At 41.1% G+C, this 93,414-nt stretch carries 83 protein-coding genes (1 of these 83 cut by a window edge); 35 read left to right on the plus strand and 48 right to left on the minus strand.

Annotation, left to right across the window (positions count from 1 at the left end; all coding sequences use genetic code 11):
* The 7 genes from RV00_RS04250 to RV00_RS04280 all read left to right on the plus strand — a co-directional run.
* On the plus strand, positions 1-68 hold the end of the coding sequence (locus RV00_RS04250) for a carbamoyl phosphate synthase small subunit (protein WP_084133228.1). The gene continues 1,012 nt to the left of window position 1, outside the view; 68 of the gene's 1,080 nt are visible here — the last part of the coding sequence; its start codon lies off the left edge, out of view; its stop codon occupies positions 66-68.
* A complete protein-coding gene (gene carB / locus RV00_RS04255; RefSeq protein WP_071861359.1) occupies positions 69-3,251 on the plus strand; it encodes a carbamoyl-phosphate synthase large subunit in 3,183 nt (1,060 codons plus the stop codon).
* A 33-nt stretch (positions 3,252-3,284) separates the two neighbouring features.
* Positions 3,285-4,073 (plus strand): dihydroorotate dehydrogenase electron transfer subunit, encoded by a 789-nt coding sequence (locus RV00_RS04260; protein ID WP_376783298.1) that lies wholly within the window; start codon positions 3,285-3,287, stop codon positions 4,071-4,073.
* On the plus strand, positions 4,073-5,005 hold the full coding sequence (locus RV00_RS04265) for a dihydroorotate dehydrogenase (RefSeq protein ID WP_071861361.1): 933 nt from the start codon (positions 4,073-4,075) through the stop codon (positions 5,003-5,005). The genes RV00_RS04260 and RV00_RS04265 overlap by 1 nt, the downstream gene beginning before the upstream one ends.
* Positions 5,006-5,019: 14 nt before the next feature.
* Positions 5,020-5,736 carry an orotidine-5'-phosphate decarboxylase gene (gene pyrF, locus RV00_RS04270; RefSeq protein ID WP_071861362.1) on the plus strand — a complete coding sequence of 239 codons (717 nt, stop codon included), beginning with the start codon at positions 5,020-5,022 and terminating at the stop codon, positions 5,734-5,736.
* Positions 5,737-6,363 (plus strand): orotate phosphoribosyltransferase, encoded by a 627-nt coding sequence (gene pyrE, locus RV00_RS04275; protein ID WP_071861363.1) that lies wholly within the window; start codon positions 5,737-5,739, stop codon positions 6,361-6,363.
* A 145-nt stretch (positions 6,364-6,508) separates the two neighbouring features.
* Positions 6,509-7,531 (plus strand): AI-2E family transporter, encoded by a 1,023-nt coding sequence (locus RV00_RS04280; RefSeq protein WP_071861364.1) that lies wholly within the window; start codon positions 6,509-6,511, stop codon positions 7,529-7,531.
* On the opposite strand, the gene efbA is transcribed toward RV00_RS04280, so the two are convergent.
* Positions 7,528-9,231 (minus strand): fibronectin-binding protein EfbA, encoded by a 1,704-nt coding sequence (efbA, locus tag RV00_RS04285; protein ID WP_071861365.1) that lies wholly within the window; start codon positions 9,229-9,231, stop codon positions 7,528-7,530. The two genes, RV00_RS04280 and efbA, sit on opposite strands and share 4 nt — an antisense overlap.
* Before the next feature lie 81 nt (positions 9,232-9,312).
* Positions 9,313-10,980 (minus strand): phosphoenolpyruvate carboxykinase (ATP), encoded by a 1,668-nt coding sequence (locus RV00_RS04290; RefSeq protein WP_071861366.1) that lies wholly within the window; start codon positions 10,978-10,980, stop codon positions 9,313-9,315.
* A 174-nt stretch (positions 10,981-11,154) separates the two neighbouring features.
* Between RV00_RS04290 and RV00_RS04295 the strand changes: the two genes are divergently transcribed.
* The 16 genes from RV00_RS04295 to RV00_RS04370 all read left to right on the plus strand — a co-directional run bounded on the left by RV00_RS04295 (position 11,155) and on the right by RV00_RS04370 (position 28,682).
* Complete coding sequence (locus RV00_RS04295) at positions 11,155-11,715, plus strand: homeobox domain-containing protein (RefSeq protein ID WP_071861367.1); 561 nt, start codon at positions 11,155-11,157, stop codon at positions 11,713-11,715.
* A 445-nt stretch (positions 11,716-12,160) separates the two neighbouring features.
* On the plus strand, positions 12,161-13,171 hold the full coding sequence (trpX, locus tag RV00_RS04300) for a tryptophan ABC transporter substrate-binding protein (RefSeq protein WP_071861368.1): 1,011 nt from the start codon (positions 12,161-12,163) through the stop codon (positions 13,169-13,171).
* 4 nt (positions 13,172-13,175) lie between these two features.
* A complete protein-coding gene (locus RV00_RS04305; RefSeq protein ID WP_071861369.1) occupies positions 13,176-14,057 on the plus strand; it encodes an ABC transporter permease in 882 nt (293 codons plus the stop codon).
* Between the two features lie 4 nt (positions 14,058-14,061).
* Positions 14,062-14,844, plus strand: a complete 783-nt coding sequence (locus tag RV00_RS04310; protein ID WP_071861370.1) for an ABC transporter ATP-binding protein — start codon at positions 14,062-14,064, stop codon at positions 14,842-14,844.
* Positions 14,845-15,342: 498 nt separating this feature from the next.
* Complete coding sequence (aroE, locus tag RV00_RS04315) at positions 15,343-16,221, plus strand: shikimate dehydrogenase (RefSeq protein WP_071861371.1); 879 nt, start codon at positions 15,343-15,345, stop codon at positions 16,219-16,221.
* Between the two features lie 21 nt (positions 16,222-16,242).
* Positions 16,243-17,283, plus strand: a complete 1,041-nt coding sequence (aroF, locus tag RV00_RS04320) for a 3-deoxy-7-phosphoheptulonate synthase (protein ID WP_071861372.1) — start codon at positions 16,243-16,245, stop codon at positions 17,281-17,283.
* Positions 17,284-17,299: 16 nt separating this feature from the next.
* On the plus strand, positions 17,300-18,358 hold the full coding sequence (gene aroB, locus RV00_RS04325; protein WP_071861373.1) for a 3-dehydroquinate synthase: 1,059 nt from the start codon (positions 17,300-17,302) through the stop codon (positions 18,356-18,358).
* Positions 18,359-18,361: 3 nt separating this feature from the next.
* Positions 18,362-19,522: a chorismate synthase gene (gene aroC, locus RV00_RS04330; RefSeq protein ID WP_071861374.1), complete on the plus strand. Its 1,161-nt coding sequence runs from the start codon at positions 18,362-18,364 to the stop codon at positions 19,520-19,522.
* Positions 19,523-19,538: 16 nt separating this feature from the next.
* Positions 19,539-20,612: a prephenate dehydrogenase gene (locus RV00_RS04335; protein WP_071861375.1), complete on the plus strand. Its 1,074-nt coding sequence runs from the start codon at positions 19,539-19,541 to the stop codon at positions 20,610-20,612.
* A 4-nt stretch (positions 20,613-20,616) separates the two neighbouring features.
* Positions 20,617-21,894: a 3-phosphoshikimate 1-carboxyvinyltransferase gene (gene aroA, locus RV00_RS04340; RefSeq protein WP_071861376.1), complete on the plus strand. Its 1,278-nt coding sequence runs from the start codon at positions 20,617-20,619 to the stop codon at positions 21,892-21,894.
* Positions 21,895-22,234: 340 nt separating this feature from the next.
* A complete protein-coding gene (locus RV00_RS04345; RefSeq protein ID WP_071861377.1) occupies positions 22,235-22,738 on the plus strand; it encodes a shikimate kinase in 504 nt (167 codons plus the stop codon).
* Positions 22,738-23,586, plus strand: a complete 849-nt coding sequence (gene pheA, locus RV00_RS04350; protein WP_071861378.1) for a prephenate dehydratase — start codon at positions 22,738-22,740, stop codon at positions 23,584-23,586. The genes RV00_RS04345 and pheA overlap by 1 nt, the downstream gene beginning before the upstream one ends.
* A 96-nt stretch (positions 23,587-23,682) precedes the next feature.
* A complete protein-coding gene (locus RV00_RS04355) occupies positions 23,683-24,852 on the plus strand; it encodes an LCP family protein (RefSeq protein WP_071861379.1) in 1,170 nt (389 codons plus the stop codon).
* A 79-nt stretch (positions 24,853-24,931) separates the two neighbouring features.
* A complete protein-coding gene (locus RV00_RS04360; protein ID WP_071861380.1) occupies positions 24,932-25,777 on the plus strand; it encodes a DegV family protein in 846 nt (281 codons plus the stop codon).
* A 157-nt stretch (positions 25,778-25,934) separates the two neighbouring features.
* Entirely contained in the window at positions 25,935-26,414 is a 480-nt protein-coding gene (locus tag RV00_RS04365) for a DUF6530 family protein (RefSeq protein ID WP_071861381.1), read from the plus strand.
* A 27-nt stretch (positions 26,415-26,441) separates the two neighbouring features.
* Complete coding sequence (locus tag RV00_RS04370) at positions 26,442-28,682, plus strand: AAA family ATPase (protein ID WP_071861382.1); 2,241 nt, start codon at positions 26,442-26,444, stop codon at positions 28,680-28,682.
* 45 nt (positions 28,683-28,727) lie between these two features.
* On the opposite strand, the gene RV00_RS04375 is transcribed toward RV00_RS04370, so the two are convergent.
* The 3 genes from RV00_RS04375 to RV00_RS04385 are packed head-to-tail and all read right to left on the minus strand — an operon-like array spanning position 28,728 to position 30,571.
* Complete coding sequence (locus RV00_RS04375) at positions 28,728-29,267, minus strand: TIGR01440 family protein (RefSeq protein ID WP_071861383.1); 540 nt, start codon at positions 29,265-29,267, stop codon at positions 28,728-28,730.
* 15 nt (positions 29,268-29,282) lie between these two features.
* Positions 29,283-29,777, minus strand: coding sequence for an ECF transporter S component (locus tag RV00_RS04380; protein ID WP_071861384.1), 495 nt, complete (start codon positions 29,775-29,777; stop codon positions 29,283-29,285).
* The gene (locus RV00_RS04385; protein ID WP_071861385.1) at positions 29,774-30,571 is read right to left on the minus strand and encodes a bifunctional hydroxymethylpyrimidine kinase/phosphomethylpyrimidine kinase; all 798 of its coding nucleotides are present in this window, start codon (positions 30,569-30,571) and stop codon (positions 29,774-29,776) included. Before RV00_RS04385 ends, RV00_RS04380 begins: the two co-directional genes overlap by 4 nt.
* Positions 30,572-30,724: 153 nt before the next feature.
* Here RV00_RS04385 and RV00_RS04390 point away from each other — a divergent pair, with 153 nt between their 5' ends.
* The 3 genes from RV00_RS04390 to RV00_RS04400 all read left to right on the plus strand — a co-directional run bounded on the left by RV00_RS04390 (position 30,725) and on the right by RV00_RS04400 (position 32,706).
* Positions 30,725-31,348: an NAD(P)H-binding protein gene (locus RV00_RS04390; protein ID WP_071861386.1), complete on the plus strand. Its 624-nt coding sequence runs from the start codon at positions 30,725-30,727 to the stop codon at positions 31,346-31,348.
* Positions 31,349-31,508: 160 nt separating this feature from the next.
* Positions 31,509-32,126, plus strand: a complete 618-nt coding sequence (locus RV00_RS04395) for a hypothetical protein (protein ID WP_071861387.1) — start codon at positions 31,509-31,511, stop codon at positions 32,124-32,126.
* A 70-nt stretch (positions 32,127-32,196) separates the two neighbouring features.
* Positions 32,197-32,706, plus strand: coding sequence for a GNAT family N-acetyltransferase (locus tag RV00_RS04400; protein WP_071861459.1), 510 nt, complete (start codon positions 32,197-32,199; stop codon positions 32,704-32,706).
* Here RV00_RS04400 and RV00_RS04405 read toward each other — a convergent pair.
* The gene (locus RV00_RS04405) at positions 32,701-33,261 is read right to left on the minus strand and encodes a restriction endonuclease (protein WP_071861388.1); all 561 of its coding nucleotides are present in this window, start codon (positions 33,259-33,261) and stop codon (positions 32,701-32,703) included. The genes RV00_RS04400 and RV00_RS04405 overlap by 6 nt on opposite strands.
* A 558-nt stretch (positions 33,262-33,819) precedes the next feature.
* A complete protein-coding gene (locus RV00_RS04410; protein ID WP_071861389.1) occupies positions 33,820-34,467 on the minus strand; it encodes a FusB/FusC family EF-G-binding protein in 648 nt (215 codons plus the stop codon).
* Between the two features lie 370 nt (positions 34,468-34,837).
* Between RV00_RS04410 and RV00_RS04415 the strand changes: the two genes are divergently transcribed.
* Entirely contained in the window at positions 34,838-36,937 is a 2,100-nt protein-coding gene (locus tag RV00_RS04415; protein WP_071861390.1) for an LTA synthase family protein, read from the plus strand.
* 52 nt (positions 36,938-36,989) lie between these two features.
* On the opposite strand, the gene RV00_RS04420 is transcribed toward RV00_RS04415, so the two are convergent.
* From RV00_RS04420 to pbp4, 7 genes are all read right to left on the minus strand, one after another.
* A complete protein-coding gene (locus RV00_RS04420; RefSeq protein WP_071861391.1) occupies positions 36,990-38,882 on the minus strand; it encodes an endonuclease MutS2 in 1,893 nt (630 codons plus the stop codon).
* A 652-nt stretch (positions 38,883-39,534) separates the two neighbouring features.
* Positions 39,535-41,415, minus strand: a complete 1,881-nt coding sequence (gene asnB, locus RV00_RS04425; RefSeq protein WP_071861392.1) for an asparagine synthase (glutamine-hydrolyzing) — start codon at positions 41,413-41,415, stop codon at positions 39,535-39,537.
* A 187-nt stretch (positions 41,416-41,602) separates the two neighbouring features.
* Positions 41,603-42,634, minus strand: a complete 1,032-nt coding sequence (locus RV00_RS04430; protein ID WP_071861393.1) for a hypothetical protein — start codon at positions 42,632-42,634, stop codon at positions 41,603-41,605.
* Entirely contained in the window at positions 42,635-43,483 is an 849-nt protein-coding gene (locus tag RV00_RS04435; protein WP_071861394.1) for a hypothetical protein, read from the minus strand. It abuts the gene before it with no gap.
* A 456-nt stretch (positions 43,484-43,939) separates the two neighbouring features.
* A complete protein-coding gene (locus RV00_RS04440) occupies positions 43,940-44,986 on the minus strand; it encodes a DUF1002 domain-containing protein (RefSeq protein ID WP_071861395.1) in 1,047 nt (348 codons plus the stop codon).
* A 332-nt stretch (positions 44,987-45,318) separates the two neighbouring features.
* A complete protein-coding gene (locus tag RV00_RS04445; protein ID WP_071861396.1) occupies positions 45,319-45,501 on the minus strand; it encodes a hypothetical protein in 183 nt (60 codons plus the stop codon).
* A gap of 55 nt (positions 45,502-45,556) precedes the next feature.
* Positions 45,557-47,581, minus strand: a complete 2,025-nt coding sequence (pbp4, locus tag RV00_RS04450) for a penicillin-binding protein PBP4(5) (protein WP_071861397.1) — start codon at positions 47,579-47,581, stop codon at positions 45,557-45,559.
* Positions 47,582-47,648: 67 nt separating this feature from the next.
* Between pbp4 and RV00_RS04455 the strand changes: the two genes are divergently transcribed.
* Positions 47,649-48,191, plus strand: a complete 543-nt coding sequence (locus tag RV00_RS04455) for a guanylate kinase (protein WP_071861398.1) — start codon at positions 47,649-47,651, stop codon at positions 48,189-48,191.
* On the opposite strand, the gene RV00_RS04460 is transcribed toward RV00_RS04455, so the two are convergent.
* The 6 genes from RV00_RS04460 to RV00_RS04485 form a co-directional block, all read right to left on the minus strand.
* Positions 48,171-48,830: a GNAT family N-acetyltransferase gene (locus RV00_RS04460; RefSeq protein ID WP_084133229.1), complete on the minus strand. Its 660-nt coding sequence runs from the start codon at positions 48,828-48,830 to the stop codon at positions 48,171-48,173. The two genes, RV00_RS04455 and RV00_RS04460, sit on opposite strands and share 21 nt — an antisense overlap.
* Position 48,831: 1 nt before the next feature.
* Positions 48,832-49,737: a sce7725 family protein gene (locus RV00_RS04465; RefSeq protein ID WP_071861399.1), complete on the minus strand. Its 906-nt coding sequence runs from the start codon at positions 49,735-49,737 to the stop codon at positions 48,832-48,834.
* 6 nt (positions 49,738-49,743) lie between these two features.
* A complete protein-coding gene (locus RV00_RS04470; RefSeq protein WP_071861400.1) occupies positions 49,744-50,442 on the minus strand; it encodes a hypothetical protein in 699 nt (232 codons plus the stop codon).
* A 74-nt stretch (positions 50,443-50,516) separates the two neighbouring features.
* Positions 50,517-51,848, minus strand: coding sequence for a dihydrolipoyl dehydrogenase family protein (locus RV00_RS04475; protein ID WP_071861401.1), 1,332 nt, complete (start codon positions 51,846-51,848; stop codon positions 50,517-50,519).
* Between the two features lie 2 nt (positions 51,849-51,850).
* Positions 51,851-52,804 (minus strand): ABC transporter ATP-binding protein, encoded by a 954-nt coding sequence (locus RV00_RS04480; RefSeq protein WP_071861402.1) that lies wholly within the window; start codon positions 52,802-52,804, stop codon positions 51,851-51,853.
* Entirely contained in the window at positions 52,805-54,340 is a 1,536-nt protein-coding gene (locus RV00_RS04485) for an ABC transporter permease/substrate-binding protein (RefSeq protein ID WP_071861403.1), read from the minus strand.
* Between the two features lie 115 nt (positions 54,341-54,455).
* Here RV00_RS04485 and RV00_RS04490 point away from each other — a divergent pair, with 115 nt between their 5' ends.
* Entirely contained in the window at positions 54,456-55,022 is a 567-nt protein-coding gene (locus tag RV00_RS04490; protein ID WP_071861404.1) for a hypothetical protein, read from the plus strand.
* Between the two features lie 182 nt (positions 55,023-55,204).
* Here the strand turns inward: RV00_RS04490 and RV00_RS04495 are convergent, their stop codons facing one another.
* From RV00_RS04495 to RV00_RS04510, 3 genes are all read right to left on the minus strand, one after another.
* Positions 55,205-55,414, minus strand: a complete 210-nt coding sequence (locus RV00_RS04495) for a hypothetical protein (RefSeq protein ID WP_071861405.1) — start codon at positions 55,412-55,414, stop codon at positions 55,205-55,207.
* Between the two features lie 626 nt (positions 55,415-56,040).
* Entirely contained in the window at positions 56,041-56,382 is a 342-nt protein-coding gene (locus RV00_RS04505) for a metal-sulfur cluster assembly factor (protein WP_071861407.1), read from the minus strand.
* Between the two features lie 94 nt (positions 56,383-56,476).
* Complete coding sequence (locus tag RV00_RS04510) at positions 56,477-57,376, minus strand: YitT family protein (RefSeq protein ID WP_071861408.1); 900 nt, start codon at positions 57,374-57,376, stop codon at positions 56,477-56,479.
* A gap of 155 nt (positions 57,377-57,531) precedes the next feature.
* On the opposite strand from RV00_RS04510, the gene RV00_RS04515 reads away from it, so the two are divergent.
* On the plus strand, positions 57,532-58,023 hold the full coding sequence (locus RV00_RS04515; protein WP_071861409.1) for a YajQ family cyclic di-GMP-binding protein: 492 nt from the start codon (positions 57,532-57,534) through the stop codon (positions 58,021-58,023).
* 47 nt (positions 58,024-58,070) lie between these two features.
* Here the strand turns inward: RV00_RS04515 and RV00_RS04520 are convergent, their stop codons facing one another.
* Both RV00_RS04520 and RV00_RS04525 read right to left on the minus strand, forming a co-directional pair.
* Positions 58,071-60,413, minus strand: coding sequence for a helicase C-terminal domain-containing protein (locus tag RV00_RS04520; RefSeq protein WP_071861410.1), 2,343 nt, complete (start codon positions 60,411-60,413; stop codon positions 58,071-58,073).
* A gap of 91 nt (positions 60,414-60,504) precedes the next feature.
* Positions 60,505-60,876, minus strand: coding sequence for a phage holin family protein (locus RV00_RS04525; protein WP_071861411.1), 372 nt, complete (start codon positions 60,874-60,876; stop codon positions 60,505-60,507).
* A gap of 202 nt (positions 60,877-61,078) precedes the next feature.
* On the opposite strand from RV00_RS04525, the gene RV00_RS04530 reads away from it, so the two are divergent.
* From RV00_RS04530 to rpsT, 5 genes are all read left to right on the plus strand, one after another.
* Positions 61,079-61,705 carry an MBL fold metallo-hydrolase gene (locus RV00_RS04530; protein WP_071861412.1) on the plus strand — a complete coding sequence of 209 codons (627 nt, stop codon included), beginning with the start codon at positions 61,079-61,081 and terminating at the stop codon, positions 61,703-61,705.
* A gap of 23 nt (positions 61,706-61,728) precedes the next feature.
* Positions 61,729-62,433, plus strand: coding sequence for a histidine phosphatase family protein (locus tag RV00_RS04535; protein WP_071861413.1), 705 nt, complete (start codon positions 61,729-61,731; stop codon positions 62,431-62,433).
* Between the two features lie 300 nt (positions 62,434-62,733).
* Positions 62,734-63,567, plus strand: a complete 834-nt coding sequence (locus RV00_RS04540; RefSeq protein WP_071861414.1) for an undecaprenyl-diphosphate phosphatase — start codon at positions 62,734-62,736, stop codon at positions 63,565-63,567.
* A 242-nt stretch (positions 63,568-63,809) separates the two neighbouring features.
* Positions 63,810-65,696, plus strand: a complete 1,887-nt coding sequence (locus RV00_RS04545) for a heavy metal translocating P-type ATPase (RefSeq protein WP_071861415.1) — start codon at positions 63,810-63,812, stop codon at positions 65,694-65,696.
* A gap of 156 nt (positions 65,697-65,852) precedes the next feature.
* The gene (gene rpsT, locus RV00_RS04550; protein WP_010744899.1) at positions 65,853-66,107 is read left to right on the plus strand and encodes a 30S ribosomal protein S20; all 255 of its coding nucleotides are present in this window, start codon (positions 65,853-65,855) and stop codon (positions 66,105-66,107) included.
* 86 nt (positions 66,108-66,193) lie between these two features.
* Here rpsT and nifJ read toward each other — a convergent pair whose 3' ends face one another.
* The 23 genes from nifJ to RV00_RS04665 all read right to left on the minus strand — a co-directional run.
* Complete coding sequence (gene nifJ / locus RV00_RS04555; protein ID WP_211272368.1) at positions 66,194-69,724, minus strand: pyruvate:ferredoxin (flavodoxin) oxidoreductase; 3,531 nt, start codon at positions 69,722-69,724, stop codon at positions 66,194-66,196.
* 11 nt (positions 69,725-69,735) lie between these two features.
* Positions 69,736-71,145 carry an NADPH-dependent glutamate synthase gene (gene gltA / locus RV00_RS04560; protein WP_071861417.1) on the minus strand — a complete coding sequence of 470 codons (1,410 nt, stop codon included), beginning with the start codon at positions 71,143-71,145 and terminating at the stop codon, positions 69,736-69,738.
* Positions 71,138-71,974, minus strand: a complete 837-nt coding sequence (locus RV00_RS04565; protein ID WP_071861418.1) for a sulfide/dihydroorotate dehydrogenase-like FAD/NAD-binding protein — start codon at positions 71,972-71,974, stop codon at positions 71,138-71,140. The genes gltA and RV00_RS04565 overlap by 8 nt, the downstream gene beginning before the upstream one ends.
* A gap of 27 nt (positions 71,975-72,001) precedes the next feature.
* On the minus strand, positions 72,002-72,451 hold the full coding sequence (locus tag RV00_RS04570; RefSeq protein ID WP_071861419.1) for a flavodoxin: 450 nt from the start codon (positions 72,449-72,451) through the stop codon (positions 72,002-72,004).
* A gap of 321 nt (positions 72,452-72,772) precedes the next feature.
* Positions 72,773-73,801, minus strand: a complete 1,029-nt coding sequence (holA, locus tag RV00_RS04575; protein ID WP_071861420.1) for a DNA polymerase III subunit delta — start codon at positions 73,799-73,801, stop codon at positions 72,773-72,775.
* 139 nt (positions 73,802-73,940) lie between these two features.
* Positions 73,941-76,148: a DNA internalization-related competence protein ComEC/Rec2 gene (locus tag RV00_RS04580; RefSeq protein WP_071861421.1), complete on the minus strand. Its 2,208-nt coding sequence runs from the start codon at positions 76,146-76,148 to the stop codon at positions 73,941-73,943.
* A gap of 17 nt (positions 76,149-76,165) precedes the next feature.
* Complete coding sequence (locus RV00_RS04585) at positions 76,166-76,657, minus strand: ComE operon protein 2 (RefSeq protein WP_071861422.1); 492 nt, start codon at positions 76,655-76,657, stop codon at positions 76,166-76,168.
* 28 nt (positions 76,658-76,685) lie between these two features.
* Positions 76,686-77,300, minus strand: coding sequence for a helix-hairpin-helix domain-containing protein (locus RV00_RS04590; protein ID WP_071861423.1), 615 nt, complete (start codon positions 77,298-77,300; stop codon positions 76,686-76,688).
* A gap of 74 nt (positions 77,301-77,374) precedes the next feature.
* Positions 77,375-78,418, minus strand: coding sequence for a SepM family pheromone-processing serine protease (locus RV00_RS04595; protein ID WP_071861424.1), 1,044 nt, complete (start codon positions 78,416-78,418; stop codon positions 77,375-77,377).
* Complete coding sequence (gene coaD, locus RV00_RS04600; protein ID WP_071861425.1) at positions 78,418-78,909, minus strand: pantetheine-phosphate adenylyltransferase; 492 nt, start codon at positions 78,907-78,909, stop codon at positions 78,418-78,420. Before coaD ends, RV00_RS04595 begins: the two co-directional genes overlap by 1 nt.
* Positions 78,909-79,466 carry a 16S rRNA (guanine(966)-N(2))-methyltransferase RsmD gene (gene rsmD / locus RV00_RS04605; RefSeq protein ID WP_071861426.1) on the minus strand — a complete coding sequence of 186 codons (558 nt, stop codon included), beginning with the start codon at positions 79,464-79,466 and terminating at the stop codon, positions 78,909-78,911. The genes coaD and rsmD overlap by 1 nt, the downstream gene beginning before the upstream one ends.
* A gap of 97 nt (positions 79,467-79,563) precedes the next feature.
* A complete protein-coding gene (locus tag RV00_RS04610; protein WP_174784454.1) occupies positions 79,564-79,911 on the minus strand; it encodes a YlbG family protein in 348 nt (115 codons plus the stop codon).
* Positions 79,898-80,323 (minus strand): YlbF/YmcA family competence regulator, encoded by a 426-nt coding sequence (locus RV00_RS04615; RefSeq protein ID WP_071861428.1) that lies wholly within the window; start codon positions 80,321-80,323, stop codon positions 79,898-79,900. Before RV00_RS04615 ends, RV00_RS04610 begins: the two co-directional genes overlap by 14 nt.
* Position 80,324: 1 nt before the next feature.
* Positions 80,325-81,434: a CAP-associated domain-containing protein gene (locus RV00_RS04620; RefSeq protein ID WP_071861429.1), complete on the minus strand. Its 1,110-nt coding sequence runs from the start codon at positions 81,432-81,434 to the stop codon at positions 80,325-80,327.
* 12 nt (positions 81,435-81,446) lie between these two features.
* Entirely contained in the window at positions 81,447-84,869 is a 3,423-nt protein-coding gene (locus tag RV00_RS04625; RefSeq protein WP_071861430.1) for a pyruvate carboxylase, read from the minus strand.
* Between the two features lie 5 nt (positions 84,870-84,874).
* Positions 84,875-86,065 carry an FtsW/RodA/SpoVE family cell cycle protein gene (locus tag RV00_RS04630; protein ID WP_071861431.1) on the minus strand — a complete coding sequence of 397 codons (1,191 nt, stop codon included), beginning with the start codon at positions 86,063-86,065 and terminating at the stop codon, positions 84,875-84,877.
* Between the two features lie 3 nt (positions 86,066-86,068).
* A complete protein-coding gene (locus tag RV00_RS04635; RefSeq protein ID WP_071861432.1) occupies positions 86,069-86,371 on the minus strand; it encodes an Fpa/YlaN family protein in 303 nt (100 codons plus the stop codon).
* A gap of 579 nt (positions 86,372-86,950) precedes the next feature.
* On the minus strand, positions 86,951-88,792 hold the full coding sequence (typA, locus tag RV00_RS04640) for a translational GTPase TypA (RefSeq protein WP_071861433.1): 1,842 nt from the start codon (positions 88,790-88,792) through the stop codon (positions 86,951-86,953).
* 110 nt (positions 88,793-88,902) lie between these two features.
* A complete protein-coding gene (locus RV00_RS04645; protein WP_071861434.1) occupies positions 88,903-89,667 on the minus strand; it encodes an inositol monophosphatase family protein in 765 nt (254 codons plus the stop codon).
* A gap of 43 nt (positions 89,668-89,710) precedes the next feature.
* Entirely contained in the window at positions 89,711-89,980 is a 270-nt protein-coding gene (locus RV00_RS04650; RefSeq protein WP_071861435.1) for a UPF0223 family protein, read from the minus strand.
* Positions 89,920-90,651, minus strand: coding sequence for a sugar O-acetyltransferase (locus RV00_RS04655; protein ID WP_071861436.1), 732 nt, complete (start codon positions 90,649-90,651; stop codon positions 89,920-89,922). The genes RV00_RS04650 and RV00_RS04655 overlap by 61 nt, the downstream gene beginning before the upstream one ends.
* A 109-nt stretch (positions 90,652-90,760) precedes the next feature.
* Positions 90,761-92,167: a dihydrolipoyl dehydrogenase gene (gene lpdA, locus RV00_RS04660; protein WP_071861437.1), complete on the minus strand. Its 1,407-nt coding sequence runs from the start codon at positions 92,165-92,167 to the stop codon at positions 90,761-90,763.
* A gap of 7 nt (positions 92,168-92,174) precedes the next feature.
* Positions 92,175-93,414: 2-oxo acid dehydrogenase subunit E2 (locus RV00_RS04665; RefSeq protein ID WP_071861438.1), on the minus strand; the 1,240-nt coding region annotated here is incomplete at its 5' end.

Raw genomic sequence — 93,414 nt, forward strand, 5'->3', positions numbered from 1 at the left:
CACATGACGGCGTTCATTTATTCGATGAATTTATGGAAATGATGGATGCATGGAAGGAGCAAGCATAAATGCCAAAACGTACAGATATTAAAAAGATCCTCGTGATCGGTTCAGGACCGATCGTGATCGGACAAGCCGCGGAATTTGATTACGCCGGCACACAAGCTTGCTTAGCGCTAAAAGAAGAAGGCTACGAGGTTGTCTTAGTCAATTCAAATCCAGCGACGATTATGACGGACCAAGAAATCGCTGATACAGTTTATATTGAACCAATTACCTTGGAATTTGTTTCCCGTATTTTGCGGAAAGAATTGCCAGACGCAATCTTGCCGACACTAGGTGGACAAACGGGTTTAAACATGGCGATGGAATTAGCTGACTCCGGCATCTTAGATGAGTTGAAGATTGAACTGCTAGGCACCAAATTGTCCGCCATCGACCAAGCGGAAGACCGTGATTTGTTCAAACAATTAATGGAAGAATTGGACCAGCCGATTCCTGAATCAGAGATCGTCAATACAGTCGAAGAAGCAGTGGCCTTTGCGAACACGATCGGTTATCCAATCATTGTTCGCCCAGCCTTTACACTAGGGGGAACCGGCGGTGGGATGTGCGACAACGAAGAAGAACTTCGAACTGTCGCCGAAAATGGCTTGAAGCTGTCACCTGCGACCCAGTGTTTGATTGAAAAATCAATCGCCGGCTTTAAAGAGATCGAATACGAAGTGATGCGAGATTCTGCGGATAATGCGATCGTCGTATGTAATATGGAAAACTTCGATCCAGTTGGCATTCACACAGGAGACTCAATCGTTTTCGCGCCGAGTCAAACCCTATCCGACTACGAATATCAAATGCTGCGGGATGCTTCACTTTCGATCATTCGCGCATTAAAAATTGAAGGAGGCTGTAATGTTCAGCTGGCCCTTGATCCACATAGTTTCAATTATTATGTCATTGAAGTCAATCCGCGGGTTTCTCGTTCCTCTGCTTTAGCAAGTAAGGCAACTGGTTATCCAATTGCGAAACTGGCTGCCAAAATCGCAGTAGGCCTTACCTTGGACGAAATGAAAAACCCAGTTACGGAAACGACGTATGCTGAATTTGAACCGGCGTTAGACTATGTTGTTGCAAAAATTCCACGTTGGCCCTTTGATAAATTTGAAAGCGGCGAGCGGGTACTTGGGACACAAATGAAAGCCACTGGTGAAGTGATGGCGATCGGTCGTAACATCGAAGAATCTTTGTTAAAAGCGGTTCGTTCATTAGAAATCGGGACATATCATGCAGAACTGCCAGAATTAAGTGAAGTAACCGACGATGAATTAACGGAAAAAATGGTTAAAGCGCAAGACGACCGCTTATTCTACTTAACGGAAGCGATTCGTCGCGGCTATTCAATCCAAGAAATCAATGAATTGACCAAAGTCGATTTGTTCTTCTTAGATAAATTACTCCACGTTGTCGAATTAGAAAGAGCGTTAACCCAGAATAAAAAAGACGTGAGCTTGTTAAAGAAAGCCAAGCAAAATGGTTTTGCCGATGTAAAAATCGCGCAACTTTGGAATATGTCCGCTGACGAAGTAAGAAAATTTAGAACAAGTGAAAAAATCGTACCGGTCTACAAAATGGTCGATACGTGTGCGGCGGAGTTTGAATCACAAACACCATACTTCTACAGCACTTATGAATTTGAAAACGAAAGCGTTCGTTCTAACCGAGAATCAGTTCTTGTTTTAGGCTCAGGACCAATCCGGATTGGACAAGGGGTCGAGTTTGACTACGCAACGGTTCATTCGGTAAAAGCGATTCAAGCGGCCGGCTATGAAGCAATCATTATGAACAGCAATCCTGAAACAGTCTCAACCGACTTCTCTGTTTCAGATAAATTATACTTTGAGCCACTAACGCTAGAAGACGTTATGAACGTCGTTGAGCTAGAGCAGCCAATCGGCGTAATCGTCCAATTCGGTGGACAAACGGCGATCAACTTGGCGGAACCGTTAGTCAAAAGCGGCGTCAAAATTTTAGGAACGACGATCGAAGATTTAGACCGAGCGGAAGATCGTGATCAATTTGAACAAGTCTTACAAAAATTAGCTATTCCGCAGCCGCCAGGTGACACAGCAACCAGCGCAGAAGAAGCAGTAGTAATCGCTGAAAAAATCGGTTATCCCGTTTTAGTTCGCCCAAGTTATGTCCTTGGGGGACGCGCGATGGAGATCGTCGAAAATCAAGCAGACTTAGAAGATTATATGGCGAATGCCGTAAAAGCTTCCCCAGAACATCCAGTTTTAGTCGATCGTTACTTGATTGGTAAAGAATGTGAAGTTGATGCGATCTGTGACGGTGAGACCGTTCTGATTCCAGGAATCATGGAACACATCGAACGAGCTGGGGTCCACTCTGGCGACTCGATGGCGGTTTATCCGCCACAAACCTTCTCAGATGAGTTGAAGGCGACGATTGAGGACTACACTCGCCGTTTAGCGCTAGGGATGAATTGTATCGGCATGATGAATATCCAGTTTGTCATCCATAACGATGAAGTCTTCGTGATCGAAGTCAATCCACGGGCTAGCCGGACGGTGCCATTCTTGAGTAAGATCACGAATATTCCAATGGCGCAAATCGCTACAAAAGCGATCTTAGGGCAAAGCTTGAAGGAATTAGGCTATCAAGACGGGTTGTATCCTGAAAGTGAAATGGTCCACGTCAAAGCACCGGTCTTCAGCTTCACGAAGCTGCAAAAAGTCGATACTTACTTAGGACCGGAAATGAAATCAACTGGTGAAGTCATGGGAACGGATCGCAGCTTAGCAAAAGCTTTATACAAAGCCTTTGCGGCAGCGGGACTTTACTTACCAGATTTCGGAGCTGTCTTGTTCACGGTCGCTGATGAAACGAAAGATGAAGCCTTGGCTCTTGCAAAACGTTTCAAAGAGGTTGGCTATAGTCTGATTGCAACCGCGGGAACGGCCAAATTCTTAGAAGAAAATGGCTTGAACGCCAAAACGATTGCGAAGATTTCGGAATCAGATGATCATAACGTCATCGATTTGATTCGCAGCGGAGAAGCTCAAGTGGTCATCAATACGATGGATAAAAACCGGCAAAACGCTTCTGAAGATGGCTTTATCATTCGAAGAGAAGCAGTGGAACATGGTGTACCATTATTCACGTCGCTAGATACAGCAGATGCCATCTTACGGGTCATGGAATCACGGGCGTTTTCAATTCAAGAAATTTAATTTAAACAGAGTGGAGTTCACTTCACTCTGTCGATCTATAGGGAGGCCGTTATGAAGCAGGAAATGATGACAATCGTTCGTCAACAAGAATTAGCACCGAGAATTTATGAATTGGTTTTGGCGGGTGAATTAGTCCAGCAAATGAAAATGCCTGGTCAATTTTTGCACATCCGCGTGCCAAGAAATGATTTATTATTGCGTCGGCCGATTAGTATCAACCAATATGACCAAGATGCAGGAACTTGTACGATTATTTATCGCGTTGAAGGGGACGGCACAAAGTTTTTTGCGGAACTTTCAGCAGGCGATCAGTTAGACGTTATGGGGCCATTAGGCCACGGCTTTGAAATCGACCAGCTAAATGCAGGGGACACGGCCTTTATCGTCGGCGGCGGGATTGGTGTTCCACCTTTGTATCAGCTTTCTAAAGAGCTAAATGAAAAAGGGATCAAGGTGATCCATTTCTTAGGGTTTGGTACACAAGAAGTCGTTTACTATGCTGATGAATTCCAAGCGTTAGGTGAGACTCGTTTTTCTACCGATGATGGTACCTTTGGACTTCAAGGAAATGTCGGTAATCTTCTATTGGCGGAATCGATTCAACCGGATGCAGTCTTTGCTTGCGGGAATAACGGATTATTAAAAACAGTTGAACAATTGTACAATCAAGTAGAAAATGTTCAACTTTCATTGGAATCTCGAATGGCTTGTGGGATGGGTGCTTGCTACGCATGTGTCTGCCATGTGCCGGAAGATGAAAACAAAAGTGTCAAAGTATGTGAAGACGGACCTGTTTTCCAAGCTGGGGAGGTTATTTTTTAATGAGTATTGCAGTCAAATTACCTGGATTAGATTTAAAAAATCCCATTATGCCAGCTAGCGGATGTTTCGGCTTCGGGAAAGAATATGCGGATTATTATGATTTGAACCAATTAGGCGCCATCATGATCAAAGCAACGACACCGAAACAACGCTTTGGCAATGCCACGCCACGGGTTGCCGAAACACCCAGCGGCATGTTAAATGCGATCGGCTTGCAAAATCCTGGGATGGAGGTTGTCTTAACAGAAATTTTACCTAGCCTCGAAAAATATCAAGAGTTGCCGATCATCGCCAATGTTGCCGGGGCTTGTGAAGAAGATTATGTTGAAGTCTGTGCCAAAATTGGCGACGCCCCCAACGTCAAAGCAATTGAATTAAATATTTCTTGTCCCAACGTCAAACATGGCGGCATCGCTTTTGGAACCGATCCTGAAGTGGCCTATCGTTTAACAAAGTCAGTGAAGGAAGTCGCAAAAGTCCCCGTTTATGTCAAATTAAGTCCCAACGTTACTGACATTGTCCCAATTGCTAAGGCAATTGAAAAGGGTGGGGCGGACGGCTTCACCATGATTAATACGTTGCTGGGCATGCGGATAGATTTAAAAACGCGCCAGCCAATTTTAGCTAATCGGACGGGGGGCTTATCAGGACCGGCCATCAAACCGGTAGCGATTCGTTTGATCAATCAAGTAGCATCAGTCAGCGAACTACCGATCATCGGCATGGGCGGTGTTCAAACAGTGGATGATGTGCTAGAAATGTTTATGGCAGGAGCAAGTGCGGTGGCAGTCGGAACCGCGAATTTCACTGATCCCTATATTTGTCCTAAGTTGATTGAAGAACTACCCATTCGCATGGCGGAACTAGGGATTGAATCCTTAGAACAATTACGGCAAGAAGTTCGGGCTGCTAGTCCGCTTCTCCATAGCTAAACAGGAGGCAGAAAATGGAACAACGACCGATTATCGCTTTTGACTTTGCATCGAAGCAGGAAATTGAAACTTTTTTAACGCATTTTCCTTTAGAAGAAAAATTGTTCATAAAGATTGGGATGGAGCTTTTTTACCAAGAAGGTCCCGCAATTGTAAATTTTTTACGAGCACAAGGCCATGACATCTTTTTGGATTTGAAATTGCATGACATTCCTAATACGGTTCAAAAAGCGATGCGAGGCATTGCGAAAATGGGTGTCAAGATCACAAATGTTCATGCAGCCGGCGGTGTAGAAATGATGTCTGCCGCTAAACAAGGTTTGATTGAAGGAACAAGTGAAGGACAGTCGATTCCGGAATTAATCGCCGTGACTCAGTTAACTTCCACTAGTGAAGAGCAGATGCACGAAGACCAGTTGATCAACGTCAGCTTACAAGAAAGTGTCTTGCATTATGCCAAGTGTGCTAAAAAAGCCGGCCTGGACGGGGTTGTTTGTTCCGCTCACGAGGTCGAAAAAATTCATGAAGCAACCAGTCAAGACTTTATCTGTCTAACTCCTGGAATTCGGCCAAAAGGTGCCAGTGTCGGTGATCAAAAACGCGTCATGACGCCTGACAAAGCTCGAGCAATCGGCTCCAACTATATTGTCGTTGGCCGACCAATCACTCAGGCAAAAGATCCTTATCAAAGCTATTTAAAAATCAAACAAGAATGGAACGGTGAAGTATAAATGATCGCAGAACAAATCGCGAAAGACTTATTATCAATCGAAGCAGTTTCTTTAAGCCCTGACGAACCTTTTACTTGGGCAAGTGGCTTAAAGTCACCAATTTATTGCGACAACCGCGTAACCATGAGCTATCCAGCAGTTCGCCGTGCTATCGCAAAAGGCTTAGCGGATAAAATCAAACAAGACTTTCCGAATGTGGAAGTGATCGCCGGAACAGCTACGGCAGGGATTCCTCACGCAGCTTGGGTAGCTGAATTGTTAGATTTGCCAATGGTCTATATTCGCAGCAAACCAAAAGATCATGGTCAAGGCAATCAAATCGAAGGCCGTATTAAAGAAGGCCAGAAAATGGTCGTGATCGAGGACTTGATTTCAACTGGCGGCAGTGTTTTAGAAGCAGCGCAAGCAGCGGAAAAAGAAGGTGCCGACGTCTTAGGCGTGGCGGCGATTTTCACTTACGAATTAGCTAAAGGAAAGCATAATTTCGAGACAGCTAATATACCATTAGTAACTTTGACTAATTATTCAACCTTGATCGAAAGTGCTTTAACAGAAAATTACATCAATCAAGAACAGCTTGAACTATTAAAAAAATGGCGCCAAGACCCAGAAAACTGGTTAAACTAAGAAAATTAGTTTGTAAAAAAGTGAAAAAAGCATCTGCGGGTGCTTTTTTTATTTTGCTGCGACTACCTTACAAGTATATTAAGAGCTGAAACAGAACATTAATGGTATAGTATTTTCAGAAGTTTTTTAGAAAAGAGGTACTTAGATGTATGAAAAATTTATAAACAATACCCGTTTACGAAGGTTCACTGTCCTCGCACTAGTGATCTTCATTCTTTTTTTAGTCAAAGATTTTTTGACTCCGATTTTACTGACGTTTATCTTTACCTTGATTTCCGTTAGGGTGGTTAAGTTTGTTCAACGCTTTATCAAGGCTCCGACTTTTCTACTGGCGACAATCCTTTATGTGATTGAATTGGTGCTTTTGTATCTGCTGATATCACGATATTCAACGATTTTAATCGATCAAGTCGTTTCAACTTATGATTCGATTGTTCATTTTTATCAGCATAAAGAATTCCAGTCGGATGTCATTACAAATTTTATTGCCGATTATTTTAAAAATCATAATTGGCAAGACAAGTTAGAGAGCGGCGCAGGTATGATTTTGGTTCAATTGCAAAATGTCGGTCGTTTGGCGGTAGAATTTGTCATGTCCTTTATCTTGAGTTTCTTTTTCATGATCGAAAAGGAAAAAACAGTCTTATTCTCTCGGAATTTTCTAAGCAGTGAATATGCGTGGTTCTTCCAAGACTTATTTTATTTTGCTAAAGTATTTGTCGAAACCTTCGGGGTAGTCGTAGAGGTACAATTATTGATCGCGCTAGTGAATACTTTGGTCACGACGTTAGGCCTTGGGGTGATCGGTTTTACTCAGTTACCAACCTTAGCGATTATGATTTTCTTCTTGAGCTTGATTCCGGTGGCCGGGGTGATCTTTTCTTGTATCCCATTAACCTTAATCGCTTATTCAACTGGCGGTATCCAGACGGTCGTTTATGTGTTGATTTTGATTGTGATCGTTCATTGTATCGAAGCATATATTTTGAATCCAAAATTTATGTCCAGTCGAACCAAACTACCGATTTTTTATACCTTCGTAATTTTGCTGTTTAGTGAACGCTTCTTAGGGGTATGGGGGTTGATTGTTGGGATTCCGATCTTTAATTTCTTTTTAGAAATTTTAGGAGTAAAAATAAGAACGAAAAAAACGGAGCAGCTTGATTAAGCTGTTCCGTTTTTACGTAATTGTTCAATCGTTGTTTCTTCAGGTGTGACAAAAAGCGTCTTTTGATTTTCGTAGATCACGAAGCCGGGCTTGGCTCCGTTTGGTTTATGGACATGCTTGACTGCGACATAATCTACTGGAACTTGCGCCGATTGTCGGAATTTAGAGAAATAAGCGGCCAGCTCCGCCGCTTCCATTAAGGTTTCGTCGCTAGGATCATCATGCTTAATGATGACATGGGAGCCGGGGATATTCTTAGCATGGAGCCAAATATCTGATTTACGAGCTTGCTTTAAGGTCAACTGATCGTTCTGTAAATTATTTTTGCCCACTAGGATCTCGGTACCGTCACTGGCGAAGAAATGCTCCGGCTTGGAAGGACTGTGCTTGCGCTTTTTCTTACTGCCTTTTTGTTTTAAATAGCCACTGGCAATCAGTTCTTCTTTGATCACTTCGATATCCATTGGGCCAGCGATTTCTAGCTGTGATAAGACGGATTCTAAATAAGCGATTTCTGACTTTGCTTCAGCGATTTGGTCATAAATCAGCTTCACCGCATTTTTCAGCTTTTGATATTTTTGAAAATATTTTTGGGCATTTTGATTTGGTGTTAAAGCTGGATTCAAGACAATTGTGATTGGCGTGTTTTCTTCATAATAATTTTCCAACTGGATACTTTCAGCACCGCGAGGGACTTGCGCCATAAAAGTTGTCAGCAGTTCACCGTCTCGTCGATATTCTTCAGCGTTCTCTGAATCTTGTAAGGTCTTTTCACGTTTAGCTAGCTTCGTCTGATTTCGTTTGATCTCGTTGTCGACTTTCCGAATCAGCTCGTTGCCTAATTGTTTGACGCGATCCTTTTCAGCCTTTTCGCCGTAAAACCCATCTAACAAGCTGCTTAGGCTTTGATAGGTCGTTGTAGTGTCAAAGCTCTTGAAAGCTAACGGCGCAAAAAATTCTTTTTGGCCGATCGTACCAAGCGTAGGAACCAAGTTGCTTTGAATACTTTGCCAAAAATCAGACCAGACGGACATCTTTTCATTTGGCTTTTCAGCTAACCGCAGGGCCAATTCATTCGCAGTGTCCCGTCCAAGACCTTGAAAAGTTTGCTGCAAGTAACGGCCATCTAATTCTTCGGCGGTAGAAAGCAGCGTAAAGACTTGCTCTTTCGTAACGTGAAATGGATTTAGTTGGGTTTGTTTCGGCGGCTCGATATAATCGCTGCCAGGCAATAAGGAACGATAAGTATTTTGCGAATGACCGACATGTTTGATTGCATCCAAAATCTTACCAGTCTGTTTATTTAACAGAACGATGGTTGAGTGACGCCCCATCAATTCTACGATCAAGACGATATTTTGCAAGTCACCGAGTTCATCTCGTTTACTAAATGTAAAATGGACAACCCGATCGTTTTCGATTTGGTGAATGTCTTCCAAGATAGCGCCATCTAAATGCTTCCGCAGCATCATGACAAAATTTGGTGGTGTATCAGGATTTGTATAAGCAATCTCGGTTAATTGGATCCGAGCATAGCTTGGATGAGCAGAAAGCAGTAGCCGTTGGTTTTTGCCTTGTGCACGAATGACTAATACAATTTCATGTTCGTAAGGCTGGTGGATCTTGGAAATTCTTCCGGTGCTAAGCTGATCATTTAACTCCCGCACCATTGCATGGGTAAAAACTCCATCAAAGGACATATTTTATCCCTCATTTCTATTCGTAATAGCTCTATTATAAACAAAAAAAGGCCAGTGACCAAGCAAGTCACTGGCAAGTGGTTAAAGATTAATTGTTTCTTTGTAGCTATTGAGCTGATCGAGTAGTCCTAATAGTAATTGCTCCGCTTCATTCGGCAAACGATCGTAACCGCCTTGAAAGGTTTTACGCGATTGAACAAAGGCTAAACGTGTTTCTAAGCGACTCATTAAATGGAGCAAGTAATGCTGGCTATCGAAATTCGGCTCATGTCCTTTTACCGGTAAGTAGCTGATTTTATCTAAAGGTCCGAAAGGCTTAAACGAAGCTGAGCCATCAATGATTTTTTCAATACTGGAAAGAGTCTGTTCTGGCGTGACCTTTTGTCCTTTGAAATCACCTGTATTCAAAATGAAGCAGGCTGTTTGCTGTTTCTCAAACAACTCTTTAAAATCCTGATAGTCCTCCTGTAACGGATAACAGCGGAAAGGGTTGGCAAAGGGTTCGATCACTAATTGATCAGACTTTTCGCCAACGATGTTTTCAGCAGTCGAGCGCTTCGTGGCTAAAGTGGCTCCAAAGATAGCCGCCAATGAAGGATCTTCTATTTTGATTAGAGGTGGTAGACTGTCATCCTTCATGATCCAGAATAATCCGTCAACTTTTTCAGCGATATGATCGACCCGATTCGGTGTTGCATAGCGGCTCTTGATACTGCGGCCGTTGCCGTTACGAATATCTTCGGTGACTAAGACTTTTTTATTATCCTCATCTAAAGTGACACCAACATTTTGAGCAGTCACGATATATTTGATTTGTTCGCTAGTCATTGGATAATCCTGTGTTTTATCGAAGTAGGCTGGTTCTAAAGCCGTAGTCGAACCTTTGTCTTTGGAAATCACAAAGGCATCATCATGAAGAACATGGACTTCTCCTTTATTTTTAGGTTTTGCTAAAGTTATGGTTGATTTTCCGGAACCGGATAATCCAAAGGCAGCCATTGTGTATTTTTTATTTTCCAACAAATATTGTTTCATGCCGCCGTGACAAGCAATAAAGCCGTTGCGATGAGCAGTAGCCCAAGCTAAAGTCAAAGTCGCTTTCTTTAATTCGCCAAAGTAGCGCAGTCCTAAAATCCCGGCACAATTATGCTTTGGATCAATCACCACTACACCGTCAGGAAAATCGGGGTGCTGCCAATCCGGGTCTGCGAAAAGAAATAGATCGCCGGTATTAATTGCTTTAGATTCTTGATAAAAATGATGCTTCGCGTCGCCAATTTGGAAATTTAATAAATATGAATAAAGGTTTGGGCTGTAGTCAGCTGGCAGCATCAAATGCGCCTTCACCGTGAATTCTTCGTCTAAACCTACTAGCACATCACCAGAGTAAAACTGCTTGTCTCTTGACTGAAAGACCGCTTCTCGCAGTAACTCACTATAAAAATCTGCATCAATGCCTTCTTGTCCCACAATTCTTCGCGCTGCTGCCGTTCGACCTACGATATTGCCATCATTCGTAACTAAAACTTTCGAATCTGTCGGTAGTTGCAGTTTATTGGTGTGGGCGACACTAAGATCGGTAGTGATTGTACCAGGACTTTTTTTTGCTAAGGCGTAGGCATCCGCCAAATGACGAATCCGTGTCACGTTGTTCCCGTAAAAAGCTGTCTCAATCACACTGCGAATGTTTGAAAAAAGGCGATTCTTTTTGGTGATGTCCTCATGACTAAAATGTTCAATACTACTCATCTGAAAACCTCCTCTAATTAGATTGTTATTATTATAATATCATTAAAATAAAACGCTCACAATCAAATAAAAAAACGTTATTCAAAAAAGACGATTGGAGATAAAGAAATCATCCTCGTGAAGGTAGCGCTTTTAAGATAAAAATAATATAATGATAAGAAGGAGGGCGTTAATATGACTAGATATTTAGAAGTATTTAAAGCGAACGCGATTATTTATTGGCGTAAATTTATTAATATCGTCTCTGAAAATGAGCGCCGCTCCTTGACAATCCTCTTTAGTTTAGTATTAGCGACACTTATTTTTTCAGCTTCCGCTGTTTATGCGCAAAAAAGTATCCGACAAGATCAGCTGAATGAACTAGTTTTCAGTTCATTAAAGTCTGATCATTTGATTCCTTTAGAGTATCAAACGATAGAACAAAAAATTAAACAAACTAAAGCAATCTCGATCATGTTTAGCCAGCCTGACGGAACTTCTTTTGAAAATGTTATGACCATTCTTGACGATCCGAATCAAAAAAATATGTTGAATCGAAAATTTTATTATTATCCGATCGTTTATGATAGTGAAACGATTGCTCAAAAATATCAGCTCGATCCACGGCAGGTGACGTTTATTTTCTTCCAAAATGGAAAAGAAAAAAATCGCTTCGTAGTGGAAAGCTTGAAGGACTTAAATAACGAATTTATTCCTGAACTAAATCGCTTGCCGATGTGGAAATTGAACGGATAAAAATGAGAATAACCGAAAAACAATGAGCTTTTTTTAATAAAAAGTGTTGACAGTCGAATTTTTTTCCGCTAAACTAACTTCAACATCAATCAAGAAGGATGCTATTTCTACTTTTTGCTTTAGCAAATTTAGTAGAATAGTATACGGATGAAGATTATTTCTTAATAACGAAGAAGGAGTGGCATTCATGAGACAAGCAAACTTATCTAATCATCAATTGAATAGCTGGCAAAACTGGCGTAGATAAGTTGTATTTATGAATTCACTCATAGATACAACGTTTAGACAACTTCTAAATCTTGTATCTATGCTGGATATTTTTTCATGTCTATTCCCGCATAGAGACTATCTATGCGGTTTTTGTTTTTTTAGGACAACTACCGTAAAATTTTTGGGTAGTTGTCTATTTATTTGTAAAAAAACAAAAAAATCGGAGGAATTTATCATGAAAAATAAAGGGATTATCGGATCAATCATCGCATTAGCAGTCGTTTTAATCGGAGTATTCGCCTATCAAATGGGGTCACGGCAAACAAGTGCAACTGAAACAAAAGAAGAAATGAAAACTGTAGGGATCTTGCAATTTATCAGTCACCCATCATTAGATCAAATCAAAGATGGTGTGATCGAAGGGTTGAAAGAAGAAGGCTACGAGGATGGTAAGAATATCAAAATCGAATTTTTGAATGGTCAAGGCGATCAAAGTAAATTAAACAGTATGAGTCAGCAATTGTTGGACAAGAATTCAGACGTCCTAGTCGGGGTTGCGACACCTGCTGCTAAAGCGTTAGCCAACGCAACCAGCGATAAACCAATTATTATGTCAGCAATCAGCGATCCGATCGGTGCTGGTCTTGTAAAAGACTTAAAACACCCAGGCGGAAACATCACCGGAGTGAATAACTTAACCCCCGTAGATCAACAACTTGATATGGCAAAAGAATTATTTCCAGATGCGAAAACAGTCGGTATGATCTACTCGTCTTCAGAAGAAAATTCTAAATCACAAATCGATCGAGCAGAAAAACGGGCGAAGAAAGATGGACTGACAGTGAAAAAATATGCTATCAGTTCTAGTAATGATATTGCTCAGATCACCCAGCAAGCTTGCCAAGAAACAGATTACTTATATATTCCACAAGACAATACGATCGCTAGTGCCTTTCAAACAATGATCAACGAATCAGACAAAGCGAAAAAGCCGGTCTTTGTTTCAGTTGATAACATGGTAAAAGAAGGTGGGATCGCCACAGTTGGACAAAACCAATTCAAGCTCGGTGTGGAATCTGGCAAAATGGCTGCCAATGTATTAAGCGGCAAATCAAAACCAGCAACGACACCAGTGAATGTGATCGATTACGGTGACATGATTATTAACGAAGAGAAAGCTAAAGAGTTAGGTATTACGATTCCAGCTAGTATCAAAGAGAAAGCAGAAGTAGTCAAAGGAGAGTAGAAAAATGGTGATTTCAGCGATTGGACAAGGATTTTTATGGGGAATTTTAGGTTTAGGAATTTTTATGACCTACCGCATTTTAAATTTCCCAGATATGACAACAGAAGGGTCATTCCCATTAGGTGGAGCGGTCTGTGTAACGGCGATTACCCACGGCGTCTCTCCATTCTTAGCGACTCTTTTAGGCATCGTTGCAGGAATGTGTGCCGGTTTCGTAACAGGAATGCTTTATACTAAAGGGAAAATCCCCGTCATTTTAGCTGGAATTTTAGTGATGTCGGGATTGAATTCGGTGATGCTATTTATCATGCAGACACCTAATCTTTCTTTATTAAAGCAACCGAAAATTCAAGATTTTTTTACCAACTTAAATCTGCCAGATCATTTTGATATTGTTCTCTTAGGTTTGTTGGCGATTTTAATCATCATCGCCTTACTACTATTTTTCTTTTTCACGGATTTCGGTCAAGCGTACATTGCCACCGGAGACAATGAGAACATGGCTCGTTCGATTGGTATCAATACGGATCGCATGAAGGTTATCGGACTGACTTTATCAAATGGTGTGATTGCCTTATCCGGCGCGTTGATTGCCCAAAATGATGGCTATGCAGATATCGGCAAAGGTGTCGGAGTCATTGTCATCGGTCTAGCCTCCATCATTATTGGTGAAGTCTTGTATGGCGAAGTCACGTTTATTGAACGTTTGGTAGCCATCGTTTTAGGCAGTATCATCTATCAGTTATTGATCTTGCTAATCATCAAAGTGGGCTTAGATACGACTTACTTGAAAATTTTCTCGTCAATCATCTTGGCACTATGTTTAATGATCCCACGTTTAAAAGAGACTCTGCATTTAAAGACTGGATTAGAGAAGGAGGAGTAATTCGATGAATGCATTAGAAGTAAAAAACGCCAATAAAACCATCAGTAACGGCGTCAATGATCAACGGAAAATTTTGAATAATGTCAATTTGACGATTGCTCCAGGCGAGTTCGTAACCGTCTTAGGGGGCAACGGGGCAGGAAAAAGTACTTTGTTCAACAGTGTTTCTGGTAGCTTACAGCTAGATAGCGGGACAGTTGCTGTAATGGGAAAAGATTTAACGAAACTTGCTGAAGAACAAAGAGCCTCGTCAATTGCTCGGGTCTTTCAAGATCCTAAGATGGGAACCGCACCGCGCTTAACCGTCGCGGAAAATTTGGGACTAGCTGAAAAGCGCGGACAGAAACGACGCTTAAAACAGCGCCAGCTGAACCAGAAGAAAGAACTATACCGAGAACTTTGTAAGCTTGTAGGAAATGGCTTAGAAAATCATCTCGATACACCAACAGGATTTCTTTCTGGCGGGCAACGCCAAGCACTAAGCTTATTGATGGCGACGATCACTAAACCGGATTTATTATTATTAGATGAGCATACAGCTGCACTCGATCCAAAAACCGCGAAGCAATTGATGCACTTAACAGATCAGCGAATCAAAGAAGAACAACTCACTTGCTTAATGGTCACTCACAAAATGGAGGATGCTCTACATTACGGCGATCGTGTGATCGTGATGGAAAAAGGAGAGATCATTAAAGATATTAGCGGAGAAGCAAAAAGGCAGATGACCTTAGCGGATTTATTCCTGCTTTTCGAAGAGAGCGAGACAGTAGCTGAAGTAATGTAAATAAAATTATTTGCAGAAAATTAAAAAAACAGGTTGACTTATTTTATAAACAACTCTATACTAAGTTCAATCTTAAATCAGTTTGGAGCGATTTTTATGAATACGAATAAGAGTACGCACACACAACTGAATAATTATTACTTTAGCTATTTTAGATAGGTTTGTGTTCATGATTCATGGATGCAAACGACACAAGTTTGTATCTATGATGGCTAAGGATTTTAAGTTCGACTTAACGCCACATAGATGAAAATCTATAGTGGCTTTTTCTTTGGATTCAATTTATTTTGGAGACTAGGCTCATTGTAGATTTTCTACAGTGGGCCTTTTTGCGAGTTCCACTACTTTTGGAAAATGATTTTACTGATTTAAAAAGTAGCTGGCAAAGTCACTGATTGAAGGTTGATTCACAAATGAGAAAAAGGATATGAGTTCCACTTTTCACAGTTTAACACGTGAAGGGATCATTACCTAAATACGAAAAAGGAGTGAGGAAAGATGAAAAATGAAATTTCGGGAAGGACACGGTTGGCTGGTTTATATGCGCTGCCGGCAAGACACAGCTTTTCGCCAATTATGCATACAACCGCATTTCAAGCAATGGAGGTCGATGCGGTCTATCTAAGTTTTGATGTTCAGCCGGAGCGGCTTGGTGAAAGTATCCAAGCGATTCGTGATCTTGAGATGTTGGGTGTCAATTTATCGATGCCTCACAAAATGGCGGCGGTCCAATATGTTGACGAGCTGAGCCAAGCGGCGCGCTTGATCGGAGCAATTAATACGATCGTCAATCAAGAGGGCAAATTAATTGGGCATATCACCGACGGCATTGGTTGTATGGAAAGCTTGAAGCAAAACGGGATCGCGATCATCGGCAAAAGAATGACGATTCTTGGAGCCGGTGGAGCCGCGACAGCGATTATTACCCAAGCCGCGATCGACGGAGTGGAAGCTATTGATGTTTTTAATATCAAAGATGATTTTTATCAAATGATCGCACCAAAACTCGCAATGATCGCTGAAGAGACCAATTGTCAGATCCAGTTACATGATCTAGCAGAAGAAAAACAATTAGCTGCCTCTTTAGCTGTCAGCAGCCTGCTAATTAACGCGACAAATATCGGAATGGCACCGAAAACGGATCAAATGCCTTTACCTGATCCGACATTATTAAGAAGCGATTTACCCGTTTTCGATGTCATTTATCATCCAGGCGAAACAAAATTATTAAAAGCCGCAAAAGAAAAAGGGGCTACCGCCGTTAATGGTTTAGGCATGTTACTTTATCAAGGCGCTGCGGCATTCAAATTATGGACCGGCAAGGAAATGCCCGTTGAAATGATCCAACCGTTATTGGAAAGAGAAATCCAAAAATAAAAAGTGAAGGAAGTTATTATTATGATCTTAATTATCAAAAAAGGCATTCAAGAAGCAGAATTATCTCCCATTTTATCCCGAATCAAAGAAGAAGGTTTAGGCGTTCAAATCAATCATGGCAAAGACCGCTTAGTGCTAGGCTTGCTTGGCGATCCAAAGATCATTCAAAATGTTCCATTCCAAGCTTACAATGTCGTTGAACGAGCAGTAGCGATCTCCAATACCTACAAATTAACCTCAAGAGAATTTCATCCACAAGATACAGTTGTTGATGTTGACGGCGTAAAAATCGGTGACGGCAGTTTTGTAACAATGGCTGGTCCGTGTTCAGTCGAAGGCGAAGAACAAATCATGGAAACAGCCCGCATGGCAAAAGCTGGTGGCGCTAAAATTTTACGTGGAGGTGCCTACAAACCCCGTACTTCACCATACGCTTTCCAAGGTCTGGGAGAAGAAGGCTTGAAAATCATGCGGAAAGCTGCTGATGCTCACGGCTTGAAAGTGATTACTGAAGTTATGGATGAAGCACATATCGATGTTGTTTGCCAATACGCCGATATCATTCAAATCGGTGCCCGTAATATGCAAAACTTCCGCTTACTAGAGGCGGTCGGTAAAACCGGAAAACCGATTGGCTTGAAACGGGGAATCTCAGGGACGATCCAAGAGTGGTTGAACGCGGCGGAATACATCGCGGTTCAAAACAATTCAAACATTATCTTCATTGAACGGGGGATTCGAACTTACGAAACAGCGACCAGAAACACCTTTGATTTAAGCGCGGTACCATTGATCAAAAAATTGAGTCATTTCCCAATTATTGTTGATCCAAGTCATGGGACAGGGGTTTGGGATTTAGTGGCTCCAATGGCACGAGCAGGGGTGGCTAGTGGTGCGGACGGCATGATCGTTGAGATTCATCCTGATCCTTTACACGCATGGTCTGATGGTGAACAATCATTGAATGAAAAGAATTACTTGCAAATGATGCGTGAAGTTGATGTGATGGTTGATGCGATGAAGAAAATAAATCGTTTAAACGAAGAACTAGCACTTAGTTAAACAGGGGGCAGCTTTCATGGAAATCGTTCTACCAGATAAAAGTTATCAGATCATCGTCAAACGCCACGCCTTGGATTCCGTTGGTGAATGGATCGCCTCACTTTGGAAAAATAAAAAAATCGCGATTATCAGCGATGAAAATGTTTATCCGATTTATGGTGAAAAAATCCAGCAACAATTAGCAGACTATGAGGTTTGCCATTATGCAGTTCCCGCCGGAGAGAGCAGTAAATCATTAGAGCTGGCAAATACTCTCTATGAATTTTTGGCGGATCAGCAATTTACTCGCAGTGACGCGGTCATTGCGCTAGGGGGCGGCGTAGTTGGTGATCTAGCCAGTTTTGTCGCATCCACTTATATGCGAGGCATCGCTTTTGTCCAGATTCCGACTTCATTATTGGCTCAAGTGGATTCTAGTATCGGCGGAAAAACTGCGGTAAATTCAAGTAAGGCTAAAAATATGATTGGGACCTTCGCTCAACCTGATGGGGTATTGATCGATCCGGAAACGTTAAATACTTTGCCAGAATTACGAGTGCGCGAGGGCATCGCAGAAATCATTAAATGCGGTGCCATCAGTGATGCTTCATTATGGCAGGATCTTGAGAAACTAACAGGAGTTCAAAATCTTTTAGTCCACAGCGAAGCGATCATTTTAAAAGCATTACAAGTAAAGAAAACGGTTGTTGAAGAAGATGAATTTGACAATGGCTCACGCTTATTATTGAATTTTGGTCATACGATCGGACATGCCATCGAAAATACCGCTGGCTATGGAAAAATCAGTCACGGCGAGGCTGTAGCGATCGGCATGGTAAAAATTTCTCAAACGGCAGAAATGAATCAGCTAATGCCAGCAGGTATCACCCAAAAAATTAGCACGATGAATCAGAAATACGGCTTACCGATCAATTACCAACCTTGGGAAGCAGAGAAGTTTTATACAGCGATTACCCATGATAAAAAGGCGCGGGGCGACAACTTGAATATCATTTTATTAAAAGATATTGGGCAAGCCTATATTCAAAAAATCAAACTTACAGACATCAAAGACTATATAATAGAAGGGAAGTAGTTTATGCGTTACTTAACAGCTGGAGAATCTCATGGGCCAGAACTGACGGCGATCATCGAAGGAATACCCGCCGGCCTAGAACTTTCGATTGAGAAGATCAATCAAGAATTGGCTCGCAGACAAGGCGGCTACGGTCGTGGTGGTCGTATGAAGATCGAAAAGGACCAAGTCCGAATTACTTCCGGAGTCCGTCACGGCAAAACTCTGGGCTCACCGATCACGATGATCGTTCAAAATCGAGATTGGAAAAATTGGCAAACCGTCATGTCGGTAGAATCAGTGGCAGAAAAAGATCAGAAATTACGTCGGGTCTCAAAGCCACGACCAGGCCATGCCGATTTAGTCGGTGGAATGAAATACGGTCATAATGATTTACGGAATGTTTTGGAACGCTCATCAGCACGGGAAACTACAATGCGGGTGGCAATCGGTGCAATCGCCAAACAAATTTTAGCAGCAGTTGATATTGAGATTGCCAGCCATGTAGTGATTCTTGGCGGCATCGAGGCGGCTGTACCTGAAACAATCAGCGTTCAAGAAATCCAAGCAAAGGTCAATGCATCAGAAGTCAACATGGTGGATGAAACGGTGGAAGAATCCGTTAAAGAATTGATCGATCAAACGAAAAAAGCTGGCGATACGATCGGCGGTGTCGTAGAAGTTCGGACAGATAATGTTCCCGCAGGTTTAGGCAGCTATGTTCAATGGGATCGCAAACTTGATGGAAAAATCGCCCAAATCATGATGAGTATCAATGCGTTCAAAGGCGTAGAATTCGGGATTGGTTTTGAAGCGGCTCGTCAACCCGGGTCAAAGGTTATGGATGAAATTGTATGGAATGAAGGCTACAGCCGAAGGAGTAATCATTTAGGCGGCTTCGAAGGAGGCATGACTAACGGCGAACAAATTATCGTTCGGGGTGTGATGAAACCAATTCCAACGCTTTATAAGCCTTTGATGAGTGTCGATATCGATACCAAAGAACCTTACAAAGCAAGTGTTGAACGCTCAGACAGTACTGCGGTCCCGGCGGCTTCAGTTGTGGCAGAGCACGTTGTTTCCACTGTTTTGGCAGAAGAGCTACTAGACAAATTTTCTAGTGATAAGATGGAAGAATTTAAGCAAGCGGTAGCGGCTTACCGCGAAGCTGTTAAAAATTTTTAGGAGAGCAGGTGAGACAGTGAAAAAGAAGGTTTACGTTTTAGGACTTGGGTTGATCGGTGCTTCCCTTTGCCGTAGCATTAAAAATTCGGAGATCACACTCTACGGTTGGGATCATCAAGCTGAGACTCGAAAAATCGCGCTTGACGTCCAATTGGTGGATCAAATTGTTTCCCTTGATGAAGCACCTGCGATGGATGTAATCATCTTAGCTGTCCCTGTGCTCTCAACGTTACACTATTTACACGAGTTAGCCCGCTTGCCATTAAAAAAATCGGTGATTGTAACAGACACTGGCAGTACCAAAAATGAAGTCATGACCTTAGCTAAAACATTGCCATTTACGTTTATCGGCGGACATCCAATGGCTGGTTCTCACAAATCTGGGGTTAAAGCAGGGAATCCGAACCTTTTTGAAGAAGCTTATTACATTTTGACACCGCCTGAAGGAATCGATGTTGAGCCGCTAATGGAACTTTTAGAACCGACAAGGGCCAAATTCGTCGTGATCGAACCGGAATCTCATGATGAGATCGTTGGTGTGTTAAGTCATTTGCCTCACATCGTGGCTTCCGGCTTAGTAAGTATGAGCGATCAATTAGCCGAAAAATACCCACGAGCGACTCAATTAGCGGCCGGAGGCTTTCGGGATATCACTCGTATCGCATCTTCTGATCCGCAAATGTGGACTGACATCTTATTAACTAATCGCACCATTTTATTGGAATTGATCTCAAATTGGCAAAATCAAATGGCACGTATTCGCGAAAGTCTAGTGGCAGAGGATCAGCCGGCAATTTATGAATTTTTCAGTCAAGCCAAGCAGTCCAGAGACCATTTGCCTGCTAAAGATCATGGTGTCATCCCCGCCTTTTACGATCTTTATGTTGATATCCCGGATATTGCAGGGGCGATCGCCAAAGTCATGACCGTTTTAAGTGGGGCGGAAATTTCAATTATCAATTTAAAGATTCAAGAGACACGAGAAGATATTTTCGGCGTGTTAGAACTTTCATTTAAAAATCAACAAGACTTAGAAAAGGGACAGCGATTAATCGAAGCAGAAAAGTTTAATTGTCGCAGAAGGAGTTGAAACGATGAAGCTACTTTCCACAAAAAAAGGGCTGAATGGCACACTGACGGTACCGGCGGATAAATCAATCTCACATCGCAGCATTATGTTTGGCGCAATCAGTGAAGGTACGACAAGGATTCATAATTTTTTAAGAGCCGAGGATTGTCTCAGTACCATCGCGGTTTTTAAAGCATTAGGAGTAAGTATCACTGAAGACCAGCGGGATATTATTGTTGAAGGCAAAGGGATTGAAGCCTTAACGACAGCGAATCAATTACTGGATGCTGGAAATTCCGGCACAACGATGCGTTTAGTTTTAGGAATTCTAGGCGGACGTCCTTTTACTAGTGAAATTGCCGGCGACGCTTCCTTAAATCGGCGCCCGATGGAGCGGGTGATGGGTCCTTTACGCCAAATGGGCGCGCAAATTCAAGGAGCAAAAGGCGGCGAATTCCCACCAATTCAAATCCACGGTCAGAAACTGAGTGGAATCACTTATGAAATGCCGATCGCAAGTGCTCAAGTAAAATCAGCGATACTGTTTGCGGCACTGCAGGCCGAAGGGACGACGACGATCATTGAAAAAGAAAAATCCCGAAATCACACAGAAGAGATGATCAAACAATTTGGCGGTGAGATCAACGTCGACGATAGAACCATTACTTTGACTGGTGGTCAGCATTTAGTCGGTCAAGAAGTAATCGTTCCCGGTGATATTTCTTCCGCGGCCTTTTATCTAGTAGCGGCCAGCATTTTACCAGAAAGCCAGCTGCTACTGAAACATGTAGGAGTGAATCCCACTCGGACAGGTATTTTAGATGTTTTGTTAGAAATGGGCGCAGAGATTCAGCAAACCAATTTAGATCAAAAAAATCAAGCGGCGGATTTGGCAGTAAAAACAGCGAACTTGCAGGCATGTGAGATCGGCGGCGAAATCATCCCCCGTTTGATTGATGAGCTGCCAATCCTGGCATTAGCTGCCACACAAGCCAATGGGACGACGATTATTCGCGATGCTCAAGAATTAAAAGTCAAAGAAACCAATCGAATTGATGCGACAGCTCAAGAGCTAAATAAATTAGGAGCGAAGATCGAAGCGACCGATGATGGTCTGATTATTCACGGACCGACACCGCTACATGGCGGAGCGGTGGACAGTCACGGTGATCATCGAATCGGGATGATGTTGCAGATAGCTGCACTGCTGACAGATGAAGTGGTGGAATTAAACAATCCCGATGCCATCAATATTTCCTATCCCAATTTTTTCACTGACGTAGCTCAACTAATTACGGATTAAGAATGATACGAAGGATGTCAGTTCCGCTTTTCACAGTTTATTCAATTTAATTGATAAGAAATTATAGTCACCTCACTCAAGTGAAAAGATGTTTAGCGGAATGATATACGGCATGAGAATCAGACTAATTATTTTGCTTTTAAAAAAAATTAATTCATTAATACGAATAAGGATGTCAGTTCCGCTTTTCACAGTTTATTCAATTTAATTGATAAGAAATTATAGTTACCTCACTCAAGTGTAAAAGTGTTTAGTGGAATGATATACGGCATGAGAATCAGACTAATTATTTTGCTTTTAAAAAAAATTAATTCATTAATATGAATAAGGAGAATGTCTAATGGAATCGATTGTTTTAATTGGATTTATGGGTGCGGGCAAGACGACGATCAGTAAAGCTCTAGCGGAAACCTTGAACGCCCAAGTAGTTGACATGGATGATGTGCTAGTTGAACGGATTGGTCAACCGATCAGTGATTATTTCGAGGAACATGGTGAAACTTCTTTTCGGAAACATGAAACAACGCTTTTAAAAGAAGCGTTGAAGGAAGAATCGATCATCGCTACTGGGGGCGGTGTGATTTTACAAAAAGAAAATCAACAAGTTTTATCGGATAAATTGGTAGTTTATTTGAAGGCAGACGCGAATATTTTAGTTAAACGAATTCGTGAAGATCATGTCAATGTTCGTCCATTAGCAATCAAAAATGATGATGGCGATTTAAAACGGTTGTTCTTCTCCCGAGAAAAATTATACGAAAAACTAGCGAAGGTCGTTATCGATACGACTGAAAAGAAACCGGTAGAAATCGTTTCAGAAATCATCCAACAGGTGGGATCGTAATGAAGGTTGGCTATCTAGGACCGAAAGGGTCATTTACTTATAGTGCTGCGACTAATTTTTTTGCACCAGAGGAATTGATGTCTTATGATTCGTTACCAGCTTTACTAGAAGCGTTGCGAAGTGGACTAATAGAATACTGCATGGTACCGATTGAAAATACTATTGAAGGCTCTGTCTTGCCAACCTTGGATCTGATTTTCCAAACTTTACCTACGATTCAAGCGGAAATTGTTTTGCCGATTCGTCAACAATTAATGGTTCATCCCAATCACGCTCAAAGTTGGCAGGAAACAGAATTGATCTGCAGCCACCCGCAAGCATTGGCGCAATCGCAATTATTTTTGATGAATCACTTTCCCTCGGTTGATATCGAACAGCTGGGTTCGACTACCTTAGGGGCTCAAAAGGTGGCGCAGAATCCGGATAAAAAATATGCGGCGATCGGTTCCCGAGAAGCGGCCACGCAATTTGATTTGCAAATCGTCAAAGAAGAGATTCAATCGATCGATAATAATGAGACACGCTTTTGGCTGCTGGGAAATCAGCCGCTGATTAGCGACTTACCACAAGAAAAGCAAAAAGTGACGCTGTTATTTGATCTAGCGATGGATCATCCTGGTGCGCTTTATCAATGTTTAGCCTTTTTTGCTGCTGAAAAAATTAATTTAACTAAAATTGAATCCCGGACTCAGAAGACTCAGCTGGGAGAATATTTTTTCATTATTGATTTAGAACGGCCGCAAGGGGATCAGCTACAAAGCGTTCTACAGCAGTTAAATGCCCAACATTTTGATGTTACTTTAATCGGGGATTACCCCACCTACATTCCAAAAATTAGAAAATCTTAGTAGTTAAGGTTTTCTAATTTTTTTTTATAAAAATAAGACAAATACCGGTTGATTTGCTATTTTATTATTAACAGTATGGAAATGAAGAGGTGCACTATGAGCCGAATGGATAAATATAAGGATATTCATAAGGAAAGTCAAAAGGAAGAAAAACAGCCTTTTGGCTTTCGTCGTGAGATCAAAAAAAATACACAAAAGAATCAGTCTTCGTCTGAACGAGATGCTACGACCGAACGCTATGAAGAACCAGAAGAGAAGTTCTATTATCAAGAATACGATCAAAAGCCTGAAAAGAAACGCTTTAACTTTAAATTTCCTTCAGTAAAAAATCCTTTCAAACGAAGGGCTAAAAACCCTTATGAACAAAAGCCGAGACGAAAACGAAGCTGGCGTAGAATCCTATTAATGATTTTGGTGGTGCTACTAGGCTTTTCAGTCATTTCTTTCGGTGTTGGAAATTTTGCGGCGAAGCATGATTCTTCCATGCCAAAAATCGAGACCCAAGAATTTAACGGCGTGGAGTCTTCTAATGGAACGAAGAATATTTTACTTTTAGGAAGCGACACGCGCGACAATATCAGCGGCCGTTCTGACTCCATGATGGTTCTGCAAGTAGATGGTCATGGCAAACCCAAATTAGTTTCCTTTATGCGGGATATGTACGTCAATATCCCTGGAGTTGGTGAAAACAAATTGAATGCTGCTTATGCCTACGGCGGTGCTGATTTAGTTCGTCAAACATTAAAAGATAATTTTGGGATTGATTGTCGTTATTACGCGATGGTGGATTTCCAGACTTTTGAAAAAGGTGTAGATGCGCTATTTCCACGTGGGGTTCAAATCGATTCAGAGAAAGATATGAGCTCTTATATTGATCAACCAATCAGTAAGGGTCCACAACGAATGAATGGTCACACCTTGTTGAACTACGCTCGTTTTCGGATGGACGAAGAAGGCGACTTTGGTCGTGTTCGGCGACAACAGCAAGTGATGCAAAGTGTCTTTAGTCAATTAAAAAATCCATTAGTACTATTAAGAGGACCTTACGCAGCCGGAAAAATCTGGGGCTATCTATCAACAGATATGCCAAATACCTTTGTCTTAGGTAACTTTTTCAATTTTGCCAAAGCTGTTGGTGGGATCGAGCGTTTGACGTTACCGGCCGATGGTTCATGGTCGTATATCGATACGGCAAATGCCGGCAGTGCACTGGCCGTCGATACCAATCAAAATACTCAGGCGGTCCAAGCCTTTTTAGACAAGTAGCCGATTTTTGATTCCCATGCTACTGTGAGTATGCTATATTATAATTATTGTAAATTTTGATTGAAACGAGGAAATGAATATGAAATTAGCGATCGTGACAGATAGCACCGCCTATCTGAATGAACGCGTACGTAATCATAAAGATTTATTTATTATCCCGATTCCAGTAATCATTGATGGCGAGCCTTTTGAAGAAGGCGTCGATATCGGATATGAAGAATTTTACCAAAAGCTCAAAGAAAGTAAGGACTTTCCTAAAACCTCTCAACCGGTGTTAGGGGAAGTTTTCCAATTGTACCGCTCAATCAAGGAACAAGGCTATGACACAGTAATCAGTATTCATCTATCAGAAGGTATTTCTGGTTTTGTACGGACTTTGACGGCAATCAAAGAAGATATTGAAGGTTTGCAGGTCATTCCTTACGACTCAAAGATCACTAGTGTGCCCATGGGCTATATGGTGGAAAAAGCGTTAGAAATGAGCGATCAAGGAAAATCCCTTGATGAAGTTATTGCGGCTGTTGATACGATTCGCGATACGACCAACGCCTATATCATCGTGGATGATTTAGATAATTTGGTGCGTGGCGGCCGTCTGACCAATAGTGCAGCGATCATTGGCGGTCTATTGAAAATCAAGCCGATCTTAACCTTTGAAGACGGTAAGATTGTGCTGGCAGAAAAAATCCGTTCTTTAAAAAAAGCTCTTCAACGAACAGAAGAAATCATTGAAGAACGCCGGCAAGTGAATGGCGAAGATCTACGAATTTTTATCATTCACGGCAACAATCCTGAGTTAGCCCAACAAGAATACGAAAAACTTAGAGATAAATATCCTGAAGCGACGATCGATATTGGAACATTTGGTCCGGTCATCGGCACGCATTTAGGCGACAAAGCCATCGCGTTAGGCGTGGCGAAATAATAGACGAAACTCACTAGTTTGCTAGTGAGTTTTTATTTTTAAAAAGAGTTCATTTAGAAGTAAGTTCCTTGCATTAATCACTAAAATTTCGTATTCTTTCTTCATTAGTAGTTTACTAATTTACTAAATTAGTGAAGAGAATCAGGAGGATTTTGTAATGAAAATACCAACAAATCTAAAGCATAAACCGGTTTTTTTAGTGGAGGATTACGATAAGATCGATGGACATAACGCATGGGATAGTGACGCAAAGGGATTGACGTTAGGTTTAGCTCAATGGAATGATCGTGGACGAGTGGATATCTCAGGAAAGGTTTGGCGTCACACTGGGGAAAAATGGTCTCGGCAATCGGAGGAATTACCGATTACGCGGATTTTGGATTTAGCGATCCTAGTGGCCCAATCAAGTATCTACCTACAAGATGCCTATCGGTATGAAAAATTTTATGATCCAGAAAATCCATCCGTTGAGATTTTAGGCTTACAAGGTGGACGAATGGAAGTTCAAGTAGATACAGAGAATCCTAAAATCGATGAAGACATTATTTTGTTCAATGATACGATGAACAAGGATGGCGACTTGATCGCGCAACGTTATCGCACATTGAAACGTCTTTTAGACGAACTAGGCTATTAAAAATCTTTAAAACTTGAGGTGAGCAGCATGGAAAATCCTTTTGTGATCACAGAAGGCCGTACCTTTACTAAAGTAGAAAAACAAATGATCTGGCACAAGCCAGCCAGCCATAAAACCAGTCAGGAAGAACTGCGGATCGCTTCAGAAATCAAGCATAATTGGCTCGATCCTGAAATGAAAATCATGAATGTATTGTTAGAAGGAGATGCCGGTTCAGGAAAAACTCAATTAGCTCGCGCGCTCTCCGATGATTTGCAGCTGCCTTATACAAAAGTAACCTGTTTTGCCGATATGGACAAAACCGATGTCTTTGGCGCGTTATTACCAGTAGTATCCACCGATGACAATGAAGATCAAGAATTATTAGAAGCGATTTATCAGACGGACTCGCTGCAAACCGTATTAAACGTCATCCAGCAGCACTTTCAAATTGACGACAATCAAGCCAAAGAACGCTTGAGCCAATTGATTGAACGGATCAACCAGCCAGAAAATACTAAGAGTGTCGAATATAAATTCTATCCTTCAGAAATTGTGCGAGCGATGCAGCGAGGCTATCTATTGGAGATCCAAGAACCGACAGTGATTCGGGATGCTTCAGTATTAGTGGCGTTAAACTCAGCGTTAGAACCGAATGGCTTATTGAACATTCCCACCGGGATCATTCGTCGGCACCCTGATTGTGTCGTCGTGATTACCACCAATCGGAACTATCAAGGCAATCGGCCATTGAATGAATCGCTGCGGGACCGGGTTCAGCACGCGGAAAAAATGGATCTGCCGTCGATTGAAGTCATGATCGAGCGGGCAACAGCCAAAACGAATTTTTCTGATCGAGATTATTTAGCGATCATGGCTCAAATTATTCGATTACTAGATGAAACGGCCAAAGCAAACGCGATTAAAGGTGTCGCTGGCATGCGTTCCTATTTCTTCTGGGTCAATAGCTTGAAGCAAGGCCAAGATCCGTTAGAAAGTATTTTTCCTAAGGTTCTCTACAAACTGACTACCGATGAAACAGAATTAAAAATTTTGCAGAATGCCCTAGAACAAAGCGGACTGTTAACCAAGCTGCAGCAAGTAAAAAATCAACAAAAATTGCAGCAAGGACGAAAAATCAGTCAAGCAGAAGCATCTGAACGGAATATCATAGAAGAAGCTGAAAACACCACTTTAAAAAGTGAAGCCATCAGTGACGAAAGTAGTGACTTAGACGCAGCATCAGACGAAATCTTAGAATTTGCGGATACAGGTGAAAAGGAACCAGAGCAAGAGGCAATGACGCTTCCTGAGGAGGGCCAGACTTCGGATGCCGAATCCAAAGGCAACTCCGCCTCACTTGACGAAGAGGATAAACTTGGTTCAGCCATGTCACTAGATGAACTAACCGAACTTGATAAAACTAAACGCAAAGAGTTGAATCGCGAAGTCCGAGAAGCTCTAAAAGAAACGATCCACGCCAAAGAAGGAACGATCTTGCATCGGCCAAAGATCAATGAAAAAGCGCTGGAACAAGGACAGGAATTAACACAAAAAGTGTTACCGGAAGTTGACAGCCTGAGCCGCGTGATCAATGATCTGTTAGATAAGGAAGTCAGCAATGATTTTTCTAGCGGGAAATATTACGGGGCGCGCTTCAATCCCGGACATGTTGCTTATGGCGATTTGCGAAACTTTGATAAAAAAAATCCGCCGAATGAGCAACCCTCATTAGCTCTAGCGGTGCGCGTGGACGAATCCGGTTCGATGTTGCGAGATGACCGGATGGAGACGGCGAAACTGGCGGCCGTAGCCTTAAGTTTATTTGCGGAAAAAACGAAGATTCCATTGATGCTGTATGGCGATTCTGCCGACCTTAGTCAGCGAGAAAAGACTTCGATCTATTCTTATAAAGAATTTGATGATTCTTATGATTTCATGGCGGCAAAAATTGCCACTATGAAGCCGCGGCAAAATAATCGTGACGGCGTTCCATTGCGACTCTTAGCCGAAAAGCTGAATCAACAAGCAGCGGATACAAAAGTGCTGTTATCGATTAGTGATGGTCAGCCTAAAGCCTTACCAGATTATACTGGCGAGAGAGCCAAGCAAGATATCCAAGATGTCTTGCAAGAATACGAACGACAAGGAATTCTATTCATCGCTTGCGCTATTGGTGAAGATAAAGAGCAGTTACGTGAGTTGTACGGTGAAAATAATTTTGTCGATATCTCGGATATATCAACCTTGCCTCATCAGCTGTTGCAGTTGATTGCACGGTTTATTTAAAAAAAACACGTTTCAGCGAAATGCTTGAAACGTGTCTTTTTATGCTTAATAAGTCGCTCTTGGTCCGCCAATATATTTTGGCCGACTGCGTAAAGCGGTAACGTGAGCACCGCCTAATTCTTTAATTGAAGGACGGACAGGTACTTGTACGTATTTTACATGCATCCCGATAGAGGTGTCACCAATATCAATCCCAGCTTGGGCAACGATATGTTCTACTTCCACCGGATCAGTGAATTGCTCAAAAGCTGCTACTGAACAAGATCCGCCAGCATGAAGGGCGGGTTTGACTGAAACAATTTCCCAGTCCTTCTTTTCGGCTAATTCTCGTTCGACAACAACGGCACGATTGATGTGTTCGCAGCCTTGAACGGCTAAGTAAATTTTTTGTGGATCAAGAATACTTTTTAATGTTTCAATAACCCATTGACCGGTTTCTTGGCTAGAATTTTTGCCGATAGTCCCACCGACGATCTCGCTAGTCGTACAGCCTAAGACGAAGGTGTCGCCAGCTTTTAATTCAGCCGCCGCTAATACATCATTGACGATCGTTGTTAGGTCTTGTTGTAATTGTGCTTTTTCCATGTCTAAAACTTCTTTCTATTTATATTGAGGATGACGCAATACTTTTTGTAACGCTTGATAAAGGGGGACGGTCACGGCGATTCCGAAGATATTTTGTACCGCGTTACTTGGCAGCGACGCGATTCCCGCCGGCCAGCCGAATAATAAGGCAGTCGCTAGCGCATAACCGATAATCATAAATAAACTAGCCAATGTAAAACCTAATAATAACCCTTTTTTATTGGGAAATTTATTATACAAATAGCCTAAGAGAAATCCTTGGAAGCCATGAATCACAATCGAAAAAATTGCCCACTCGGGATACCCAGAGATCAGATCGATCAAGCCACCACTCATTGCACCTACCAATAATCCGCCAGTTGGGCCAAAGAATAAGGCAGAAGCATAAATTCCGACTTCGCAAAGTGTCACAAAGCCTTTAGTCGCTGGGATTGGAATGATAAACATCAGTGATAAGGTGACAGTCAAGGCGACCATCATTGCCAATTTCGTCATTTCTTTCGTTTTCATGTCTGTTCCTCCGTCTCTATACTATTGCCGTACCAAACATTTCCTTCTCCATTTTTTAAAGTAATCCCGTTAAGGATACTTTGATAGACGAACTCTTTACTATCAGCGATCGTCGTCGCTAAATTTTTCCCTAAAACTAAGTTAGACGCAATCGCGGAAGCGAAGGTACAGCCAGCACCGTTAATGGTTGCTTTTGCCAGCTTCGGCTTAGACAAAAGGTTGAACTGATTGCCATCGTAAAATAAATCGGAAGCCAGCTCACCAGCCAAGCGCTCACCGCCCTTAATGACAACTGCTGCTGCTCCTAACTCAACAATTGCTTGAGCTGCTTGTTTCATTTCAGCAAGTGTCGTAATTTTTTGCTGGCTTAATAGTTCAGCCTCTTTAAGATTGGGTGTAACGATCGTCGCAAAAGGAAACAATTGAATCAATCCCGCTCGATAGTTCTGACTGTAAACTTGATTGGTCTCTTTAAAAGCCATGACTGGATCTAAAACAATTGGACCGTCAAAGCTTTGTAAAAAGTCTTTCACGATTGAAAGTGAAGTCACATCATGGATCAACCCTAATTTAATCGCCGACAGATCGATTCCCTGTTTGATCGTGTCTAGCTGATCTTGCAATAAGGTCGTTGGCAGGTCATGAATTTCAAACTGATTATTTTTCACCACAGCGATACAGGTAATCGCCGTTAAACCAAATAAACGATAGTCCTCAAAGGTTTTTAAATCTGATTGCAGTCCGCCTCCAGCTAACGTGTCGGAACCTGCAATGGTCAGTATTGTTTTTGTCATAAATAAGCTCCTTAATGTTCTCTATTATAAAAGGGTTTACTAAAAATAAAACAGCCAATTGGTTGTTTTATCGGCCATCCAATTATAAGCGAAAATATTTGTTGGATAAATCAAAATGCGTTAGCATATGTGGTGAGGAAAGGGGCTATTACTATGAAAATATTTATCGCTGGAGCAACTGGACGAGTAGGAGAAGAGTTGACCAAAAATTTAGTTACGCAGGGACATTTTGTCTATGCGGGAGCACGACATGAAGAAAACATTACTAAAAGTGAGGACGTCGAGCCAGTCCATTTAGATATGCACGGATCGATCGATGAAATCGCTGAAACATTAAACGATGCGGAAGCGGTCTATTTCGTCGCCGGTTCACGAGGAAAAGATTTACTGCAGACAGATTTATTTGGCGCAGTGAAATTGATGCAAGCCGTAGAGCAAAAAGGAATCAAGCGCTATATCCATTTAAGCTCGCTGTTCGCTTTACAACCAGAAAAATGGGGAACAGCCTTAACCGACTACAACATTGCTAAATTCTTTTCTGATAATTGGTTGATTGATAAGACGAGTTTAGATTACACGATCTTACAGCCAGGTAGTCTTTTAGAAACACCAGGCAGCGGTAAAATCACCACCGACGTCACTGGAAAAACGGAAAATTCGATTGAGGATGTTGCTCTTGTTTTAGCAGGATTACTAAAACAAGACAATACAATCAAGAAAATTATTCTAATGGGCAATGGCGATACACCGATTGCTGAAGCATTGAAAACAATTTAAAAAGAAAGCTATTAGCCGCCAAACCAGTGCTAATAGCTTTCTTTTTAGTTAATTCATCACCCCTTGAAAATATTAAATTATTTCTTAGTTTTTCTTCTTACTTAATGATAAAATGGGAGGTACCTAAAATAGATTTTTACGTGATTAAGGAGCTAACCTAATGAATCTTCAGCATATTTATGATGGTCGTATCGAAGAGGGGGTTCAAATGATTCGAAAGAGAAAAATCGCGAAATATTATATGAAAGAACAAGGCTTTACAAAACGAGAAGCCTATGAAACAGCCGAGAAGACCCAGTCTGAATTTGAAGCAGGACGTGCGGTTTATCTTGCCTTATTTAACGAAGCAAAACCGACCTTTGCTGATCGAACAGGGCGTGAAAAGGTATTGCGTGTCTATCAAGTCTTCAGCTTCATTGCGCTGCTTTGCTATGTTGTCTGGTTGTTTAATAATGGCTATTTAAGTCATGCTCGTGTAACCGATAACTTCTTGCTGATTGCTTTAGCTATCAATCTAGCTTTAATCAGTTATTGGAATGAAAAAACAACTGAAAAGATTCATGATCGGAAAACAAAGGCCCTATTTAAAAACGATCCGGAAGCCATAAAAAAATTAGCACAAGTCGAGGAGATCAAACGCACTATTTTTAGAGCCGAGCATCGAGGCATTTCACTTGTTGAAGAACGCAAAAAAGCAGAGGGTGACGAAACGAGCGAAATAAACAAAATCATTACCCTAGATAAGATCAAACATTTCAAAAATAAAATCAAAAAATAATCACTCCATGTTAGGAAAACAGTGGGTGATTATTTTTTATAAGATCAATTATCGAAAAGAGGATCAAATGATGACAGCTATTCAATTGCGAAAAGTAAAGCAAGACGATTTCTATTTTTTAAAATCATTATTGCAAAACGAAGAACTAATGCTTATGGGATGGGGGAAAGTTTACACTGATAGAGAGGTAAATGGGTGGATAAAAAAAATTCAACAGCAATATTTAGATTATGGATATAGTTATTATATTGTAGAAAATCAGAGCAGTGAATTGATTGGAATAGGTGGTATCATCAGAACAAAAATTCAAGGAACGGAGTTCGATGAACTCGCTTACATTATTAAACAGGAGTTTCAAGGGAATGGTTATGGAACTATCGTTGCTGAAGAACTTGTGCAGCGAGCATTTAAAAATAATCATTTGCCACAAGTCGTCGCACAAATAGTTCCTGAGAATATTGCTTCAAGGAAAGTGTTAGAAAAATTAGGAATGACCTTTCAATTCGGTTATTTACGAAATCAAAACGGGATGATTCGCGAACACTTAGTCTATTTATTAAAAAATACGATTTCTTCATAAATTTGAATTCTTAAGATCTATTCGTTGCTCGTTTTCTATAAGCCTGATTAAATCATTTCGATCCCAAAGCTCAACAGCAAGTTTTTTCGCAAGCTGCCTTGCTGAAGTTGTGTAGTAGCTATTGGTTATCACGATAGCCTTATCAAGAGAGTAGTAACCAATCCCAGCATAGACTTCTTGCACCGCTTTATTACCAACTTTTTTCTTCCATCGTTTACATTGAAAGCCAATTTTCAACTTTTCTTGTGTAGCAATGATATCAATTCCTTGATCGCCAGACTTCTGCGTAATCTTAGGCCGCTGATAGCCACATTTATCCAATAGATAGGCCATGTATTCTTCAAATTCGATTCCATCCATTGAATCGATCTGCTGAATCTGGGCTTTTGAGAAACGTTTGATTTTGCTAAGGTAAGGGAACACCTCTGAGCTAATACCGAGAAAAACAAACAAGACGCCCATATAAAAATAGGTAGTTGGTAAAAAATCATAGCAGTAGTCGAGAGCTATGACTATGAGGCCAAAGAAAATAAGGTTAAAGCTGGATTTTTTCATAGAAACACTCCTTATGTGGACTCTTTACAAATAAATACGTTGAATAGGTACTTTCGATTTGTTATAAGAAAAAAGATTTCGTTTTCATAGTGTTTACAAGAAAAATTCCGTATTTTTGGTTCAATTGATCACCGAAGTTGCATTTTTAAATTTACTCAATAGTTTAATGACTAAAAACTTTAAAATAATTGCAAATTGTTTGTTTCAGAAACTTTAACTATTAAGCTACATAAATATAATTCATAGTTAAACGAGTGAACAAAAACCGGAAAAGATTTTTTCTAATAGAAAGTTCAAGTATCGATTTTTTTAATTTAAAACAATAAGAGGCAATTTATTGAAATAAAAATTCGAATGCTCAAATGATACTAAGAATAGATAATTGAAATATCTATGATTCAAATAGAACTAATTGCGACGAATTATTACTAGTTAACTTTTGTTAATGTATATTATGTAAACTAAAATAAAATTTTTTTCTTTTTATTGTATTTACCATCTTTCCTAACAAATAAACCGCTCTAACTGACTTAACTTAGTCTTAGAGCGGTTTATTTACTATTTATTAATCGTTTCCCAGAAACGTTCAAAGGTTTCTAATTGTGTTAGCTGACGATTGCATTGATTGCTGTCAGTACAAATGTAATTGCCTTTTTTCGTATACGTTCCGTCACCAGCTGATTTTGTTGTTGCCAAAAAGAAACTCACAGTACTTATTTGATTACAAATCGCACAATGACCTTTTTGAATATCGGTACTGAAACTCCCATAAATACCTGAAAAACGCCCATCGATTTGGCGCATCAAATATTTCCGATTGGTTCCGCTATCGTTCCAGCCTAAGTAACTTAGTTCAGTAAAGTCAGTCATCATTAATTCTGGATAGTGCATTTTTTTGACCTTACGAAAACATTTGTCGATTTGTTTGGTTGTTGGAATATTCATAGGAACAACAAATGCTTTCAGCTCATCGAATAATTTTTCGAACGTGTCTCTGGTCAGGCTTGTATTAAGAAATTGCTCCCAATAAGTTTCCAGTAACGCGTGACGACTAAATATTTCGGCAGTCTTGCTCTTAATTAATGTTTGCAAAGTGTTGATCGTTTGTTTGTCATTAACTGAATGATACGCGGCAACTAGCTCGCTGATTTGTTGTTTACAATAGCCATATTCATATGGCTGCATAATTGGTTTTTCTATATTCATAATTTCCCCCGTCTCTACTCTTTGAGGAAAAGAATTTCCATCAAAGGATTACTTATTAGCCGGCATGATTGCTTTCTTTGGCCGTACGATACAAGATGAGTGCTTCATCAAGATCCCCTCCTACTTTTGCCAATTTAAACACTTTGGTAAGAATAATTGATTCGTTGTATTTCCGCAAGTTTTATTATTTATGTCCTATAAAGAATGAATTTGAACGAGTTGTTGGTTTATTAAGATTCTTTTATTTTCTTTTAACGATAATAGGGAAATGCTGTAATATCGGCTTTTTTATAAGGAATACGTTTGACCTTCCTGGTAAAAACCGATAGAATATTTAAGATATATGGATAAAAATATAAGGAGCATGTAAATGTCTCATTTAAAAAAATATACGAACTTTATTAAAACACGCATAGGCTTTTTCAGTTTATTGATACTGCTATTGTGGCTAAAAAATATGTTCGCCTACGTGGTCGATTTTCATTTAGGCATCCAAAGTCCGATGCAGTTATTTATTCTATTGATCAATCCTTTAAGCGTCTCGATGGTGCTGCTGAGTATTGGTCTATTCATTAAGCGTCCAAAGGTTGCTTACGCTACTTTATTCAGCATTTATGCGCTACTGACGATTTGGTTATTTTCCAATGCTGTTTATTATCGAGAGTTTACCGACTTCATTACAATCAATACCTTATTAGGGGCCGGTCAGGTTTCTACTGGTTTAGGTGAAAGCGCCCTACGGCTATTTCGTTGGTATGATTTCATTTATATTTTAGATTTGCTAGTGATTCCTGTTTTATTGATTAGAAAAAAACTACCGATAGCAACAGATTATCCACGTTTTCGTCAGGCCACAGCGTTAGCAGCTATATCCTTGTTGATTGGCAGCGGGAATATTTTTTTAGCGGAAATCGATCGTACCGGTCTATTGAGCCGACAATTTTCCCGGGAGTACTTAGTAAAATATTTAGGGATCAATGCCTTTACTTTATACGACAGTTATCAAACCTATCAAAACAACCAGATCCGAGCGGAAGCCAGCCCGACTGATTTAAAGGAAGTTGAAAGCTACATTAAAGATCATTATGCTGAACCGGATGATTCGATTTATGGAATCGCTAAAGGAAAAAATGTTGTCTACATCCATTTGGAGAGCTTTCAGCAATTTTTGATCGACTATCAGCTGCCAGATGAGAATGGCGTGAACCACACTGTCACTCCCTTTTTAAATAGCTTGTATCATGGTGAAAGTACCTATAGTTTTGATAATTTCTTTCATCAGGTAAAAGCTGGTAAAACATCCGATGCCGAAACATTGATGGAAAATTCGTTGTTTGGCCTAAATCAAGGGGCCTTATTCACACAAATGGGTGACAAAAATACTTTTGAAGCCGCTCCGAATATTTTAAAACAAAAAGCCGATTATACATCAGCTGTCTTTCATGGCCATTCTGCCTCTTTCTGGAATCGCGACAAAACTTATAAGCACTTAGGCTTTGATTATTTCTTTGATTCTTCTTACTACGATGTGAATGATGACAATTCCTTCCAATACGGGATGCATGACAAGCCTTTCTTGAATCAATCAGTCCAATATTTGGAACATTTGCAGCAGCCTTTCTATGCAAAATTCATTACGGTTTCAAACCACTACCCTTATTCTCGCTTCAAGAATGAGGAAGATGGATTTCCGATGGCGAACACCAAAGATGAAACGATCAATGGCTATTTTGCTACAGCTAATTATTTAGATACTGCATTGAAAGAATTTTTTGATTACATGAAAGCTAGCGGACTGTATGACAATTCGATCTTTGTCTTGTACGGTGATCATTATGGGATTTCAAACACCCGTAATAAGGAATTGGCTCCGCTGCTTGGTAAAGATTCTGATAGTTGGACAGACTATGACAATGCTCAACTGCAGCGTGTTCCTTTCATGATCCATGTTCCTGGCGCGACCAACGGCGGGATCAATCATACCTATGGTGGACAAGTTGATGCCCTCCCTACTCTCTTGCATTTATTAGGGATCAATTCAAAAAAATATTTGCAGCTAGGTCAAGATTTATTTTCTCCCGAACATAAGCAAGTAGTGGCCTTTAGAGATGGCGATTTTGTGACTCCGCAATATACTTTCTATGGAGGTAAAATGTACGACAATCAGACAGCCCAAGTCATTGACGAGCCGACACCAGAGCAAGAGCAAGTCTTTACGGAGCTGAATCAGGCGGTGGATCAGCAACTGATTACCTCGGATAAAATCAATAACGGCGATTTACTGAGATTTTATCAAAATAGCGGATTAGACTCGATTGATCCTAACTCCTATGATTATCGCAACCAAAAGGCTCGACTAGAAACGATCGAGCGACAAAAAGGCGCCAAGTCTTCTAGTTTGTATAGTGAGAATAACCAGCGCTCAACCGTTGGGCTTTATAAAACGAAAACCTATCAACAATACGAATAGACAATGTATTCGCAAAGAGGGTCTATGACAGCAACTGTCATAGACCCTCTTTTTAATTTTGCTGCTGGCGTTCTGCAGCGGCTTTTCTAAGTTTCCGTTGGGCTTTTTTAGAACCACGATCGATATCGCGGCGCTCCTTACGCGCTTGAAAATCTTCAAATAGATTTTCAACATCATAATCAGCTGGATACAATTCTGTCGCACGAAATTCCAATTTGATTCGCCGCTTAGGAACTTCGATAAATTTGTCCTCAAAGAAGACTGAGACATTTTCACTAAATGGAATTTCTTGGTAGATCAAAGCCGGTTGCTGTTGCTCTAACAAGAAAACTTTGTCCCCTTTATAGTAAGTCATTGTGGGAATCGCGGTATTTGTCTTATCGGATTCTTTGACTTTAAAATTCTTTTTCTCTAACTGATAATTTCGGTCAACAAAATAGTTTTGAGCTTTCTCGATGATTTTGTCATCAATTGCCATTTTTTTGGCGATCCACAGTGCATTGCTTTCGCCGGTTTGGCCAATCAACAGGCGATATTTGGGCGTAAGCCGTTCGGCATCAAAGTCCATAGCAGCTGTAATAAAGTCGGGATGCTCTTCAGCAAAACGCTTGATTTCGCCGTAGTGGGTCGTTGTAATCAAAATACTGCCCTTTTGATAAAATTCTTCCATAATCGCTATTGCCAACGCGGCACCTTCATTTGGCTCAGTACCACTACCTAGCTCATCTAGTAGAATAAGGCTATTTTCATGGGCCTGCCGCAGAATGGTTGAGATATTTTGCATATGACCGGAGAAGGTACTCAAGGCATTTTCAATACTTTGGGCGTCACCGATATCAACAAAAATTTGATCAAAAATAGCGATCTCAGAACCTGCTTTAGCTGGAATCTGTAACCCAATCATCGTCATTAAGGTCAATAGAGCGACTGTTTTTAAGACCACTGTCTTGCCGCCGGCGTTAGGCCCGGTGATTGTTAAACCACGGTAGTCTTTGCCAATGGTCAAGTCTAGCGGCACAGCATGGTCGATCAGCGGATGAGTCGCTGCAACTAAATGAATATAGCCACGAGCATTTATTTTTGGTGTTAGACCTTTTAACTCGCGACTGAATTTTCCACGAGCAAAAATCTGATCGAACTCAGCGATAATCTCAATGCTTTGCTGTATCATTGGCAAGGCTTCTGCCAATAGCCCGGTTGAGGTCGCCAAAATTTGATAAACTTCCGCCTCTTCGGTCATTTTATGGTACGTCAGCTGTTCATTCCAGCGACTGACACTACTAGGCTCGATATAAGCCGTCGTCCCCTTACTAGAAAGCTCAACGATTGTTCCCTTGACTTGCTTTTTGTACGCGGCTTTGATCGGTACGGTAAAAATATCGTTTCGCTTAGAGATAATGGCTTCTTGTAATTTCTCTTTATTTTGTCGAATGAATTTTTTTAGTAATTCTTGGATCTTATCCTCTGTTTCAGCAATGTCTCGTCGCGCACGTCGTAATTCACGACTCGCGTTATCAACGACCCGTCCGTTACGAATAACTTGATAAATCTCTTCTTCGATTTCTTGGAAATCATTTAATCCTTGCCCGTAACGATTCAGTAATGGAGCGATACTTTGATTTTTTTCAAAAAATTGGCGAATCAAGCGCAGACTGCGAAGAAAATCGGCATACTCTAACAATTCAGATGGTGTTAAAACAAAGCCCTTTTCAAGCTGTTTCGTTATGTGTTCTGCGCTTTGCAAGCCCATAAAGGGAACGTGCAGTCCACTATCTAAAAGTTTTTTAGCTTCTTCCGTTTCGTTCAGTCTTTTTTCGACAACTGATAATTTAGAATGGGGCTGTAAATTGTCGATCAACGTTTTTCCAAAACTGCTAATCGCATAGTTAGCAAGCTGTTGTTTGATTTCAATAAATTGTGTTTTTGTAAATGTTTCGTTATTCATGGTCTCTCCCTTTCGTTTAAGACCCTATCAAAGCTAAGGCAGACTTAACAAAATATAATCGCAGTCGTTAAAAAGTGGGACTGATAGCTAGTTTGAACTAAAGTACTCACTTTTCACTACGTATATGATTTTACTAAATGCGCTGAAGCACATAGTAGAACTCGCAGTCGACTCCAAAAATATGAAGGAAAATAAATTCCTATCAGAATTTATTTTTTTTAGTCGTCGACATATCATCCAACTAGACTTCTCACTTAAAGAATCAGTGATATTAATATACTTATTCCTTAGGGCAACGAGCTGCGAAAAGTTGTAAGGACAGCTAGTTTAAACTAAAGTACTCACTTTTCCAAGTTCAGGAAAAGTGAATTTAATCTTCACTACGCTTACGATTGCTCTAACCTGCTAAAGCAGGAAGAGCAACTCGCAAAAAAAGCTATAGAGATTCCTCTCCATAGCTTGAAATGATTCATCCGCTTTGATAGGTATCTAATTTGGCATGCAAAATAAACTGTTAGACAACAGGATTTTTTGCTATTTAGTTACTCCAAATTAAATAACTACACTCACCAAGACACCTCATTATATTTGTTAAGTTTCCTTGTTACTAGCATAACCTGACAGATATTAATTGTCAAATTGAATGAAAAAATTACGCAATTGTTGCTGGGACTGGTTTGACACCATCGTTGATGAAATAAACTTGATACCACGTTAAGAAGGTGTAGATCGTCCAGATTTTACGACGACCGTCTGCTGTTCCAGCGAAATTATCGTCTAATAATTTTACGATCTTATCTTGATCAAAAAATTCTTTCACGAAGTCTTGAGTAAAGACATCACGGACGATGTGATAATATTTTTCTTCACGCAACCAGTCTTTGATAGGAACTGGGAAGCCTAGTTTCTCACGATTGTACCATTCTTCTGGCAAATGACGTGCAGCTGCTTGGCGGAAAGCGTATTTTGTATTTTCAGCATTGATCAAGTATTTCGTAGGAACGACCTCTGAAACCTTCATCAATTCTTTATCTAGTAATGGAACCCGAACTTCTAATGAGCTGGCCATTGATAATTTGTCAGCTTTCAAAAGAATATCCTTTGGCATCCATTGGTGCATATCCAAATATTGCATTTTTTTGATTTCGGACATGTCTTGAACTTTTTCGTAATGCACATCCACGATGTCTTTGATCGTAGGGCTTTGTTGGAATTCAGGTTGTAAATAATCAACAGCTTCATCTTCTTCAAAGACTCTAGCTTGACCGATGAAGAATTCTTCAGCCGGTGCTAATGACGTATACAAATGCAACGCACCTTTGAAGGTTTTGCCTTTCAACCCTTTAGCGATCGAGTAGCGCATGCCTTTTGGTAATTTTTTCAAACCTTCAGCTACTACCATGACAGCTTTAGATCTTGTGTTCATCCCATAGGCTTGATAGCCGGCGAATAATTCGTCTGCTCCTTCACCACTCAAGGCGACGCGGACATCACGACTGGCAAGTTCGGCCAAGAAATACAAAGGTACACATGAAGGGTTTGAATCAGGCTCATCCAAATGGTATTGGATCAGCGGGAAATATTCAAAGGCTTCATCTCCAGTAACGACACGAGACGTATTATTTAAATCAATCAAATCCGCCAATTTCTTAGCTTCGATAGATTCATTATAGGATTTGTCGCCAAAACCGATCGAATATGAATGCTCTGGGCGTAATACAGCCGTTACATAGCTTGAATCGACCCCAGATGATAAGAACGAGCCAACTTCAACGTCAGCGATTCGGTGAGCTTCTACTGATTTCACAACCGTGTCATCAATCAAATCAACCGTTTCGTCTAAAGTCATATTGGTTTCTTGCTCTTTGGCATCCCAATATTGCTGGATATCCAGCTTGCCATCTTTATAAGTAAAGTAATGGCCTTCTTTGATCCGGTAAACATTCTTGAAGAAGGTTTCGTCTAAGGCTGAATATTGGAAGGTCATATAAGGCTTCAAGGCTTCTCTATTAAGCTCTTTGACAAAGTTTGGATGTTGTAAGAAGCTTTTGATTTCTGAACCGTACATGAACGTTCCGTTCATTAGTGCGTAATACAAAGGTTTAATTCCAAAATGATCACGGGCACCGAATAATTCTTGTTTTTCCGTATCCCAAATCACGAAGGCGAACATCCCACGGATTTTTTGCAACAGTTCTACACCGTATTCTTCGTAGCCATGTAGTAAAACTTCCGTATCGGCATGAGTCGTAAAGATATGTCCTTTCGCGATCAGATCTTCGCGAATGCTTTGATAATTATATATTTCTCCATTAAAGGTAATAATCTTTGTTTCATCTTCGTTTTTGATGGGCTGAGTGCCACCTTCAAGGTCAATGATACTTAGACGACGGAATCCTAAAGCTGCGCCTTCGTCGATAAATTGTCCCGCGCTATTTGGTCCGCGGTGAACAATCGTATCCATCATATTTTTAACAATTTGTTCTTTTTGCGTTGTATTTGAACGATCAATAAATCCTACAATTCCACACACAATCTCTACCCTCTTTCAAACATGGTAAATGATACTCTTTCATATCAACTTTCAAAGTATATCATACGATTTAATGACTTTCACGATTGAACGTGATTTCCTTGTAAAAAAAGGCGAAAACCTTAATAATTTTCAAAGGCCTCGTGAATTTGACGAAAAAAACTGTGCCAAGATTGGCACAGTTTCATTAATCCGTAATCGTTAACGGCACCAAGAAAGGATAGCTGCCAAAGAATTCAATCAGCGATTTATTTTTACGATCAGTATTTAACTTTAGGCTGCTAGTATGTGCAAGATTGTCTTGTTTGATAGTGACGGTTTGGTTGCCATCAAGAGCGACCAGATAACTGTCCTCACCAACTTTTTTAAAGTCATATTTTTCATTGTCCATCGTGGTAATGAAGATCTGATCTAAAACATCCACCGGTGTCTGGTGTTTCAACTGAACATCAAGATCTAACGGCTCGCTATTATCTAAAAGATTCTTATCAAAACTAAATCCGAGCTCCTTCATGTGGGCAATGACATCATTCATTTCACGGCTAAACATCGAGTTTTGTCCGCTAGTATAAATATGTTCATAGTAACAATCCTTCAACAGTGTTAAAACTGCGGTATCCAAGACAGTTACGGACATAGAAGCCGGATCAACCTCCATCAATTTGATTTTCTCGCTGCGAAGTTTGCCATCAGAGGTTGGCATCATGAAACTGAAACAGATTTTGTCCTCATTCGTTAAGCGATAGGATAGATTGAAATGTTTTGTTTCCCAGGTTGAAAATTCATTGGATGAGAGTTGTAGTCCGTGATTTTCTAACGGCTTGATCAACTCAAAGGTAAAGTACTCCATTAACGCCCCTTTAGCGATTGCCGAAGCAGATTCTTCCTCTTTCACAAAAATTTTCTTATAGTAATCCAACAGCGTTGTAAAATCCGATTCCATCAAAAGTTTGCGGAATTTCAAATCCGCTAATTCTTTTTCAGCATCGTCGATCAAGCTCAAAAGATCCTGATAATTCTGTTCGCGATTGTCATAATAATTCAAAGCGGACCCGCTGACTGGTTTGTCTTGTGCGGTCGTTTTAAGACTTTCAGTCCCGATGTCTTCCGCTGATTCTTCCGGGTGCAGAATCTCTTTTTCGCGAATATTTAATTCGGGCTCTTCAGTGTCTACTAAGGAATCATAGATTTGATTAATTCGATTCTTTTCTTCCGTCATTTATTCCGCCCCCTTGTTTAAAAAATCCACGATGAATTGGTCAAGTGCGGCATCCATCTCGTCTAAGCCGCCGAAGCGTTTGTTGATTAGGCGCAACTCTTTCAAAGCAATGGCTTGTTCCAACGCGAGTCCATACATTTTATTCGCTAACTCGATCTTTTGTGATTCACCAGATAATTGGTCGCCCACAAAAGGTGCCCACTGGCTACGTTGTTTTTTTAGTTCCTTTAAACGGGCCTCAACTTCTTCGACTTCTTCTTCGATCTTTTTCCGATTCATGAAGGTCTTTGTTTCCTCAAGCTCGGCTTTCTTCTTTTCTTCTTGAGCGATCTTGCTATCTAAATCTCGCAGCTCGGATTGAGCAGCAATTGTTTTCGCGTCAAAATTATCTTGCTGGTCTTGTAACTCAGCTAATTGCGCTTTATAGTCTCCGGCCATGACCCGTTTCCATTGGTCACGTATTTCAGGTAGAATTTTAATCGTTGGCTGCGTCGCATCGACCTGTAGAACGGTCCGATCGCGATAATAGCTTCCAATCTGATAGTTCATTAAAACAGGCGAAACAACCTCCCGCATGATCATAAATGGGAACGCCCTCTGGATTTCTTGATCTAATTTGCTAGTCAAGTAATTGTCGATCTCATGATTCATGTTGCTGGATTGTTGAATCGAGGCTGGCAGCTCTTTCCAATAGATGCGATAAACATCGCCCATTCGTTCCGCCGCCATCGCTTCTTCCAACTGTTTGATTTGCCCCATCAACCCGCCTAACACACCTGAAGCTGATTCCTTTACCGAATCAAATGACGTGTCGGTTTGATGCTCTTCCTTTTTTTCTGGAGTCTCCATCTAAGACCCTCCTTCTTGTTTAATAAATGCTATGAAAAGAAAGCTATTGCTTAGTTTTCTTTTATCCATTACGTTACGTGTCTCTCCAAATAACAACTCTGCTGCATTTTCTAAATGACCACCCATTCATTCAGCTTAGAAAATTGTTCAGTTTGCCTTAGAGTTTTCACGTATGAACCGCTATTCGCATTCAAAAGTGTTACTGCTAAAAATAATTATACGTTTGCTGATGTCAAATGCCAAAACATTTCACTTATCCGGTAATGAGGGGTACGGATTCTTTTAACAAAAAAAGCTGTAAATTTTATATATTATATCAAATTTCAACATAATTAACTGGTAATAATGAAACCACTCCTCTATTTTACCTTAGCGGAGCTCTAATGATAAGTCTAATCTGGCTTAGATAGCAAAAAAGATTGCGCCATTTCCGAAAATGACACAATCTTTATAACGTTAGTTCGTTAATCCGCTAAAGAAATCTTTGACCTGTTGCCATAGGTTGGCGAAGAAACCTTGATTGTCTTCAATCGTCCCTTTTAGTGAATCACCGAATTTTCCTAATTGGTCAGATAAATTGTTTACAGTATTTTTAAAATCGCCACTGATTTTATCTAATTGCTGAATGGATTCTTTATCCAGAACGCCATTTGTTGTTTGGTATTGCTGTCCTAGCGCCACTAATTTATTGATATCCTCTTTTGAGACATATTGTGACAAATTATTTTTTGCTAAGGCGTCATTGACGATTTTTTCAACGTCTTCTTTAGTCGCCAACTCTCCTTGTTTCTCTTTCAAGTCTGCTAAATCTTTTTTGATATCAACTAAGGTTTGGTTCAGTTGCGCCTTATAAGCGTCGTCGGCTTTTTCCTTTTCACTATCTGATAAGTTTTGATTTTGACTTTGTTCATTAGCATTATTGACGACTGATTGGGCGACATCAGAGGTCGTGTCTAATTCGGTTTGCGCTAATTGTGCTCGTTGCGGGTCAACCGTTTCACCGTTCGCCTCAAAGGCTTTATAAACACCCGTTAAAGCACTTTCGCCGGTTACTTTAACAACACTGGCAACTTTCACCGTTGCATCGGTAATCCCTGCAGTAACTAAAGGATTTTTGTATTGATCCGCTGTGATTTGAGTAATGTTTTGCGGTGTCAAAATTTTAACATTGATCCCTTTGCCTTGATCTTCTCGATTGACTACGACCGAGCTTAGCATGACACTGTCATCACCGCTACCATAGCCGAGATATTTTACCAGATCCACACCGGTGGCTTGTTCCATTTTGACGCTGTCTTGATTGATCCCAAGTTCATTCATCGTCTGATTGAGTTGTTGCTGATTTAAACCCGCTCCTGCCACAAAGGTCGGCTTACCCCAGCGTTCATTGATGACCGTCTCACTAGAAGTATCCTCTGCTTGAACCTTTGAAGTTTGACCGATTAGGCCAACCCCGAGAGAAAGGCCTAAGCTTGCTAATAAAATATATTTATGAAGTTTCATTTGTTTGCCTCCTGCATTTGATAGTTTTATTTTAGCTGATTTATGATCTTTCACTTAATAATAACTATATTTTTATAAAATAATTTACTAAGCTAAGAATCTTTTAAGCTTTTTTTCAGACTTTAGTTGGAGGAAAAAAAGCTTTTTTTATGGATTTGCCAAGAAAGGCTTTTGCGAACTCGCTCAGCTTATTGCCGATAAAGCTAGTTCGTGAAGCCAGACATGGCTAGACCTGCTGCAAAGCGACTTATTCATTTGAGAAATTTTAACTTTCTTTATATGGGATAAAAAATAAAACGATCAGCCATTTTGATCGGGCTGATCGTTTCGTTTTATTTTTCTTTCGTCGTGAAATGGATCTTGCCTTGGCTGTCGCGTTCCAAGTAAGTCGTTTCTTTAAGGTAGCTGAAATGCAGTTCCTTCAATGAAGAATCCTCCAGCATTTGTTCGTAGCCTTCAAAAATTGCTCGAATATATTGTTTATAGGCTTGCTTTTTTCGTTGTCGCTTGTTCATATGGCACCGTCCTTCTTGGATATCTTACCAAGCATCAGTGATTCAGACAAGTATTTTATTGATAGGTTTGTTGCAAATAAGTCAATAATTCTTTAGACAACTCAGTGGCCGAACTGCCTTCAGGCTTGTTCTCCAAAAATTCCACAACGGAATAATTTTGATTTTGGGTATCAAAAGCATACAAGAAGCTGTTTTCTTGCCCTTTTTCATCTTGTTTCTCTTTGATCTCCGCTGTTCCTGTTTTGGCCGCTAGTGGCAGATTCAATTCAGCCAAACTATGAGCCGTTCCATTTGCGTCACTGATCACTGCTTGCATGTCCGTTGTGATCGTTTCTGCTGACGCGGGTTTAATGACGTCTTTTTTAGTCTTAGTTTCGGCAGAAGCAAGTAATTTAGGATAGACTAGTGTTCCTTTATTGGGAAGAACCGAGTAAGTCGCAATTTGCTGGATTGGATTCATTAACAATTGTCCTTGCCCATAGCCGGTATCGGCTAACAGGATCTCAGAATTAAAAGAATCCTTATTAGAAATCTGAGCTTTATCCATTGCAATTGGCAAATCTAATTCTTCCCCAAAGATGAATTTGTTTAAACCATCGCGGAAAGTTTTTTCACCCATCTTCAAGGTTTCTTGCGCCATATAAATATTATCGGAATAAACCAAAGCAGTCTTTAAATTGACCGGACTGACATCTGAGACGCGGGTAACTTGATATGAGCCCCACGAGCTATCCTTCTGCCACTTCAATCCATTGATCGCCAATTCTTCATTAGGATCCAATGTTCCACTATCTAAACCAATCGCCGCCGTCACTGTTTTAAAAGTTGACCCTGGAGCATAGCCGGTAGCAAAGCGGCTCATAAAAGGTTGATTCTTATCATTGTTATATGCATCGTAATCCGCCTGACTGATACCGTTGGTCATTTTGTTTGGATCAAAGCTTGGCGAACTGACAGCAGTCAAGAGCTCACCGGTTTTTGGTGCCATTACGATACTAGAACCTGGCTGATTATTCAAGGAATTATAGGCAATTTGCTGCGCACGGGCATCAATCGTTAATTTGACGTTCTCCCCATTCTTTTTATCAATTTTTTGCAAAACTTTCTTTTCTGTTCCGTTGCTATCGGTTACAGCTAGTACGCCGCCATCTTTTCCGCGCAGTTGTTTGTCCAACGCTCGTTCTAACCCACTTCGGCCAATCAAGCTATCACTTGCCAGCTCTGGATTTTTTTTGATGTCGTCAGCGGTCACTTTGCCGACATAGCCGATTAATTGAGCAGCAGCTTCCTTCAATGGATAAGTCCGTCCTGTTGTTTGTTGGACTGTTAGGCCATCCGGTTTTTCTGTTGGTTGCTCAGCTGCTGTTTTAAGCGGAACGAAAAGATTCTCCTTGACCCAGCCTTGTTTTAAGGCAGCTTCAACCTCTTCTACTGTGATGCCGATACTTTTGGCGATGGCCTCGATTTTGGCAGAACGTTCGCTTTCAGTACCTAACTCTTTTGGTACGACACCTAATTGATAGACGGTCCCATTCGTGGCGATTCCTTGATCATTGCGGTCTAGAATTTCTCCACGCGTTGCGGCATCTACGCGATAATTGATCTTGTCTTTGCCACTCATTCCTGGAAAGATCAAATTCGGCTTCCAATTGATTTGTTTGCCGTCCTCAGACAGTGTCCCGCTGTATTTTTGATTTTTTAGCTGACCAAAGCCGGTATTTAATGAGAGTTGATAGCTAAACTGATAGTGATCGTCAGCCTTATCCACTTTTAAATCCTTCATTTTAATATTTGAAGCACTGATACCTGTAAAGATCGATTGGTATTTTTCTTGAACTTCCGCCTTAGAATAACCGCTATTCTTAAGGGAATCCGCATTCAAGTTTTTCGTAACAGCTGAATAATCGCCCTTTTGCAATCCTTTTACAAAGGCTTTGACGGTTTCTTCTCCGTGCTGCTTTACTTGGCTGGCTTGATAATAACGTACTCCGAAAAAGCCGGCGATGAGCAGTAAGACCACTCCACCGATTATTAGCGGTAATTTGTTGGCTGCTTTCTTATTTCGTGAACTTCTTTCCATGACAGAGTCCTCCCTAGCTTCTTTCGTCCACTTTCTTTATACTTAGAACAAAGGACGTGTTGTATCAATGAATCATTGTTATCTTTTTATCGGGCCTAGTGCTTCAGGAAAAACCAGTTTAGCTGAAGCGGCCTTTCGACCTGAACAAAAAATTATTTCTTACACAACTCGTGATCCGCGAGTAGCCGAAGAACACGGTCGTGATTACTACTTTGTTACCAAAAAACAATTTAAACAAATGGTCATTCAAGATGCCTTCGCTGAATACGATGTTTACGATGAGCATTACTACGGGATCGCCAAAGAAACACTACGCCATGCTCTAACACTTGGGGATTGTTATGACCCAATTACTGCTACTGGCTTTTTGAATTTGTATCGAGCTTTCGGTGAGCAAATGATTCCTGTTTGGATCAACATCTCTAAAGATACGATCATCCAGCGGTTAGAAAAACGAGCCAGCCCAGAGGAATTGGCGCGTCGCTTAGCACTTTATCAAGCAGATCAGGAGAACTATGACCGTCTCAAACAAATCCCTCAATTGATCGAAATCGATGGAGAAGCTTCACTAGCAGCGATGGTCCAAGAATTACGCCAACGGCTGAATTAATTGAAACGCTTTGCGCTCCCCATGCTCAAAGGGAAAATGAACCATTCCACAATATTTGAAGCCTAATTTTTCAATCAAGCCTAGCATCGGCTGATTGGCCGGATAGGTGTCGATACGAATGTCTTCATAGCCTAATACTTGAGCTTGGTGGATTGCAGCTTGCAAGACGGCTTTTCCAAGTCCACCGCCACGGTATTTTTGACTGACCGCTACGTGGTGCAAAGCTACGTAAGGTCCTTTATGCAGCCATTGACCTTCAATTGCTTCATAAACAGGGTCTTTATCCGCAATCAACGCCACTGTTCCAACGATTTCTTCATTCATTGTCAAAACATAGCTGGCTGCTTTACTGATATCTTGACGAATAACCGCTTCGTGGGGCTCACGACCATTTTGCCACTGGGGAGAGCCTTGTTGTTTCAAATATTCTTTCGCAGCTTGAATGATTTGATTGATCTCGGGAATATCCGCTGGTGTACTGCGGCGAAAGTTCCACTGAGCATCCTCCATCTCACCGCTTTTGGCTTCATCACCAAAGGAAAGAATCGCCTCGGCATCCTTTTTCCCAAGAAACCCCGCTAGCAGTTCCCCCATTTGTTTTGCTTGCCTGACGATAAAATCTTCATCTTCATAACCCATCTCAATTCCATCCTCTCTGCCAATGATCGCCTTGTTCCAAATAGGCACCGATCAACTCAAAATGATGGGCCAACGACCATTTCTTGATGCTCCCTAGTCCAGGGAATTTTTTTGTTTCCTGATACCCCAGCAACTCCTCCAGTCCTAGCGTTAGCAGTAATTGATCTTGATTTCGAAAATACCACTCTGCTAGTTTCGCTAGTGCCTCGAAAAACTTTTGGCTTTGATCTTTCGCACTCTCATTGCTGTCAGAAACAAAATGTTTCACTCTCAAATTAAGATACGCGTCGAAATACGTAATGTGTAGTGCGATTGCCCGGCTGGGTCCACCTTTATCAAAATAACGACGGCCTTCAATTGTGTAGTCACTGAAACCTTGAGGATTCGAGCTTTTATAAAGATGCTCATCGCTATAAAAATCATCTACTTTTTCAGCATAATTGGCAACATTTTTTTTCGTTTGAAAGGCTTCTCTTAGAAAAATTTTATTTGGCACATCCAAGATACGAAAACGACCTTGATCAGGAAGCAGTGTTAGCGCACTTGACTGGATTCTCGCTAACTTGTCAGCTTCCCGAGGAGAATGCTCATTAAAAACATAGATCTCTCCGACAAAAGGATTCTCTTTGGTCACAATCTCTCCTTGTTTTAAACTAGATTCAGGCTTCAGATCCCAGTCGAAGCGTCGTTGATCAAATAATTTAGCCGTCCCAACTTTGGGATTGGTAATTAAAAAACCAGTCAACTGTTCTTGGGTGAAAAGTTCAATGGTTTTCTGCAAAGTCGCTGAATCTCTGACTGGTTCAATGATCGGCTGGATCTTTGGAGACCAGCGTCTAGCTTGAATCAACGAATTGACCGCCAATAAATCAAATTGCTTTCCTCGTAAATAGGGATAATATTTCATAAAGCCTCACTCCAAAGGTTCTGTCGGTCGGCGGCGCACTTGTTGCTGCTGCCGTAAAAATTGATAATCTTGTTCTAATGCGCGCAGCTCTTCTTCTAGGCTTGCAATACGAGCCGCCTGTACATCTTCAATAAAACGCTGATAATAATTATCTTCTTGCAAACTGTCATGATCAGCTAACCGACGGCGTAATTCTTTGTACAACTGTTCAGTGGAGAAAAAGCTCGTCCCATAGTCCATCCGTTTTGCCTTGCGCACTTCTCGGAACAAAGAAGCCATAAAGCGTTGCGTCAACGCCTCTTCAGCGACTTGTAACTTTTGTTTCAAGGGTTTCTTAGCCACAAAAAAAGTCCCTGCGGCTGGCAGCTCTTTGGTTATTTCAGCTGATTCACGGTACGGGCGATAGACTAAGACGCCAATCTCGTTCGGGATATCTCCTTGGACTTTTTCATAAAGCGCTTCGGGTAAGACAAAATAATTATAGTTGCCGACAAAGGAGAGTTTGGCTTTTGAATAAAAATCCGCCTTCGTCACCTTTAGTTCATAACAGCGCCATTCCCGCTGATCAGGTTTAAAAAAACAAGCCAGGGTATCCACGATTCCTTGCTCGTCAGGCATCGTGACTTCTTCTACCACGATCCCGCCTAATTCGATACAGTAATAATACAACGCCTTTTCAATTTCTTGGGTTAAAGTTGTTTTCATTTTTTCACCATGGGAACGTATTTTCGTAAACTTTAGCATAATTGCACACAAAAAAACAGAGGTCACCCTCTGTTTTAAATAAAATATGAAAGATCGCTCGCTGGACTTGGATAAGCAAAAATATAATCCGCAACTTCTTCATGGGTCATCTTTTTACTCAAGACCAGCAGCAAATAATTGATCAGTTCATCGGCTAATTGACTCAAACAAGTAATCGCCACAATCTGATCCTGCTCATCATAAACGAGCTTAATGGCTGCTCCTTGATCGTTGATCCGCTGATACGTGTACCAGCTAGATAAATCGATTGTCTGACTATGGTATTTCTCAGCATGATCAGCTAATTCTTTTTCACTTAGGCCGATTCGTGCTAATCGTTGATCACCAAAAACGATCGTTGGAATCAAGGGATAGCTGATTTTTTCTGTCGAACCTGCTTGGGTCATCACCTTCACAACATAATTCGCTTCAAAGCCAGCAACTGGCGTCAGTTTAGGTCGTGACTTCGCTAAAACGTCGCCACAGGCAAAAATAGTAGCTTGGGTGGTTTGTAAGTGTTCGTCAACTTGGATACCTCGTTTGTCAAAAGCAACACCTGCTTTATCTAAATGCAGCCCTTCAACATTCGGTACTCGCCCCGTCGCACCAATCACCATGTCCGTCACTAATTCAAAGCTGTCACCAACAATTTTATAATTAGGCTCGGCTAGTTCAACACTCTTTGTATTGATATTAAAATGGAAATGAATCCCGTCAGCTTCTAAATGTTTGACTAAATCATCCACCAATTCCTTGTCGAATTCTTTCAAAGGACGATCATTGTGGTGAATGATATGCACTTCTGATCCCGCCGCATTCGCGATCACTGCCAACTCAAAGGCAATGTAGCCGGCACCAATGAAGGCGATCCGTTTCGGCAAATGTTCAAGTGCTAAGAAATCAGTACTGCTTTGCAACAGCTCTGAGCCGTCAATTTGTAATACCGCTGGTCGCTGACCCGTAGCAATCAAAAATTGGTCCGCTGCTAACGTCTGATCATTAACCATAATATTGTGGGCATCGACAAATTCCGCTTGCCCTTGATAACGGTCGATCTCCGCCTCATCCAGACCGGTTTTCGTATTTTCTGGTACATGATCCGTATAGCTTCGTTTGAAAGCCATCAAATCTTCCCAATTTATATTCGGCACTTGCTCGAAGCCTTTACCGATCATCGTGCTAACTCTCTTTTGTACTTCTACGCCGCTCATCAGCATTTTTTTTGGGTCACAACCGCGATTAGGACAAGTTCCGCCCCAAAGATCCGATTCGATGATGGCAACTTTCTTCCCTTGTTCCTTGAGTCCATAAGCCGCCGCATTACCTGCCGGTCCACTACCGATCACAATGACATCATAAGTATCCATTTCTATTCCTCCTGACTTAAGAAGCGGAAAACATCGCTCCGTTTGATCGTTCCGATAATTTTTTGTTCTCGCTTAATGGTAAACGCTTCTTGCTCTGCTAACAGATCAAAGACTTCGCTCAAGCTAGTAGCAATGTCTAAACTTGGCAACATTTCGTCTGCTGGCTGAGCCTCTAGGTAATAGCCGCCGTCAATAAGTGTTTCTAATGTTTGGGTATATACTTCATCGTTGGTTTCATCAAAGAAATCCTTTACGAATTGATTTTTCGGATGTTTTTGAATTTCTTCTGGAGTATCGCATTGAATCAGTTTTCCTTCATGCATTACTGCGATTCGATTGCCGACTTTTAACGCTTCTTTCATGTTGTGAGTCACGAAAACAACCGTATTGCCTAATTTTTGATGCAGTTGAATTACTAAATCTTGAAGACTGGCACGGGAAATAGGGTCTAACGCACTGAAAGGTTCATCCATTAGCATAATATCTGGTTCCGCTGCTAGTGCTCGGATAATTCCGATCCGCTGTTGCTGGCCACCTGAAAGCTCACTAGGCATTCGATCACGGTATTGTTCCGGATCTAAATCCACTTCATTTAACAATTCATCTACCCGTTGACTACGACGCTGTTTGTCCCAGCCTAGCATATCTGGAATCACGTCGATATTTTCTTTCACCGTCATAGTGGGAAATAAAGCGATCTGCTGCAAGACATACCCTGTCTGCCAGCGTAATTTTTGGATATCATAATCTTTGATCCGCTTTTCATTAAAATAAATATCGCCATCGGTTGGTTCAATCAAGCCGTTAATCATTTTTAATGAAGTCGTTTTACCACTGCCGGAAGGTCCGACGAGTACAAAAATTTCTCCTTTTTTCACTGAGAGGTTCAAATCTTTTAGAACCACGTTGCCTTCAAATTCTTTACTGACATTTTTAAATTCAATAATTGATTCCATCTATTTATCCTCCCCAATGATCTTCTCTTTCACCAAAAAGTCATGGGCAACTTTTGCTGGTTGTTCCTTTTTCACGTTTACTAAGTAATTCATCTCCACCATTTGGTCTTCTGTAATTTTACCGGACAAACGATTCAAGGCTTTGACAATCTTCGGATGTTTATCGGCAAACTCTTTTTTCATTAACGGCGCTCCTTGATATGGCGGGAAGAGATGCATGTCGTCTTCCAAGGTTACTAGATCGTATTGCTTAATCTCACTATCCGTTGAATAAGCGTCGATTACATCGACATCTCCGGTGTTGATTGCTTGATAGCGTAAGGCCGGTTCCATACTTTGCACGGAGCCTAGCTTCACATTGTATTTCTTTTGAATCCCACGATAACCATCTTCCCGGTCGATAAATTCTAAGGTAAAGCCGGCTTTCAATTGATCCTGTTGCGCCGCTAAATCAGAAATTTTAGTGATGCCACGCTTCTCTGCTTCACTTTTCTTCATCGCCAACGCATAGGTATTTTCATATTCCATTGGTTTTAGTAGGCGCATATCAAATTGCGAACCTAATAATTTATTTGCTTCTTGATAAGTTTTCTCTGGTGAAAGATCATCCGGTGTATTATCTGGAACTTTCACCAAACTCTCTAAGACAGTTCCGGTAAATTCTGGATACATATCAATTTGATTATTCTCGACTGCACTAAACAAGAAACTGGTCTTCCCAAAGTTCGGCTTCAATTCCACATTGATCGACGAATCTTCATCTTTGATGACTTCTTTATACATATTAATCAAAATATCTGGTTCAGAACCTAACTTTCCGGCAATCGTGACTGTTTCCCCACCCATCGGATTGTTTTGAGCAAAGAAAATTCCACCAATACCGAGACAGATAACACCGAGAGCCGCTAAAGCAACTTTTCCACTGCGATGCTGCAAGAAACGAATTAAGGTACTAAAAATAATCGCTAATAAAGCCGAACTAATAGCTCCAATCAATGTCAAATTCGGATCGTTACGGTCGATTCCTAGTAAAATGAAGGTTCCTAGACCGCCAGCACCAATCAAAGCGGCTAAGGTAGCCGTCCCGATAATCAACACTAGCGCTGTACGAACCCCTGAAATAATAACTGGCATGGCCATTGGTAGCTCCACACGCAAAAGCTTACGCATTCGAGACATCCCAAAGGCATCCGCTGCTTCTTCAATCGAAGGATCGATTTCTGACAGTCCGATATACGTATTTTGGAAGATCGGCAACAACGCGTAGACGATCAAAGCAATCAAGGCTGGAACCGTACCAATCCCGACAAAAGGAATCAGCAGTCCCAATAATGCCAAAGAAGGAATCGTCTGCAAAATACTAGTGATTTGTAACACCACTTCAGCTAATTTCTTACGTTGACTTAGCAAAATCGCTAATGGAATCGCGATGACAACCGCAATTAACAACGCGCTTAAAGAAATCGCCAAGTGCTCAAACACCGCTGAAAGCAAATCACCCTTTCGTTCATTAAAGGTATTAATTAATTCATTCATAAAATATCCTCTCAAAAATATGACCTATTCTCATTATAGCTTAATCCAAAAAGGAGACAAAAAGATTCGCTTGCGTAAAAAGTAGTATAATGGCGAAAAAGAAAGCAGGGAAATGATGAAAACGATTGAAGACTTAGAAACGATTACACTTACTAAAAACGAAAAAAGCTATCATTATTTAAATTCTCATCACTATAATTGGTTCAAAGCAATTGAGTTGAACCTGCTAAATAGTGATGGTTTCACCAATTATTTCTTGCGACTTAAGAAAAACGATGCAATCGCCTTTGAACAACTGCAAGAAAACGTCCTAAACGCTTCAATCCAAGCGTTTCAGGCAGAATTAGCCGATGCCGATAGTTTTGTTTTACTGACGGCTACCTGGGCTAACGGCTTTGTTCCAGAAAAAGCTACCTCCGCTCTAAAAGACCTCAATCACTATTTAGAAAACTATACAATCCAGAAAGATCCGCTATTTGGTATCAATCAAATGAACGCCGATTTCAATCAAGTCCTGCTGCAACACTTTCCTAAAGTGCGCCGCCAAGATTTGCGTTTGATCTATCGTTTGTTGGCCTTGAAGGAAGCCAATGATGACATTATTCAAGACGAATTAGCCAGCTTAAACGAGCCGACTAGAAAACGCACTGAGCGACTTCGAGGAATATTTCAAGCAATATAAGAAAAAGCAACGACTGCTGATGTCACAATCTCACTAAGGAGATCACCGCATCAGCAGTCGTTGTTTATCTATTGGTTTTTATAAATTGGCTTCTTTATTCATTAAAGTCAGGAACAATCAGGACGATCCATTATTTCGGCTCATAGGGATAATGATCACTTTTAATGGTTCATGTCCGTTCTTTAAGCCAGTTTATTGAGTTCTCTTTCAATCAGAACTAGCGACAGTTTTAATGCTTTGACTCGCTCTTTAGACAATGTAATTTGCGACTGCCGATTTTGACCCTGTGCATGCTTTTCTTCAAGAGAAACAAGCGCCTGTTCAATCTTATGCAGCGTTGAAGCCAAAGACTTTTTCGCTGCTTGATACTCTTTTAGTGTATAATCTTCCATCTCTCAGCGTTCCTCTCTATGATTGTTTCAACTATCTAACTTCCGTAACCTAATTCCTCGAGAAACATTCACTAACGCTGCGATGAACCAAATAAGTGCAACCAAATGACTGTAGCGAGACTTGAAGACAAAGAGAAACAGTAAGCCACCAAATAATTGAAATAATGAATTCCAAAGTAATCTGTACCATTTTTTACTGGTCATTTCCAGTCTTCAACTCCTTACTGACCTTCGGCTAATAAAATACATGATTCAAAACGCCGTCCTTTGCTAAGAAAACTATCTATGCGTTTAGCCTAACTTTTTGATTTGCTTTATAAAGCCAAATGATGAAATTTATGAAAAAAAGCAAACTGCTGATCCGAATCCAGCCACTATGATTAGACTGCCACAGAATTGATAGCGATAGTGCCAAATTAAAAATAGCGATCCAGAATTCTGATGATTTTAGAAAATTTTTCATTCGCCTACCCACCCTCGTTATTGATAGATACTTGTTTAGTTATTAATTAAAGCATATACAAAAAGTTCCTCGGTATCAATAGAAAAAAGCCCTCTCCTTGTTAAAGAGAAGACTTTATGTATAACACCGATATTCAAATTCTTACTATTAAAAATTAAAACTCTTAACGAATCCCCAAAGCAATCCGCGCATAACGGCTCATCTTATCCGTCGTCCACGCTGGATACCACACAAGTTTCACTTCAACATTGTTGACTTCTGGAATTTCAGCCAATGCTGATTGAATATTATCCGTTAAAATATCCGCCAATGGGCAGCCCATGGTGGTCAAAGTCATTTTGATAATAGTATTTCCGGTCTGTTCAAAATCAACTTCATAAATCAAACCAAGATTGACGATATCGATACCTAACTCAGGGTCAATAACTGACTCTAAAGCGGTCAAAATATTTTCTTTAATTTCAGCAACTTCTGCTTCGGTCCATTTTGGTGCTTTCTCTTCCATTCGCTCCACTCCTTTTGAGTTCACCAGTATTTTACTCCATCTTACTCAGTTTGTAAATGAGAATTGACAGCCAGTCATTCTCATTTAAGAATCTTTATTGATCCACTTTTACTTTTTTCATCTGGATCTGCTCGTCCTCGGTCAGGAAAGAGCCTACGACAGAATCCGTCGCCATAATATTAGTAAATGAATTCGGATCAATATCTGTCACGACTTGTTTTAAAGTATATAATTCATAACGAGTCAATACGATCATAATGACTTCCCGCTCTGTTGAACTAAAGCCGCCCCGTGCCGGAATAACTGTCAAACCTCGAAGTAATTCACGACTCAACGCTTCACACATTTCCTTGCTTTTATTCGTACTAATGAAGGCCGTCATCTTCTGGTGACTGGTATGAACAAAGTCAACCACGGAACTCATTGTGAAGATCGTAATGATGGTATAAAGTGCACTCTCCCATGTAAAGAAGAAACCTGCGACTACGACGATCACGCCGTTTAACAACATCATATAATTGCCCACTGTTCGACCGGTTGTTTTAGATAAGAGTAAAGAGACGATATCCAAACCGCCAGTTGTAAAACCTAACTTCAAGGAAAAGCCTGCTCCGATCCCTAGTAATACCCCACCAGTAATGGCATTCATCAAGACGTTATCTGTCACTTGTCCAACTGGAATCAAGGTGGTAAACGCGGACATCGCGATCACGTTAGCAAAACTTAAAATCATCGCCGATTTTCCTAACTTTATAAAGCCTAAAATAAATACAGGAACATTCAAAAGGAAAATCAAGATTCCGGTATCAATCGTCAAGCCGAAGCTAGTTAATAAATGTTCTAAAATTTGGGCGATCCCTGTCATCCCTGCTGAAAAAACATTTGCCGGAATCAAAAAATAATTCAGCCCAACGGCTCCTGTTAAGCCGGTAAAAAGAATGACAACGATTTTTTTTGCCAAATCTTTTGATGTGTAATTAATAACTTTTTGCATCAGCTATTCCTCCTTCATTCAAACCCATAATAGAGTACCAGTTCTCTATAAGAATAATCAATCGTTTTCATCCGCTTATTGGAGAATAATTATAGCTTTCTTATCAATTTTTGATAAACTAGAGGAAAAGATTCAAAAGTTTTAGGAGGATAATTATGGCGAAAGAAGCAAGCTTTGATATCGTATCAGAATTGAACAAAGAAGAAGTCAAAAATGGCGTTCAAATCGCATTGAAAGAATTAAAAAATCGTTTCGACTTCAAAGGTAGTAGCTTTGACATTACTACAGAAGGCAACCAATTAGTTGTTACTGCAGAGGACGATTACAAGATCGAACAAGTCAAAGAAGTTTTGTTCAGTAAATTGATCAAACGTGGAGTTCCATTAAAAAATATTCAGTTTTCCGCTTCTGAACACGCCCTTGGGGGCAATGCGCGGCAGAAAGCTGATTTAGTCAGCGGCATTGATAAGGAAAGTGCAAAAAAATTAACGACTGCTATCAAGAACAGCAAAATCAAAGTTAAAGCGCAAATTCAAGAAGATCAATTACGGGTCGCGGAAAAAAATCGTGACGATTTACAGAAGGTGATTGCTTTAGTAAAAAACATCGACTTACCGATTGATCTGCAATTTACAAATTATCGCTAAAAAAGTAGGCTACGTTAGATTTCAGACTAACGTAGCCTACTGCTTTTTTATTCTGTTTCTTCCCAAAAGGCTTGGATGGTTTTACCTAATTCTTCTGCACCATAGACAACTTTGCGATCACGCCAACTAATCGGTAATAATTTTTGATAATGGGGATTCGTATAGCGCTGATCCAAAAGTAAAATGATTCCTTGATCCTTCATTGTGCGGATCACTCGACCTGCCGCTTGAATCACCTTATTCATCCCCGGTAATTGATAAGCGTAACTAAATCCTTCGTTTCTTTTTTCATCGTAATACTCTTTGATTAACTCTTGTTCGTGATTGATTTGAGGAAGACCAACACCTACTACAACCGTTCCAATCAGCCTTCCACCGACTAAATCAATGCCTTCAGAGAAAATCCCGCCTAACACACAGAAGCCGATCAACGTTTTTTTCGGCTGATTTACAAAAGCAGCTAGAAATTCTTCTCGCTCAGCTTCATTTAATTTCGAGCCTTGGATCTGTATCGCATACTCTCGATAACGGTCATGAAAATAATCTGCGACTTGATCAAGAAATTGAAAAGACGGTAAAAAGACTAAATAGTTTCCAGTTTTGGCTTTGACTAATGTTTCGATAGCTTCAGCAATTTTTGGAATACTTTGGACCCGCTTCTGATATGTCGTTTGGATACTAGCATCCACCGCCACTAATCGATTTTTTGTTGGAAACGGGCTGGGCAAACGATAGGTCAAGCTCTCTTCCCCTCCGCCTAAGACTTCTTGATAATAATCTAAGGGCGAAAAGCTTGCTGAAAAGAGGATACTACTGCCGACTTTGTCCATGGTCTGTTCTAGAAAGTATGAAGGATCAATGCAATATTCTTTGACGATCAAGTCATAATTTTTAAATTCCACCGTTGTCTCGTAATGATCATCATAGAACTCACTCATTCGCGTAAAGCGCAAAATCTCAAAATAAGCTGGCAGCATTCGTTGCTGCATAGGGTCTTCAGGATTTTCCGCCAACCATTCTTTAATCAGTTCTTGAACTTTAAAAAGACTATTAACAAGCCCTTCTGGAGCACTCTGCTGATGGAGGTAAGCCTCGCCGTCAAGGGCTTGATAAATCAGTTCAAATTCGTTATCGGCCCTTATAAAGGCTTTATTTAGTTTTTTAAAAGAACCTTTTAAATCCTTTTGAACATTTGTTAAGTTGTTTCTTGAGATACTTGCCGAGTACATTTCTTTGGACCGGTTAACTAAATTGTGAGCTTCATCTACTAACACTAAGTTGCTTTTATTCTCTTCTTCAAAAAAGCGGCGTAAGTACACAGTTGGATCAAAGAGATAATTATAGTCTCCTATGACAAGATCACAAAAGCGGCTAACATCTAATGATAATTCAAAAGGACAAAGCTCATGCTTGCGCGCATAGTCTTCAATCACTGGACGAGTATATTGATCGTCGTTATTCAACATATCCCATAAACCATCATTCACGCGGTCGTAATACCCCTTAGCAAAAGGACAATGCTCCGGCGTACAATTTCGTTCAGTCAAAAAGCAAATCTTATCCTTCGCCGTCAAAGTTACACTTTTGATTCGGGCGGCTTCTTGAGTAATTTTAGTCACGGTTTCTTCCGCGACCTGCCGGGTGATTGTTTTGGCGGTCAAATAGAAGATCCTTTCACCTAGTTCTTCTCCCATCGCTTTGAATGTGGGAAACAATGTCGACATCGTTTTGCCTGTCCCGGTTGGTGCTTCAACAAAGAGCTTTTGTTGCGCATGAATCGTCTTGTAAACGGCGGCAGCCAATTCTCTTTGTCCGGCACGATAGGTTTCAAAAGGAAAGGCCAATTCTTTCAGTGATTGATTTCTCGTTTCCCGCCAATTCATTTGAAAAACGAGCCAGTTTTCATAGCTTTGGACTAAATCGGTAAAAAAGTCCGCTAGCTCTTGGAAGCTATACCGACGTTCTTGTCGCGTGATTTTTTCTTCCGTCGTCTGAAAATACGTTAGACGTGCTCCGATTTCACTTAATTCTTCTTGTTCACTATAGATATAGGCGTAAACCATTGCTTGATAAAAATACAGATTAATGATCCCTTCTTCTAAATCTTCAAAAGGTGTTTCTGAGGTTTTTATCTCATCGATATAGGTCAGTTCATCTTGCAAAAGGATCCCATCTGCGCGACCCTCAATTTGAACCTCGATGCCGGCAATAGTTAATGGCTTTTTCAGCCAGACCTCTTTCTGATAGCTCGATCCAGCTTCTTTCTGCAGCTTGCGATGAATTCTAGCACCCTCTTGAGGTGTGTGGCTGCTGTTTTTTCCTTCATCAATACTGCCGCTGCGTAGAATGAATTCAACTAATTCACGAACAGCTATTTTCTTGACTGTCACGTCTTCACCTCATCTATCTTTTTTATCATTTGTTTTCATTTAAAAGTTTTTGCTGTTCAACCATAGAAGATTTTCTAAACGGCGTCAAGTGTTACTCGTCCTCCGACTTATCTATTAAACGTTGCAAAAAGTCGCGGAAAAGATCAGTTGCAATTCCCATTTTTTCGTAGTTTTCAAAGATCGAATGAATCTCCATAAATAGAAACGATAGATAAAACGCGTAAAGCAAGACGTTGCCGGCATTCATTGGGATCAAGCTTGCAACCGGCAGGAAAAATAGCAGTAACAAAATACTGGCGATCTTTCGTAAAATCCCATTAATCCCTATTTTTGATGAGAGCTGCTTCGTTAAGCGTGCAGCAATCAATCCGGTGATCAAATCCAGCAGCATAGCTAATGAAATCAGCGCTAAAACAAATAGTACGTTTGGCTCTCCTTCAATCATTTTCATCCAATTTGTCATAATAAATTCCCCCTTTACTATTATTAACGAAAGAAAAAGGCTCAATGCTTACCTAAATGTCAAATTCGTTCAGGGATTCCACATATTTTTTGCTTTTAAGGTATAATAAAGAAGAAATTCAGCCTAGGTCTCTAAACGAGAAGACCTAGCTGGTGTGAAATTGAGGCTCATTTTCTAAAGAGAATGAGTTAGGAGGGAAATAATGATTCAAATCGAAGGCTTCGTTACGGGGGTTGCACAAGAAAATTGTTACTTGATCCATAACGAGCAGAATTTACTAATTGTTGATCCAGGCGCTGAGGGAGATCGCTTAGCTGCAGAAATTAAACGTGTCGGGAAAAAACCACAGGCAATTCTTTTAACCCATACCCATTATGACCATATTGGAGCGGTAGAACAATTACGGAAATTGTATGATATTCCGGTCTATGTCAGCCCGTTGGAACAAAAATGGTTAGGTGACCCTATTCTGAATCTTTCAGGCTTAGGCCGACATGATGATATGCCGGATTTGATTGTTCGACCGGCAGAATTTGAATTTGAGCTGAAAGAATACACGATTGGCGGCATGACCTTCCAAGTGGTTCCCACCCCGGGACATTCTATCGGTAGTGTCAGCTTTATCTTTGACAATTTTGTTGTCGTGGGAGATGCTTTATTTAAAGGAAGTATCGGCCGCACGGATCTTTATACCGGAGATCTACAACAGCTTCTATATAGTGTTAAAACGTATCTCTTTACCTTACCTCGCGAATTGCCAGCGTATCCTGGACATGGTCCGGCAACGACGATCGGTCAAGAGATAGATACAAATCCGTTTTTTAATTAATCAACTTTTTGGAGGTTTTAAATATGGCAGAAACAAATCTTTACATTGTACGACATGGTAAAACGATGTTCAATACATTAGCGCGTGTACAAGGCTGGTGTGACACTCCGCTGACCCAAAGCGGCCGCGACGGTATCCACTACGTCGGACTTGGATTACAAGACACTAAGTTTGAAGAAGCCTATTCAAGTGATTCCGGACGGGCGATTGAAACCATGCGAATTCTCTTAGGGGAACATCCAGACGGTAAAGATATCCCTTACCATGTCGATCCAAGAATTCGCGAATGGTGTTTTGGTTCTTTAGAAGGTGCTTATGATGCAGAAATGTGGGGCGTCCTGCCTCGTGTGTTGAATTTTAAAACTGAAGATGATTTATTTGCGACCGATGTCAGCTTTGAAGAGATCGCAAATGCAGTTGAAGGAGCCGATACAGCAAACTGGGCAGAGCCTTACGAAAAATTACGGGATCGCGTCTGGAACGGCTTTGAAGATATCGCCCAACAACGTGAAAAACAAGGTGGCGGAAATGTCTTAATCGTTTCTCACGGTTTAACGATTGCTTTCTTACTAAGCTTGATCGATTCAAAACAACCTGTTCGGGCAAATCTGTTAAATGGTAGTATCAATCGCCTGCGTTACGAAAATGGCGAGTTTTCGATCCGTGCAATCAATGATATTAGTTACATGGAACGTGGGAAAAAGATTTCTGATCAAATTGACGCGTAACCTTAAGAGGTTGAAGCAGAAGTGTCAACTTCAAGAAATTGCTCCTCAGATTTTTTGAAATTTTGGCTTATTTCCGAAGAAGCTACTTCTGTCAAACTGTTTATACGTGAAGAAGAGCGGTGACAAAATTTTTGTCACCGCTCTTCTTTCTGAATAAATGGTGTTCCAGTAGTAGTTTGTTGCTTGACGATGAACACTTCTATCACGGTTTCTTTAAAAAAGCTTAGTTTTTTTTCGATGGTTTTTTGATTAGCGAAACGGTATACTATTTTATGTTACTAATCTGAAAGGACGTATAGTATGCTTATTGCTAATATTTTTAAAGCCATTATTCTTGGTATCGTCGAAGGGATCACGGAATGGCTACCGATTTCTTCTACCGGCCATTTGATCTTAGCCGACGAATTCATCAAAATGAACATGAGTCCCGCCTTCACCGAAATGTTTAACGTCGTGATTCAATTAGGAGCGATTTTGGCGGTCGTCGTTTTATACTTCAGCAAGCTGAATCCCTTCGCTCCCAGCAAGTCTTCAGCCGAAAAGAAGGATACTTGGACATTATGGTTCAAGGTCATCATCGCCTGTCTTCCGGCAGCTATAATTGGTATTCCAGCTGATGACTTCTTAGACGCGCATTTCCATAAGTTTTTACCTGTGGCAATTATGTTGATTGTTTACGGGATTGCGTTTATCGTTGTTGAAAAACAAAACAAACATAAACAGCCAAAAGTCACCACCTTAAACGACTTCACTTACAAAGCGGCTTTGATTGTAGGGGCGTTTCAATTATTATCATTGATCCCCGGAACTTCTCGTTCTGGTGCAACGATTTTAGGAGCGATTATTATTGGCAGCTCTCGTTTTGTGGCAACGGAATTCTCTTTCTTCTTAGGTATTCCCGTCATGTTTGGCGCCAGTGGTTTGAAGATTTTCAAATTTATTTCTCACGGAAATTCATTTGGCTCTTCTGAGACTATCGTATTATTAGTCGGTATGATCACTGCTTTCGTCGTCTCTATTATCGCTATCAAATTCTTATTGGATTATATTAAACGAAATGATTTTACTGCCTTTGGCTGGTATCGAATTATTCTCGGCATCATCTTAATTGGCTACTGGCTGATCGCTATGTAAGACCTGCATTTTTGTAGGTCTTTTCTTTTTTGCCATTTTTCGAACCAATTGATAATTATTATAAAATAATTCATCTTTTGTTATTCCGTCATCTCCTTGAATCGGCTGACTTTCCTTTTACCAACTACTAATGATAGTCATTCTCAAGTATAATTGATAATTACTTTCGTTCTCAATTGGCTGATTTCATTATCATTTGAACAATTGACTGTGATACTATGAGGGTGAAAGGAGGAAAAGTTATGAATACTAAAGAACGAAATGCTTTTCTCTCTACTTTGTTTTGCCTAGTCTTTTTAATCAGTGGTAAGATGCTGATGGCCTTTGCCTATCCCTTCTTTCCGCTTGTCTTTATTTTAGCCATCATTAGCGGCGGGTGGAAACAAACTTTTGAAGGAATCTCAGAATTAATCCATGAAAAAACCTTAAATGTCGATTTATTGATGGCCTTAGCAGCGATCGGCGCTTGTTTAATTGGTAATTGGTTTGAAGGCGCGATGTTGACATTTATCTTTTGTCTCAGCGGTGCCTTGGAAGAATATGCGACTAACAAAAGTACGAAAGAGATTACCGCTCTAATGAACGTGGCGCCAAAAGAAGCATTAAAAGTTGTCGCCGGCGAACACATTACGGTTCCAGTTGAGGCATTAAAACTGCATGATCATGTATTCGTTCCTAAAGGCACAGCCGTACCGATCGATGGGAAGATGTTAGCAACTTCTTCGATTGATGAAGCGGCAATCACCGGTGAAGCGGTGCCCGTCGAAAAAAATCCCGGCGATGAAGTTTTTGGCGGTACGATCAACGTTGGACAAGCTTTTACTCTAGCAGTAACAAAAACAAGCAACGACACGCTATTTTCACAAATTTTACGGCTAGTGGAAAATGCCCAAAAGGAACAAAGCGCAACTGCGACTTTCATCGAAAAAATCGAAAATGGTTATGTTAAAATCGTTTTAATTGCCGTTCCATTGATGATCTTCGCAACTCATTTCTTACTTGGCTGGAGTTTTACTGAAAGTTTCTATCGCGGGATGGTACTCCTTGTCGTTGCCTCTCCTTGTGCCCTAGTCGCCTCTGCGACGCCTGCAACATTAGCCGCGATCTCCAATGGCGCGAAGCATGGGATTCTTTTTAAGTCGGGTAAAACACTAGAAAAATTAGCGGATCTGCAGGCAATCTCTTTTGATAAGACAGGAACGTTGACACAAGGGAAGCCGCGTGTCACTAATTATAAAATTTTTTCAGCTGATCCTCTCATTCCGAGAATCCTCTATTCGATGGAACGCCAATCGACTCATCCATTAGCAATCGCCATTGCCAAGTTTTTCGAAAAGGAAGAGAGCTTGGATCTCCAAGTGGAAGAAAAAGCCGGTATGGGATTAGAAACAGTTTATTTTGACCAGACTTGGCGCTTAGGAAAGCCTACGGAAAAACAAATGCAACAACCTTTAATCACTCTATGGCATAACGAAGGTAAAACAGTCGTTGCACTTACCCACGATGAAAAATTAGTTGCCTTAATCGCTTTAATGGATCTGCCTAAGCCTTTTACGAAAGAAATCATTGCCTACTTTGATAATCAAGCAGTTCAAACGGTGATGCTGACTGGCGATAATCACGGAGCTGCCAGCTTTGCGGCTCAACAGCTGGGGTTGAATGCTTTTCATAGCGGTCTACTTCCTGCGGATAAGACGGCGCTAGTCAAACAACAGCAAGAAAGTTATCCAGTCAACGCGATGGTAGGTGATGGAATCAATGATGCCCCTGCTCTTGCGACCGCCAGTATTGGAATTGCGATGGGTGAAGGAACCGATGTGGCGATGGAAGTTTCCGATATGGTTTTAATGAAGAATGACTTGACGAAATTGATGTACAGTCATCGACTGGCCAAAAAAATGAAGCGTATCGTACGACAAAATATTCTGTTTTCACTCAGCGTGATCCTTCTTTTGATTGCCAGCAACTTCCTTCAATTTCTAACCTTACCGCTTGGAGTCATCGGACATGAAGGCAGCACTATTTTAGTCATCTTGAATGGACTGAGAATGCTGATACCATTGAAGGAGCTAACTCACAACAAAGCAGAAAAGTGCACAGCCTGTCCCCTTTATCAAGCCGCCAGCTAATTTTTTAGCAAGAATGCCTTTATCAAACTGTAAATTTTCTGTTAAGGAAAAAAACTTGTCACGATTTTATTGCATTGGAAACTTCCTTTATGTATAATGAGTAATGTTGAATTGTACGGCTATAACCGTATAAGACTAAATCCGGAGGTGAAATCCATGCCAAACATTGAATCTGCAATCAAACGTGTCCGCACTAGCGAAGCTGCTAACGCTAAAAACTCATCACAAATGAGCGCAATGCGTACAACCGTTAAGAAATTTGAAGAAGCTGCTGCTGCAGGTGCTGAAAATATGAACGACTTATATAAAGAAGCTGCTAAAGCTATCGATATGGCTGAATCAAAAGGTTTGATCCACAAAAACAAAGCAAACCGTGATAAAGCACGTCTTGCTAAAAAATTAGCAAAATAATAAAAACCGATCATTTGATCGGTTTTTTTATTTATACTTAAAAAAGCCGCCGAATTTTAGTTAATAAAATTCGGCGGCTTTACTGCTTATTTTGTTAACTCGCTATAATTTTTAGAGCGTTCTTCCATATCTTCTACTGTTTGATTCAACATTTCTTCAACGATTTCATCGTTCTTCTTGATATTATGCAAAGCAGAGAAGCGTGTTTGCCCTTCAAGGAAATCATTCATCTTACTGAAATCAGCTTTTTTAAAGTCGATCCGCATTGGCTCTTTGCCTTTTTGAGCCCGAACTGGATCAAAACGATAAAGCTGCCAATAGCCAGATTCTACGGCTTCTTTAGACTCTTTGATTGATTTACTCATGCCGCCGCGAAGACCATGATTAATACAAGGCGTGTAACCGATAATGATGGATGGTCCTGGGTAAGCTTCAGCTTCTTGAATCGCCTTCAATGCCTGGGTCGGATTTGCTTCAATCGCTACCTGTGCCACATAAACATCACGATAGGTCATCGCAATCATGCCTAAATCTTTTTTCTTCGTCTTCTTCCCGCCCGCCGCAAATTTTGCGATTGCAGCAGAAGGAGTTGCTTTAGACATCTGTCCACCAGTGTTGGCATAAACCTCATTGTCCATGACTAAAATATTAACATCCTCACCAGAAGCCAGTACGTGATCAATTCCACTAAAGCCGATGTCATATGCCCAACCGTCACCACCGATGATCCATTGGCTCGGTTTTACGAACATATCCTTGTCCGCTAAAATCGACTGCAGCTCTTCATTCGTTTCACCACTTAACGTTGCTTTCAGCTTAGCCGCTCGTTGTTGACTGCCTTCGCCTTCTTGCATATGGTCTAACCAATCTTGTAATTGAGCCTTGGTGTCCTCGGACCCTACTCCTTTGGCCAAGACTGTTTTGACTTTATTGGCTACTCGATTTCGTTTGGTCATATTCGCCACGTGCATCCCTAAACCATATTCAGCGTTGTCCTCAAAGAGTGAGTTACTCCAAGCGGGACCACAGCCATTTTGATTGACGGTATAGGGTGCAGCTGGAGACGAGCCGCCCCAAATAGAAGAACAACCGGTCGTATTCGCAATCATCATGCGATCGCCATAAAGCTGGGTTAAAAGTTTAACATAGGGTGTTTCACCACAGCCCGCACAAGCACCGGAAAATTCAAGCAACGGTTGCTCAAACTGTGACCCTAAGACTGAGAATTTTTTTGCAGGATTTTCTTTTTGGCGTAACGTCATGGCAAAAGCCCAGTTGATCGCCTGCTCTTTTTGATCCTCGTAAGACTTCATGACTAACGCTTTTTCTTTAGCTGGACACACTTCGGCACAAAGTCCACATCCGGTACAATCTTCTAAAGAAACTTGAATACGATATTTCAAGCCGCTTTTGCCCTTCATATCGCGAGTAATAAAGCCTGCTGGTGCAGCTTCCAACTCTTCGTCATCTGCTAAGAATGGACGAATCGCCGCGTGGGGACAAACAAAGGCGCATTCATTACACATCGTACAAGCCTCAGGAATCCATTCAGGCACTTCTAAAGCGATCCCCCGCTTCTCATATGCCGCCGTGCCAGAAGGCATTACACCGCCTAACATGCCGTTTTCAATCAAGTCGTTGACTGAGAGCTGATTGCCTTCTTGACGATTGATTGGTTCTAAAATATTACGGATATAGGCTGGCTTGTTCATATCCGTTTCTTTGATCTGCTCCTTGACTTCAAGCGTGGCCCATTCCGCTGGGATCTCGATTTTTTTCAACTCGGCAACAGTTAAATCAATCGCTTGCCAGTTTCGTTCCACGATAGTTCGCGACTTTTTACCATAAGCAGCATCAACTTCCCCCTTAAGTAATGGCAGATAGGTATCGTGGTCCATGATATCGGTCAACTCAAAGAAAGCTGTTGACATGACTTGATTGATTCGTCCGCCTAAACCGGTCTTTTGAGCGATTTCCATTGCGTTAATAATATAGAAATTAATCTGATGCTCTGCTAAATAGCGTTTGATCCGACTTGGCAATAATTGCCGGACCTTCTCTTCATCCCAAACGGTATTCAGTAAGAAGGTGCCGCCATCTTTCAGCCCCTTCACCAAATCATATTGATGGATATAGGCACTGTTATGACAGCCGACAAAATCCGCCGCCTCCACGTTATAAGTCGAAAGAATCGGTTCTTTCCCAAAACGTAAATGAGAATTTGTCAATCCACCCGATTTTTTGGAATCGTAAGAGAAATAGGCTTGAGCATAATAATCGGTGTTGTTCCCGATAATCTTGATGGCTTGTTTATTGGCTCCCACCGTTCCATCAGATCCAAGTCCCCAAAATTTCGCTTGGAAGGTTGATTCTGGTGTTAAATCAAGGACATCATTCATTGGTAAGGACAAGTGCGTGACATCATCATTGATCCCAATCGTAAAGCGTTGCTTCATCTCATTGATCGGTAATAATAAATGATCAAAGACTCCAACGATTTGATCTGGTGTCACATCTTTTGAAGCGATTCCATAACGCCCACCGATCACGATTGGACGATTGGAATGACGATATAAGACACTTTGCACATCTAATAATAGTGGTTCACCGTCTGATCCAGGTTCTTTGGTCCGGTCTAAGACAGCGACTTTCTCAACAGTTGTTGGCAACTTCGCCAATAGGTTTTCTGCCGGGAATGGACGATACAAATGAATGTCGATAAAACCGACTTTGCGCCCATTCGCATTTAAATAATCGACCGTTTGCTGGATCGTTGGCGATGCTGAACCCATCGCGACGATGACTTCCGTTGCTTCCGGATCCCCATAATAATTTGTCAAATCATAATCAGTGCCTCGCAGATCATTGATCTTATTCATGTATTTTTGAACGATCGCAGGCATTTCATCGTAGTAACGATTAACTGTTTCTCTTTGTTGGAAATGGATATCAGGATTTTGTGCCGTCCCAGAAACATTTGGACGATTCGGATTCATCCCTAATCGTCTGAATTCTGCTAGGGCTTCCCAGTTCACCATCGCCTTCAAATCTTCATAATCAAGTACTTCAATTTTTTGCAACTCATGACTAGTTCTAAAGCCATCAAAGAAATTCATAAAGGGTAACTTGCCTTCGATACTCGCTAAGTGAGCCACGGCGGATAGATCCATGACTTCTTGAACGCCACCTTCAGCCAACATACAAAATCCTGTTTGACGAGCAGCCATTACGTCACTATGATCGCCAAAAATACTCAACGCGTTGGTAGAGACCGCGCGCGCAGCTACATGAAAGACCGTCGGTAATAATTCGCCTGCAATCTTAAACATATTCGGAATCATCAATAATAATCCCTGTGAAGCGGTATACGTGGTTGTTAAGACACCTGTTTTTAATGATCCGTGCACGGTTCCGGCGGCCCCAGCTTCTGACTGCATCTCGACGACTTTGACCGTTTCGTTGAAAATATTTTTACGTCCTTGCTCTGCCCATTCATCAACAACTTCCGCCATCGTTGAACTAGGAGTGATGGGATAGATTCCGGCAACCTCGGTGAAGGCGTAAGAAATATGAGCTGCCGCGGTATTTCCATCCATCGTTTTCATCGTTTTCATCATTTGCACCTCGCTTAAACCAATTGCTCCTGCTTTGTTTTTTGAATATATTGATCGATTTCGTTTGCTGCTATTTTACCGGCCCCCATTGCTAAGATAACTGTCGCCGCTCCGGTAACGATATCTCCGCCTGCAAAAACGCCTGGGATCGATGTCCCACAAGTTTCTTCATCTGCGTCGATATAACCCCATTTGTTCAAAGCTAACTCTGGGAAAGTATCTAATAAAACTTTGTTCGCACCTTGACCGATTGCTTCGATCGCGGTATCTGCTTCAATAATAAATTCACTACCGGAAATCACGATCGGCCGGCGACGTCCAGATTCATCGGGTTCGCCTAATTCCATTTGCACACATTTCACCGCAGTCAAACGACCATTGCCGTCATCCATATACTCGATCGGGTTACTCAACCAATGATAATTGATCCCTTCTTCTACTGAATGATGATACTCTTCCTCACGGGCTGGCAATTCCTCTAATGAGCGGCGATAAACGATCGAAACATTGTCCGCCCCTAATCGTTTGGCGGATCTAGCTGCATCCATCGCAACGTTCCCGCCACCGATAACCACGACATTTTTTGACTTTTGGACCGGCGTATCGTATTCAGGAAATTGATAGCCATGCATCAAGTTGACCCGCGTCAAATATTCGCTAGAAGAATAGACCCCATTCAATGAGGTTCCTTTGATTCCTTGAAATCTTGGCGCCCCTGCTCCAACAGAGAGGTAGCAAGCGTCAAATTCATCGATAATTTCATCCATAGTGATGGTTTTACCAACGACTACATTTGTTTCTAATTTGACTCCTTGAGCGATAATTCGATCGATTTCTTTTTTAACGATATTTTTTGGCAAGCGGAATTCTGGAATGCCGTAAGTCAAAACGCCCCCTGGTGAATGCAAAGCTTCGTAAATCGTCACATCATAGCCTAATTTAGCCAAATCACCAGCGGTAGTTAGCCCAGACGGACCTGAACCAATTACTGCGACCCGACCTTTATCTTGCGTAACTTCTTGCACTTCATAAGGCTGATCTAAAGCCCAATCGGCTACCAAGCGTTCCAATTTCCCGATTGCTACTGGTTCAAACTTCTTAGAGCGGCCTAATCGGCAAACCATCTCGCACTGCTTTTCTTGCGGACAGACTCGACCGCAGATCGCCGGCAAGTTGGTATAACGGCTTAACACTTCATAGGCTTGCGGCATATCACCGTCTGCGATTGATTGGATAAAGCCTGGAATATCGATCATGACTGGGCAATTATCAATACAGGGCGCATTTTTACACTGCAAACAGCGACTTGCTTCCAGCTGTCCTTCTTCCAGCGTGTAACCCAACGCCACTTCATCGAAGTTATGATTGCGAATCTCAGGTGCCTGCTCTTTCATCGGTGTCTTAGTATAACTGCGTTTAGCCATTGGCGTTCACCTGCTTTTCATATCTTTCATTAGAGAGCTGTTCTTCAGGTCGATATTGCTGCATCCGATTGACAAATTCATCCCAGTCAACTTCTTCGCCTAAAAATTCAGGACCATCCACACAAGCAAACTTAATCGAATCCGCCACTGTTACTCGGCAGCCGCCACACATACCGGTGCCGTCAATCATAATCGGATTCAAAGAAACATAGATCGGCGTATCGTATTTTTGTGCGGTAAGTGTACAGAACTTCATCATGATACTAGGGCCGATCGCCCAAGTCATTGCGACTTCTTCTCGCTTGAAAACTGCCTCCATCGCATCCGTCACTAATCCTTTTTGCCCAACTGATCCGTCGTCGGTCATTAAGATTAATTCGTCTGAATAGTTGGCACAATCTTCTTGCAAGATCAGTAATTCCGCATTTTTCGCTCCCAAGACGGTCACAACGCGGTTACCCGCCTCTTTCAGCGCCTTAACGATTGGGAATAGCGCGGCGATGCCAACACCTCCACCAACCAAGAGAACCGTCCCATAATTTTCGATGTCGGTCGCCTTACCCAGAGGGCCGACAATGTCGCTTAATGCTTCGCCTGCCATGACGGTGGCAAGCTGTGCAGTCGATTTGCCGATCACTTGAAAGATCAACCGAACCCAGCCAGCTTCTGCATCCGTATCAACGACTGTTAATGGAATCCGTTCGCCGTATTCATCGATTCGCAGAATGACAAATTGCCCAGCCTTTGCCTTCTTGGCGATCCTGGGTGCATCGACTAGAATCTCAAATTCCGTAGGTGCCAATTCTTTTCGCTCTAATACCTTAAACAAATCTTCACCTCATTTTTTCGTAAGAACTTATTTTGCAGCTTCGATCAACGTTTTAACGAAAGCTTTCAAGACTTCTTCGTCATCATCATCCGCTTCATTTTCGATCTTCACTGTTTCAGCTGCTTTTGTCGCACCTGTTTTAGCGAAGGCTTCTTCAAAAGCAACCGCAGCGTGACAGAAGTAATCCGGATATAATTCACTATCACCGCTACCTACAACGCCGTAGACTTTGCCAGCTAAATCTTCATCGGGTAATTCTTCATGTAAATCTTCTAAATCAAAAGGCAATTCCCCATCGCCATCTGTATACGTCGCCAATACACAGATATCCGCATCTTCGTAAAAATCAGCATCAGCATCATCTGCTTCTACTCGCTCTACGGTAATATCGTTGGCTTCAAAAGCATCCTCCAAAATCTCAGAAATGCCCTCAGTATTTCCTGTGTTTGATGCGTAAACAATTTTTGCTAGTGTCATTTTCTTCATCCTTCCTTTAATTGAAATGGTATAAATAAAGACAAAATAGACAAATAATGGTCAGGTAGCTCAAAAATTCTTTATCTATTCTGCTTATTTCAAATGAAATATTCTACAAAAAAGCGCTTTACTTTTTGCACTCCTTTGTTATATCATACCTCAAAAATGTGAATTATTAAACATAGATAAGGCTTTTTAATTTCAATTTTTTTAATTCAGAAAAATATATCTTTTATTCGATTAAAGTTTTTTTACTAGCGTAAAAAAACTAGCAAAGACCGGAATTTTTCCCCCGTGTCCCTACTAGTTTTAATTAATGAATTATTTTTTGATTTGCTCGGTAGATTTTAGAATAAATAATTGAAAATTTAATTCTTTATCTGCTTGACCGGTTTTGACTTCGTAATCATTTTCTACCAAATCATCATACATCGAGACTAATAGATTCAATGGAAATTTGGCTACCTGCTGCATCGCCAGCTTTACCCGATACGGATGAATCCCTAATGTTTCCGCGATGTTGGCTTGCTGATAACCAATCTTTTGTAAAATTTTGGTTTGTAGCAGCAGACGAATCTGCCCAATTAGAATGGCGGTCAATTTGATTGTTTCTTCCCCTTGAAGATGGAGTTCTTCGTAGGTTTGATACGCTTTAGCAGTATCTCCTTTTAAAATCTGCTCGGTTAATTCAAAAATATTATGCTCCAACGTTTTCGGGACGAGGTCCTCTACTAATTGTAAGGTTATCGTTCCACCAGCACCGGCTAAGAGCAATAATTTTTCTACCTCGTTCATCGCCTTTGATAGATCATAATCTGTCAAACGCAAAAATAGATCGAAGGCTTCCCTTGAAATTTTGATATTTTCATTACTGATATACCGCTGTAAAAAGTTACGCAGCTCTTTTTCTTGTAAAGGCGCCGCATCGATCACCGTCGTCTTCTTCAAAGCTTTAGTAATCTTTTTACGAGCATCTAGCTTGCTGTAACTGGCCCAAAAAACTACGACTGATGTCTCTAAGGGTTGTTTTAGATAATCCAACAACGCATCCGTATCCTGTTCTGGCGTATTGGTTTTCTTTTCGCCAGTTAAAAAATAAGGATTCTCCACGAAGATCAAGCGATAGTCACCAAAAAACGGCAACGTTTCAGCCTCGTCAATCACCGCTCCTAGCCCACTCTCTTCCATATCAAAGGACATAAAATTTAATTCTTCTAGATTATCCCGCTTCATGCGATCAAAAAAAGCTTGTCGGACTTCCTGTGTCAGAAAATCTTCGGTACCAGTAACCAAGTATATCGGAGCTAGCGGTGCATTTCTGATTTGCTGGAGGGCCTCTTGTGTATTCATTTAAGTACTCCTATCTAAAGTTAAAAAAAATCTATTTTTATTCGTTCTCATATACTCAGTGATTCGATTTTCAAAAGTTCCCTTTAAAAAATTTGAATGAATCATGTGATCTAAAACCTGCTTTTCCATGCTACCACGATTATTCTGGAAAATCTATTAGTTGTTTAATTTCCCCGCGCTTGGTTATTCCTGACCATTGGTAATAGATCATGCCGTTTTGATCGGTGCGAAAAATTTTGATGTTCTGCTCTCTTAATTTACTGATTGTTTCCGCAGTCGGATGACCGTAGCGGTTCTTTTTTCCAGCGGAAATAATGCCGTATTCCGGCGCTAATGCAGATAGAAAAGCTAGACTTGTCGACGTATTACTACCGTGATGCCCAACCTTCAAAAAATCAGTTTTCAAACGGGGATAATGTTCTAGTAATTTTTGTTCTCCGGTCGTTTCTAAATCTCCAGTCAATAAAAATTTTTGCTGATTGACTTGAAAATAAGTGACAATGGAATCGTCATTCGCTCCTTGACTGACCGTTGGTGATAGCACGTGTAATTTCAACTGTTCGCCGATAATATCCCCACGAGTGACTAAATGAATCTTGGTTTGTTTGACTTTTGTTAAAAATACACGTAATTCCATTTGTGAGCCCTTGGCTAAATAGAGATTTTTTATTTTTATTTCATCCAGGACATGACTTAATTCACCCATATGATCCGCATCATTATGAGTAATGATCAAGTGATCAACCTGGTCACAGCCTAATGATTTCAACAAGGGTAGCAGCTGATAGTCAGAACTATGTTTTTGCTTTCGCCTCTGCCATGCCGCTTGTTGAAACGTCAGACGACCTCCTGTGTCAATCAAAAATGTTTCTTGTTTGAAGGGCAGTTTGATGAAAATGCTGTCCCCTTGACCAACATCCACAAAAGCCACCAGCCCTTTTTCCGAGTGAGCAATGGAAACCACCAATAGACTGGCGACTAAAAATGGCCCATAGAGTTTCTTGTCGGCCTTTATTCGATCAAAACTGATTAAAACCAATCCTATTAACACTAATAATAGCAGAAAAGTTGGTTTTCCGATGGTCAAATTAGGGATCAAGAGCAGCTCTAGCACTTTTTCGACTAGTTGAAATAAGAATGCTACCAACTGACTCAAAAAGCTCGGCAGCGGAATAAAACTACCAATAAATAGCACCACGCAGCAAGGTAGGATCACCCACTCAAAAAGCGGGAATAATAATAAAGTAAACAAACCGCCCACGATTGCCCATTCACTGAAGCTATATATCAATAATGGCAAGGAACACAGCGAAAAAAGCAGACTGTGCTGCCAAGCTTTCAATTTAAGATCCGATAGATAAAGTAGAATTAGCGCAAAGTAAAGGCTCAATTGTGCGCCTATCGACCACAAAACTAATGGAAAGCAAAACACCAATCCCAACAGCATAATACTCCATTGATCCAGTTTAGAAAGTGCTAACTGTAACGTTAGACAGCAAAAAGCAATCAAGAAACTCATCACTGCTCTGATCGTGCTAAAGCTTCCACCTGTCAAAAGGATCAATAGCCCACCGCTGATACTTAAAAGCACAAGTCGGGTCTCTCGAATCAAACCCAGGCGCTTCAATACTAGATGAATACCGCCTAAATAAAACTGAATATGTAACCCGGATAGCGTAAATAAATGCAACAGCCCGATTTCCCGATAAAGTGAGCCATATTCATCGAATTCTGAATCTTTGTAGCCAATCACTAACGCTTTTATATAGCTGGCTAGACGAGGCGGATATTTAGAGTCAATTGCTATGATTAAATGTTGACGAAGATTTTTCAAATGAAAACCTGTTTGTTTCCTTAAACTAATCGAATCCGCCAATAAAAGTTGACTGATCCCTAAACTTTGATAATAGTGTCGTTGATTGAAGCCATTCAAATTTCGTGCCGGTTCAAAATTTTGCGTTTCGCCACTAAGTAGAACCTGATCCACGATATTAGGCCCCTGCCACTGTTCTTTTTCAGCTTCTGAAGTCAGCGTATAATAAACCAAATAGGTTTTCCCGCTCAATTTTCCTTTCAGCGTCAAAAAATTTCCGTCAATCGTCAGAGAATCTGCTTCAACTTGCATGACTTGTTGAACGATTTTTTCTTGTGGTGCCTCCAAGGCCGCGACATAAAAATAGGTTCGGACCACTACAAAAAAACTGCACAATAAAACCAAAAGCAACAGCTTGCGGTTTTTCATGCAGCAGATTCGAATGATCAAAAGACTCAATAGCACCAGCAGCCAACCATTAAATTGGTAGACAAAACTGGCTGTTATAATCGCAGCTAGGATCGGTAGGATCAAATAGTTTTTCAGCTGTTTTATTTTTTAGGAGATGTGGCAGCATCTTCTCCTAATTGTAATTTCGTAAAATACTTACTTTCCAAATGGACTTGATGAGCACTAGCTCCGACTTGATCAATCAATTCGATCGCGTAAGGATCATTACGATAGTCCTTTAAATAATGAATCTTTTTGATGCCGGCTTGCAATAAGGCTTTAGTACAAGCCAAGCACGGAAAATGAGTCACATAAACCTCTGCTTGATCCGTCGGAATACCTAACTTCGCACATTGTAAAAGAGCGTTCATCTCAGCATGAATTGTCCGCAGACAGTGACCATCAACCACATAACAGCCTTCGTCCATACAGTGGACATCGCCGCTGACCGAACCATTATAGCCACCCGCGATGATTCGTTTATCTCGTACGATCGTCGCTCCTACTTCCAGTCGTGTACAAGTACTTCTCAATGACAATAAAACGGCTTGCGCCATAAAATACTGATCCCAAGGGATTCTTTCGTTCGTCAAATTGTTCGCCCTCTCTTTTTATCTTTCCTTATATTGTAATCGAGTCTTTCAAATTTTCAAGCGTCTTTTCGCCGATTCCTGAGACCTTTGTCAAATCTTCTACCGCGCGAAAACTGCCATTTTCTTCGCGGTATTTGATAATGTCGGCCGCCTTCTTCTCACCGATTCCTGTTAGCTGCTGCAATTCAGTCAGATCTGCTGTATTGATATTGATTTTTTCTGCTGTTCCTGAGCTCGTCGTTGTATTGCTTTTTCCTTGAGACACTTCACCAATCGCCGGAATAGCTTCACCGACTTTCGGCACGTAAATAATTTCTTGATCGGTTAATAATTTTGAGAAATTCACTTGATTCTGATCGGCCTCCGAGGTGAATCCACCGGCTAAATCGATCGCATCCATCAAACGCATCCCTTGAGTGATCCGGTACATTCCAGTTTTTTTGACCGCTCCTTTGACATCCACATACCATTCTTGTTTAGTAGTGTTGGTCGTTTCTTGGAACGTGCTTTCTGAGGTGGAAAACAATTCCGGAGCAGTCGTTTCCTCAGCTGGTGTCCGTAGCAAAAAGAATCCCATAAATAATCCAATAATAACGACAGGTATGCCAAGTAAGTAAGGATACTTTTTTAAGTAGTGCTTCATGATGACCTCCTTTTTATCAAAGTACGCAAAAAAAGTGTCAGACTGTTTTGCCTGGCACTCTTTCGTAAAAAAGGTTATTTCATTTTCGCTAAATAATCCAAAGCATCTTGCACTGTTTTAACAGGCACAATCTTCATGTCGGTATCTAGCTTCTTAGCCGCTGCCTTGGCTTCTTCGTAATTTGATTTGATGCCTGGCTGCGCTTTTTCCATTTCTTTCGTGATTTCGTCGTTAGGAGCAAAGAAAATTTTATTGTCGCTGGCTGCTGCACTGGCAACTTTTTTATCGATCCCGCCGATTCGTCCAACTTCTCCATCTGGGCTGATCGTACCAGTTCCAGCGATTTTCTCGCCATGACGTAGATCTTTTCCAGTCAATTGTTCATAGATTTCCAACGTGAACATTAACCCAGCAGATGGACCGCCAATATTGCCAGCGTCAACTTTGACCTTGTCCTGTGAGTCGATCTCGGTATGATCCGTCAAGGTGATCCCAATACCAGGCTTCTTATCCGTCGGCAGCTTGATCAATTTTTCTGTAGCTTCCTTGGTTTTACCGTCATGGACATAGGTTACTTTCATTTCTTGTCCAACCTTTTGCGATTTCACATATTTCATGAAATCTTCGCTGCTGGTAAAGGTTTTTCCATCTGCTTTAGTAACGGTATCGCCAACACTAATTTTATCTGCGAAATTAGAATTCTTTTCAACACCTAACACATAAACACCTTTATAAGTCATTTCATAAGGTTTATCTGCCAGTTTCAACGCTTGTTCGATGGCAAAATTTTGTGAAGTCTCCATATTGAATTTCTGGATTTGCATATATTCTGCGTCACTGGCCCCGCCGGTTAAATCATCAGCCGAAATAATCTCATGGAAGGGTTCAACTTTTGACTTCAAGGCCGTAAAGACCGTTGCTCGGCGAATTCCCACCGAAGTCAGGCTGAAGGAGCCTTTATGTTCATCTTCTTTGCCGTTGACAGTAATCAATTCCTTCAAATTGATCGTGTCTCCCGGCTCCTCGATATAATAAGGAATCGGCACGATTACGCAGGCAATTACTACCAATGCTAAAAATATTGCTACTAGACGTTTGACTAATTTATTGTTTTTCACTATTGATCACGCTTCTCTTCCAACACCCGATAAACTGCTTCAGGCAAGTATTCTTTGATATCCCCATTAAAGGTCCAAACTTCTTTAAGAATCGACGAACTAATGTGGCTGTATTTAGGATCCGCCAACAAAAAGACCGATTCTAAGGACGAATCAAGATGCTGATTCATTAAGGCGATTTCTTTTTCGTATTCATAATCTTTGACACTGCGGATGCCCCGTAACAAAAACTTGGCACCCAATTTTTCCGCCGCATTGACCGTCAGTTCACTTTCCTGGGCAAGCACACGGACATTGTGAAGATGCTGAACGGATTCCTTTACTACCGCCAGCTTTTCCTCTGGGGTGAAATAACTTTTCTTACTCGTATTCACGAAAACCCCGATGATCAACTCATCAAATAATTTCGCACCCCGTTCGATTGTATCTAAGTGCCCCATCGTCAAGGGATCAAAACTGCCGGGAAAAAGGGCAATTCGCTTCTCCGTCATTACTCTACCTCCCAATCATAAATCGTTACCGCAGTAATCCCATAATCTTGCCGCTTGCGTTCCTTCAGCTGACCGATGGCCTCAGGTAGCACAACTTCTTTATCCGTCTCGCAAACGACCGTTACACTCTCACTCAGCAACTGATGCTCGATCAACAGCTCAATCTGCTTGACGATCTCTTGCTTAGCATAGGGCGGGTCTAACAATACCAAATCAAATTTCAGCCCGCCAGCCGCTAATTGTTGGATAGCTTGATTGGCTGGCATTTTCATTAATTGAAAAGCCTCCGCTGTTTTAGTCATGGCGACATTTTCCCGGATAATCTCCATCGCACGGAAATTTTTTTCCACCAGCACTGCTTGATCCATGCCTCGTGAAACAGCTTCGATTCCCAATGATCCACTGCCAGAAAAAAGATCTAGCGCGACCCCGCCATCAAAATAGGGCCCAATCATATTAAAGATTGCCCCTTTCACTTTATCTGTCGTTGGCCGCGTATTGTTTCCCGCTAAAGTTTTCAATTTACGACCGCCGAATTCACCTGCAACCACTCGCATGACTTACCTGCCTCTTTCTGCATTAAAAATTTGTTCTCTCTATTATCAAAGAAAAAGATGAAAAATGTTTGAACAAATCAGACATTTTTCACCTTACTTAGACTGTTTCTGCTAATCGAATCTTTGTATTGGCTTCTACGACATCTAACTCATCGTCATCTTTCACTTGATAAGCGGCCTTTGTTCCGATTCGATCGGCGAAATTCATTTCGATATCTGGTCGGTACGAACGTTCGACTTGGCGTACAAAATGCAGTCCTTGCAGCTTTTCTTCCGTCTCTTCCACCAATTCTTCATTCACATACAAAACGACATACTTCATTTTACGTGAAACGAAATGGATCAAGCCAAAGCGTTTCAAGTTTTTTAATTGTTTAAGTGAATACACCCAAACAATGATTCCACGTCGTTTTTGCATCACAAATTCAGTATTATCCATGACAATTCCCCTTACAACTGCGATTCTCTGTTTCAAAAAAAGGATTTCCTGCATCCACCTTGATCTCTAAAGAAATCGTCTGGGCTAACCGTTGCCCAATCTCATCTAATAACTGTTGAAAATCAGTTTCCGCCAGTCGATAGCTAGCGACTTTTTCATTTAGATCCAATGCTCGCTTACTTAGCCGAACTTTTCGCTGTTGCTGACGATAATCTGGTGCGTATTCGCCGTATGCCGCGATTTGCTCAAACTTTTCTTTTTCCCGCTGAAAAACCTTTTTCAACTTTGCTACATCCTGGCAAGCATCCATTGCTTGCTTTGTCTGCAAATAATTTTTATAGCTTTGACTTGTCACTATACATTGAATCAATCGTTGATTCTGATCTTCTAATTGAAAAAACGCATCATTAATAATCAAGTTACTCACTATCCTTTGTTTTCTCTGGTTCCTGTATCAAGACTAGCACACTCTCTTGATTAAATGCAACGCCTAAGCTATTAGCATCGGGATCATCGTACAGCTCGTTTAAGCGATCTCGACTAATCCAATTAAACAAGCTAAAAAGAGGATCAACAGTCGGCGAATAAAACAAGCCGGAGATATAGTCAGTTTCCTCAGCTTTTGCCAGCTTTTTCAGTTCGGCTGGAGCTAGTTCAAAAGATAAATTACTTAAATGAGCGCTTTGATCAGTCTCCCACTCTTCCATCCGTTCTTGACTTAGAACTTTCTTCGGACTCGTTAAAAAAGTTTTTAACAGGTCTTTACTAGCAGTCATTGCGGTGCTACTTGTCTGGAAGACTGGCAGCTTATGCAACGTACGGTACTGATTGATCGATTCGATTAAGCGTGTCTGCTTTTGCTGATTCAGCACGTTCCAATCTAGATTGCTCTCTTGAATCCGATTTGCCAATGGATTGCCACTGTTGATCTGATAGGGCATTAAGCGTAACAGGTTTTCAATGTCTAAATAGGCTGCACCAATCAGTTTGTCACTATCCCCATTAAAAAAGAGGATCGCGAAGGTATCATTCTTAAATGCGATTAACGGTCGGTAACGCATATCATTTTCACTCAGCTCGATTACTACGGGTTCTTCATCGTAATCCAAAGCAAAATCAGCTGAGAGATTGATTTGTTCCGACAATTGCCGATTGGTCATGCCAAATTTAAAGGGTTCGAGTTCACCTTTTTGCGACATTACTTTAATCGTACTGACGTTTCCCGCTTCGACATTGACCTCAAGCATTCCTTGATCCAAAGAATAATAACGCGTTTGAAAGAAGAAGCCGCTGTCTTCTATTTTAGTCGGTTGTCCAAATGTTGCTTCAAATTTTCCAACCGGCTGCTTAATGTATTCAGCATAGCCCTCGGTTTCGATCGTCTGATGCTTCAACGCTTTGTGACGAACTGTTCGCTGATTTTGCTCGACTTTTTTAGTTTCCGTTGCTGGCGGAAAGAGTACTGGCTGTAAGTAATAACCAATCAATACAATTATCAAAATACATAGAAAACCAATCACTCTCTTCACACAACAACGCTCCTATTTTTCTTTTACTTCAATCAATAAATCGCCAGAGGTAATACTTTCGCCTTCTTCGACGTATAGATGTGAAACTTGGCCAGCAAAGCGAGCATCGATGGAGGTTTCCATTTTCATCGCTTCGGTAATCAATAAAGGTTGGCCTTTTTCGACATGATCCCCTTTAGCAACTAAAACCTTCAAGACAGAACCCGTCATGGTCGCGCCGATCTGTTCACGGTTCGTTGGTTCGACTTTGCGTTTGGTTTGAACAGCACTCTTAATCGAGGCATCCTTAACCGAAATCTCACGACGTTGACCATTTAAGTTGAAGAACAGTGTCCGATTGCCTTCGATGTCTGCTTCACCAATCTCATCTAAGCGAATGATCAAAACCTTGCCTTTTTCAATTTGAACATTAATCGTTTCGCCTAAACGCATTCCGCTGAAGAAGGTTGGTGTATCCAACAGCGTAACATCCGCAAATTGCGCGTACGTCTTTTGATAATCTAAGAAGACTTGTGGATACATCAAGTAGCTTAGAACATCCGTTTTACTTGGTTCAAAGCCAATCAATTCTTGTAATTCTTGTTTTACTTTTTCAAAATTCACCGGTTCAGCAAATTTCCCAGGACGTTCTTGCATCGCTGGACGGCCTTGCAAAATAATCTGTTGCAGTTTTTCAGGGAAGCCCCCAACCGGTTGGCCTAGTTCGCCTTGAAAGAAGCTGATGACTGATTCTGGATAGCTTAATTCATCGCCCCGATCATAGATAGCTTGTTCGGTCAGATCATTTTGTACCATGAACAATGCCATATCTCCCACGACCTTAGATGAAGGCGTCACTTTGACGATATCGCCGAACATCATGTTGACGGTATGATACATTTCCTTGATCTCATCCCATTTCTCACCTAAGCCAACTGCTTTAGCTTGTTGTTGGAGATTTGAGTATTGTCCACCAGGCATTTCGTGGTCATAGACTTCCGTTTGCGCAGCCATGATCCCATTTTCAAAGCTAGAGTAATAAGGACGAACATCTTCCCAATAATGATTTAACTGACGAACGTTTTTCAAATTCAAGTCAGGCGTACGATCACCGTATTGTAAAGCGTAGTACAAGCTGCTCATACTTGGCTGACTTGTTGCCCCACTCATTGCGCTTGTTGCTACATCAACAACATCCACACCGGCTTTAACCGCTGCTGAGAGAGTTAGAATACCATTACCGGCAGTATCATGGGTATGCAAATGGATTGGTAAGTCGGTTGTCTCTTTTAATTCACTGATTAGACGGAAAGCGGCTTGTGGTTTCAATAAGCCAGCCATGTCTTTAATCGCAATCATATGCGCTCCAAGAGCTTCCAGCTCCCGAGCCATGTCTTTGTAGTATTGAACATTGTATTTTGTCCGATTCGAATCTAGGATGTCTCCTGTGTAACAAATCGTTCCTTCAGCAAGCTTTCCAGCATCTCGAACGTATTGGATACTTTTTTCCATTTGCGGAATCCAGTTCAAACTATCAAAGATCCGGAAAACATCGATACCATTGTGGGCAGCCTCTTTAATGAATTCTTCCAACACATTATCTGGATAATTCGAATAGCCAACAGCATTCGATCCACGGAATAACATTTGTAGCAAGGTATTTGGCATGGCTTTTCTTAAAAGTTTCAGTCGTTTCCAAGGATCTTCGGTTAGGAAACGATAAGCGACATCAAAGGTCGCGCCGCCCCACATTTCACTAGAGAATAATTCTGGCATGCCTTCACCGGTAGCTTCGGCGACGTTCAATAGATCGTGAGTCCGTACCCGAGTAGCTAACAAGCTTTGATGAGCATCACGAAATGTCGTATCTGTCAGCAACACGTTTTCTTGCTCTTTGACCCATTTAGTCACCGCTTCAGGGCCTTGTTGATCTAAAATATTTTTAGCAGTCACAAGTTCGCGCTTCTCGATCTTCGGTTTCCGAGGCGTTTCAAAATAACGTTTATTCTGTTTCTCGATTCCTGGGAAGCCATTAACTGTAATCTCTGAAATATAGCGCATCGTTTTATTCCCACGGTCACGAACACGAGGAAAGTCAAATAATTCAGGTGTGTTATCAATAAAAGTCGTTTTTGCATCGCCACTTTGGAAAACAGGATGACTGATCACATTGTGCATGAATGGAATATTCGTCTTGACTCCGCGAATGCGAAATTCAATCAGGCAACGTTGCATCTTTTCAATCGCTTGATCAAAAGTCAGCGCATGGGTACACACTTTTACCAATAATGAATCGAAATAAGGCGTTACCGTCGCTCCGGCATAGGCATTTCCAACGTCCAAACGAACGCCAAAACCACCCGGTGAGCGATACGTATCGATTTTACCGGTATCTGGCATAAAGCCATTCAACGGATCTTCTGTCGTTACACGACATTGGATCGCAGCACCTGACATTTGAATCTTCGCTTGTTCAGGCAATCCGATCTCTTTGTGCAGGTCTTTGCCCTGTGCGATTAATAATTGCGAAGTCACGATATCGACACCAGTAATCAGCTCTGTAATGGTATGTTCCACCTGAACTCGCGGATTGACTTCGATAAAGTAGAAATGATCACCTTCAACTAAGAATTCAACTGTCCCAGCATTGACATAACCCACATGTTTCATCAATTGAACTGCTGCTTGGCAAATTTTTTCCCGTTGCTCCTCATTTAATGAAACACATGGCGCTACTTCGACGACTTTTTGATGACGACGTTGCACGGAACAATCCCGTTCAAATAAATGTAAGACATTGCCGTGTGTATCGCCTAAGATTTGAACTTCGATATGTTTCGGATTGGCAACATATTTTTCAACATAAATCTCATCATTACCAAATGCCGCTTTTGCTTCACTTTTCGCCCGCTCATAACCTTCACGAGCTTCCTTTTCATCATGAGCGACACGCATCCCGCGCCCGCCGCCGCCTAATGCAGCCTTGATCATAATTGGATAGCCGTGTGATTCAGCGAAGTCTAAGACGCCCTCAATTGTATCCACTGGACCATCGGAACCAGGAATTGACGGAATTCCTGCTTCTAACGCTGCCGTTTTCGCTTTAATCTTATCACCGAAAATATCTAAGTGATGCAGCTCTGGCCCAACAAAAATAAGACCTTCTTCACGACAACGTTTCGCAAATTCTAGATTTTCTGATAAAAAACCATAGCCGGGATGAATCGCGTCTACTTTTGCCTCTTTGGCTACCCGGATAATATCTTCAATATCAAGATAAGCATCGATCGGTTTTTTCCCTTTACCGACTAAATAGGCCTCATCTGATTTGAATCGGTGAACGGAATAGGCATCCTCTTCCGCAAAAATCGCTACCGTTTTAATCTTTAATTCGCTACAGGCACGAAACACCCGCGTCGCGATTTCTCCTCTATTTGCTACCAATACCTTTTTCATTCACTTCACTCCTGACTTTTCAAGTATTCATACTCAATCGCCAATTTCGTACGTTTTTCATCCGCACTGATATTCAATGCGAAAGCCACGCCGACTGACAATACAAGTAAGCTATTTCCCCCCTGACTTAAAAATGGGAACGTGATCCCAGTCAAAGGAATAATTCCTAAAATACCACCAAGATTAATAAAAACTTGTAATAACAACAAACTTCCAATTCCAATACAAATCAATGAATTGAAAGGTTTCTTCGAACGAATCCCAACCAAAAAGATGCGTGCGATCATAAAAATCAAAATTGCTAATATAACTAAAGCGCCGATCAAGCCAACTTCCTCCATTACAATCGAAAAGATAAAGTCGGTATGAGCTTCACTTAAAAAACCTTTTTTCTCAATACTATTACCTAAGCCGCGACCAAACCAGCCGCCATTAAACATGGCATAATAGCCGTTGACCATTTGGTGACCTTGATCCAATTCGTACTTAAAAGGATCTTTAAAACTCTCAAAACGGCTATAAATATATTGCAGCCTTTGGGGGAAAATACTGCCGCCAAAATGCGTCAGAAATTCAATCACTAAGAAACTGCCTGCGATTCCCACACCGCCGACGATCAAACTATAGACCCAGTTGACTCCGCTAGCTAAAAGTAAAATCAACGCCAGCAAAGTGATGATGGCCGCGTTTCCCATATCCGGTTGGACAGCCACCAAAAAGATCATGACGAAAACTAAAATCAATGGTCGTTTCATATCAGTCATGAAATTGTCTTGGATCGTTTCTTGCCGTTTCGACAAGATATAGGACAAGTACCAGACCACCATGATTTTTAAATATTCCGCCGGTTGCATACTGAACGCACCGATACGAATCCAACCTTTGGCCCCATTGACTTCTTTACCAACAAAAAAGACAACAATCAACAGTGCGAAAATTAAATACGTCGCAAAGATGATTAACTGCTGACTTTTTAGCACATCTGTTTTCATCTTGTACATCAAACTAATCGCGATCAAACTCAATACCCAGAAAATCCCTTGGTTCATTACCAAGCTAGTAGGATTGACATCGTTCGTAATCAATAAATAAGAGGTAGAACTATAAACAAAGATCAGACCGATAACAGTCAAGATCAAATAAGGAATCAAAATACTATAATCTAAAAAATGACGCTTCTTTATCTTCGTTGGCAAGAGTTAAGCCTCCCAGCCGGCATCCGTCAAATCCTGACGAGTTTCGTACAAATCCGTATATAAACGATTCAACTCTGCTTCTAATTCACTAAGCATCCGTTGACCTTCTCCTCGCTCTAAGATACCAACCTTTTCGGCGAAGAACACTTGTCGTGAGAAGCCATACATTTGTGTGTCTACAACTTCCTCAAACGCTTTACATTGAGAGATGCAAAGGCTGTTTGTTTGATTTCGAATCAATAGTTTGATTCGATCGGCATCCTCTTGCAATACTTTAACGGCAAAATCAGAAGAAATATTTTCCATTTTGCTTCCCTCCTAGTTTCTATTAATCCATTCACTTTTCTTTAAGTAAAAATGAACATGATGCCTGAAATAATCATTTTTAGCGCCGCTGATAAATTTTAAACAACCACTTAAAATCATTCTATTAGCATCCATTGATTTCCACATTATAACATAGAAAAAAATCAAAAAGGAGAAAAATCAGCGAGCCTTAGCTTTTTCTAAACTCTTCGTTCGGCTTTAGACTTTTACACAGCTCTAAAAATATTACACTAAGATTACAAACGAGAAAGCACCGCTGAAAACGCGAAAAAACGGTTTTTTTCGAAGTCGTTACTGTGAAACAAAGCTTGAATATGAAACATAACGTTTTTTTACCTTGATTGTCATGAAGTACGAATCCAAGCTACCTCCTGTCAAAGAATTTATTTTTCGAACCTCACGAAAAATAAATTTGATCCTCGTTACGCCTATCATTAAGCTAAACTGCTCCAACATTATTAATGCAGAAAAAATATTTTTCACTCTCCAACTATACAAACTGCGAAAAGCATAAGTGACAAAAAAAGACCGCACAATTAAGTGCAGTCTTAAAAAATATTATTCAGCCGCTACTTTACTTTTTTTAGCAGCTTTTTCACGTTCTGATTTATTTAGAATTTGTTTACGAAGACGAATGCTTTCTGGTGTAATTTCACAGAATTCATCGTCATTCAAGAATTCTAATGATTCTTCTAATGTCAAGATCCGTGGTTTTTTGATGACAGATGTTTGGTCTTTATTAGCTGAACGAACGTTAGTCATTTGTTTAGCTTTCGTAATATTGACACCTAAGTCTTTATCACGGCTATTTTCACCAACGATCATCCCTTCATAAATTTCTGTACCTGGTTCAACGAAGACAGTCCCACGTTCTTCAACGCTCATGATTGAGTACATCGTTGCTTTACCATTATCAACTGAAACCAACGCGCCGTTACGACGTCCGCCGATTACTCCTTGAATTCTTGGCAAGTATTGATCAAAGGTGTGGTTCATAATACCATACCCACGAGTCATTGATAAGAATTCAGTAGTGAATCCGATCAAGCCACGAGCTGGAGCTAAGAAGACTAAACGAATTTGACCATTACCAGAGTGAATCATGTCTTGCATTTCAGCTTTACGTTGACCCAAGGCTTCGATCACACTACCCATGTATTCTTCTGGTGTATCGATTTGAACACGTTCAAACGGTTCGCATCTCACACCGTCAACCATTCGCTCAATTACTTCTGGACGAGATACTTGTAATTCGTAGCCTTCACGACGCATGTTTTCGATCAAGATCGACAAATGCAATTCGCCACGACCAGAAACAGTCCAAGCATCAGGTGAATCCGTGTTTTCAACCCGAAGAGAAACGTCGGTGTGTAGTTCTGACATCAAACGTTCTTCGATCTTACGTGAAGTCACGTATTTACCTTCGCGGCCAGCAAACGGTGAATTATTAACTAAGAAAGTCATTTGTAAAGTTGGTTCATCAATGTGCAGAATTGGCAAAGCATCTTGATGATCAACTGGTGTAACTGTTTCACCAACGAAGATATCTTCCATTCCTGAAACGGCAATCAAATCGCCTGCTTTTGCTTCTTGGACTTCCAAACGTTGTAAGCCGAAGAAACCAAAGATTTTTGTTACGCGGAAGTTTTTAATTGATCCGTCAAGCTTCATAACTGAAACTTGGTCGCCAACTTTCATTTTTCCACGGAAGACACGGCCGATCCCGATACGTCCAACATAGTCATTGTAATCTAACAATGATACTTGGAATTGTAATGGTTCGTCACTGTTATCAACTGGAGCAGGAATTTTTTCAACGATTGTATCAAAAATTGGTGCCATTGTTGCTTCTTGTTCTGCTGGATCGTCAGACAAGCTAGATGTTCCGTTGATTGCTGAAGCGTAGATCACTGGGAAATCTAATTGATCATCATCAGCGCCTAATTCGATAAATAATTCTAAGACTTCATCAACCACTTCTTCTGGGCGAGCAGAAGGTTTGTCGATTTTATTTACAACTACAATCGGTGTCAAATGTTGTTCCAACGCTTTTTTCAATACGAAACGTGTTTGCGGCATCGTACCTTCATAAGCATCGACAACTAATAACACACCATCAACCATTTTCATGATCCGTTCCACTTCACCACCGAAATCGGCATGCCCTGGAGTGTCCATGATATTGATTTTGTAATCTTTATAGTTTACAGCCGTATTTTTAGCTAAGATCGTGATTCCACGTTCTTTTTCTAATGCATTTGAATCCATTGCCCGTTCTTGTAACTGAACATGGCTATCAAGGGTATCAGATTGCTTTAACATTTCATCAACTAATGTTGTTTTACCATGGTCGACGTGGGCGATAATTGCCACGTTGCGAATATCTTCTCTGTAGTTCAATTTAATTGCTCCTTTTCTTGTAACGCGAGACTCACTCGATTGACAATTATAGCAGAAAATCCGAGAGAGTGTTAGTAAAACATTTTCATTTTTTCAGAAAAATTGTTTTCTTAATGTTTTTCCTTGTCAAAGGCTTGAATTTGGTTCATTACGGCCGAAGTTGCCCCAATAAAAAACTCGCGTCCTTGAAAGCTTAATGGTTGCCCTTCAGCGCCAGAAAATGGCAAGCCTAGCTGTTTCATCATAATACTTCCCGCCGCGTAGTCCCAAGGGCTTAGCATGCTGATATAGCCAATCTGAGTCCCTTTTAAGATCGCGATCAGATCCAGTCCGGCACAACCTAACACTCGTACGCCCATGGTTTGATTCCCGATCTCTTGGGCATGATTGATATTTTTACGATAAAGCGCTAAATTCATCCCGATCAAACCTTCACCTAAAGAACGATTTTCCGGTGGAGAAAGTTCTTCATTATTATAGAAAACTTTGCCGACTTTTGGTCCGCCCCAAAATAATTCATCCCGGATTACATCATAGATAAAACCTAATTGACCTACGCCATTTTCATAAACCGCGATCATAATACAGAAATTCTCTCGCTGCATGACAAAGTTCAACGTCCCGTCGATTGGATCAATCACAAAGACCCGTCCTTGATCGATTGGCGTTTGATCCTGACCATTCTCTTCACCTAAAATTTTGGCAGCCGGATCAAATGCAGTGATTTTACTAACGATAAACGCTTGGGTCTCTTTATCAACGTTCGTCACAAGATCCGTCCGCCCACTTTTTTGATCGACCTTCAAAGCATCTCCTAAGCCAGCTTTGACTCGCTCCGCTGCCTCATAAATCCAACTAATAATTTCTTTTTCCACCGTAATTATCCTCCTGACTTCCAATTTATAGTTTAAAACACATTTACGCTTTAAAACGCTTCGCAGTGGCTGCTTTCGCCTGTTGCAGCGTTCGATAGATAGAATAGTCACTGACTGCTTCAAACTCGCGTCCAATACGTTTTTCTTCACCGATACTTTTGACGACCGTTTTAAATTTTTTGTAGCCGTTTAAAAAGGCTTCAGTATCTGTGCCGCTTTCATTTGCTTCTTCTACTAGATTAAAAAACCGAATCACCGTCGTAATCTCTTCATGTGTCCAATCTTCGTCAATCGGATAACCGTAATTTGCCATTGATCCCCACTCCATTCAAACGTTAGTTTACCATAGAATGGGACTAGCGTTTGTTCAAAACCATTTAAGAAATTACTTCTTGCGGAAAAGGTAGTCCGTTTTATCTTTTCCGTAATCTCGCGTAATACACGGCAAGGATTTCCGACAGCAATCACACTTTCAGGCAAACTTTTCGTAACGACACTACCTGAGCCAACGATCGTATTTTTGCCGATCGTCACCCCTTGATTGATCGTGACATTCGCCCCAAGCCACACATCATCACCAATCGTGACATTTTTTGAATAGCAGCCGCCTGCCGCCTGCTCCGTCGCGTCTATCGCATGATTGGTAGTAAAAATCCCAACTCGCGGCCCAAACAGCACATCATCGCCGATAAAAATCTCGCCGCCATCTAAAAGAATACAGTCAAAATTAGCGTAGAAGCGATCGCCAATATGAATGTTTTTGCCGAATTCACAACGAAAGTCTGGTTCAAAAAAAATCGTCTCTCCCACCGAACCAAGCAGATCATTCAGTACCGCCATTCTTTTCTCCTCGTCTTCACCATACAATCGATTGTATTGCTGCGTCAATTTAACGGCTCGTTGCCGCGCTCTCATAAAAACGGTGGCTAAATCATTATACATCTCTCCTGATTTTGAAGCTTCGAACCCTAGTAATTCATTCATGCGCTCACTCCTAATCTACTACTAACTCTTTTAAAATTTAGTATAAAAGAAAAGACCGCAGACTTCATCCAATAACTGGACTTTGCCTGCAGTCTTTTTCATACTTTAGTTAAATATGGATTGGTAACCCTAAAGCTAATTCAGAAGCGTCCATCACGATTTCACCTAATGATGGATGTGGATGAATCGTCAAGGCGATATCTTCGGCATTCATGCCTGATTCGATTGCTAAGGCCAATTCAGAGACCATATCACTAGCACCGACACCAGCGATTTGTGCGCCGATAATAACATTATCCTCTACTGTTGTCACCAAACGGATGAAGCCCTCTGTCTTACCTAACGATAACGCACGACCGTTACCAGAGAATGGAAATTTGAAGGCTTTCGCTTCTAACCCAGCTTCTTTCGCGTCTTTGATAGTCATACCTACTGAAGCCAATTCTGGATCAGTGAAGGCTACGGCTGGCATTGCTTTATAATCTACTGCAACTTTTTTACCTGAGATCGCTTCAGCAGCAATTTTTGCTTCGTAGCTAGCTTTATGGGCCAAAGCTGCACCTGGCACGATATCACCAATTGCATAAATACTTGATACATTAGTCCGACCTTGTTTGTCTACTTTAATCAAACCACGATCAGTCAGTTCGACACCAGCTTGTTCTAAGCCCATGTCGTTTGTGTTTGGACGACGACCAACCGTTACCATTACATAGTCAGCATCGATTGTTTCTTCTTTACCATCCACTTCGTAAAGAACCGTTACGCTGTCACCGTTGTCAACTGCTTCACGGGCCATCGCCGAAGTAATGACTTTGATTCCTTTATTCTTGAAATCTTTTTCGACTAATTGAACCATGTCTTTTTCATAAGTTGGTAAAATTTGTGGCGTTCCTTCAACAATCGTCACTTCAGCGCCTAAGTTAGCGTACGCACTACCTAATTCAGCACCGATAACGCCACCGCCGATAATGACAAATTTTTCAGGAACTTTTTTCAAGGCTAAACCGCCAGTCGAATCTAAGACACGTCCGCCGAATTTAAAACCTGGGATTTCGATTGGGCGTGAACCCGTTGCTACAATTGCATTATTGAAGGAATACGTTTGTGCCGAATCCGGATGAATCACGCGCAAATTTTTATCGTCAACGAAAAAGGCTTCCCCTTCGATGATCTCTACTTTGTGCTTCTTCAATAAAAATTTAACGCCAGAAGTTAATTTATTCACGACGCCATTTTCTTTCCAGTCTTGAGTCTTGGCAAAATCAAGCGTAACCTTTTCGCTGCTGACGCCAAACATTTCAGAGTCCAACGCGTCATGATAATGGTGTCCAGCAGAAATCAAGGCCTTAGAAGGAACACAGCCGACGTTTAAACAAACGCCGCCAATGTATTCTCGTTCGATGATCGCTACCTTTTGTCCCATTTCTGCGGCGCGGATGGCAGCTACATAGCCACCAGGTCCCGCTCCGATTACAACTGTATCTAATTCAATGGCAAAATCTCCTACTACCATGATCTTATCATCCTTCCATTAATAATAATTCTGGATCAGCTAATAAACGTTTGATATTGTTCATAGCTTTTTGCGCTGTCGCGCCATCAACGATGCGATGGTCGAAGCTTAATGAAAGTTTCATTACACGGCCAACCGCTAGTTCGCCTTCGTCATTGACAATTGGTTGTTGCGCGATCGTTCCAACACCCAGGATGGCAACCTCAGGGTAGTTGATAACGGGTGTAAACCAGCCGCCGCCAACAGAACCAATATTTGAAATAGTGATCGTGCCATTACGCATGTCATCGCCAGATAATTTACCATCATGCGCCAACGCGGCTTTTTCATTAATTTCATCAGCGATTTTAAACATGCCTTTGGTATCAGCGTTTTTCACGTTTGGTACATATAACCCATGATCCGTATCAGTTGCGATACCGATATTGTAATAATTTTTATAAACGATCTCTTGGGCTGCGTCATCAATCGAAGCATTCAAGACTGGGAATTTCTTGACTGTTGCAGTCAAAGCTTTTACGACGTAAGGCAAGAACGTTAATTTCGTTCCGTTATCCAATGCGACTTGTTTGAATTTCTTACGATGATCCCAAAGTTTAGAAACCTCTACTTCGTCATGTAACGTGACATGTGGAGCAGTGTGTTTGCTATTAACCATTGCTTTAGCAATTGCTTTACGGGTTGGTGTCAACTTCTCACGAGTTTCCATTTCGCCCATGTTTGAAGTAAATGGTTGCGCAGGTTTTTCTGCTTTTGCAGATGATGAGCTTGAAGCTGAAGCTGCCGTATCAGTTGATTTGTCTTCTGATTTCGCTGGCGCTGCTTGTCCACCACCGGAAACAAATGCATCAATATCTTCTTTTACTATGCGTCCGCCTTTACCAGTTGCTGTGACTTGAGAGATATCTACGTCTTTTTCACGAGCATATTGACGAACAGAAGGCATTGCTAAGACTCGTTTATCTGGATTGCTTGATTCAACAACTGAAGCATCTGCTTTGGTTTCTGTTTTAGGCGCTTCCGCAGGTGTAGCTGATTCAGTTGAAGCAGCCGAATCATTATGTCCCGGTGCGTCAATTTCAACTAAAACATCGCCAACGTTTGCGACTGTGCCTTCATCCACGATGATTTTTTTGATTGTTCCAGTTACGGGAGATGGAATTTCTTCCACTGATTTATCATTTTGAACTTCTAATAAAGTATCGTCTTCTTCAATTGTATCACCAGCTTTGACGAACCATTTAACG

Origin of the sequence: Enterococcus devriesei (genome assembly GCF_001885905.1) — a bacterium.
GTDB classification, from domain to species: Bacteria; Bacillota; Bacilli; order Lactobacillales; family Enterococcaceae; genus Enterococcus_A; species Enterococcus_A devriesei.

What these genes read in the sequence shown, in the direction of transcription:
- pyrF (WP_071861362.1), top strand. Translation starts at nt 5,020, where the DNA reads ATGGAACAACGACCGATTATCGCTTTTGACTTTGCATCGAAGCAGGAA.
- RV00_RS04380 (WP_071861384.1), bottom strand. Translation starts at nt 29,777, where the DNA reads ATGAAAACGAAAGAAATGACGAAATTGGCAATGATGGTCGCCTTGACT.
- aroF (WP_071861372.1), top strand. Translation starts at nt 16,243, where the DNA reads ATGATCTTAATTATCAAAAAAGGCATTCAAGAAGCAGAATTATCTCCC.
- RV00_RS04310 (WP_071861370.1), top strand. Translation starts at nt 14,062, where the DNA reads ATGAATGCATTAGAAGTAAAAAACGCCAATAAAACCATCAGTAACGGC.
- RV00_RS04530 (WP_071861412.1), top strand. Translation starts at nt 61,079, where the DNA reads ATGATTCAAATCGAAGGCTTCGTTACGGGGGTTGCACAAGAAAATTGT.
- trpX (WP_071861368.1), top strand. Translation starts at nt 12,161, where the DNA reads ATGAAAAATAAAGGGATTATCGGATCAATCATCGCATTAGCAGTCGTT.
- RV00_RS04265 (WP_071861361.1), top strand. Translation starts at nt 4,073, where the DNA reads ATGAGTATTGCAGTCAAATTACCTGGATTAGATTTAAAAAATCCCATT.
- RV00_RS04295 (WP_071861367.1), top strand. Translation starts at nt 11,155, where the DNA reads ATGACTAGATATTTAGAAGTATTTAAAGCGAACGCGATTATTTATTGG.
- RV00_RS04280 (WP_071861364.1), top strand. Translation starts at nt 6,509, where the DNA reads ATGTATGAAAAATTTATAAACAATACCCGTTTACGAAGGTTCACTGTC.
- pbp4 (WP_071861397.1), bottom strand. Translation starts at nt 47,581, where the DNA reads ATGGAAAGAAGTTCACGAAATAAGAAAGCAGCCAACAAATTACCGCTA.
- RV00_RS04505 (WP_071861407.1), bottom strand. Translation starts at nt 56,382, where the DNA reads ATGGAAGAGAAAGCACCAAAATGGACCGAAGCAGAAGTTGCTGAAATT.
- carB (WP_071861359.1), top strand. Translation starts at nt 69, where the DNA reads ATGCCAAAACGTACAGATATTAAAAAGATCCTCGTGATCGGTTCAGGA.
- RV00_RS04470 (WP_071861400.1), bottom strand. Translation starts at nt 50,442, where the DNA reads ATGAAAACAACTTTAACCCAAGAAATTGAAAAGGCGTTGTATTATTAC.
- RV00_RS04525 (WP_071861411.1), bottom strand. Translation starts at nt 60,876, where the DNA reads ATGACAAATTGGATGAAAATGATTGAAGGAGAGCCAAACGTACTATTT.
- RV00_RS04390 (WP_071861386.1), top strand. Translation starts at nt 30,725, where the DNA reads ATGAAAATATTTATCGCTGGAGCAACTGGACGAGTAGGAGAAGAGTTG.
- RV00_RS04635 (WP_071861432.1), bottom strand. Translation starts at nt 86,371, where the DNA reads ATGGAAAATATTTCTTCTGATTTTGCCGTTAAAGTATTGCAAGAGGAT.
- RV00_RS04515 (WP_071861409.1), top strand. Translation starts at nt 57,532, where the DNA reads ATGGCGAAAGAAGCAAGCTTTGATATCGTATCAGAATTGAACAAAGAA.
- holA (WP_071861420.1), bottom strand. Translation starts at nt 73,801, where the DNA reads ATGAATACACAAGAGGCCCTCCAGCAAATCAGAAATGCACCGCTAGCT.
- RV00_RS04435 (WP_071861394.1), bottom strand. Translation starts at nt 43,483, where the DNA reads ATGGAGACTCCAGAAAAAAAGGAAGAGCATCAAACCGACACGTCATTT.
- RV00_RS04375 (WP_071861383.1), bottom strand. Translation starts at nt 29,267, where the DNA reads ATGGAAAAAGCACAATTACAACAAGACCTAACAACGATCGTCAATGAT.
- RV00_RS04540 (WP_071861414.1), top strand. Translation starts at nt 62,734, where the DNA reads ATGCTTATTGCTAATATTTTTAAAGCCATTATTCTTGGTATCGTCGAA.
- RV00_RS04510 (WP_071861408.1), bottom strand. Translation starts at nt 57,376, where the DNA reads ATGCAAAAAGTTATTAATTACACATCAAAAGATTTGGCAAAAAAAATC.
- aroE (WP_071861371.1), top strand. Translation starts at nt 15,343, where the DNA reads ATGAAAAATGAAATTTCGGGAAGGACACGGTTGGCTGGTTTATATGCG.
- RV00_RS04400 (WP_071861459.1), top strand. Translation starts at nt 32,197, where the DNA reads ATGACAGCTATTCAATTGCGAAAAGTAAAGCAAGACGATTTCTATTTT.
- aroB (WP_071861373.1), top strand. Translation starts at nt 17,300, where the DNA reads ATGGAAATCGTTCTACCAGATAAAAGTTATCAGATCATCGTCAAACGC.
- rpsT (WP_010744899.1), top strand. Translation starts at nt 65,853, where the DNA reads ATGCCAAACATTGAATCTGCAATCAAACGTGTCCGCACTAGCGAAGCT.
- RV00_RS04430 (WP_071861393.1), bottom strand. Translation starts at nt 42,634, where the DNA reads ATGACGGAAGAAAAGAATCGAATTAATCAAATCTATGATTCCTTAGTA.
- gltA (WP_071861417.1), bottom strand. Translation starts at nt 71,145, where the DNA reads ATGGCTAAACGCAGTTATACTAAGACACCGATGAAAGAGCAGGCACCT.
- RV00_RS04455 (WP_071861398.1), top strand. Translation starts at nt 47,649, where the DNA reads ATGAATCATTGTTATCTTTTTATCGGGCCTAGTGCTTCAGGAAAAACC.
- RV00_RS04440 (WP_071861395.1), bottom strand. Translation starts at nt 44,986, where the DNA reads ATGAAACTTCATAAATATATTTTATTAGCAAGCTTAGGCCTTTCTCTC.
- RV00_RS04385 (WP_071861385.1), bottom strand. Translation starts at nt 30,571, where the DNA reads ATGACAAAAACAATACTGACCATTGCAGGTTCCGACACGTTAGCTGGA.
- RV00_RS04420 (WP_071861391.1), bottom strand. Translation starts at nt 38,882, where the DNA reads ATGAATAACGAAACATTTACAAAAACACAATTTATTGAAATCAAACAA.
- nifJ (WP_211272368.1), bottom strand. Translation starts at nt 69,724, where the DNA reads ATGATGAAAACGATGAAAACGATGGATGGAAATACCGCGGCAGCTCAT.
- RV00_RS04290 (WP_071861366.1), bottom strand. Translation starts at nt 10,980, where the DNA reads ATGAGTAGTATTGAACATTTTAGTCATGAGGACATCACCAAAAAGAAT.
- RV00_RS04365 (WP_071861381.1), top strand. Translation starts at nt 25,935, where the DNA reads ATGAAAATACCAACAAATCTAAAGCATAAACCGGTTTTTTTAGTGGAG.
- pyrE (WP_071861363.1), top strand. Translation starts at nt 5,737, where the DNA reads ATGATCGCAGAACAAATCGCGAAAGACTTATTATCAATCGAAGCAGTT.
- RV00_RS04495 (WP_071861405.1), bottom strand. Translation starts at nt 55,414, where the DNA reads ATGGAAGATTATACACTAAAAGAGTATCAAGCAGCGAAAAAGTCTTTG.
- coaD (WP_071861425.1), bottom strand. Translation starts at nt 78,909, where the DNA reads ATGACGGAGAAGCGAATTGCCCTTTTTCCCGGCAGTTTTGATCCCTTG.
- RV00_RS04625 (WP_071861430.1), bottom strand. Translation starts at nt 84,869, where the DNA reads ATGAAAAAGGTATTGGTAGCAAATAGAGGAGAAATCGCGACGCGGGTG.
- RV00_RS04460 (WP_084133229.1), bottom strand. Translation starts at nt 48,830, where the DNA reads ATGGGTTATGAAGATGAAGATTTTATCGTCAGGCAAGCAAAACAAATG.
- pheA (WP_071861378.1), top strand. Translation starts at nt 22,738, where the DNA reads ATGAAGGTTGGCTATCTAGGACCGAAAGGGTCATTTACTTATAGTGCT.
- aroA (WP_071861376.1), top strand. Translation starts at nt 20,617, where the DNA reads ATGAAGCTACTTTCCACAAAAAAAGGGCTGAATGGCACACTGACGGTA.
- RV00_RS04410 (WP_071861389.1), bottom strand. Translation starts at nt 34,467, where the DNA reads ATGAATATAGAAAAACCAATTATGCAGCCATATGAATATGGCTATTGT.
- RV00_RS04570 (WP_071861419.1), bottom strand. Translation starts at nt 72,451, where the DNA reads ATGACACTAGCAAAAATTGTTTACGCATCAAACACAGGAAATACTGAG.
- RV00_RS04490 (WP_071861404.1), top strand. Translation starts at nt 54,456, where the DNA reads ATGAAAACGATTGAAGACTTAGAAACGATTACACTTACTAAAAACGAA.
- RV00_RS04535 (WP_071861413.1), top strand. Translation starts at nt 61,729, where the DNA reads ATGGCAGAAACAAATCTTTACATTGTACGACATGGTAAAACGATGTTC.
- RV00_RS04360 (WP_071861380.1), top strand. Translation starts at nt 24,932, where the DNA reads ATGAAATTAGCGATCGTGACAGATAGCACCGCCTATCTGAATGAACGC.
- RV00_RS04345 (WP_071861377.1), top strand. Translation starts at nt 22,235, where the DNA reads ATGGAATCGATTGTTTTAATTGGATTTATGGGTGCGGGCAAGACGACG.
- RV00_RS04355 (WP_071861379.1), top strand. Translation starts at nt 23,683, where the DNA reads ATGAGCCGAATGGATAAATATAAGGATATTCATAAGGAAAGTCAAAAG.
- RV00_RS04475 (WP_071861401.1), bottom strand. Translation starts at nt 51,848, where the DNA reads ATGGATACTTATGATGTCATTGTGATCGGTAGTGGACCGGCAGGTAAT.
- RV00_RS04590 (WP_071861423.1), bottom strand. Translation starts at nt 77,300, where the DNA reads ATGAAGCACTACTTAAAAAAGTATCCTTACTTACTTGGCATACCTGTC.
- efbA (WP_071861365.1), bottom strand. Translation starts at nt 9,231, where the DNA reads ATGTCCTTTGATGGAGTTTTTACCCATGCAATGGTGCGGGAGTTAAAT.
- RV00_RS04545 (WP_071861415.1), top strand. Translation starts at nt 63,810, where the DNA reads ATGAATACTAAAGAACGAAATGCTTTTCTCTCTACTTTGTTTTGCCTA.
- RV00_RS04480 (WP_071861402.1), bottom strand. Translation starts at nt 52,804, where the DNA reads ATGGAATCAATTATTGAATTTAAAAATGTCAGTAAAGAATTTGAAGGC.
- RV00_RS04655 (WP_071861436.1), bottom strand. Translation starts at nt 90,651, where the DNA reads ATGAATGAATTACTAGGGTTCGAAGCTTCAAAATCAGGAGAGATGTAT.
- RV00_RS04465 (WP_071861399.1), bottom strand. Translation starts at nt 49,737, where the DNA reads ATGAAATATTATCCCTATTTACGAGGAAAGCAATTTGATTTATTGGCG.
- RV00_RS04395 (WP_071861387.1), top strand. Translation starts at nt 31,509, where the DNA reads ATGAATCTTCAGCATATTTATGATGGTCGTATCGAAGAGGGGGTTCAA.
- RV00_RS04305 (WP_071861369.1), top strand. Translation starts at nt 13,176, where the DNA reads ATGGTGATTTCAGCGATTGGACAAGGATTTTTATGGGGAATTTTAGGT.
- lpdA (WP_071861437.1), bottom strand. Translation starts at nt 92,167, where the DNA reads ATGGTAGTAGGAGATTTTGCCATTGAATTAGATACAGTTGTAATCGGA.
- aroC (WP_071861374.1), top strand. Translation starts at nt 18,362, where the DNA reads ATGCGTTACTTAACAGCTGGAGAATCTCATGGGCCAGAACTGACGGCG.
- RV00_RS04370 (WP_071861382.1), top strand. Translation starts at nt 26,442, where the DNA reads ATGGAAAATCCTTTTGTGATCACAGAAGGCCGTACCTTTACTAAAGTA.
- rsmD (WP_071861426.1), bottom strand. Translation starts at nt 79,466, where the DNA reads ATGCGAGTGGTTGCAGGTGAATTCGGCGGTCGTAAATTGAAAACTTTA.
- RV00_RS04445 (WP_071861396.1), bottom strand. Translation starts at nt 45,501, where the DNA reads ATGAACAAGCGACAACGAAAAAAGCAAGCCTATAAACAATATATTCGA.
- RV00_RS04650 (WP_071861435.1), bottom strand. Translation starts at nt 89,980, where the DNA reads ATGGCAAATTACGGTTATCCGATTGACGAAGATTGGACACATGAAGAG.
- RV00_RS04405 (WP_071861388.1), bottom strand. Translation starts at nt 33,261, where the DNA reads ATGAAAAAATCCAGCTTTAACCTTATTTTCTTTGGCCTCATAGTCATA.
- RV00_RS04485 (WP_071861403.1), bottom strand. Translation starts at nt 54,340, where the DNA reads ATGAATGAATTAATTAATACCTTTAATGAACGAAAGGGTGATTTGCTT.
- RV00_RS04415 (WP_071861390.1), top strand. Translation starts at nt 34,838, where the DNA reads ATGTCTCATTTAAAAAAATATACGAACTTTATTAAAACACGCATAGGC.